Origin of the sequence: Cedecea selenatireducens (assembly GCF_042138895.1) — a bacterium.
In the GTDB taxonomy this organism is placed as follows: Bacteria; Pseudomonadota; Gammaproteobacteria; order Enterobacterales; family Enterobacteriaceae; genus Cedecea; species Cedecea selenatireducens.
Map to the genome: position 1 here is coordinate 1 of NZ_JBHIKW010000010.1, position 115,343 is coordinate 115,343.

Annotated in this window: 104 protein-coding genes, 1 tRNA gene and 2 pseudogenes (1 of these 107 running past the window's edge); 50 read left to right on the forward strand and 57 right to left on the reverse strand. The window is 55.0% G+C overall.

Annotated features, from left to right (window positions below; translation table 11 throughout):
- Positions 1 to 219: 219 nt before the first annotated feature.
- The 4 genes from ACE38U_RS16230 to ACE38U_RS16245 form a co-directional block, all read right to left on the reverse strand.
- Complete coding sequence (locus ACE38U_RS16230; protein ID WP_038477550.1) at positions 220 to 1,545, reverse strand: MFS transporter; 1,326 nt, start codon at positions 1,543 to 1,545, stop codon at positions 220 to 222.
- Between the two features lie 196 nt (positions 1,546 to 1,741).
- Positions 1,742 to 2,398 (reverse strand): DapH/DapD/GlmU-related protein, encoded by a 657-nt coding sequence (locus ACE38U_RS16235; RefSeq protein WP_038477553.1) that lies wholly within the window; start codon positions 2,396 to 2,398, stop codon positions 1,742 to 1,744.
- Positions 2,399 to 2,488: 90 nt separating this feature from the next.
- Positions 2,489 to 3,547 (reverse strand): inner membrane protein YhjD, encoded by a 1,059-nt coding sequence (gene yhjD, locus ACE38U_RS16240; RefSeq protein WP_038477556.1) that lies wholly within the window; start codon positions 3,545 to 3,547, stop codon positions 2,489 to 2,491.
- A 55-nt stretch (positions 3,548 to 3,602) separates the two neighbouring features.
- On the reverse strand, positions 3,603 to 4,502 hold the full coding sequence (locus ACE38U_RS16245) for a LysR family transcriptional regulator (protein WP_038477559.1): 900 nt from the start codon (positions 4,500 to 4,502) through the stop codon (positions 3,603 to 3,605).
- 119 nt (positions 4,503 to 4,621) lie between these two features.
- Between ACE38U_RS16245 and ACE38U_RS16250 the strand changes: the two genes are divergently transcribed.
- Complete coding sequence (locus tag ACE38U_RS16250) at positions 4,622 to 5,380, forward strand: SDR family NAD(P)-dependent oxidoreductase (RefSeq protein WP_038477562.1); 759 nt, start codon at positions 4,622 to 4,624, stop codon at positions 5,378 to 5,380.
- A gap of 72 nt (positions 5,381 to 5,452) precedes the next feature.
- On the opposite strand, the gene yieH is transcribed toward ACE38U_RS16250, so the two are convergent.
- Positions 5,453 to 6,118, reverse strand: coding sequence for a 6-phosphogluconate phosphatase (gene yieH / locus ACE38U_RS16255; protein WP_375530136.1), 666 nt, complete (start codon positions 6,116 to 6,118; stop codon positions 5,453 to 5,455).
- A gap of 168 nt (positions 6,119 to 6,286) precedes the next feature.
- Between yieH and ACE38U_RS16260 the strand changes: the two genes are divergently transcribed.
- Positions 6,287 to 7,618, forward strand: a complete 1,332-nt coding sequence (locus ACE38U_RS16260) for an NCS2 family permease (RefSeq protein ID WP_038477568.1) — start codon at positions 6,287 to 6,289, stop codon at positions 7,616 to 7,618.
- 57 nt (positions 7,619 to 7,675) lie between these two features.
- On the opposite strand, the gene ACE38U_RS16265 is transcribed toward ACE38U_RS16260, so the two are convergent.
- The 7 genes from ACE38U_RS16265 to rpmH form a co-directional block, all read right to left on the reverse strand.
- A complete protein-coding gene (locus tag ACE38U_RS16265; RefSeq protein ID WP_176981277.1) occupies positions 7,676 to 8,242 on the reverse strand; it encodes an NADPH-dependent FMN reductase in 567 nt (188 codons plus the stop codon).
- Between the two features lie 17 nt (positions 8,243 to 8,259).
- A complete protein-coding gene (locus tag ACE38U_RS16270; RefSeq protein ID WP_375530137.1) occupies positions 8,260 to 9,018 on the reverse strand; it encodes a 4'-phosphopantetheinyl transferase family protein in 759 nt (252 codons plus the stop codon).
- A 320-nt stretch (positions 9,019 to 9,338) separates the two neighbouring features.
- Positions 9,339 to 10,703, reverse strand: coding sequence for a tRNA uridine-5-carboxymethylaminomethyl(34) synthesis GTPase MnmE (mnmE, locus tag ACE38U_RS16275; protein WP_375530138.1), 1,365 nt, complete (start codon positions 10,701 to 10,703; stop codon positions 9,339 to 9,341).
- 77 nt (positions 10,704 to 10,780) lie between these two features.
- A complete protein-coding gene (yidC, locus tag ACE38U_RS16280; RefSeq protein ID WP_038477577.1) occupies positions 10,781 to 12,424 on the reverse strand; it encodes a membrane protein insertase YidC in 1,644 nt (547 codons plus the stop codon).
- Between the two features lie 2 nt (positions 12,425 to 12,426).
- Positions 12,427 to 12,684 carry a membrane protein insertion efficiency factor YidD gene (gene yidD, locus ACE38U_RS16285; RefSeq protein WP_071530513.1) on the reverse strand — a complete coding sequence of 86 codons (258 nt, stop codon included), beginning with the start codon at positions 12,682 to 12,684 and terminating at the stop codon, positions 12,427 to 12,429.
- Positions 12,648 to 13,007 carry a ribonuclease P protein component gene (gene rnpA, locus ACE38U_RS16290; RefSeq protein ID WP_071842958.1) on the reverse strand — a complete coding sequence of 120 codons (360 nt, stop codon included), beginning with the start codon at positions 13,005 to 13,007 and terminating at the stop codon, positions 12,648 to 12,650. The genes yidD and rnpA overlap by 37 nt, the downstream gene beginning before the upstream one ends.
- A 17-nt stretch (positions 13,008 to 13,024) precedes the next feature.
- Complete coding sequence (gene rpmH / locus ACE38U_RS16295) at positions 13,025 to 13,165, reverse strand: 50S ribosomal protein L34 (RefSeq protein WP_003849659.1); 141 nt, start codon at positions 13,163 to 13,165, stop codon at positions 13,025 to 13,027.
- A 593-nt stretch (positions 13,166 to 13,758) separates the two neighbouring features.
- Between rpmH and dnaA the strand changes: the two genes are divergently transcribed.
- From dnaA to ACE38U_RS16350, 11 genes and pseudogenes are all read left to right on the forward strand, one after another.
- Positions 13,759 to 15,141: a chromosomal replication initiator protein DnaA gene (gene dnaA, locus ACE38U_RS16300; RefSeq protein ID WP_038483077.1), complete on the forward strand. Its 1,383-nt coding sequence runs from the start codon at positions 13,759 to 13,761 to the stop codon at positions 15,139 to 15,141.
- Positions 15,142 to 15,145: 4 nt separating this feature from the next.
- Positions 15,146 to 16,246: a DNA polymerase III subunit beta gene (gene dnaN, locus ACE38U_RS16305; RefSeq protein ID WP_038477583.1), complete on the forward strand. Its 1,101-nt coding sequence runs from the start codon at positions 15,146 to 15,148 to the stop codon at positions 16,244 to 16,246.
- A complete protein-coding gene (gene recF / locus ACE38U_RS16310; protein WP_375530139.1) occupies positions 16,247 to 17,320 on the forward strand; it encodes a DNA replication/repair protein RecF in 1,074 nt (357 codons plus the stop codon).
- Positions 17,321 to 17,348: 28 nt separating this feature from the next.
- A complete protein-coding gene (gene gyrB / locus ACE38U_RS16315) occupies positions 17,349 to 19,763 on the forward strand; it encodes a DNA topoisomerase (ATP-hydrolyzing) subunit B (protein WP_176981274.1) in 2,415 nt (804 codons plus the stop codon).
- Between the two features lie 102 nt (positions 19,764 to 19,865).
- Positions 19,866 to 20,264, forward strand: a complete 399-nt coding sequence (locus ACE38U_RS16320; RefSeq protein WP_176981273.1) for a YidB family protein — start codon at positions 19,866 to 19,868, stop codon at positions 20,262 to 20,264.
- 148 nt (positions 20,265 to 20,412) lie between these two features.
- Positions 20,413 to 21,225, forward strand: coding sequence for a sugar-phosphatase (gene yidA, locus ACE38U_RS16325; RefSeq protein ID WP_038477595.1), 813 nt, complete (start codon positions 20,413 to 20,415; stop codon positions 21,223 to 21,225).
- Positions 21,226 to 21,451: 226 nt separating this feature from the next.
- Positions 21,452 to 22,141: a D-galactonate utilization transcriptional regulator DgoR gene (gene dgoR / locus ACE38U_RS16330; protein ID WP_038477597.1), complete on the forward strand. Its 690-nt coding sequence runs from the start codon at positions 21,452 to 21,454 to the stop codon at positions 22,139 to 22,141.
- Entirely contained in the window at positions 22,138 to 23,022 is an 885-nt protein-coding gene (locus tag ACE38U_RS16335) for a 2-dehydro-3-deoxygalactonokinase (RefSeq protein ID WP_038477600.1), read from the forward strand. The genes dgoR and ACE38U_RS16335 overlap by 4 nt, the downstream gene beginning before the upstream one ends.
- Entirely contained in the window at positions 23,006 to 23,623 is a 618-nt protein-coding gene (locus ACE38U_RS16340) for a 2-dehydro-3-deoxy-6-phosphogalactonate aldolase (RefSeq protein ID WP_375530140.1), read from the forward strand. The genes ACE38U_RS16335 and ACE38U_RS16340 overlap by 17 nt, the downstream gene beginning before the upstream one ends.
- Positions 23,620 to 24,768 carry a galactonate dehydratase gene (gene dgoD, locus ACE38U_RS16345; RefSeq protein WP_038477606.1) on the forward strand — a complete coding sequence of 383 codons (1,149 nt, stop codon included), beginning with the start codon at positions 23,620 to 23,622 and terminating at the stop codon, positions 24,766 to 24,768. The genes ACE38U_RS16340 and dgoD overlap by 4 nt, the downstream gene beginning before the upstream one ends.
- A 65-nt stretch (positions 24,769 to 24,833) precedes the next feature.
- Positions 24,834 to 26,170 (forward strand): annotated as a pseudogene (locus tag ACE38U_RS16350) (MFS transporter).
- Between the two features lie 36 nt (positions 26,171 to 26,206).
- Here the strand turns inward: ACE38U_RS16350 and ACE38U_RS16355 are convergent.
- Complete coding sequence (locus tag ACE38U_RS16355; protein ID WP_375530141.1) at positions 26,207 to 27,328, reverse strand: agmatine deiminase family protein; 1,122 nt, start codon at positions 27,326 to 27,328, stop codon at positions 26,207 to 26,209.
- Positions 27,329 to 27,458: 130 nt separating this feature from the next.
- On the opposite strand from ACE38U_RS16355, the gene ACE38U_RS16360 reads away from it, so the two are divergent.
- Together ACE38U_RS16360 and ACE38U_RS16365 are read left to right on the forward strand one after the other, a co-directional pair.
- Positions 27,459 to 28,322: a LysR substrate-binding domain-containing protein gene (locus ACE38U_RS16360; protein ID WP_176981268.1), complete on the forward strand. Its 864-nt coding sequence runs from the start codon at positions 27,459 to 27,461 to the stop codon at positions 28,320 to 28,322.
- A gap of 45 nt (positions 28,323 to 28,367) precedes the next feature.
- Complete coding sequence (locus tag ACE38U_RS16365) at positions 28,368 to 29,633, forward strand: YidR family protein (RefSeq protein ID WP_375530179.1); 1,266 nt, start codon at positions 28,368 to 28,370, stop codon at positions 29,631 to 29,633.
- 5 nt (positions 29,634 to 29,638) lie between these two features.
- Here the strand turns inward: ACE38U_RS16365 and ACE38U_RS16370 are convergent, their stop codons facing one another.
- Positions 29,639 to 29,971, reverse strand: coding sequence for a YceK/YidQ family lipoprotein (locus tag ACE38U_RS16370; RefSeq protein WP_081948186.1), 333 nt, complete (start codon positions 29,969 to 29,971; stop codon positions 29,639 to 29,641).
- Positions 29,972 to 30,285: 314 nt separating this feature from the next.
- On the opposite strand from ACE38U_RS16370, the gene ibpA reads away from it, so the two are divergent.
- From ibpA to ACE38U_RS16385, 3 genes are all read left to right on the forward strand, one after another.
- Complete coding sequence (gene ibpA, locus ACE38U_RS16375; RefSeq protein WP_038477620.1) at positions 30,286 to 30,699, forward strand: small heat shock chaperone IbpA; 414 nt, start codon at positions 30,286 to 30,288, stop codon at positions 30,697 to 30,699.
- A gap of 115 nt (positions 30,700 to 30,814) precedes the next feature.
- Positions 30,815 to 31,243: a small heat shock chaperone IbpB gene (gene ibpB, locus ACE38U_RS16380; protein ID WP_038477623.1), complete on the forward strand. Its 429-nt coding sequence runs from the start codon at positions 30,815 to 30,817 to the stop codon at positions 31,241 to 31,243.
- Positions 31,244 to 31,523: 280 nt separating this feature from the next.
- Complete coding sequence (locus tag ACE38U_RS16385; protein ID WP_375530142.1) at positions 31,524 to 33,182, forward strand: putative transporter; 1,659 nt, start codon at positions 31,524 to 31,526, stop codon at positions 33,180 to 33,182.
- Here ACE38U_RS16385 and ACE38U_RS16390 read toward each other — a convergent pair.
- Positions 33,177 to 33,920, reverse strand: a complete 744-nt coding sequence (locus tag ACE38U_RS16390; RefSeq protein WP_038477629.1) for a GntR family transcriptional regulator — start codon at positions 33,918 to 33,920, stop codon at positions 33,177 to 33,179. The genes ACE38U_RS16385 and ACE38U_RS16390 overlap by 6 nt on opposite strands.
- Positions 33,921 to 34,145: 225 nt before the next feature.
- Between ACE38U_RS16390 and ACE38U_RS16395 the strand changes: the two genes are divergently transcribed.
- The 8 genes from ACE38U_RS16395 (at position 34,146) to ACE38U_RS16430 (ending at position 42,236) form a co-directional block, all read left to right on the forward strand.
- Positions 34,146 to 35,768 (forward strand): alpha-glucoside-specific PTS transporter subunit IIBC, encoded by a 1,623-nt coding sequence (locus ACE38U_RS16395; RefSeq protein WP_038477632.1) that lies wholly within the window; start codon positions 34,146 to 34,148, stop codon positions 35,766 to 35,768.
- On the forward strand, positions 35,765 to 37,087 hold the full coding sequence (locus ACE38U_RS16400; protein ID WP_038477635.1) for a 6-phospho-alpha-glucosidase: 1,323 nt from the start codon (positions 35,765 to 35,767) through the stop codon (positions 37,085 to 37,087). Before ACE38U_RS16395 ends, ACE38U_RS16400 begins: the two co-directional genes overlap by 4 nt.
- Before the next feature lie 161 nt (positions 37,088 to 37,248).
- Positions 37,249 to 38,055 (forward strand): hypothetical protein, encoded by an 807-nt coding sequence (locus ACE38U_RS16405; RefSeq protein ID WP_218167003.1) that lies wholly within the window; start codon positions 37,249 to 37,251, stop codon positions 38,053 to 38,055.
- Entirely contained in the window at positions 38,042 to 38,755 is a 714-nt protein-coding gene (locus tag ACE38U_RS16410; protein WP_375530143.1) for an RES family NAD+ phosphorylase, read from the forward strand. Before ACE38U_RS16405 ends, ACE38U_RS16410 begins: the two co-directional genes overlap by 14 nt.
- Positions 38,756 to 38,876: 121 nt before the next feature.
- Positions 38,877 to 39,845 carry a cellulase family glycosylhydrolase gene (locus ACE38U_RS16415; protein ID WP_375530144.1) on the forward strand — a complete coding sequence of 323 codons (969 nt, stop codon included), beginning with the start codon at positions 38,877 to 38,879 and terminating at the stop codon, positions 39,843 to 39,845.
- 113 nt (positions 39,846 to 39,958) lie between these two features.
- Complete coding sequence (locus tag ACE38U_RS16420) at positions 39,959 to 40,723, forward strand: basic amino acid ABC transporter substrate-binding protein (RefSeq protein WP_144244101.1); 765 nt, start codon at positions 39,959 to 39,961, stop codon at positions 40,721 to 40,723.
- Between the two features lie 39 nt (positions 40,724 to 40,762).
- The gene (locus tag ACE38U_RS16425) at positions 40,763 to 41,527 is read left to right on the forward strand and encodes an amino acid ABC transporter permease (RefSeq protein WP_038477640.1); all 765 of its coding nucleotides are present in this window, start codon (positions 40,763 to 40,765) and stop codon (positions 41,525 to 41,527) included.
- Positions 41,514 to 42,236, forward strand: a complete 723-nt coding sequence (locus ACE38U_RS16430; RefSeq protein WP_038483089.1) for an amino acid ABC transporter ATP-binding protein — start codon at positions 41,514 to 41,516, stop codon at positions 42,234 to 42,236. The genes ACE38U_RS16425 and ACE38U_RS16430 overlap by 14 nt, the downstream gene beginning before the upstream one ends.
- A gap of 28 nt (positions 42,237 to 42,264) precedes the next feature.
- Here ACE38U_RS16430 and ACE38U_RS16435 read toward each other — a convergent pair whose 3' ends face one another.
- The 5 genes from ACE38U_RS16435 to dsdX all read right to left on the reverse strand — a co-directional run bounded on the left by ACE38U_RS16435 (position 42,265) and on the right by dsdX (position 48,780).
- Positions 42,265 to 43,248, reverse strand: a complete 984-nt coding sequence (locus ACE38U_RS16435; protein ID WP_038477643.1) for a nucleoside hydrolase — start codon at positions 43,246 to 43,248, stop codon at positions 42,265 to 42,267.
- A complete protein-coding gene (locus ACE38U_RS16440) occupies positions 43,245 to 44,282 on the reverse strand; it encodes a LacI family DNA-binding transcriptional regulator (RefSeq protein ID WP_375530145.1) in 1,038 nt (345 codons plus the stop codon). Before ACE38U_RS16440 ends, ACE38U_RS16435 begins: the two co-directional genes overlap by 4 nt.
- Positions 44,283 to 44,369: 87 nt before the next feature.
- Complete coding sequence (locus ACE38U_RS16445; RefSeq protein ID WP_375530146.1) at positions 44,370 to 45,764, reverse strand: MFS transporter; 1,395 nt, start codon at positions 45,762 to 45,764, stop codon at positions 44,370 to 44,372.
- Between the two features lie 332 nt (positions 45,765 to 46,096).
- Entirely contained in the window at positions 46,097 to 47,425 is a 1,329-nt protein-coding gene (gene dsdA / locus ACE38U_RS16450; RefSeq protein WP_375530147.1) for a D-serine ammonia-lyase, read from the reverse strand.
- Positions 47,426 to 47,442: 17 nt separating this feature from the next.
- Positions 47,443 to 48,780 (reverse strand): D-serine transporter DsdX, encoded by a 1,338-nt coding sequence (gene dsdX, locus ACE38U_RS16455; protein ID WP_038477655.1) that lies wholly within the window; start codon positions 48,778 to 48,780, stop codon positions 47,443 to 47,445.
- 223 nt (positions 48,781 to 49,003) lie between these two features.
- Here dsdX and dsdC point away from each other — a divergent pair, with 223 nt between their 5' ends.
- The gene (gene dsdC / locus ACE38U_RS16460; RefSeq protein ID WP_038477658.1) at positions 49,004 to 49,939 is read left to right on the forward strand and encodes a DNA-binding transcriptional regulator DsdC; all 936 of its coding nucleotides are present in this window, start codon (positions 49,004 to 49,006) and stop codon (positions 49,937 to 49,939) included.
- 1 nt (position 49,940) lies between these two features.
- Here dsdC and emrD read toward each other — a convergent pair whose 3' ends face one another.
- Positions 49,941 to 51,125 carry a multidrug efflux MFS transporter EmrD gene (emrD, locus tag ACE38U_RS16465; protein WP_038477662.1) on the reverse strand — a complete coding sequence of 395 codons (1,185 nt, stop codon included), beginning with the start codon at positions 51,123 to 51,125 and terminating at the stop codon, positions 49,941 to 49,943.
- Between the two features lie 367 nt (positions 51,126 to 51,492).
- On the opposite strand from emrD, the gene fhuE reads away from it, so the two are divergent.
- Complete coding sequence (fhuE, locus tag ACE38U_RS16470) at positions 51,493 to 53,658, forward strand: ferric-rhodotorulic acid/ferric-coprogen receptor FhuE (RefSeq protein WP_038477667.1); 2,166 nt, start codon at positions 51,493 to 51,495, stop codon at positions 53,656 to 53,658.
- 14 nt (positions 53,659 to 53,672) lie between these two features.
- Here the strand turns inward: fhuE and ACE38U_RS16475 are convergent, their stop codons facing one another.
- Entirely contained in the window at positions 53,673 to 54,575 is a 903-nt protein-coding gene (locus ACE38U_RS16475) for a LysR family transcriptional regulator (RefSeq protein ID WP_375530148.1), read from the reverse strand.
- A gap of 109 nt (positions 54,576 to 54,684) precedes the next feature.
- Between ACE38U_RS16475 and ACE38U_RS16480 the strand changes: the two genes are divergently transcribed.
- Positions 54,685 to 55,464, forward strand: a complete 780-nt coding sequence (locus ACE38U_RS16480; RefSeq protein WP_375530149.1) for an SDR family oxidoreductase — start codon at positions 54,685 to 54,687, stop codon at positions 55,462 to 55,464.
- On the opposite strand, the gene ACE38U_RS16485 is transcribed toward ACE38U_RS16480, so the two are convergent.
- Positions 55,461 to 55,739, reverse strand: a complete 279-nt coding sequence (locus ACE38U_RS16485) for a hypothetical protein (RefSeq protein WP_038477676.1) — start codon at positions 55,737 to 55,739, stop codon at positions 55,461 to 55,463. The genes ACE38U_RS16480 and ACE38U_RS16485 overlap by 4 nt on opposite strands.
- A 298-nt stretch (positions 55,740 to 56,037) precedes the next feature.
- Here ACE38U_RS16485 and ACE38U_RS16490 point away from each other — a divergent pair, with 298 nt between their 5' ends.
- Complete coding sequence (locus ACE38U_RS16490; protein WP_176981256.1) at positions 56,038 to 56,649, forward strand: hypothetical protein; 612 nt, start codon at positions 56,038 to 56,040, stop codon at positions 56,647 to 56,649.
- 84 nt (positions 56,650 to 56,733) lie between these two features.
- Here ACE38U_RS16490 and ACE38U_RS16495 read toward each other — a convergent pair whose 3' ends face one another.
- The 4 genes from ACE38U_RS16495 to ACE38U_RS16510 form a co-directional block, all read right to left on the reverse strand.
- On the reverse strand, positions 56,734 to 56,913 hold the full coding sequence (locus ACE38U_RS16495) for a hypothetical protein (RefSeq protein ID WP_375530150.1): 180 nt from the start codon (positions 56,911 to 56,913) through the stop codon (positions 56,734 to 56,736).
- Positions 56,910 to 57,839, reverse strand: a complete 930-nt coding sequence (locus ACE38U_RS16500; protein ID WP_375530151.1) for a DUF6216 family protein — start codon at positions 57,837 to 57,839, stop codon at positions 56,910 to 56,912. Before ACE38U_RS16500 ends, ACE38U_RS16495 begins: the two co-directional genes overlap by 4 nt.
- A tRNA-Sec gene (locus tag ACE38U_RS16505) sits at positions 57,826 to 57,920 on the reverse strand. The genes ACE38U_RS16500 and ACE38U_RS16505 overlap by 14 nt, the downstream gene beginning before the upstream one ends.
- Positions 57,921 to 58,139: 219 nt before the next feature.
- On the reverse strand, positions 58,140 to 58,475 hold the full coding sequence (locus tag ACE38U_RS16510) for a nuclear transport factor 2 family protein (protein ID WP_375530152.1): 336 nt from the start codon (positions 58,473 to 58,475) through the stop codon (positions 58,140 to 58,142).
- Positions 58,476 to 58,762: 287 nt separating this feature from the next.
- On the opposite strand from ACE38U_RS16510, the gene ACE38U_RS16515 reads away from it, so the two are divergent.
- From ACE38U_RS16515 to ACE38U_RS16525, 3 genes are all read left to right on the forward strand, one after another.
- Positions 58,763 to 59,002, forward strand: a complete 240-nt coding sequence (locus ACE38U_RS16515; RefSeq protein ID WP_154187428.1) for a ribbon-helix-helix domain-containing protein — start codon at positions 58,763 to 58,765, stop codon at positions 59,000 to 59,002.
- Entirely contained in the window at positions 59,002 to 59,379 is a 378-nt protein-coding gene (locus tag ACE38U_RS16520; protein ID WP_176981254.1) for a type II toxin-antitoxin system VapC family toxin, read from the forward strand. The genes ACE38U_RS16515 and ACE38U_RS16520 overlap by 1 nt, the downstream gene beginning before the upstream one ends.
- Before the next feature lie 105 nt (positions 59,380 to 59,484).
- A complete protein-coding gene (locus tag ACE38U_RS16525; protein WP_375530153.1) occupies positions 59,485 to 59,706 on the forward strand; it encodes a YgdI/YgdR family lipoprotein in 222 nt (73 codons plus the stop codon).
- A gap of 50 nt (positions 59,707 to 59,756) precedes the next feature.
- Here the strand turns inward: ACE38U_RS16525 and fdhE are convergent, their stop codons facing one another.
- Genes fdhE through fdnG form a run of 4 tightly spaced genes read right to left on the reverse strand, consistent with a single transcriptional unit; the run spans position 59,757 to position 65,280 of the window.
- Entirely contained in the window at positions 59,757 to 60,686 is a 930-nt protein-coding gene (gene fdhE, locus ACE38U_RS16530; RefSeq protein WP_038477694.1) for a formate dehydrogenase accessory protein FdhE, read from the reverse strand.
- Complete coding sequence (gene fdoI, locus ACE38U_RS16535) at positions 60,683 to 61,318, reverse strand: formate dehydrogenase cytochrome b556 subunit (protein ID WP_038477697.1); 636 nt, start codon at positions 61,316 to 61,318, stop codon at positions 60,683 to 60,685. The genes fdhE and fdoI overlap by 4 nt, the downstream gene beginning before the upstream one ends.
- On the reverse strand, positions 61,315 to 62,217 hold the full coding sequence (gene fdxH / locus ACE38U_RS16540) for a formate dehydrogenase subunit beta (RefSeq protein ID WP_038477700.1): 903 nt from the start codon (positions 62,215 to 62,217) through the stop codon (positions 61,315 to 61,317). The genes fdoI and fdxH overlap by 4 nt, the downstream gene beginning before the upstream one ends.
- A gap of 12 nt (positions 62,218 to 62,229) precedes the next feature.
- The gene (gene fdnG / locus ACE38U_RS16545) at positions 62,230 to 65,280 is read right to left on the reverse strand and encodes a formate dehydrogenase-N subunit alpha (RefSeq protein WP_144244044.1); all 3,051 of its coding nucleotides are present in this window, start codon (positions 65,278 to 65,280) and stop codon (positions 62,230 to 62,232) included.
- Positions 65,281 to 65,491: 211 nt separating this feature from the next.
- On the opposite strand from fdnG, the gene fdhD reads away from it, so the two are divergent.
- Entirely contained in the window at positions 65,492 to 66,283 is a 792-nt protein-coding gene (gene fdhD, locus ACE38U_RS16550; RefSeq protein ID WP_218167005.1) for a formate dehydrogenase accessory sulfurtransferase FdhD, read from the forward strand.
- Positions 66,284 to 66,535: 252 nt separating this feature from the next.
- Here fdhD and exaC read toward each other — a convergent pair whose 3' ends face one another.
- From exaC to ACE38U_RS16575, 5 genes are all read right to left on the reverse strand, one after another.
- Positions 66,536 to 68,074 carry an acetaldehyde dehydrogenase ExaC gene (gene exaC, locus ACE38U_RS16555; RefSeq protein WP_061278600.1) on the reverse strand — a complete coding sequence of 513 codons (1,539 nt, stop codon included), beginning with the start codon at positions 68,072 to 68,074 and terminating at the stop codon, positions 66,536 to 66,538.
- Between the two features lie 137 nt (positions 68,075 to 68,211).
- Positions 68,212 to 70,050: a selenocysteine-specific translation elongation factor gene (selB, locus tag ACE38U_RS16560; RefSeq protein ID WP_375530154.1), complete on the reverse strand. Its 1,839-nt coding sequence runs from the start codon at positions 70,048 to 70,050 to the stop codon at positions 68,212 to 68,214.
- Complete coding sequence (gene selA / locus ACE38U_RS16565) at positions 70,047 to 71,435, reverse strand: L-seryl-tRNA(Sec) selenium transferase (RefSeq protein WP_375530155.1); 1,389 nt, start codon at positions 71,433 to 71,435, stop codon at positions 70,047 to 70,049. The genes selB and selA overlap by 4 nt, the downstream gene beginning before the upstream one ends.
- A 69-nt stretch (positions 71,436 to 71,504) precedes the next feature.
- Positions 71,505 to 72,113, reverse strand: coding sequence for a glutathione S-transferase (locus tag ACE38U_RS16570; protein ID WP_038477718.1), 609 nt, complete (start codon positions 72,111 to 72,113; stop codon positions 71,505 to 71,507).
- Between the two features lie 65 nt (positions 72,114 to 72,178).
- Positions 72,179 to 73,063 carry a LysR family transcriptional regulator gene (locus tag ACE38U_RS16575; RefSeq protein ID WP_375530156.1) on the reverse strand — a complete coding sequence of 295 codons (885 nt, stop codon included), beginning with the start codon at positions 73,061 to 73,063 and terminating at the stop codon, positions 72,179 to 72,181.
- A gap of 101 nt (positions 73,064 to 73,164) precedes the next feature.
- On the opposite strand from ACE38U_RS16575, the gene ACE38U_RS16580 reads away from it, so the two are divergent.
- The 7 genes from ACE38U_RS16580 to ACE38U_RS16610 all read left to right on the forward strand — a co-directional run bounded on the left by ACE38U_RS16580 (position 73,165) and on the right by ACE38U_RS16610 (position 82,200).
- The gene (locus ACE38U_RS16580; RefSeq protein WP_375530157.1) at positions 73,165 to 73,764 is read left to right on the forward strand and encodes an NAD(P)H oxidoreductase; all 600 of its coding nucleotides are present in this window, start codon (positions 73,165 to 73,167) and stop codon (positions 73,762 to 73,764) included.
- Between the two features lie 472 nt (positions 73,765 to 74,236).
- Entirely contained in the window at positions 74,237 to 76,156 is a 1,920-nt protein-coding gene (locus tag ACE38U_RS16585) for a PTS mannitol transporter subunit IICBA (RefSeq protein WP_038477727.1), read from the forward strand.
- Between the two features lie 268 nt (positions 76,157 to 76,424).
- Positions 76,425 to 77,573 carry a mannitol-1-phosphate 5-dehydrogenase gene (gene mtlD / locus ACE38U_RS16590; RefSeq protein WP_375530158.1) on the forward strand — a complete coding sequence of 383 codons (1,149 nt, stop codon included), beginning with the start codon at positions 76,425 to 76,427 and terminating at the stop codon, positions 77,571 to 77,573.
- A gap of 45 nt (positions 77,574 to 77,618) precedes the next feature.
- Positions 77,619 to 78,158, forward strand: coding sequence for a mannitol operon repressor MtlR (gene mtlR / locus ACE38U_RS16595; RefSeq protein ID WP_008458691.1), 540 nt, complete (start codon positions 77,619 to 77,621; stop codon positions 78,156 to 78,158).
- A gap of 71 nt (positions 78,159 to 78,229) precedes the next feature.
- Positions 78,230 to 78,592 carry a YibL family ribosome-associated protein gene (locus ACE38U_RS16600; protein ID WP_038477738.1) on the forward strand — a complete coding sequence of 121 codons (363 nt, stop codon included), beginning with the start codon at positions 78,230 to 78,232 and terminating at the stop codon, positions 78,590 to 78,592.
- 196 nt (positions 78,593 to 78,788) lie between these two features.
- Positions 78,789 to 81,779 (forward strand): autotransporter family protein, encoded by a 2,991-nt coding sequence (locus ACE38U_RS16605; RefSeq protein WP_375530159.1) that lies wholly within the window; start codon positions 78,789 to 78,791, stop codon positions 81,777 to 81,779.
- Positions 81,780 to 81,954: 175 nt separating this feature from the next.
- Complete coding sequence (locus tag ACE38U_RS16610) at positions 81,955 to 82,200, forward strand: YdgH/BhsA/McbA family protein (protein WP_038477741.1); 246 nt, start codon at positions 81,955 to 81,957, stop codon at positions 82,198 to 82,200.
- 43 nt (positions 82,201 to 82,243) lie between these two features.
- Here the strand turns inward: ACE38U_RS16610 and ACE38U_RS16615 are convergent, their stop codons facing one another.
- Together ACE38U_RS16615 and ACE38U_RS16620 are read right to left on the reverse strand one after the other, a co-directional pair.
- Complete coding sequence (locus ACE38U_RS16615; RefSeq protein WP_375530160.1) at positions 82,244 to 82,768, reverse strand: GNAT family N-acetyltransferase; 525 nt, start codon at positions 82,766 to 82,768, stop codon at positions 82,244 to 82,246.
- Between the two features lie 83 nt (positions 82,769 to 82,851).
- Positions 82,852 to 83,025, reverse strand: coding sequence for a DUF1127 domain-containing protein (locus ACE38U_RS16620; protein ID WP_071842962.1), 174 nt, complete (start codon positions 83,023 to 83,025; stop codon positions 82,852 to 82,854).
- Between the two features lie 176 nt (positions 83,026 to 83,201).
- On the opposite strand from ACE38U_RS16620, the gene ACE38U_RS16625 reads away from it, so the two are divergent.
- Together ACE38U_RS16625 and ACE38U_RS16630 are read left to right on the forward strand one after the other, a co-directional pair.
- On the forward strand, positions 83,202 to 84,611 hold the full coding sequence (locus ACE38U_RS16625) for an aminotransferase-like domain-containing protein (RefSeq protein ID WP_176982493.1): 1,410 nt from the start codon (positions 83,202 to 83,204) through the stop codon (positions 84,609 to 84,611).
- Positions 84,612 to 84,793: 182 nt separating this feature from the next.
- Positions 84,794 to 86,431, forward strand: coding sequence for an STY4199 family HEPN domain-containing protein (locus ACE38U_RS16630; protein ID WP_375530161.1), 1,638 nt, complete (start codon positions 84,794 to 84,796; stop codon positions 86,429 to 86,431).
- A gap of 33 nt (positions 86,432 to 86,464) precedes the next feature.
- Here ACE38U_RS16630 and nudI read toward each other — a convergent pair whose 3' ends face one another.
- The gene (gene nudI / locus ACE38U_RS16635; protein ID WP_375530162.1) at positions 86,465 to 86,890 is read right to left on the reverse strand and encodes a nucleoside triphosphatase NudI; all 426 of its coding nucleotides are present in this window, start codon (positions 86,888 to 86,890) and stop codon (positions 86,465 to 86,467) included.
- 100 nt (positions 86,891 to 86,990) lie between these two features.
- Positions 86,991 to 87,923 (reverse strand): omptin family outer membrane protease, encoded by a 933-nt coding sequence (locus ACE38U_RS16640; RefSeq protein WP_038477756.1) that lies wholly within the window; start codon positions 87,921 to 87,923, stop codon positions 86,991 to 86,993.
- Between the two features lie 420 nt (positions 87,924 to 88,343).
- On the opposite strand from ACE38U_RS16640, the pseudogene ACE38U_RS16645 reads away from it, so the two are divergent.
- Positions 88,344 to 88,577, forward strand: a pseudogene (locus ACE38U_RS16645) (GNAT family N-acetyltransferase); the annotation flags it as partial.
- 312 nt (positions 88,578 to 88,889) lie between these two features.
- Positions 88,890 to 89,783, forward strand: coding sequence for a Kdo hydroxylase KdoO (gene kdoO, locus ACE38U_RS16650; protein ID WP_375530163.1), 894 nt, complete (start codon positions 88,890 to 88,892; stop codon positions 89,781 to 89,783).
- A 304-nt stretch (positions 89,784 to 90,087) separates the two neighbouring features.
- On the opposite strand, the gene ACE38U_RS16655 is transcribed toward kdoO, so the two are convergent.
- The 16 genes from ACE38U_RS16655 to ACE38U_RS16730 all read right to left on the reverse strand — a co-directional run bounded on the left by ACE38U_RS16655 (position 90,088) and on the right by ACE38U_RS16730 (position 109,117).
- Positions 90,088 to 90,339 carry a FaeA/PapI family transcriptional regulator gene (locus tag ACE38U_RS16655; protein WP_038477760.1) on the reverse strand — a complete coding sequence of 84 codons (252 nt, stop codon included), beginning with the start codon at positions 90,337 to 90,339 and terminating at the stop codon, positions 90,088 to 90,090.
- A 419-nt stretch (positions 90,340 to 90,758) separates the two neighbouring features.
- The gene (locus ACE38U_RS16660) at positions 90,759 to 91,049 is read right to left on the reverse strand and encodes an Ig-like domain-containing protein (RefSeq protein ID WP_038477762.1); all 291 of its coding nucleotides are present in this window, start codon (positions 91,047 to 91,049) and stop codon (positions 90,759 to 90,761) included.
- A gap of 34 nt (positions 91,050 to 91,083) precedes the next feature.
- Positions 91,084 to 92,004, reverse strand: a complete 921-nt coding sequence (locus tag ACE38U_RS16665; protein ID WP_038477765.1) for an Ig-like domain-containing protein — start codon at positions 92,002 to 92,004, stop codon at positions 91,084 to 91,086.
- Between the two features lie 93 nt (positions 92,005 to 92,097).
- Positions 92,098 to 93,702 carry an Ig-like domain-containing protein gene (locus tag ACE38U_RS16670; protein ID WP_038477769.1) on the reverse strand — a complete coding sequence of 535 codons (1,605 nt, stop codon included), beginning with the start codon at positions 93,700 to 93,702 and terminating at the stop codon, positions 92,098 to 92,100.
- A gap of 64 nt (positions 93,703 to 93,766) precedes the next feature.
- Entirely contained in the window at positions 93,767 to 95,362 is a 1,596-nt protein-coding gene (locus ACE38U_RS16675; protein WP_038477772.1) for an Ig-like domain-containing protein, read from the reverse strand.
- Between the two features lie 84 nt (positions 95,363 to 95,446).
- A complete protein-coding gene (locus tag ACE38U_RS16680) occupies positions 95,447 to 97,447 on the reverse strand; it encodes a hypothetical protein (RefSeq protein WP_375530164.1) in 2,001 nt (666 codons plus the stop codon).
- A 108-nt stretch (positions 97,448 to 97,555) separates the two neighbouring features.
- Positions 97,556 to 98,644, reverse strand: coding sequence for a hypothetical protein (locus ACE38U_RS16685; RefSeq protein WP_375530165.1), 1,089 nt, complete (start codon positions 98,642 to 98,644; stop codon positions 97,556 to 97,558).
- Positions 98,645 to 98,659: 15 nt separating this feature from the next.
- Positions 98,660 to 99,517: an MrpH family fimbial adhesin gene (locus tag ACE38U_RS16690; RefSeq protein ID WP_375530166.1), complete on the reverse strand. Its 858-nt coding sequence runs from the start codon at positions 99,515 to 99,517 to the stop codon at positions 98,660 to 98,662.
- Between the two features lie 304 nt (positions 99,518 to 99,821).
- Positions 99,822 to 101,210 carry an EAL domain-containing protein gene (locus tag ACE38U_RS16695; RefSeq protein ID WP_176982488.1) on the reverse strand — a complete coding sequence of 463 codons (1,389 nt, stop codon included), beginning with the start codon at positions 101,208 to 101,210 and terminating at the stop codon, positions 99,822 to 99,824.
- A 38-nt stretch (positions 101,211 to 101,248) separates the two neighbouring features.
- On the reverse strand, positions 101,249 to 101,773 hold the full coding sequence (locus ACE38U_RS16700) for a fimbrial protein (protein WP_038477786.1): 525 nt from the start codon (positions 101,771 to 101,773) through the stop codon (positions 101,249 to 101,251).
- A 20-nt stretch (positions 101,774 to 101,793) separates the two neighbouring features.
- Positions 101,794 to 102,525, reverse strand: a complete 732-nt coding sequence (locus ACE38U_RS16705; RefSeq protein ID WP_038477789.1) for a fimbrial biogenesis chaperone — start codon at positions 102,523 to 102,525, stop codon at positions 101,794 to 101,796.
- Between the two features lie 11 nt (positions 102,526 to 102,536).
- Positions 102,537 to 103,262, reverse strand: a complete 726-nt coding sequence (locus ACE38U_RS16710) for a fimbrial biogenesis chaperone (RefSeq protein WP_038477792.1) — start codon at positions 103,260 to 103,262, stop codon at positions 102,537 to 102,539.
- Between the two features lie 26 nt (positions 103,263 to 103,288).
- Positions 103,289 to 105,751, reverse strand: a complete 2,463-nt coding sequence (locus tag ACE38U_RS16715) for a fimbria/pilus outer membrane usher protein (RefSeq protein WP_375530167.1) — start codon at positions 105,749 to 105,751, stop codon at positions 103,289 to 103,291.
- 42 nt (positions 105,752 to 105,793) lie between these two features.
- Positions 105,794 to 106,333, reverse strand: coding sequence for a fimbrial protein (locus tag ACE38U_RS16720; RefSeq protein ID WP_038477795.1), 540 nt, complete (start codon positions 106,331 to 106,333; stop codon positions 105,794 to 105,796).
- A 502-nt stretch (positions 106,334 to 106,835) separates the two neighbouring features.
- Positions 106,836 to 108,188: a glutathione-disulfide reductase gene (gene gorA / locus ACE38U_RS16725; protein ID WP_375530168.1), complete on the reverse strand. Its 1,353-nt coding sequence runs from the start codon at positions 108,186 to 108,188 to the stop codon at positions 106,836 to 106,838.
- 86 nt (positions 108,189 to 108,274) lie between these two features.
- Positions 108,275 to 109,117: a 23S rRNA (adenine(2030)-N(6))-methyltransferase RlmJ gene (locus ACE38U_RS16730; protein WP_176982486.1), complete on the reverse strand. Its 843-nt coding sequence runs from the start codon at positions 109,115 to 109,117 to the stop codon at positions 108,275 to 108,277.
- 195 nt (positions 109,118 to 109,312) lie between these two features.
- On the opposite strand from ACE38U_RS16730, the gene ACE38U_RS16735 reads away from it, so the two are divergent.
- From ACE38U_RS16735 to ACE38U_RS16750, 4 genes are all read left to right on the forward strand, one after another.
- Positions 109,313 to 110,584, forward strand: a complete 1,272-nt coding sequence (locus ACE38U_RS16735; protein ID WP_176982485.1) for an acid phosphatase — start codon at positions 109,313 to 109,315, stop codon at positions 110,582 to 110,584.
- 152 nt (positions 110,585 to 110,736) lie between these two features.
- On the forward strand, positions 110,737 to 112,779 hold the full coding sequence (gene prlC, locus ACE38U_RS16740; protein ID WP_375530169.1) for an oligopeptidase A: 2,043 nt from the start codon (positions 110,737 to 110,739) through the stop codon (positions 112,777 to 112,779).
- Between the two features lie 8 nt (positions 112,780 to 112,787).
- Complete coding sequence (gene rsmJ / locus ACE38U_RS16745; RefSeq protein WP_038477811.1) at positions 112,788 to 113,540, forward strand: 16S rRNA (guanine(1516)-N(2))-methyltransferase RsmJ; 753 nt, start codon at positions 112,788 to 112,790, stop codon at positions 113,538 to 113,540.
- Between the two features lie 80 nt (positions 113,541 to 113,620).
- Positions 113,621 to 113,959 (forward strand): endonuclease domain-containing protein, encoded by a 339-nt coding sequence (locus tag ACE38U_RS16750; protein WP_375530180.1) that lies wholly within the window; start codon positions 113,621 to 113,623, stop codon positions 113,957 to 113,959.
- Positions 113,960 to 114,394: 435 nt separating this feature from the next.
- Here the strand turns inward: ACE38U_RS16750 and uspA are convergent, their stop codons facing one another.
- Entirely contained in the window at positions 114,395 to 114,832 is a 438-nt protein-coding gene (uspA, locus tag ACE38U_RS16755; protein WP_008458645.1) for a universal stress protein UspA, read from the reverse strand.
- A gap of 366 nt (positions 114,833 to 115,198) precedes the next feature.
- On the opposite strand from uspA, the gene uspB reads away from it, so the two are divergent.
- A protein-coding gene (uspB, locus tag ACE38U_RS16760) for a universal stress protein UspB (RefSeq protein WP_038477817.1) crosses the window boundary here: on the forward strand, positions 115,199 to 115,343 show its beginning. It continues 191 nt past the right edge of the window; 145 of the gene's 336 nt are visible here — the first part of the coding sequence; its start codon is at positions 115,199 to 115,201; its stop codon lies beyond the right edge, outside the window.

Below are 115,343 nucleotides of genomic sequence, written 5' to 3' on the forward strand. Positions count from 1 at the left end.
TTATCGCCAGACCATCCTTATATGTGGGTGCTCAGAGGCACAGGATACCGTTCGGTCTTGAGGCGACAGGGAATAAGGTTGCCGGGGCATAATCTCTCCCACGGGCTTGGAAGCACCAGGGCCAGGGGATGCTCACCGGCAACCTCCCGATGATCAGTCGGGGATCTTCCCCGCACTGGCGGGGAAGTTCAAGACATAAGGGTCAGGGTGAGGGTAGATTTACAGCGACTGGTGGCGGGTTTCTTTACTCAGCAGCAGCGCGATCAGCGTCAGCGCAGACATCGCCGCCAGATACACGCCGACGTAGAACAGGCCGTAGTTAGCCTGCAGCCAGGTCGCGATATACGGTGCGACGGAAGCGCCGAGAATGGACGCGACGTTGTAGGAGAAAGAGGCGCCGGTGTAACGCACTTCCGTCGGGAACATCTCCGGCAGCAGCGCGCCCATCGGGCCAAAGGTCAGCCCCATCAGGCTCAGGCCGATCAGCAGGTAGGCCATCACCAGCGCCTGGCTGCCTGAACCCAGCAGCGGCGGGAAGACGAACAGCGCAAACAGAATCATCAGGCTGGTTATTACAATCATGCTCTTGCGGCGGCCAAAGGCATCCGCCAGGTAGCCCGCAATCGGCACCATCACGCCAAAGCCAATCACCGCCATCATCAGCATCCACAGCACGTCATTGCGTGAGAAGCCGAGGCCTGCCGGGACCGGCGCGGTACTGAAGGTCATGGAGTAGACCGTCATGATGTAGAACAGCGTATAGGTTGCCAGCATGATGAAGGTGCCGAGGATGGTCGCCTTCAGGTGTTTGGTCAGCAGCGTACCCATCGGCACTTTAACCTGCTTCCCGGCTTTAGCAATCTTCGCGAATACTGGCGTTTCATGCAGCGAAACACGGACATAAAGCCCAATAATGACCAGAACCGCCGAAAGAATAAACGGCACACGCCAGCCCCAGGACATGAACTGCTCGTCGGTCAACAGCCAGGAGAGCAGCAGGAAGGTGCCGTTGGCGAAGAAGAAGCCGATAGGCGCACCCAGCTGCGGGAACGAGCCATACAGCGCGCGCTTGCGCGGCGGGGCGTTTTCCGTAGCCAATAGCGCCGCGCCGCCCCATTCACCGCCCAGGCCAAGACCCTGCCCAAAACGGGCCAGCGCCAGCAGCATCGGGGCAAAAATACCGATGGAGGCATAACCCGGCAGCAGGCCGATGACGACGGTTGAAATCCCCATCGTTAGCAGAGAAGCAACCAGCGTCACTTTGCGGCCAACGCGGTCGCCGAAGTGGCCGAACAGCGCCGAGCCAATCGGGCGGGCGACAAAAGCGATAGCGAAAGTGGCGAGAGACTGTAGCGTGGCGGCCGTCGGGTCACCCTGCGGGAAGAAGATGTGTGGGAATACGATCACCGCCGCGGTGGCATAGATATAGAAGTCGAAGAACTCGATGGCCGTGCCGACCAGCGAAGCGACAACGACTTTTCCGCGTGAGTTTACGGGCGTGGCGTCAGCCCCGGTATCGAGAGTTGTGGCAACGGATGCTTGCATAGTTTTTTCTTATTTATGGCGAACGAAAGTCCATTTACGCATAGCAAAAGAAGCATTTCAACGCGCCACGGCGGGCGGCTAAGCTCAAAAAACAGGCATTAAGTGAATAATTTTTAAGCCTGCGCGTAAGCTTCTATGAAATGCTTCACAAAATTTCCAAAATAGAGAATAAAACTGGTTTCAGGTTAAATAAAAGTTACCAGTTAGATTTATCTGCTAAGTTGGCCGGGTTGTCCCAGCGAGCGCAAAAACTTGCTGTCTCTCCGGACTGAAATTCCGGCAGGTGCGCCATTAATTTCTCCAGCGGCCAGTCCCACCAGGCGATGCGCTGCAGGCTTTCGGTGATTCCCTGCGGGAAGCGGCTGCGAATGGGTTTGGCTGGAACGCCACCGACGATGGTGTACGGCGGCACGTCTTTGCTGACCACCGCCCCGGCGGCAAGCACTGCGCCGTCGCCAACCGTTACGCCGGGCAGCACAATCACCCCGTGGCCAATCCACACGTCGTTACCAATCACCACCCGATCCTCACGGCGATGGGCAAAGAATGAAGTATCGCGGCCAACGCCGGGCGCGTAATACTCCGGGCAGTAGGTAAAGCGGTGCTGTGACGGGCGATCCATCGGGTGATTGGGCGCGCCAAGGCGGACGTGGTTGGCGATAGCGGTGAATTTACCGATAACGCTATCCGCCACGCAGCAGTGTTCGCCGAGGTAGGAGAAGTCACCGAGGATGCTGTATTCCAGCACGCTGTTGGCGAGTATTTCGCACTGTTCGCCGAGGGTGGTTTCACGCAGGCGAACGCTGGGGTCAACAAAGGTTTTCTGGAGTTTGGGTGCGGCGGCGGTTGTCATGGCATGTTCTCTGGTCGGAGGTTTAGACAAGTGGGCCTGCTAACCCGAAGGTCGGCAGGCCACCTATCCTGACCGGAAAACATGACAGGATTATTTATGCGTTTTGCCGGGCATTCTCGGGTCGTCTTTGTATTCTGCGGTGGCAATCCAGGCCGCGCAGAACAGCGTGAGGCGAGCGAAGAAGTAGAAGAAAGCCATCAGCCCCAGCACCGAACCAAAAGCGGCGCCGGAAGGCGAGCTGACCAGTTTTGGCAGGCTGTAGGTCATGATGATTTTGATCACCTCAAAACCGATAGCCGCAATCATTGTGCCGCGAATAAGCGCCTTGCGACGCGGGCGGTGACGCGGCAGTCGCCAGAAGATCCAGAAGAACAGCAGGTAGTTAGCAAAAATCGAAATCGCCAGGCCGACAAAGTGCCAGGCCGGTTTTAGCCACTCGATGTCGCCCAGGTGGAGGAGGCCTATCAGCAGCGTCTGGGCCGAACCGGAAATCGAGGTAATCGACAGGGTGACGATCAGCGCAATCAGCAGGCCAATCAATGAAATAAAGTCACGCAGATATTTAATCCAGAATTTTTCCTGATCCTGCGGGCTGCGTTCCCATTTATCCCGCGACTGGGCGCGCACCGCTTCACGCAGGTTGCCCATCCAGTTAATGCCGGAGTAGAGGGCAATGAGCAGCCCGACCAGGCCAACGGTGGTGCGCTGCTGAACCGCAGTGTTGATGGTGTTTTTAAGCGTGGCGGCAAGCGTTGGGTCGCTGACGTTCTCAAGGATTTTGGCAAAAATGTCTTCGAGCAGCGTGGGGTGCGAGGCAAGCACGTAGCCGCCCGCCGCGAAGGCCACCATCATGATGGGGATCAGCGACAGAAACGAGAAGTAGGTAATGGCGGCACCAAACTGGTTTCCCAGACGGTCATTAAAGCGTTCGGCCGCACGCAGCAGGTGAGCAATCATCGGCTGTCTGACCGTTTTGTTGACCGCGGATATGGTGCTGTTCACCGCGGCGTTGCTGGTTTTAAGCTTCACCAGCGGTTCGTTCTCTGCGGGGTCGCTTTGAGCTTCATCCTGCTGAGTCTCGATAGGTATAACAGGCTCGTATTCGAGCTCGTTGGTTGGGCGTTTTTCACGGTTATCCGGCGTCGTCATCGGGTCAATTTTCCTTTTGCAGTGGCAGGATCTTAAGGAAATTATAGCCATAACGCTAATCTACATAGGCTTTGAGTACGCCGGTTAGCCATTCCATAAACAAATGTACCCGCCGGGAGAGGTTGCGGCGATGCGGATAAAGCAGCGAAATCGGCATCGGCTCGGCGCGGTACTGCGGTAGAATCTCCACGAGGCTACCTTCTTTTAGCTGGGCTTTCACGCCCACGCGTGGGACCTGGATAATACCCAGCCCGGCAGCGCAGGCCGCCTGGTAAGTTTCCGTGCTGTTGACGGTAATCAGGCCGCCGGTTTTCACCCACTGCGTTGTTTTATCCAGCCAGACTTCAAAGCCCTGCGGGCGAGTGCCGAGGTTTTGGGCGTAATGCACCAGCGCGTGCGAAGCCAGATCGTCCAGGTTTTCAGGGTAGCCAAAGCGGCTGAGGTAGTCCGGGCTGGCGCAGTTGATCATGGTAAATTTTCCCAGCGGTCTGGCCACCAGACCCGAGTCTTTGAGGTGGCCCACGCGTACCACGCAGTCAAACCCTTCCCGGACAACATCTACCATTCTGTCGCTGCTGCTAAGCTCCAGCTCTATGCCCGGATACTGCTGCAGAAATCCCGGCAGTTTAGGAATAATCAGGCCGCGCGCCAGCGTGACGGGCATATCGACCCTGATTCGCCCGCTGACGCTGGCAGGATCGTGCTGGAACAGGCCATCCAGCTCGTCGAGATTGGTTAGCAGGTCCCGGCAGCGTTCGTAATAAACCATGCCGTCCTGGGTGAGCTGAACCCGGCGCGTGGTGCGGTGCAGCAGGCGTGTTCCGAGCGAGGTTTCCAGCGCCTGAACCTGGCGCGAAACGCTGCCCTTCGGCAGCCCAAGGGTGTCTGCGGCGCGGGTAAAACTCTCCAGCTCGGCGACTCTCACGAAAAGCTGCATTGCATGTATTTTATCCATCTTATCACCGCATTGTTGTTTGAATTGAAACAGTGAGGCGCATCTGGCCGTATTTATTGATTTTGTATCAGCTAATAAGCTGTACCTCAATGACCTGACAGCCAAATAAGAGGTTTATCATGAATCAACGTATCGCTTTAGTGACCGGCGGCAGCCGTGGATTAGGTAAAAACGCAGCGCTGAAGCTGGCTGCAAGAGGAATCGGTATTCTTCTGACTTACAACAGTAAGCAGCAGGAAGCCGAAGATGTTGTGCGTGAAATTGAGCAAAAAGGCGTAAAAGCCGCAGCAATACAGCTGAATGTCGGCGATTCCTCTACCTTTGCGGAGTTCGTTGAGCAGGTGATAGAGACGCTGAATAACGTCTGGCAGCGAGATACGTTTGATTATTTATTGAACAATGCGGGGATCGGTCTTGAAGCGTCGTTTGCCGAGACCAGCGAAGCGCAGTTCGATGAAATAATGAACATCCATTTGAAAGGGCCTTTTTTCCTGACCCAGCGCCTTCTGCCGCTGATTAAAGACGGCGGGCGCATTCTGAATGTGTCCACCGGCCTGACCCGTTTCTCGCTGCCGGGTAAAGCCGCCTACGCTACGATGAAAGGGGCGATGGAAGTGCTGACTAAGTATCAGGCCAAAGAGCTGGGCTCACGCGGGATTGCGGTGAATATCATCGCGCCGGGCGCTATTGCCACCGATTTTAGCGGCGGTATCGTGCGGGATAACGAGCATGTGTCGAAAGCTATCGCCGCACAAACCGCGCTGGGGCGAGTAGGGCAGCCGGATGATATCGGCGATGCGATTGCGGCGATCCTCAGCGATGAGACCGGCTGGATGAATGCGCAGCGGATTGAAGTGTCCGGCGGGATGTTCCTTTAGTTTTTTGACCGTTCCCGGCAGGTGACCCTCACCCTAACCCTCTCCCTAAAAGGGAGAGGGGATTAAAAAAACCTACGCCGTAATCACCCAACCGCGTGCTTTCCACAAGCCCGGTAACTCGGCCAAATCGGTAAACGTCGTCACCTTTGGATGATCGATCGGTTTGTTATGCGGATCGGCACAGAAATAAAACACCTCCATTCCCGCCGCAATGCCCGATTGCGCACCAGCCATAGAATCATCCACCAGAATGCAGTGCTCCACCCCAACCTTCATCTGTTCTGCCGCGTGGAACATCAGAGCCGGGTCTGGCTTCCAGCGCTGAATGTCGTAGCCGCTGTACAGCGTCTCCGGGAAGTAGGCGAGCATCCCGGTTTTGCCGAGAGAATGCTGCATCTTGCTGACCGGGCCGTTGGACACCACGCACATCGGCTTTTTGATTTGCGCCAGCAGGGTGTTCGCCCCGGCGATTTCCTGAAGCTCGCTGTCGAACAGACGGGCGACTTCGGCTCGGTAAATCGCCTCAAGTTCTGGCTTCGGCAGGCTGGTGCCGTACTCGGCGTTGATTGTGTCGATAATTTCGTAGAGTTTGACGCCTTTAAAGGTCTTGAAGACATCTTCGAGCGCAAGCTGAATGCCGTATTGCGCAAACATATGCACGTAGGCTTTGGAGCAGATGACCTCGCTGTCGACCAGCGTTCCATCGCAGTCAAAAAACACCGCTTCTATCCGGGACATGCCATTTCCTTTCTCTCTGGTTTAACGTTTACTCTATGCTTTTTGCGCAACGCAATCGATCCCGTGGCGGTAATTTCAGCGAAAAAAGTGGATGATTTCCGTTATCCCCTGCCATTTTTGGTATAGGATAGCGGCGTATTTTTTCCTCTTTTAGTTCGGAAACCGATAATGAGCCAACCACAGTCCACTCCGGAAACAACCCCGGGGCTGCTCGAACGCGCGTTCAAATTACGCGAACACGGTACTAACGCCCGCACCGAGGTGATCGCCGGGTTCACTACCTTCCTGACGATGGTGTATATCGTTTTTGTTAACCCACAGATCCTCGGCGCGGCCGGCATGGATACTCAGGCGGTATTCGTCACCACCTGCCTGATTGCGGCCTTTGGCAGCATCCTGATGGGCATTTTCGCCAACCTGCCCGTTGCGCTGGCACCGGCAATGGGCCTGAACGCTTTCTTCGCGTTCGTGGTGGTCGGTGCGATGGGAATTTCCTGGCAAGTCGGGATGGGCGCGATTTTCTGGGGCGCCGTTGGCCTGCTGTTGCTGACCATCTTCCGCGTTCGCTACTGGATGATTGCGAATATTCCGCTTGGCCTGCGCGTAGGCATCACCAGCGGTATCGGCCTGTTTATCGGCATGATGGGGCTGAAAAACGCCGGGATCATCGTGGCCAATAAAGAGACGCTGGTCAGCATCGGGAACCTGACTTCCCACAGCGTGCTGCTTGGCGCGCTGGGCTTCTTTATCATCGCGATTCTTGCTTCCCGTAACATCCACGCGGCCGTGCTGGTCTCCATCGTGGTGACCACGCTGCTGGGCTGGCTGCTGGGCGACGTGCAGTATCACGGCATCGTTTCTGCGCCACCCAGCGTGAGCAGCGTTGTGGGGCAGGTTGATCTGGCAGGCTCCCTGAATCTGGGCCTGGCGGGCGTTATCTTCTCCTTCATGCTGGTCAACCTGTTTGACTCCTCCGGCACCCTGATTGGCGTGACGGATAAAGCTGGGCTAACCGATGCGAAGGGCAAATTCCCGCGCATGAAGCAGGCGCTGTTCGTGGACAGTATCTCATCCGTGACCGGCTCTTTCTTTGGCACCTCTTCGGTTACCGCCTACATCGAAAGCTCTTCCGGCGTTTCCGTCGGTGGCCGCACCGGGCTGACCGCTATCGTGGTTGGCCTGCTGTTCCTGCTGGTTATCTTCCTGTCACCGCTGGCGGGCATGGTGCCGGCATACGCGGCCGCTGGTGCGCTGATTTATGTTGGCGTCCTGATGACCTCAAGCCTGGCCCGTGTGAAGTGGGATGACCTGACCGAAGCCGTTCCGGCGTTTGTTACCGCCGTGATGATGCCGTTCAGCTTCTCGATTACCGAAGGTATCGCTCTCGGCTTTATTTCCTACTGCGTCATGAAGCTGGGTACCGGCCGCTGGCGCGAGCTGAGTCCGTGCGTCGTCATCGTCGCGCTGCTGTTTGTGCTGAAAATCGTGTTTGTTGATTAAAGCGACAGCAGAAATAAAAACGCCAGTCATGCGACTGGCGTTTTTTTTGGCCCGGAATCAGGCTTTCACGCGCTTGATATAATCGCCAAAGGCGGTGAGCTGCCCGGTCAGATGGTCAAGCGTGCTTTGATCGACCACTTCGCCGCTCTGTGGGTCAACTTTGTTCTGGATAACGCCGCCCATAAACTCCGGCTTGTTCATCACCATCGCGTCGAGGAAGACGAGGATTTGGCGCAGGTGATACTGGCAGCGTGCGCCGCCGATGGCGCCCATGGAGCTGGTTTGAATCAGCACAGGCTTGCCGGCCAGCGGCTGCTCAGGCAGGCGGGAGAGCCAGTCAATGGCGTTTTTCAGGCCGCCCGGCACCGAATAGTTGTATTCCGGCGTGACAATCACCACGCCGTCCGCCTGGCGAATCTGCCCGGCAATGGCTTCTACGCTCTGAGGGAAACCTTCTTCCTGCTGAATGTCGGCATCGTACAGCGGAATGTCACCGATGGACGGCAGGGCATCTATCTGCATACCTGCCGGGGCAATGTTCGGCAGCGTGCGGGCGACCATTGCGTTAAATGAACCCTTACGCAGGCTCCCCAGTAAAGTCACTATCTTCAACGAATCAGACATTGGTACTCCTTTATGCGTCAGGACGTTCGGGAAAATGTGTTATGCGGCGTAGCTGCCTCTGATGATATACCCGTCAGGCGAATGATGCGCGCCTGAGCGCTGCGGCTGCGTGCTTCTGCGTCCGGCAGGGCGTTCCAGCCCTGCTGCCCGTCAAACTCCCACAGCTTCAGACGTTCAACGCCCGGTGCTACGGCACAGCCCCAGATAAGGATATCTTCAGCGTCGCTGATAGCCTCAATATGCGGCTCGTTTGTGACGCGCAGACGACCAGAGCCCGGCAATAATTGTAGCGTGTTCAGGCTGGTCTGGGGGTTGTCGGTAAGCTTCAGGACGCTACGGCGCAGGGTATGCAGCTGGGTGCGGGCTTCGTTGGGATCGTTTTGATTGTTGATCCAGGTGATTTCGCTACTGCTTGACTGAGACGGCGGCACCACAGGGGACGGAGCCTGAAAGCTGCGGCGAAGCTCCATGTCCAGACCGCAGCGTCCTTCGGTGGCCAGCAGCACACCCACCATGTTACCGGCATAGGCGAGGCTGAAATCCGGCAGCTCGGCGTCGGCAAAGCGCGGGCGTCCGGCGGTGGAGGTGATAATTTGCGGCAGGCGTTGGGTGCCGTACAGCATAAACATCATCTCGGCGACCAGCGTCCGTGACGCGAGATAGCGCGTGCGGCGGTGTTCCGGCATCAGGCTGGCTGCGTTAAGGGTATCGTCGTTCAGTCGGGGTGAAGTGAGGTTGGGAGGGTTCAGAGCCCATCTTGCAAAATGCGTCGCCATTTGTCGCTCCTTGATAATGGTCAGTCGATGTCATGCCGTTTCGGGTGGCTGAAACAGCGCTCCGCTTCCGATCCTGAACGTCGTCAGGCATCGAATAGTAATCTCAGGTTTAGGGCGTTGTCATTGACGCTCTTCAATAGAGTGACCTATTTTTTGAGCAATATATTATATATTCAATCCTGGGAGAATTCTTAGTGGTTTGCGTCAGTGAAACACTTAAAAATATTGCTCAAAAGACAGGCTATTGAAATGATGAAGTATTTTGAAATTGAGGAAAACGCCCCGCATTCTGAAGTGTGACGCGGGGCGGCCGAGAAGTGTTATTTCCCGATACAGAAGCTCGAGAAGATGCGCCCTAACAGATCGTCAGAGCTGAATTCACCGGTAATTTCACTTAAGTTCTGCTGGGCCAGGCGCAGCTCTTCAGCCAGCAGTTCACCGGCCCAGGCACCCAGCAGCTGGGCTTTACCCTGCTGCAGGTGTTCAGCGGCTTGCTCCAGCGCCTGCAGATGACGGCGACGGGCGAGGAAGCCACCTTCCATGTTGGTTTCAAAGCCCATGCTCTCTTTCAGATGCGCGCGCAGCACGTCCACACCTTCCCCGGTACGGGCGGAAAGCCGAACAAGTGAGTGACCATTTACTTCGCTCAGGCCAAGCGTCTCGCCGGTCACGTCAGCTTTATTGCGCACCACGGTAATCGGCAAACGCTCCGGCAGACGAGCGATAAAATCTGGCCAGATGGCGGCCGGGTCAACGGCGTCGGTGGTGGTGCCGTCGACCATAAACAGCACGCGATCCGCCTGCTCAATCTCTTGCCAGGCACGTTCAATCCCGATGCGTTCGACTTCGTCGCTGGCTTCGCGCAGGCCTGCGGTATCGATGATATGCAGCGGCATGCCGTCGATATGGATATGCTCGCGCAGCACGTCACGCGTGGTGCCGGCTATGTCGGTAACGATAGCGGCCTCGCGCCCGGCCAGCGCGTTCAGCAGGCTGGATTTGCCAGCGTTAGGACGCCCGGCGATAACCACCTTCATGCCTTCGCGCAGCAGGCTGCCCTGACGAGCTTCGGCGCGCACCGCATCGAGGTCGCCAATGACCCGATGCAGCTGGGCTTCGATTTTACCGTCAGAGAGGAAGTCGATCTCTTCGTCCGGGAAGTCGATAGCCGCTTCCACGTAGATGCGCAGGTGAGTCAGCGCTTCCACCAGATGGTTAATCCGTGCGGAGAAAGCGCCCTGAAGCGAGTTGAGCGCCGAGCGGGCGGCCTGCTCAGAGCTGGCGTCGATCAGGTCGGCAATCGCTTCTGCCTGTGCCAGGTCGAGCTTATCGTTCAGAAACGCGCGTTCAGAAAACTCACCGGGCCTGGCGATACGCAGGCCAGGCAGCGTCAGGATGCGTTTTAACAGCAGGTCGAGGATAACCGGGCCGCCGTGCCCCTGCAGCTCAAGCACGTCCTCGCCGGTGAAGGAGTTCGGGCCAGGGAACCACAGCGCAATACCCTGATCCAGCGCGCTGCCGTCGGCGTCGCGGAAAGGAAGGTAGTCCGCGTAGCGCGGTTTCGGCAGTTTGCCGAGGACAGCTTCTGCGACCTCACGCGCCTGGCGGCCGGAAATACGCAGAATCCCTACGCCACCGCGCCCCGGCGGAGTAGCCTGGGCAATAATCGTGTCATGATTGCTCATCGTTTATCTCAGACCTTGAATCAAAAAGAAAAAGGCGGTCAATAGACCGCCTTTCGTAAGCTGTAAGCTAAATCTTATCAGGTCTTTTTCTTGTCGCGGCTATGCAGGCCACGCTTTTCCAGACCGCGATAAATCAGCTGCTGCTGAAGGATGGTCACCAGGTTGCTGACGATATAGTACAGCACCAGACCTGACGGGAACCACAGGAAGAACACGGTGAAGATGACCGGCATAAAGGTCATTATCTTCTGCTGCATCGGGTCGGTTACGGTGGTCGGCGACATCTTCTGGATGAAGAACATCGTGGCGCCCATCAGAATCGGCAGGATGTAGTACGGGTCCTGTGCAGACAGGTCATGGATCCACAGTGCGAACGGCGCATGGCGCAGCTCAACGGAGCCCATCAGCATGTAGTACAGCGCCAGGAAGATTGGCATCTGGATGATCAGCGGGAAGCAGCCGCCCAGCGGGTTAACCTTCTCAGCTTTGTACAGCGCCATCATTTCCTGGCTCATACGCTGCTTGTCGTCACCGATACGCTCACGCATGGCCGCCAGTTTTGGCTGCAGCATACGCATTTTGGCCATCGAGGTGTACTGCGCTTTGGTCAGCGGGTACATGATGCCACGAACGATAAAGGTGATAACGATAATGGAGAAGCCCCAGTTACCGATGAAGCTGTGGATAAATTTCAGCAGCTTAAACAGCGGCTGAGAGATGAACCACAGCCAGCCGTAATCCACGGTCAGGTCAAGGTGTGGCGCAACGGCCGCCATTTTGTCCTGAATCTCCGGACCTACCCACAGGGTGCTGCCCATCTGAGCCGTCTGGCCAGGCTGAACGATCTGCGAGGCAGACTTATAGCCAATTGCCGCCACGTCGTTGTTCAGCTTGGTGGTATAGAAGTTGTTCGCGCCCTGAGTGTGTGGCACCCATGCGGTAGCAAAGTACTGCTGCAGCATTGCCACCCAGCCGCTGTTGGCGCTGAGGTTCAGGTTCTCGCCGTCGGCAATCTTGTCGAACTTGTATTTTTCGTACTTCGCATCCGGCGTGGAGTAGGCCGCACCACGGAAGGTGTGCAGCGCAAAGTTGCTGCTGCCGGTATCACGATGAGTAGGCAGGTTGATGGACTGCTTCAGCTGACCAAAGGTCGCCAGCTCCAGCGGCTTCTCGCCCACGTTCTTCACGTTGTAGTCGACACCCACGGAGAACTCACCGCGTTTCAGGGTGAAGGTCTTGGTGAAGGTGTTGCCTGCCGCGTCGGTAAACGTCAGCGGAACAACCAGCTCGTTCTGGCCTTCAGCCAGCGCGAAGGTATCGGCGGTGACGTTATACAGAGGACGTTCACCGTTCGCCGGGTTATCCGGGCCATCACGACCGGTCAGGCCGCTCTGCGCCTGGTAGATAAATTCAGGCGTGGTTTCCAGCAGCTGGAAAGGCTCTGCGGATTTCAACTCTTTCGGGTAGGTTGGCAACAGCGCTTGTTCTACATCACCACCGCGGGTGTTGATGGTCAGTTCAAGAACGTCAGTTTTAACCGTAATGAGTTTTCCCTGGCCACTGGCCGGCACACCCTGGTTAGCGGCGTTACCCTGGCTGTTCGTGGTCTGCGTGGTCTGCTGCACCTGAGGTTGAGGAGCGTGGTCCTGCTCCCAGGCTTGCCAGATCATGAAAGACACGAACAACAAAGCGATGAGAAAAAGATTGCGTTGCGAATCCATCGTTAGTGTTCTCTGGTATCAAAAGGTCCGGGCGGAACGGGATCGTCTCCACCGGGGTTCAAAGGGTGGCATTTTAGTACGCGTTTCATCGTTAACCAACTGCCTTTTAACACTCCAAACCTGCGTAAGGCCTCAATTCCGTAGTGAGAACAGGTTGGGGTGAAACGACAATGCGGCCCGAGAAGCGGACTAATCAGGCGTTGATAGACCCTGATGAGGGCTATCAGGACCCGTGAGCCTGGCGACAATGGCGGCGCCATAACTTTTCCAATGCTTCCGATAAAGCCCGGTTATCCAGGTCGGCAACCCCTTTTTTCGCTACTACCACGAAATCCATTGGTGGCAGTTCGTGTTGACGCAGACGGAAGCTTTCACGCGTCAGACGTTTAATCCGATTGCGTTCATGGGCGCGTTTAACGTTTTTCTTAGCGACGGTGAGACCGATGCGGGGATGCCCCAGCGTATTCAGGCGGCCGAGGATGGTGATTTGCGGCGTGCCAGCCCGTTGAGGCTGCTGGAAGACGAATGTGAAATGATGGGGAGTTAACAAACGTAACTCCCTGGGAAAAGCTAGCTTAACCACGCAGGGGTTAGCTTTTATTACTTAGAAACGGTCAGACGGGAGCGGCCTTTAGCACGACGACGTGCCAGAACCTGACGACCATTTTTAGTAGCCATACGAGCACGGAAGCCGTGAGAACGGTTGCGCTTCAGTACGGACGGTTGAAAAGTGCGTTTCATGGCGATTTCTACCTAAACTATTAAATTTCACTGGATTTGCGTAATGCCCTACAGGGTCTGCGAACGACTTACGCTTCAGTGTGGCTGATTAAAGAGGCCGGATTGTAATAATTGTACACTCCGGAGTCAATTCAATTCCCTTACTGCTGCGCCCTTTTTGACCCCGAAAAGAGGCCCGGATCTCCGCTGAAGTACAGCGGCATTACGCGACGGGTGGAGAATTATACGGGCTTGCGGCGAAAGCGCAAGGATCCGCACGGATCTTCATCAGATCCCTTTAGCGATATTTGTGCGCTAGTCATTAAATTTTCCAATATGAGACGGTTATACACTGCACGTGTGCCAGGATCGATTACACTTAACCCGCTCAAAACTTCCCTGTGGATAATTCGTGAAGAATCTGTGAGAAACAGAAGATCTCTGCCGCGCTTTAGGCTATGATCCGCGGTCCCGATCGTGATCCAGCCTTCACCGGGGAAACCGCAAATAGCGGTTCGCGCGCCTCCCACAGCCTGAGAGCGCGTGTCAACAATCATGAATGTATAACTTTCAGTCTTCGTCTTTTTATCGACTTTGTTCGAGTGGAGTCCGCCGTGTCACTTTCGCTTTGGCAGCAGTGTCTTGCCCGATTGCAGGATGAGTTACCAGCCACAGAATTCAGTATGTGGATACGCCCCCTACAGGCGGAACTGAGCGATAACACGCTGGCTTTGTACGCGCCTAATCGTTTTGTGCTCGACTGGGTGCGTGATAAGTACCTTAATAATATCAATGGACTGCTCAATGATTTCTGCGGCACCGACGCGCCTTTGCTGCGCTTCGAAGTCGGCAGTAAGCCCGTGACTCAGCCCGTTGCCGAACTGGCAACTACTGCGGCACCTGCTCAGGTTGCGCGCGCTGCGGCGCCGATGCGCCCAAGCTGGGATAACATGCCTGCGCCCGCTGAGCCGTCCTACCGTTCTAACGTTAACCTGAAACACACTTTTGATAACTTCGTTGAAGGTAAATCGAACCAGCTGGCCCGCGCAGCGGCACGGCAGGTGGCCGATAACCCAGGCGGCGCGTATAACCCACTCTTCCTTTATGGCGGCACCGGTTTAGGTAAAACGCACCTTTTACATGCGGTGGGTAACGGCATCATGGCGCGCAAGCCGAATGCCAAAGTGGTGTACATGCACTCTGAGCGTTTTGTTCAGGACATGGTTAAAGCGTTGCAGAACAACGCCATCGAAGAGTTCAAACGCTACTACCGCTCGGTGGATGCGCTGCTTATCGATGACATTCAGTTTTTTGCCAATAAAGAACGTTCTCAGGAAGAGTTTTTCCACACCTTTAATGCCCTGCTGGAAGGCAATCAACAGATCATTCTGACGTCGGATCGCTATCCAAAAGAGATCAACGGCGTTGAGGATCGTTTGAAATCCCGTTTCGGCTGGGGGCTGACGGTGGCGATCGAACCACCAGAACTTGAAACGCGTGTGGCGATCCTGATGAAAAAGGCCGACGAGAACGATATCCGTCTGCCGGGCGAAGTGGCCTTCTTTATTGCCAAGCGACTGCGCTCTAACGTCCGCGAGCTGGAAGGGGCGCTGAACCGCGTAATCGCCAACGCCAACTTTACCGGCCGGGCAATTACCATCGACTTCGTTCGTGAAGCGCTGCGCGATCTGCTGGCGCTTCAGGAGAAGCTGGTCACCATCGATAATATTCAGAAAACGGTGGCCGAGTATTATAAAATTAAGGTCGCTGATCTGCTGTCCAAGCGTCGCTCTCGTTCCGTTGCCCGTCCGCGCCAGATGGCGATGGCGCTGGCAAAAGAGCTGACCAACCATAGCCTGCCGGAAATTGGCGATGCTTTTGGTGGACGCGACCACACCACGGTTTTGCATGCCTGCCGTAAGATTGAGCAGTTGCGTGAAGAAAGCCACGATATCAAAGAAGATTTCTCCAATTTAATCAGAACATTATCTTCGTGACGCTATGAAATTTACCGTTGAACGTGAACATTTATTAAAACCGCTACAGCAGGTAAGTGGCCCCCTCGGAGGCCGCCCGACCCTGCCTATCCTGGGCAACCTGCTGCTGCAGGTGGCTGAAGGTGCACTCTCTTTAACCGGTACCGATCTGGAAATGGAGATGGTGGCGCGCGTGGCGCTGGTACAGCCTCATGAACCTGGGGCAACGACCGTACCGGCACGTAAATTCTTCGATATCTGCCGTGGCCTGCCGGAAGGGGCTGAAATTGCGGTACAGCTGGAGGGCGACCGCATGCTGGTGCGCTCCGGGCGTAGCCGCTTTTCGCTTTCCACGCTGCCGGCGGCGGACTTCCCTAACCTGGACGACTGGCAGAGCGAGGTAGAATTTACCCTGCCGCAGGCGACCATGAAGCGCCTGATAGAAGCCACGCAGTTCTCGATGGCGCATCAGGACGTTCGCTATTACCTGAACGGCATGCTGTTCGAAACCGAAGGTGAAGACCTGCGTACCGTCGCAACGGACGGCCACCGCCTGGCGGTCTGTTCGATGCCGGTTGGGCAGCCTTTGCCAAATCATTCGGTCATCGTGCCGCGTAAAGGCGTGATTGAGCTGATGCGTATGCTCGACGGCGGAGAAACCCCGCTGCGCGTGCAGATTGGCAGCAATAACATTCGCGCTCACGTCGGTGACTTCATCTTCACCTCTAAACTGGTGGACGGCCGCTTCCCGGACTATCGTCGCGTGCTGCCGAAGAACCCGGATAAACACCTCGATGCAGGCTGTGACCTGCTGAAACAGGCGTTTGCCCGGGCGGCTATTTTGTCGAACGAGAAATTCCGTGGCGTGCGCCTGTTCGTCAGCGCAAACCAGCTGAAAATCACGGCAAACAACCCGGAGCAGGAAGAAGCAGAAGAAATTCTGGACGTTTCCTACGACGGTACCGAGATGGAAATCGGCTTCAATGTCAGCTATGTGCTGGACGTGCTGAACGCCCTGAAGTGTGAGAACGTCCGCATCCTGCTGACCGACTCCGTTTCCAGCGTGCAGATTGAAGACGCGGCCAGCCAGGCGGCGGCCTATGTTGTTATGCCAATGAGACTGTAGATGTCACTTACGCGTTTGCTGATTAAAGACTTTCGCAACATCGAAAACGCGGATCTCGCTCTTTCTCCTGGCTTTAATTTTCTGGTCGGTGCTAACGGCAGCGGCAAAACCAGCGTGCTTGAGGCGATTTACACCCTCGGGCACGGCCGCGCTTTTCGCAGCCTGAAAATTGAACGCGTGATCCGCCATGAGCAGAACGCTTTTGTTTTGCACGGGCGGCTGCAGGACGGTGAAAGGGAAACCTCAATCGGCCTGTCCAAAGACCGCACCGGCGACAGCAAAGTGCGCATTGACGGCAGCGACGGCCACAAAATCGCCGACCTGGCGATGATGATGCCGATGCAGCTGATTACCCCGGAGGGGTTTACTTTGCTCGGCGGCGGCCCCAAATACCGTAGAGCTTTCCTTGATTGGGGCTGTTTTCACAATGAACCAGGCTTTTTTATTGCCTGGAGTAACCTCAAACGCCTGCTGAAGCAACGCAACGCCGCGCTGCGCCAGGTGACACGCTACGCACAGCTGCGCCCGTGGGATCAGGAACTGATTCCGCTGGCCGAGCAGATCAGCCGCTGGCGCGCCGATTATAGCGCCGCCATTGCGGAAGATATGGCCGATACCTGTGCGCAATTTCTGCCGGAATTCGCTCTGAGCTTTTCCTTCCAGCGCGGCTGGGAGAAAGAGAGCGACTACAGCGAAGTGCTGGAGCGTAATTTCGAACGCGACCGGATGCTGACCTATACCGCACACGGCCCTCATAAAGCGGATTTTCGTATTCGCGCCGACGGTGCGCCGGTAGAAGACACGCTCTCGCGCGGGCAGCTTAAATTACTGATGTGCGCCTTACGACTGGCGCAGGGTGAGTTTCTCACCCGGCAGAACGGGCGGCGTTGCCTGTATCTGATAGATGATTTTGCCTCTGAACTGGATGATGCCAGGCGCGGCCTGTTGGCCAGCCGGTTAAAGGCCACGGAATCACAGGTTTTTGTTAGCGCGATCAGCGCCGAACATGTGATGGATATGGCGGACAAAAATTCAAAGATGTTCGCCGTGGATCAGGGTAAAATAGCGGATTAACCCAAGATTAAATGAGCGAGAAACGTTGATGTCGAATTCTTATGACTCCTCCAGTATCAAAGTCCTTAAGGGGCTGGATGCGGTACGTAAACGCCCGGGCATGTATATCGGCGATACGGATGACGGCACCGGTCTGCACCACATGGTATTTGAGGTCGTGGATAACGCTATCGACGAAGCGCTCGCGGGCCACTGTAAAGACATCGTGGTCACTATCCACGCGGATAACTCCGTTTCGGTAACCGATGACGGCCGTGGTATTCCAACCGGCATTCACCCGGAAGAGGGCGTCTCGGCTGCGGAAGTTATCATGACCGTACTGCACGCCGGCGGTAAATTCGACGATAACTCCTATAAAGTTTCTGGCGGCCTGCACGGCGTAGGCGTTTCCGTTGTTAACGCCCTGTCACAGAAGCTGGAACTGTTGATTCGCCGCGAAGGCAAAACTCATCAGCAAACCTACGTGCACGGCGTGCCGCAGGCTCCGCTGGCGGTCACCGGCGAAACCGAACTGACCGGCACCCAGGTGCGTTTCTGGCCGAGCCATGAAACCTTCACCAACGTGGTGGAATTTGAGTACGACATCCTGGCTAAGCGCCTGCGTGAGCTTTCGTTCCTGAACTCCGGCGTGTCTATTCGCCTGAACGACAAGCGCGACGGCAAGCAGGATCACTTCCACTACGAAGGCGGCATCAAGGCGTTTGTTGAGTACCTCAACAAGAACAAAACGCCTATTCACCCGAACGTGTTCTATTTCAGCACTGAAAAAGACGGTATCGGCGTAGAAGTGGCGCTGCAGTGGAACGACGGTTTCCAGGAAAACATCTACTGCTTCACCAACAACATTCCTCAGCGCGACGGCGGGACTCACCTTGCGGGCTTCCGTGCGGCGATGACCCGTACCCTGAACGCCTACATGGACAAAGAAGGCTACAGCAAAAAAGCCAAAGTCAGCGCCACCGGTGACGATGCGCGTGAAGGCCTGATTGCCGTGGTTTCCGTGAAGGTGCCGGATCCGAAGTTCTCTTCCCAGACCAAAGACAAACTGGTTTCTTCGGAAGTGAAATCCGCGGTTGAGCAGCAGATGAACGAACTGCTGGCCGAATACCTGCTTGAACATCCTGGCGATGCGAAAATCGTTGTCGGCAAAATTATCGACGCTGCTCGTGCTCGTGAAGCTGCTCGTCGCGCACGTGAAATGACCCGCCGTAAAGGCGCGCTTGATCTTGCTGGCCTGCCGGGCAAGCTGGCGGACTGCCAGGAACGCGACCCGGCGCTGTCTGAACTGTACCTTGTGGAAGGGGACTCTGCGGGCGGCTCTGCAAAACAGGGGCGTAACCGTAAGAACCAGGCGATCCTGCCGCTGAAAGGGAAAATCCTGAACGTTGAGAAGGCGCGCTTCGACAAGATGCTCTCCTCTCAGGAAGTGGCGACGCTTATCACCGCTCTGGGCTGCGGCATCGGCCGTGACGAATACAACCCGGACAAGCTGCGCTATCACCACATCATCATCATGACCGATGCCGACGTGGATGGTTCGCACATCCGCACCCTGCTGCTGACCTTCTTCTACCGTCAGATGCCGGAAATCGTTGAGCGCGGCCACATCTACATTGCGCAGCCGCCGCTGTACAAAGTGAAGAAAGGCAAGCAGGAGCAGTACATCAAAGACGATGAGGCGATGGATCAGTATCAGATCTCCATCGCGCTTGACGGCGCAACCCTGCATACCAACGCAAGTGCACCTGCTCTGGCCGGTGAGCCGCTTGAGAAGCTGGTGGCCGAGTACAACACCGCGCAGAAAATGATTGGCCGCATGGAGCGTCGTTATCCGCGCAACCTGCTGAACAACCTGGTTTATCACCCAACGCTGCAGGCGGCTGACCTGATCGATGAAGCGAAAGTGACGCAGTGGATTTCTGCGCTGACTACCACGCTGAACGAGAAAGAGGAGCACGGCAGCACCTGGAAATACGCTATCCACCGCAACAGCGAGCTGAACGTGTTTGAGCCGATTGTGCGCGTGCGTACTCACGGCGTGGACACCGACTACGTGCTGGAAAAAGAGTTTGTTGAAGGGGGCGAATACGGCCGTCTTTGCTCACTCGGTGAGAAGCTGCGTGGCCTGATCGAAGAAGATGCGTTTATCGAACGTGGCGAACGTCGTCAGCCGGTAACCAGCTTCGAGCAGGCGCTGGAATGGCTGCAGAAAGAGTCCCGTCGTGGCCTGGCTATCCAGCGTTATAAAGGTCTGGGCGAGATGAACCCGGAGCAGCTGTGGGAAACCACCATGGATCCGGACAGCCGCCGCATGCTGCGCGTTACCGTTAAAGACGCGATTGCTGCAGACCAGCTGTTCACCACCCTGATGGGCGATGCGGTAGAACCACGCCGTGCGTTTATCGAAGAGAACGCCCTGAAGGCTGCGAACATCGATATCTAATATTGAACGTCAGCGATTAAGAAGGCCGTGCTTTTAGCACGGCTTTTTTTATGGGCGCTATACTTTGCGTTGTCGAATTTCTACATCACAGAGGGAAACACCATGGGGCTTTTTGATCAGGTTGCGGGCTCGCTGTTAAACGGCGACGCCGGTAAATATCAGGCCATTCTAAGCTGGGTAGAACAGCAGGGCGGTATTCAGGCGCTGTTGGACAAGCTGCGCCAGGGGGGCTTAAGCGAAATCGTCTCCTCGTGGCTGAGCAGCAACGGGACAAATCAGTCGCTGAGCGGCGACCAGATAACCCAGGCGCTGGGTTCACCGTCCGTTGCGGCGCTGGGGGAAAAACTGGGCGTGGATGCCGGCTCGGCTTCCGCTTTACTGGCGGAATACCTGCCGAAGGTGATCGACGCGCTGTCGCCAAACGGCGAAGTCACGCCGGAAGCCCATAATGACCTGCTCAGTGCGGGTGTTAACTTACTGAAAGGTAAGCTTTTTAGCTGACCTTTTTGTTGGCCCCGGCTTTATGTCCGGGGCTTTTAAAAGAGGAGTTTGCCCGCCGCCTCTGATCCCCCTTTTCCCCGGAGTTTGCTGCTGTTTTTTGAGCGGAATCGCGTTAGCATGAGGTAAATCCATTACCTCTGAAGATCCCATGGCCATAAAACTGATTGCAATTGATATGGATGGCACGCTGCTGCTGCCAGACCACACCATCTCCCCGGCGGTAAAACAGGCCGTTGCGGCGGCACGTGAACGCGGCGTGAACGTCGTTATCTGTACCGGTCGTCCGTTTGCTGGCGTTGAAAGCTATCTGCGCGAGCTGCATATGGATAAGCCCGGCGACTACTGCATCACCTACAACGGCGCGCTGGTGCAGAAAGCCAGCGACGGCAGCACGGTTGCCCAGACGGCGCTGAGCTATGACGACTATCGTTACCTGGAAAATCTGTCCCGCGAAGTCGGCTCGCACTTCCACGCGCTTGATCGCCACACGCTGTATACCGCAAACCGCGATATCAGCTATTACACGGTGCATGAATCCTTTATCGCCAGCATTCCTCTGATGTTCTGCGAAGCGGAAAACATGGATAAAAACGGCGAGTTCCTGAAGGTCATGATGATTGATGAGCCGGCCATCCTCGACAAGGCCATCGCCAAAATTCCTGCTGAAGTTTTTGAACGCTACACGCTGCTGAAAAGCTCGCCTTACTTCCTGGAAATTCTCGATAAGCGCGTCAACAAAGGCACCGGCGTGAAGTCACTGGCCGAGAAGCTGGGCATTAAGCCTGAAGAAGTGATGACCATCGGCGATCAGGAAAACGACATCGCGATGCTGGAATATGCTGGCATGGGCGTGGCGATGGACAACGCTATCGACAAAGTAAAAGCCGTCAGCAACTTTGTCACCAAATCCAACCTGGAGGACGGCGTTGCCTACGCTATCGAGAAGTTTGTGCTGAATTAAGCCCTTCTTCTCTCTCCTGCTGCCCTGGCTCTGCCGGGGTTTTTTTTATCCTTTCATTCAGTAATTGCCTATTATGTGATCCACATTGTAGTACAACGACAATATATTGTACTACATTGAGCGCATTGAAACGGTACCTGGTCTCACATTTGTACTTCAAAAATGCGGTGAAATTCAGCGGGAGCGGTAAAGTAGCGGGTAAGACTTTGTTCACAAGGAACCCGTTATGACCCTCAATAAAACCGACCGCATCATCGTCACGCTGGGGCAGCAAATCGTTAGCGGAAAATACGCGCCGGGTGCAGCGTTGCCGGCAGAAGCCGATTTGTGCGAAGAGTTTGAAACTTCGCGCAACATCATTCGGGAAGTGTTTCGCTCGCTGATGGCGAAACGGCTGATTGAAATGAAGCGCTACCGCGGCGCGTTCGTTCAGCCCCGAAACCAGTGGAACTACCTCGATACCGAGGTGCTGCAATGGGTGCTGGCGAATGATTACGACCCACGCCTGATAGCCGCGATGAGCGAAGTGCGAAATCTGGTTGAACCCGCCATTGCCCGCTGGGCGGCGGAGCGCGCTACCTCGAATGACCTTGCCCGGATAGAAAGCGCCCTGAACGACATGGTGGCGAATAACCAGCACCGCGACGCGTTTAATGAGGCGGATATTCGCTATCACGAAGCGGTGCTGGAGTCTGTGCATAACCCGGTGCTGCAGCAGCTGAGCATTGCTATCAGCTCCCTGCAGCGGGCCGTTTTTGAACGCACCTGGATGGGCGATGAGGCCAATATGCCGAAAACCCTCCAGGAGCATAAAGCGCTGTATGACGCTATCCGTCATCAGGACAGCGCGGCAGCGGAGCAGGCGGCGCTCACCATGATCGCCAGCTCCACCAAACGACTGAAGGACATTACATGACATCTCGCTACATCGCCATTGACTGGGGATCGACCAACCTTCGCGCCTGGCTCTATCAGGACGGAGCGTGCATCGACAGCCGCAAAAGTACTTCAGGCGTGACGCGCCTGGGCGGCAGGTCCCCGGAGGCGGTGTTTAGCGAGGTGGTTGCAGGCTGGCGAGAGACGCCCACGCCGGTGTTGATGGCAGGGATGGTGGGCAGCAACGCGGGCTGGAAAATTGCCCCATATCTGCCGTGCCCTGCTCGTTTTGCCACTTTCAGTGAACAGATGACGGCGGTAGCCGAACAGGCGTGGATCATTCCTGGCCTGTGCGTGCAACGCGATGACAATCAAAATGTGATGCGCGGCGAAGAGACCCAGCTGCTGGGTGCCCGCTCACTGCATCCTGCTCCGCTTTATATTATGCCCGGCACCCACTGCAAATGGGTGCAGACCGATGAACAGGCGGTGCTCGATTTCCGCACCGTATTGACCGGCGAGCTGCACCACCTGCTGCTTCAGCACTCCCTGATTGGCACCGGCCTGCCAGAACAACAGGCCAGCCCCGAGGCGTTCAACGCCGGGCTTGAGCACGGGGTTCACGGCGGCGACCTGCTGCCGCAGCTGTTTGAAGTACGCGCCGCTCACGTGCTGGGCAAGCTACCGCGAGAGCAGGTTAGCGATTTCCTTTCCGGGCTGCTGATTGGCAGCGAAGCCGCAACGATGACGCGCCGCTTCGCCTGTTCAACCGGGCAGCCCGTCACTATTGTCGCCAATCCTGCGCTCAGCGCCCGCTACCAGGCGGCCTTATCCCTGCTCGGCTTTAGCAGCCAGGTAGTGGATGGCGACAGTGCTTTCCAGGCAGGAATAAGGAGTATTGCAAATGCAGTGGCAAACTAAGCTTCCGCTGATCGCGATTTTACGCGGCATCACCCCGCTGGAGGTTCAGGCGCACGTGAGCGCATTGCTGGACGCCGGTTTTGACGCGGTGGAAATTCCCCTCAACTCCCCCCAGTGGCAGCAAAGCATCGCTTCTATGGTCACGGAGTTCGGCGATAAAGCGCTAATCGGGGCGGGTACGGTGCTCAAGACGGAGCAGGTGGATGAGCTGGCGGCGATGGGCAGCAAGCTCATGGTCACGCCGAACACCCAGCCCGAGGTGATACGCCGCGCCGTAGCAAACGGTATGACGGTTTGTGCAGGCTGTGCGACGGCCTCCGAGGCTTTCTCCGCGCTGGATGCGGGCGCTCAGACGCTGAAAATTTTCCCTTCTTCTGCCTTCGGGCCGGACTACATCAAGGCGCTGAAAGCCGTGCTTCCGCCGGAGGTGCCGGTATTTGCCGTCGGCGGCGTCACGCCGGAAAACCTGCATGTCTGGCTGCAGGCTGGCTGTGCCGGCGCCGGGTTGGGCAGTGATTTATACCGCGCCGGGCAGCCGGTAAGCCGCACCAGCGAAAGGGCAAAAGCATTTGTTAAAGCGTATCAAGAGGCCGTGCAATGAAAATTACCAAACTGACGACGTACCGTTTACCGCCGCGCTGGATGTTCCTGAAAATTGAGACTGACGAGGGCGTAGTGGGCTGGGGTGAGCCGGTTATCGAAGGCCGGGCGCGCAGCGTTGAGGCGGCGGTTCATGAGCTAAGTGAATACCTGATTGGCCAGGACCCGGCCCGTATTAACGACCTGTGGCAGGTGATGTATCGCGGTGGATTCTACCGTGGCGGCCCGATTCTGATGAGCGCTATTGCCGGGATCGATCAGGCGTTGTGGGACATTAAAGGTAAGGTGCTCAACGCGCCGGTGTGGCAGCTGATGGGCGGCCTGGTGCGCGATAAAATTAAAGCCTACAGCTGGGTAGGCGGCGACCGCCCGGCGGAAGTGATCGACGGGATTAAATCCTTACGCAAAATTGGTTTTGATACTTTTAAATTAAACGGCTGCGAGGAAATGGGCATTATTGATAATTCCCGCGCCGTTGATGCCGCCGTGAATACCGTGGCACAAATTCGTGAAACCTTCGGCAATGAAATTGAGTTTGGCCTTGATTTCCACGGCCGGGTTAGCGCCCCGATGGCAAAAGTATTAATTAAAGAGCTTGAGCCGTATCGCCCTCTGTTTATTGAAGAGCCGGTTCTGGCTGAACAGGCAGAATATTATCCTCGGCTGGCCGCACAAACCCATATTCCTATTGCGGCCGGGGAACGCATGTTCTCTCGCTTTGAATTTAAACGCGTATTGGAAGCGGGCGGGATTGCCATTCTGCAGCCCGATCTCTCTCACGCAGGCGGTATCACCGAATGCTACAAAATTGCCGGAATGGCAGAAGCTTATGATGTTTCTCTGGCACCGCATTGCCCGCTGGGGCCAATTGCGCTCGCGGCCTGCCTGCACATCGACTTTGTTTCCCGCAATGCGGTATTCCAGGAGCAAAGCATGGGCATTCACTATAACAAAGGCGCCGAGCTGCTCGACTTCGTGAAAAATAAAGATGACTTCAAAATGGACGGCGGTTACTTCCTGCCGTTGATGAAGCCGGGTCTTGGCGTTGAAATTGACGAAGAGCAGGTGATTGCCCGCAGTAAAAATGTCACCGACTGGCGAAATCCTTTATGGCGTCATGCCGACGGTTCAGTGGCCGAATGGTAAATAAATAACGCCTGAAGTCTGCAGTAAAAAATAAAACATTATAAACACCCTCTGTATAACAGGGCATGGTGAGTAGCATCGCCATGCCATATTCTGGAGACGAAATATCATGGATATTTCTGCAACTGCGGTGAAACCTACGCGCCGCCGTTATTTAACGCTGGTGATGATCTTTATTACGGTAGTGATTTGCTACGTTGACCGCGCCAACCTCGCGGTCGCGTCGGCCCATATTCAGGCCGAGTTCGGTATCACCAAAACGGAAATGGGCTATATCTTCTCGGCCTTTGCCTGGCTTTATACCCTGTGCCAGATCCCGGGCGGCTGGTTCCTCGACCGCGTGGGCTCTCGCCTGACCTACTTTATTGCTATTTTCGGCTGGTCCGTCGCCACGCTGTTTCAGGGATTCGCCACCGGGCTTATGTCTCTGATTGGCTTGCGCGCCATCACCGGTATCTTTGAGGCACCGGCGTTCCCGACCAATAACCGCATGGTGACGAGCTGGTTCCCGGAGCAAGAGCGTGCTTCTGCGGTAGGGTTTTACACCTCCGGGCAGTTTGTTGGCCTGGCGTTTTTAACGCCGCTGCTGATCTGGATTCAGGAGCTTTTAAGCTGGCATTGGGTATTTATCGTGACCGGCGGGATCGGCATCATCTGGTCGTTTATCTGGTTCAGGGTTTATCAGCCGCCGCGTAAAAGCAAAGGTATCAACACCGCCGAGCTGGACTACATCCGCGAAGGTGGTGGCCTGGTGGACGGCGATGCACCGGCCGAAAAGAAAGCGCGTAAGCCGCTCAGCGCCGCCGACTGGAAACTGGTGTTCCACCGCAAGCTGGTGGGCGTTTACCTCGGGCAATTTGCCGTCACGTCTACCCTGTGGTTCTTCCTGACATGGTTCCCGAACTACCTGACGCAGGAAAAAGGCATAACAGCGCTGAAGGCCGGATTTATGACCACGGTGCCGTTCCTGGCGGCGTTCTTCGGCGTGTTGCTCTCGGGCTGGGTAGCCGATCGCCTGGTTCGCAAAGGTTACTCGCTGGGCATCGCACGTAAAGCGCCCATCATCTGCGGGCTGCTGATTTCTACCTGCATTATGGGCGCCAACTACACCAACGATCCGGTGTGGATCATGACGCTGATGGCGATAGCCTTCTTCGGCAACGGCTTTGCGTCCATCACCTGGTCGCTGGTGTCTTCCCTGGCGCCGATGCGCCTGATTGGCCTGACGGGTGGCGTGTTTAACTTTGTCGGCGGCCTTGGCGGGATCACCGTGCCGCTGGTGATTGGCTATCTCGCGCAAAGCTACGGCTTCGCTCCGGCGCTGGTGTATATCTCCGTGGTTGCGCTGCTGGGTGCGCTTTCTTACATCCTGCTGGTAGGGAAAGTGGAAAGGGTCGGTTGATTAGAGAAAAGGGAGCGCCGGATGCGCTCCCTTCCGTTATTTCACTGCCGGTAACTGATTAGTGACGCAGTGAATGCCCCCGCCTCCGGCGGCAATCGCGTCGATGTTCAGCTGCACGACCTCCCGGCCAGGGTAAAGCGTCGACAGCAGGCGAAACGCCGCCTCATCCGTTTCTTCATCGCCAAACTCCGGGGCGATAATTGCGCCGTTGATCACGAAGTAGTTGATGTACCCGGCGGCAAAATCCGGGTTCTCTTCGCTGAAGCGGCTTTCACGCGGCTCCTGCGGCGGCGTGACGCTGTGAACCTGTAGCCTGCGGCCACCGGCGTCGGTTGCCTGCCTGAGGATCTCCAGATGTGCCTGGGTCACCTTGTGGTCCCAGGAATCCGGGTCGGGATCCAGGTTGGCGATCACCACGCCTGGCTCAACAAAACGGGCGTAAAAATCGACGTGGGCGTCGGTGATATCTTTCCCTTTAATCCCCGGCAGCCAGATGATTTTTCTCAGGCCGAGCTGCGTTTTCAGCTCCTGTTCGACCCGATCGCGGCTCCAGCCCGGATTGCGGTTGCCGTTGACCCAGCTGCTTTCGGTCATGATGCCGGTCCCGTGTCCGTCCACCTCAATCCCGCCGCCTTCGCCCACCAGGGCGCTGGGGATAAACGGCGTCGCGCCGTATTTTTCTGCCATGAACGCCGCCAGCAAAGTGTCCTTGCTGTGCCGCTGTTTATTGCCCCAGCCGTTGAAGTTGAAGCCCACCGCGCCTAGCTTTCCTTCTGGCGAAGTGACAAAGCACGCGCCGGTATCCCGCATCCAGATGTCGTCCAGCCCGGTCACCACGTAGGTCACGTTGTGGCTGCCGCATTTTTCCTCCGCCAGCTCGCGTTCGTGTTCGCGGCAAAAAACTGTCAGCGGCTGGTAACCGGCGATAGCGTGCGCGATGCGGCCCAGGGCATCCTGCACGCCGGGGGTAAAATCTTTCCAGATGGCTCGCTGAGCGCCAAACGCGATAAACGCCCGCTGCTGCTGTTCCCCTTCGTCCGGCATGCGCCAGCAAGCGTTCGCGGCCGCGAGGGCGGATAACGGCAGCCCCAGAGAGCCCGCCATGCCCATCCCGGCCAGCACGGAGGCACATTTAATAAATTCACGACGTGTTGACATACCGGACTCCCGTATAGCTGTTTTAACGTAAGAAATTCTGCTCAGTGTGGCAGGTAGATATTTCACCACTGGCTGATTTCGGCTTCCAACGATATATTTAGCGGACATCTGATTAGTCTGGCTTATCGAAATGTTAAAACACTGGCCACCGTTAAATGCCCTGCGCGGGTTTGAAGCCGCCGCTCGCCTGGGAAGCTTTCACCAGGCTGCGTCTGAATTGCATCTCACCCAGTCGGCCATCAGCCAGCAGGTCCGCAGCCTGGAGGCTTATCTGGAACAGCCGCTGTTCTTTCGCAGCGGGCGCAGCGTCAGCCTGACGGACGCCGGGCAGGATCTCTACAGCACCGCGCAGGTTATGCTGCAGCAGCTGGCCGTGGGCATCCGCCGCCTCGATCAGTACCGCAAGCCGAACCAGCTTATCGTGAACGCTACGCCAGCCTTCGCCAGGCACTGGCTGCTGCCCAATCTGGCGGACTTTAACCGCCAGCACCCGGAAACGGATTTGTGGCTGTTTACCAGCTTTGACCCGCCGGATATGGCCGGCGAAACTATCGACGTGGCTATCCGGGACGACGTCAGCCAGCAGGCGGAATGTATTTTCGAGGTGTTGTACAAGGATAGACTTTATCCGGCCTGTCACCCCAATGTGCTGAAGGTGCCGGAAGAGCTGCGGACAACGCTTCACGGCGAGCGTGAGATGAGCTGGGAGCACTGGAGCGTGGCCGGAGGTGCGGACGTCGGCCAGCAAAGTCAGGGGCTGAACTTCTCTGACCCAGGATTGTTGCTGGATGCGGCCGCAGACGGGCTGGGTATCGCGCTTGTTAGCCAGCTGCTGGCGGAAAGAAAAAGGGCAAACGAGCAGCTCATCCCGCTGGTGGAGCAAACCGTGCGCGGCGCAGACTGGGCGTGGCTTATCCATCGTGACAGCGAAAATGACCCGCTAACCCGCCAGTTTTGCACGTGGCTGCGGGGCAAAGTGGAAAGGCCGGACTAATTCTTTTACCCTGAAGCGTACTCAGCGCTTCAGGGCAAAACCGTGATAAAACAACTCACCTTCGCACCGCGTCATCATCAGCTTACCAACGTTAACACCTGGACGCCGGACAGCCAGTGGCTGGCCTTCGACGTGCGGCCATCGGGCGCTTCTTTCACCGGCGCAACCATCGAGCGAGTCAATATCCTGAACGGCGATGTCGAAGTGGTCTATCGCGCGCCTGAAGGGGCCCACGTTGGCGTGGTGACCGTGAATCCGCAGCAGCCGGATCGTTACGTCTTTATCCACGGCCCGGAAAACCCGGATGCCGACTGGCATTATGACTTCCATCACCGCCGTGGCGTGGTTGTGAACAAGGGCGAGGCCAGCAATCTTGATGCGATGGACATTACCTCGCCTTATACCCCTGGCGCGTTGCGCGGCGGCAGCCACGTTCACGTCTGGAGCCCGGACGGCAGCCGCCTGAGCTTTACCTACAACGACCACGTGATGCACGAGCTTGATGAGCGTTTAGATCTGCGCAACATCGGCATTGCATTGCCTTTTGGGCCCGTCACGCCACCCAGGCAGCACCCGCGTGAATATGACGGCAGCCATTATTGCGTGCTGGTGAGTCGCACAACGCCGCAGCCGCAGCCCGGCAGCGATGAGATTAACCGCGCCTACGAAGAAGGCTGGGTCGGTGAGCATGGTTATCGCAAGCCAGACGGCAGCCTCCAGCGCTGGGCGCTGGCGTTTATCGGCGATACGCTTTCAACAAGCGGCGAGAAGGTGCCTGAGCTGTTTATCGTGGATTTGCCTGACGAAGCGCAGGCTTATCAGCTCGCCGGAAGCGAACCGCTGTGCGGCACTGAAACCACGCTGCCAGCCCCGCCAAAAGGCGTGATGCAGCGCAGGCTGACCTTTACCCACGAGCGCCGCTATCCGGGCCTGGTGAATCAGCCTCGTCATTGGGTGCGCAGCAGCCCGGACGGCAGCCAGCTTGCCTTCCTGATGCGGGATGACAGCGGCGTGGTACAGCTCTGGACGCTTTCCCCGAACGGCGGCGAGCCACGGCAGGTCAGCCACGGAGAACACGGCGTGCAGTCGGCCTTTAACTGGCATCCTTCAGGGAAGGTTCTGGGGTTTGTGCAGCAGGGACGCGTGGTACTGTGTGACGCGCAAAGCGGAGCGATTACGACATTAGGTGCAGCGGAAGGGGAAGCGCCTTCCGGCGATGCTATCGTCTTTTCTCCGGACGGCAAACAGGTCGCCTGGATGCAGGAGATCGACGGTTTCCGCCAGCTATGGAGCGCGGAAACCGGGCTTTAAGCCGCTTAATGAGGAAGTTCTGCCGGTGGGATAACGGAATTAGTGGCCAGATTCTGTTTCTCGCTGGCTTCAACACGCGATCTCACCGAGTTATCCTTCCGGAACATATCCCACGGCAACAGCACCGTATCCAGCACGGCGGTAAACGGCAGATCCAGCGCAACCAGGGGCTTGATGGCCCAGCTTGTTTCGTCGTCGCCAAGCGTTGCCGCGCTTGCACGGGTGCCCGGATAGACACCTTCTTTGCCCCCGCTGTGCGACATCATACTGGAGCAGCCTGTGAGTAAGAACAGCCCGCTGCTAAGCACCAGAGTTGAAAACCAGTTTCTCATTATCATTTTGCTGTCATCTTCAATGGCTGGCGGAGTACCAGCACCTGCGGAGTTATAACACCCGCCAGTGGTTTAAAAATGCCCGTCGTTCCGCTCTGCGGCGGCTATCGCATATTTTTAACCTTTTATGCTGTTTGCCAGTCTATGTAAGGAAATCGCCAGACGCAAAAAATTTGCCGTAAGACGCCTTGAAAAATTTTAAGCGGGCCACATTTTAGTAGGGTAACCAAAACGAGTACGCCGATTGGGTGCTCAGGTTCATGGCCTGTCCAAAGGGAAGGCTTTTACATCTTACTCGCTGATTTCAGGAGCTATTTGATATGCGTAACTTCGATCTTTCTCCGCTCTACCGTTCCGCCATCGGTTTTGACCGCCTGTTTAACCTGCTGGAAAGCAACCAGAGCCAAAGCAACGGCGGCTACCCTCCGTACAACGTTGAATTAGTGGATGAAAACCACTATCGCATTGCTATTGCCGTCGCCGGTTTCGCCGAAAGCGAACTGGATATCACCGCCCAGGACAATCTGCTGATTGTTAAAGGCGCGCACGCAGACGAGCAGCAAGAGCGTACCTATCTCTATCAGGGTATTGCTGAGCGTAACTTCGAACGCAAATTCCAGCTTGCAGAAAACATCCACGTACGTGGTGCAAGCCTGGTTAACGGCCTGCTGTACATCGAGCTGGAGCGTGAAATTCCAGAATCGATGAAGCCTCGCCGCATCGAAATTAACTAATTTTATCGGGTCGCACATCGCGGCCCGTCATCAGCTGGCTTGCCGTCAGGGAGCCAATCATGCCCGTTCGCATGCGGGCAGGGTAATTTCTTGCTTCAAAGAAGGAGAAAACACTATGCGTAACTACGATTTATCCCCACTGCTGCGTCAATGGATCGGTTTTGACAAGTTAGCGAACGCGCTCCAGTCTAGCAGCGAAAGCCAGAGCTTCCCGCCGTATAACATCGAAAAGAGCGACGATAACCATTATCGCATCACATTGGCGCTGGCCGGTTTCCGCCAGGAAGATCTCGATATCGAGCTGGAAGGCACCCGCCTGAGCGTGAAGGGCACCCCGGTTAAACCGGAAAAAGAGGTCAACTGGCTGCATCAGGGCCTGGTGACTCAGCCGTTTAGCCTGAGCTTCACCCTGGCCGAGCATATGCAGGTTTCAGGGGCAACGTTCACCAACGGCCTGCTGCATATTGACCTGGTACGCGAAATCCCAGAAGAAATTGCTCCGCAGCGGATCGCCATTAGCGAACGCCCCGCGCTTAATAGCTAATTAAGATTCTTTTATTAAGTATTAAGGCCCCTGAAAATGGGGCCTTAATATTGATGACAAGCAGCCGAAAAACGTGGTTTTCGGCTGTTTGGGGCAAACCAGAGAAAAGTATTCATTGTTTTTATTCGATCGGTGTTCAGCCTTTCAACGTACAGTGAATTTTGCCAGCAAACCTGAGGCCCCTGAAATGGGGCCTTTTTTGTGCTCCCCACCCCATTAACCTGCCCGAAGCTCTGCCAGAATCCCTGGTAACAATAATGTTATTCACAGGGATTATAGTATGAGTGGAATAGCGTTAACCGTCAGCATGCTGGCGTTGGTCGCCGTAGTGGGCCTGTGGATCGGCAATATCAAGATCCGTGGCGTAGGGTTCGGTATCGGAGGCGTGCTGTTTGGCGGGATTATTGTCGGCCACTTTGTTAATCAGGCCGGGATTGGCCTGAACGGTGACATGCTGCACTTTATTCAGGAATTTGGGCTGATCCTGTTTGTCTATACCATCGGTATTCAGGTTGGGCCCGGCTTCTTCTCTTCGCTCCGCGTCTCCGGCCTGCGGCTTAACCTGTTCGCTATTCTGATCGTCGTGCTGGGTGCGCTGGTCACCGCCGTGGTCTATAAGCTGTTTGATGTTCCGCTGCCGGTGGTGCTGGGGATCTTCTCCGGTGCGGTCACCAATACCCCCGCGCTGGGGGCGGGGCAGCAGATCCTCACCGATCTCGGTACGCCAGCACAATTGGTTGACCACATGGGGATGAGCTACGCGATGGCGTACCCGTTTGGGATTTGCGGCATCCTGATGACCATGTGGCTGCTGCGCATAGCATTTCGCGTTAGCGTCGACAAAGAAGCGCAGCAGTTTGAAGCCAGCAGCGGGCAAAATCACGCTCAGTTGCAGACCATCAATATCTGCGTTGCCAACCCCAACCTGAACGGCCTGGCAATTCAGGACATCCCTATTCTTAACAGTGACGAGATAATCTGTTCCCGTCTCAAGCGTGGTGAATTGCTGATGGTGCCTTCGCCAGGCGCCCTGGTTCAGACCGGCGACCTGCTGCACCTGGTCGGGGCGGAAAAGGATCTGCACAAAGCGCTGCTGGTGATCGGCACCGAGGTGGAGACTTCGCTTTCAACGCGAGGCACGGATCTGCGGGTTGAACGCGTGGTGGTGACGAACGAGAAGGTTTTAGGCAAGAAGATCCGCGATCTGCATCTAAAACAAAAATACGACGTCGTCATTTCACGACTTAACCGCGCGGGCGTGGAGCTGGTGGCCAGCAGCAATGCCAGCCTGCAGTTTGGCGACATCCTCAACCTCGTGGGCCGCCCTCAATCGATAGATGCGGTGGCCGCAGAAGTCGGTAACGCGCAGCACAAGCTGCAGCAGGTACAAATGCTGCCGGTCTTTATCGGCATCGGGCTTGGCGTACTGCTGGGCTCCATTCCGCTGTTTATCCCCGGTTTCCCGGCCGCGTTGCGCCTTGGGCTGGCTGGCGGACCGCTGATTATGGCGCTGATCCTTGGGCGCATTGGTAGCATCGGCAAGCTGTACTGGTTTATGCCGCCGAGCGCAAACCTGGCGCTGCGTGAGCTGGGCATCGTGCTGTTTCTGGCGGTGGTCGGGCTTAAGTCCGGCGGGGATTTTATCGACACGCTGCTGGCGGGCGACGGCGTAAGCTGGATTGGCTACGGCATTCTGATCACGGCTATTCCGCTGATTACCGTCGGCCTGCTTGCTCGCCTGCTGGCGAAGATGAACTACCTGACGCTGTGCGGCATGCTGGCGGGCTCGATGACCGACCCGCCTGCGCTGGCCTTTGCCAACGGTCTGCATGCATCCAGCGGTGCGGCCGCGCTTTCTTATGCCACGGTTTACCCGCTGGTGATGTTCCTGCGCATTATTACTCCCCAACTGCTGGTGCTGCTGTTTTGGGGTCTATAGCTCACCGCCGCCCGGCTGCTCGGGCGGCACCCTCGTATGATCCCTGCGTAGGTGATAATCCACCTGGTATTCGCTGGCATTTCTGAACATCACCGAATAGTTAAGAAACTCGCCTTTATCGCTGTAGGAGAGCGACGTGATGCGCAGAATAGGCGTCGCCTCCGCGATGTTCAGCAGCCTGGCCGTTTTGGCGTCGGCGAGAACCGGCGTCAGCGTTTCATAGTTGCCGCTAATGATTATCTGGCATTCGTCTTCGATATAGCTGAATTTTGACCCTTCAAGGTGGGCCAGCGACAGGTTACGGAAGAGCTTTACCGGCATGTAGCTGTCTTCCACCATCAGCGGCTTACCGCCGACGGCGCGCACGCGGCGGGAGTAGTAAATTTTCTCGTCTATTTTAATGCGCAGCAGGCTGGCAATCGCCGGTGGCGCAGGCATCACGTTAAACTCCAGCACCTCGCTCAGCACCTCTTTTCCCTGGCTGTGCATCACTTCCACAAACCCCGTCAGATTGGTGGTTTCGTGGTGAACATCTTTTTTAGTGACCCATGTGCCGCTGCCCTGGCGACGTGTAACCAGCCCCCAGCCGATAAGCAGCGCCACCGCTTTGCGGATGGTCATTCTCGAAACGCCAAACTCCTCGGCGAGTTTTTTCTCACCGGGCAGCGGGCTGCCGATGGTGTAGTCGGCGGAGTTAAGCCGCAGCCGCAGTCGGTCGGCAATGGATTTGTAGATCATCTCTGGACATCTCCAGGCTTTATCTCGCCGTTGCATTTCGATCAATTGTCTAGTTTCAAGACTAAAAGTAGACAACTTTGACCAAATAAAAACCATGAATACGATCACGAATCGCTGCGCCTGACGCGGCGGGCGTGCGCCGAGGCTCATATCCTCAGTTTCAGGCCAGATTAAAAAAATAAGGCCGCCTCTTACTTTATGAAGTTGTTACATGAGGATTTAAAAATGCTCAGTCAAATACAACGCTTTGGTGGTGCAATGTTTACCCCGGTTTTGCTTTTCCCCTTTGCCGGGATCGTGGTCGGGCTCGCCATCATGCTGCGCAACCCGCTGTTTGTTGGGGAGGCGCTCACCGCACCTGACACCCTTTTTGCTCAAATTGTTCATATCATCGAAGAAGGCGGCTGGACGGTGTTCCGTAATATGCCGCTGATTTTCGCCGTCGGTTTGCCTATTGGCCTGGCGAAACAGGCCCAGGCGCGAGCTTGCCTGGCGGTGCTGGTCAGTTTCCTGACCTGGAACTATTTCATCAACGCGATGGGGATGACGTGGGGGCATTACTTCGGCGTCGACTTTAGCCTCGAACCTACCGCAGGCAGCGGCCTGACGATGATGGCCGGCATTAAAACGCTGGATACCAGTATCATCGGGGCAATTGTTATCTCAGGCATCGTCACCGCCATTCACAACCGCTATTTTGACAAGCCGCTGCCGGTGTTCCTGGGGATATTCCAGGGCAGCTCGTTCGTGGTTATTGTGGCTTTCCTTGTGATGATCCCCTGCGCCTGGCTGACGCTGCTCGGCTGGCCAAAAGTGCAGCTCGGCATCGAATCGCTGCAGGCATTTTTACGCGGTGCCGGGGCGCTTGGCGTCTGGGTATACACCTTCCTTGAGCGCATCCTGATCCCCACCGGGTTGCACCACTTTGTCTACGGTCCGTTCATCTTCGGCCCGGCGGCGGTTGAAGGCGGCATTCAGGTGTACTGGGCACAGCATCTGCAGGAGTTCAGCCAGAGCACCGCTTCGCTGAAATCCCTGTTCCCGGAAGGCGGCTTTGCCCTGCACGGCAACTCGAAGGTGTTTGGCTCGGTGGGCATCGCGCTGGCGCTTTACTACACCGCTTCACCGCAGAACCGCGTGAAGGTTGCCGGGCTGCTAATCCCCGCGACGCTAACCGCCATGCTGGTCGGCATTACCGAACCGCTGGAATTCACCTTCCTGTTTATCTCCCCGCTGCTGTTCGCTGTGCATGCCTTCCTGGCGGCCTCGATGGCAACGGTGATGTACATGGCGGGCGTGGTAGGCAACATGGGCGGCGGCCTGCTTGACCAGTTCCTGCCGCAAAACTGGATCCCCATGTTCCATAACCACGCGTCGATGGTCTTTACCCAGATAGGCATCGGCATCGCCTTTACCGGCGTCTACTTCGTGGTTTTCCGCGCCTTAATCCTGCGCTTCAACCTGAAAACGCCGGGCCGGGAAGACAGCGAAATCAAACTCTACAGCAAGGCTGATTACCAGGCCGCTCGCCAGCAAACCAGTGCGGCGGTGAGCCAGGACGCAAAACACGGCCAGGCCTATGGCATCCTGCAGGCGCTTGGCGGCGCGGCGAACATCGGCAGCCTCAATAACTGCGCTACTCGCCTGCGTATCACGCTCGCCGATATGGCGCTGACCGAAGCCGACGAAGTGTTTAAAGCCCTTGGCGCCCACGGCGTGGTGCGCAGCGGCAACGGCATTCAGGTGATTGTCGGGCTGCATGTCCCGCAAATTCGCGACCAGATTGAAACCCTTATTAAGCAGCAAGTCTCAGACGAAAATCCATCCATGACGGAGGCAGTATCATGAAAAAATTCTCGGTAGTTGTAGCAGGCGGCGGCAGTACTTTTACCCCAGGCATCGTGCTGATGCTGTTGGCTAACCAGAACCGCTTCCCGCTGCGTGCGCTGAAGTTTTACGATAACGACGGGTCGCGTCAGGAGACCATCGCCGAGGCTTGCAAAATCATCCTGAAAGAGCAGGCGCCGGATATCGATTTCAGCTATACCACCGACCCGCAGGAAGCGTTCAGCGACGTGGATTTTGTGATGGCGCATATTCGCGTGGGCAAATATCCAATGCGCGAAAAAGACGAGAAAATTCCGCTGCGCCACGGCGTGCTCGGGCAGGAAACCTGTGGCCCGGGCGGGATAGCCTACGGCATGCGCTCAATCGGCGGCGTGCTGGAGCTGGTGGATTACATGGAAAAATATTCGCCAAACGCCTGGATGCTCAACTACTCCAACCCGGCGGCTATCGTGGCGGAAGCGACCCGTCGCCTGCGCCCGAATTCAAAAATCCTCAATATCTGCGATATGCCGATCGGCATTGAAAGCCGCATGGCGCAGATTGTGGGCCTGAAGGACCGCAAAGAGATGAAGGTGCGTTACTACGGGCTGAATCACTTTGGCTGGTGGACCCACGTTGAAGATAAAGACGGCAACGATTTGATGCCGAAAATTCGCGAACATGTCGCTAAACATGGTTACGTGCCGCCAACGGACGAGCACGGTACAGAAGCCAGCTGGAACGACACCTTTGCCAAAGCGAAGGATGTCTGGGCGCTCGACCCTGATACGCTGCCGAACACCTACCTGAAATACTATCTCTATCCTGACTACGTGGTGCAGCACTCCAACCCGCAGCGTACCAGGGCGAATGAGGTGATGGATCACCGTGAGAAACACGTATTTGGCTCCTGCAACGCCATTATCAGCGCGGGGAAATCCTCCGCAGGCGAGCTGGAAATTGATGAACACGCCTCCTACATCGTTGACCTTGCGACGGCGATTGCTTTTAACACCCAGGAGCGAATGCTGCTGATTGTGCCGAACAACGGGGCCATCAATAACTTCGACCCGGAAGCGATGGTTGAAATTCCTTGCCTGGTCGGCAAAGACGGGCCGGAACCGCTGGTGGTGGGAAACATCCCTCAGTTCCAGAAAGGATTGATGAGCCAGCAGGTTGCGGTGGAAAAACTGGTGGTGGATGCCTGGGAGCACCGCTCTTACCAGAAACTGTGGCAGGCGATCACCCTGTCGAAAACCGTGCCGAGCGCGTCCGTCGCCAAAGCTATCCTGGACGACCTGGTTGAGGCGAACAAAGAGTACTGGCCTGAACTGAAATAAGTTTTCTAGAGTGATTACGAAGCGCGGCGGAGACGTCGCGCTTTTTTTATGGCGATGCTTTCCAGATAACGCTCTCCAGTCTGGACATTTTTTATGCAAACTTATAAAGTGGTAAGGGTTATTAAGGTTAGGTTGGTTAGAAAGGTTATTTTGGAGGGGCTATGATATCCAGACAAATCGGGCGCATTGAGAAGAAAAAAGACCGGGTGCTGTTTGACAGCGAGAGCGTAAAACTCACGCTAGCAAAAGGTGTTCGCGAGCAAAACAGCAAGCGCGAAGCAGGGCTGACCCTGCAGCTTGCGCTGCGCGGCGGCGTTTCCGGGCTGGAAGGACTGCATACCCAACTCACTCACCTGCTGCAGGCGACCGAAGAGCTACAAGCGCAGCAGCAGGGGCTGGAACTTAATGACGGCTATGAAAAGCTGGTGGAACTCTACGGCGAGAAGCTTTTCGGTGAGGGAGCCCTTGTCGCCCATGAACCATCAGCAAGCTACAGTGCGAACCCGGCAAGACATTACCCTAAGCAAAGCGGTTCGCCCTCACTGGCTCAACAGCGCGGGGTTATCAACCAGGCGCGACTGGTGCAGGCCAGGGAGCGATTAACGGACGAAGGCTGGCTGACCACGCATGAAATCGCCATGCTGGGCGGTTACTCGACAAAGAATGTCTCGGCTCAGCCAACGCGCTGGAAGGCGGCCGGAAAAATTTTCTCAGTGATTAAACACGGCATTGGGAACGTCTATCCGCGCTATGGCCTTGATGAAAACTACCGTCCTCTGCCGGTGATGAAAGCGATTCTGGACACCTTCGCTGAGCACAAAACGGCCTGGGGGCTGGCCGAATGGTTTGCTACCTCTAACGGCCTGCTTGCAGGAAAAACGCCTGCCGAAATGGTGTCCACTTATCCGGCGAACGTGCTCCAGGCTGCTGAATATGAGGTCAGGAGGCTGCAGGATGGCGCCGAGTGATGAGGCCAAAACGAGAGCCCCTTTTGGTGAGCCTGTGCTGCTTGCCCCTGAACTCCCTGAGCCGGGGGACGCGATCCCGATTTTTAAAGAAACTTTACCGGCGGGAAAGATCCTTTATCGCTGTCATGCTATGACCTGGCCTGGAAACAGTTTTAATCCTGGGCGCGAGCTAACCGGCAACGATTACGGTGCGAGATTCAGCCCCTTTAAAGATTCGCAGGGGCGGCTGGTTCCGAGCCTGTATGCGGCAGACAGCATGGCAGGGGCGCTGGCAGAAACGCTTTTTCACGACCTGATTGGCGGCGAGCGGCGGGGGTTTTTATCCATCAGGCCGTGGCGGCACTGGGGAATGAGTCAACTGGTGCTTAAGCGAGACCTGACGCTGGTGACGCTTAAAACGGCAGACCTCTACCGGATGCGGTTATCAAAGCAGTTATTTCTTTTAAGCGATCGTCTGGTGTACCCGCAAACGCAGCGCTGGGCGTGCGCGATTCATTATCAAAATCCCACGATTGACGGCATGGTCTGGAAGTCCCGACAGCATGATGACAGCAGTGCTTTCCTTTTTTACGGTGACAGAGCTGGTCCTGAGGATTTGGCGTTTCAGCGTGAAGCCTGCGGGATATTTTCAGCGCCAGAAGTGGTTGAAGAGATTGTGAAGATGGCGGACAGGCTTGGCATTGTGCTCAGCGACGAGTAGTCCGCTTTGGCAATCCTTCACACTCGGCATCACCATTCATTTTTTATTGCAATCCTCACTCCCCGCAAACGGTAAAAGCATGCTAAATATTAGTTTTCCTTCGCTAAGTAACGTGCCGCCGATGTTAAAGCCGACTCTTATTCTGGTTGCCCTCTCTTTCTGTGCCAGCGCGTTTGCTGCGCAACAGGAAGCCCTGCCGCCCACCTGGACCAGTCAGCTTGGGGTGGGGATGAACGTTGACTGGGCGGTAACGGAGCGAGGCATTCGTGAGTTCGATCCTCTGGCGGTGCGTGATTTCCAGCAGCGCGGGTTTGGCCACGTCCGCATTCGTGTTGCGGGGTCGATAACGCATCAAAAGCTGGTGCATCTGCGGCGCATTGTGGACGCCTGCGAGCAGTACCATATCGTGCCGGTGATAAGCTACCGGGCGGCGGAACTGAAAGCCAAGCCGACCTCGGACAACGCAGAGGATATCGTCGAGTGGTGGACGACCGTGGCGCGGTTCTTTGCTAAAAACGATAATTCGCTGGTGTTCGATATTATCGGGCAGCCGGAGGAAAAACTCAGCGCCAATCCTCAGCTGCTGAACCAAATTTACGACAAAACCGTGAAGGCGATTCATAAAATCAGTCCGCAGCGGCACATCTTTGTCGCACCCCGCAACCACGCCTCTCCGGAAGCGCTGAGTACGCTTAAAATACCTGAATCCCGCCACGGATTGGTCATGGCTGACTGGCATCTGATGCCGGGCGGCCCGAAAAACTGGAATGGCAAAACCTGGAACGGAAAAAACCAGTGGACCACCGGCACGGATGCTGAAAAAGCCGCGATTCATGCCCGCATTGAAACGGCCGTGCGCTGGCAGCAGAAAACCGGCCATCTTTCCTGGGTGGGTAACTGGTCGCCAGGCAGCAAATTACCGCTCGATCAGCAGGTAGCGATGGCGACGTTTGTCGCCTGTGAGCTGCAAAAAGCGCAGATCCCGTATGCGATCAACGGCGATGAAAAATTCTATGATGGGGAAGAGGGTGCCTGGCGCACGGATATGGTGCCGGTGCTGGACGCCATTCTTAAGCCTCAGTGCCAGTAATTGTCGCTCATGGTGAATTATCTGTTGCTGCCTTTCGGCTAATTATGTATTTTTATGCATATTAACTGCATAAAAACATCATATATCCAGGGGCTTCTATGTTCACTAAAGCGATGAAATCAGTAGTGGTTGGCGGGTGTTTACTCGCGGCGTTGTTCAGCTCTGCACAGGCGCTGGCGCAAACCTACGTTGTGGGTTCCGGCGGCACCTACCGTCCGTTTGAATACGAAAATAGCCAGAAGCAGCTGGAAGGTTTTGATATCGATATCATCAAAGCCGTCGCGAAGGCGGAAGGCTTTGATATCAAGCTGGTTAACACCCCGTGGGAAGGCATTTTCGCCACGCTGAACTCCGGCGACCGCGACATCATCATTTCCGGCATCACCATCACCGACAAGCGTAAAGCGATGGTCGATTTCTCCACCCCGTACTTCCCGGCCGAGCAGTCCATCGTGGTACCGACCGACTCTAAAGTAGACTCCGTTACCGCCCTGAAAGGCAAAAAAGTGGGCGTGGTTAACTCCAGCACCGGCGACATCGTTGTTTCCGACGTCCTGGGTAAAAACAGCACTGATATCAAACGTTTCGATAACACCCCGCTGATGCTGCAGGAGCTGACCGAAGACGGCATCGACGCCGCAGTTGGCGACGTCGGCGTGGTGAAGTACTACATCAAATCCCACCCGGAGAAACCGCTGAAGCTGGTTCCGGACAGCAAGTTTGAACGCCAATACTTCGGCATTGCGGTGGCTAAAGGCAACGCCGAGCTGAAGGGTAAAATCGACGCTGGCCTGAAGAAAATCATCGCCGACGGCACCTACGCTAAAATTTACGCCACCTGGTTTGACAACAACGTTCCAACCCTCCCGGCAGAGTAATTTTCAATCGGGGCCGCTCCGGCCCCAACAAGGACAGGTATGACCGGATTTCGCTGGGAGATAATCTCAGAATACGCGCCGTTATTTATGCAGGGCGCGCTGATGACCATCAAGTGCACCATTATCTGCGTGATTTTAGGCACAACGTGGGGGCTGCTGCTGGGGCTGGGCCGTATGGCTCACGCCGACGACGGCCCGTGGAAACACGTGCTGCGTTATGCAGTGCAGTGGCCGGTACGCGTTTACGTCAGCGCGTTTCGCGGCACGCCTTTGTTCGTGCAGATCATGGTGGTTCACTTTGCGCTGGTGCCGCTGTTTATTAACCCGCGCGACGGGGTAATGATCACCAGCGGGATGATGTCCGTGGACTTTGCCCGCGAGCTACGTTCCGAGTACGGCGCATTTCTCTCCTGCGTGGTGGCGATCACCCTGAACGCCGGGGCCTATGTGTCCGAGATTTTCCGCGCCGGTATTCAGTCCATCGATAAAGGGCAGATGGAAGCTTCACGCGCCCTCGGCATGGGCTGGGGCAAAACGATGCGCAAGGTTATTCTGCCGCAGGCTTTCCGCCGCATCCTGCCGCCGCTGGGCAACAACGCGATTGCTATTGTGAAAGACTCGTCGCTGGCTTCCGCCATCGGCCTTGCCGACCTGGCCTACGCGGCGCGTACCGTTTCCGGCGCTTACGCGACCTACTGGGAACCGTACCTGACCATCTCCGTGGTGTACTGGGTTCTGACGTTCCTGCTATCGCTGCTGGTGCAACATATGGAAAAGAGGCTTGGCAAAAGTGATTCACGTTAAGGACTTACAGAAACAATTTGGCAAAACTCACGTGCTGCGCGGCATCTCCTGCGATATCGCGCCGCAGGAAGTAGTTTGCGTGATTGGCCCTTCGGGCTCCGGCAAAAGTACGTTTCTGCGCTGCCTGAACGCGCTGGAAAAACCGGACGGCGGCGAAGTGGTGGTGAATGGTTTCGCGGTACATGACCCAAAAACTAACCTCAACACGCTGCGTGAAGGCGTGGGCATGGTGTTCCAGCGCTTTAACCTGTTCCCGCACATGACGGTGCTGGAAAACCTGATTATGGCGCCGATGTCGCTGAAAGGGCTGTCAAAAGCGGAAGCGGTGAATCGCGCCGAGAAGCTGCTGCAAAAGGTGGGGCTGTTGGACAAAATCGACGCCTGGCCTTCAAGCCTGTCCGGCGGCCAGCAGCAGCGTGTGGCGATTGCCCGAGCGCTGGCGATGGAACCGTCGATTATCCTGTTCGATGAGCCAACCTCTGCGCTGGATCCTGAGCTGGTCGGCGAAGTGCTGGCGGTCATGAAACAGCTGGCGCAGGAAGGGATGACGATGATCATCGTGACCCATGAAATGGGCTTTGCCCGCGAAGTGGCGGACCGGGTTATCTTTATCGACCAGGGCGTCATTCAGGAGCAGGGCGTACCAGCGCAGCTCTTTAGCGCGCCGCAAAACCCGCGAACTCAGGCCTTCCTCAGCAAGGTGCTGTAAAAAAGGGCGCTTAAGCGCCCTCTCTCTTCTATGCAAACTGGCGGATGTGCCTGTCGATAAGCGCCAGCAGCTTCTGGTTATCCACGGTTTGCAGCAGCGTGACCGGCTTGCCCTGCGGGGCGTCAACGTTCACCGCCAGCCGCAAATGTTCCGGGCCATAACGCAGCGTTCTGCCCCGGCTCAGCCCGTTCAGGGACACGTCCACATAATCCTCCGTCCAGCTCACAAGTTCTGGCTCAAGCAGCCAGGCGACGGTCAGCACATCGTGGATCCAGCAGCCCGGTAGCTGGCGAGTCTGCATGGAAAAATCCATCCACGGACGAATGGTTTCGACGAGAAAACGGCTCAGGCGGTTATCGCAGGTGGCCAGCGCATCCAAATCCTCGTGCGTCATCATGGTTTGGGTAGTGACATCCATCGGCACCAGAACGATGTTTGCGCCGCTGGTTAGCACGGCGTGCGCGGCCTCCGGGTCAACGCCAAAATTGGTGTCCTTCAGGTAGCCGTCAACGTTAAACACGCCGCCCATAATCACTATCTCTTTCACCGCGTTCGCCATCTGCGGATACAGCTGCAAAGCCAGCGCCACGTTGGTTAACGGCCCAATGGCAATCAGCGAAATCTCACCCGGATTCGCGCAGATAAGCTCGCCCATCTTATGCACCGCCAGCGGGGCCACTTCGGCCAGCATTTGCGGGGCAATCACGTCCTTCCAGAGATGGCGCAGGCCCACTTTATCGACCTTATGATCCAGGTGTTCACGCCACGGCGCCGACGGCTCAATCAGCGCGCGCGAGGCGCCCCTGGCAACCTCAACGGACACGCCCAGCCGGGCGACTAAATCAGACGCCACGGCGTAGCCCACTTCGCTTGGCGTATTGCCGGACACGGTGGTGATAAGCTCCAGAGAAATCTCCGGCGCCGCCAGGGCAAGGGCCAGAGCCAGACCATCGTCTACGTTAGCCCCGGCAACGCCGTTACCCGGATCGCAATCGATAATTAAACGCTTCATGTTACCTGTGACTTCCTGCTTGTGGTGAGGGAGCGGCAGCCGCAGGACTCGCCGATCTCCAGCTCAAAATCGAATTCATATTTATGCGGCTGCCCGTCCCATTTTTTCAGCATCTCGACGGCCTTCTTCGCCATCTGCGTGACCGGCTGGCGCACGGTGGTCAAAGACGGGACGTTAAAGGCTGACTCCAGCGTGCCGTTAAAGCACACCAGCGCCAGATCTTTCGGCGCGGAAAGTCCATGTTCAGACAGCGCTCTCAGGCAGCCAAAGGCCTGTTGTTCATTGGTGGCAAACAGCGCGCGAGGCAGTTCGCCGGCCAGCATTTGCTTTGTTGCGTCGTAGCCGCCCTGGCGGGTGTAATCCGTTGAAAAAATCCATTCCGGGCGAACGGCAAGGCCCGCCTCTTCCAGCGCCAGCCGCCAGCCGCTGATACGATCCTGAGTGTTCAGCATCTCCTGCGGCCCGCAAATAATGGCGATATCGCGATAGCCATGCTCAATCAAATGGCGGGTTGCTCGCCGGGCGGCGTGCTGCTCGTTAACCTGAATTGAGCAGACGTTCAGCTCCGGTTCGACCCTGTCCAGCATGACGCAAGGCGTGCCGCTGGCCTGGATAAGATCGATGTAAGGATGCCTGTCGACGCTGGTATAAATCAGCCCGTCGACCTGGCGATGCAGCAGGTTGTTGATAAGCTCCAGCTCGCGGGCGCGGTCATCACCGGAATCGCCCAGCAGCAGCACCCGGCCATCGGCAAATGCCTCCTGCTGGAGAGCGTGCGCCATGGACGAGATAAACGGGTTGGCGATATTGGGCACGACTAAGCCGTAGGTGCGCGTGGTGCCACTGGCTAAAGCCCTGGCGATGCCGTTCGGGCGATAGCCGGTTTTCTTTATAGCGGCGAGCACGCGCTCACGGGTGGCCTGCGCAACCGGGCGAGGGCCGTTGTTAATCACGTAGCTGACGACCGCAACGGAAGTGCCTGCTTCTTTGGCGACTTCAGCGCGGGTAACGCGGTGCACATGAGGCTTAGTCACTGAATACCTGCTTTATTTGGCGGGCGATAAACGGAGCCACAGCATAAAGCTTTGCTCCGTAAAAATCGCCGTCAACACTGTGACAAATCAAATAGCGTCTTCCGGTAGATTAAGGTCGCGACCTCGGGTTTCCGGGGCAAAGAAGGTTGTTACCAACCCAATCCCCGCCATCACCGCGAAGTAGAGCGCGATAGGCCACCAGTGCCCGGTCCAGGACAACAGCGCGGCGGCAACCAGCGGCGCGGTTCCGCCGGAAAGTATCGACCCAAGCTCTTTGGCAAACGCCATTTTGGTGTAGCGGTTGGTGACGCCAAACAGCTCTACGCCCCAGGCCGCCTGCACGCCGAAAATCCCCAGCGAAGCCAGCCCCATACCGACGACGATGGTCGGTATAACAATCATCGGCTCGCGTGAGTCCAGCAGCATAAAGGCCGGGAAGGCATAGATAATTAACAGCAGGCAGAACCAGCGGTAAACGATACGGCGGCCAAAGCGGTCGGAAAGCCAGCCGGCAAAAGGAATAATCGCGAAGCCCAGCATCGAGGCAATCAGCACCGCCAGCGTGGGGACGGATTTATCTACCGCCAGCACTTTAGCGACGTAGCCGATGATAAATCCCTGTGCGAGATAAGACGGACCGTTCTCGCCAATGCGTAGCCCGACCATCGTCCAGAAAGCGCGAGTGCGTTGCCAGAAGCTGCGCGGGTCTTTCTGCTGCTGGGCCAGCCCTTTTTCCAGGCTCTGTTTGCGCTCGGCTTCCAGCAGCGCTTTCTGCCGTTCAAAGACTGGCGTTTCACGCAGATGCTGACGGATGACCAGGGCGACAACGGCGATCAACATGCTGCACAGGAACGGAATGCGCCAGCCCCAGGAGAGCAGCGTTTCTTTATCCATCTGCAGCACCAGCAGCCAGGTCAGCGAGGCCAGCAGCGTGCCGCTGTTGGAGCCCAGCCCGATAATGGAAGAGACCAGGCCGCGACGTTTGACCGGGGCATATTCACCCAGCATCACGGTGCCGCCGGACAGCTCCGCGCCTGCGCCCAGCCCTTGAGCAAAACGCAGAATAACCAGGCAGGTTGGCGCCCAGATGCCAATTTGCGCGTAGCTCGGGATCAGGCCAATAAGCGTGGTGGAGCAGCCCATCAGCGCAATAGTAATGATCATCACCATCTTTCTGCCGTAGCGGTCGCCCAGCCTGCCAAACAGCAGGGCGCCTATCGGCCGGGCAACGAACCCGACGGAGTAAGCGGCAAAGCTTGAAAGCAGCGCCATGACCGGCGTGGCATCCGGGAAGAAGACGTCACCAAAGATTATCCCTGCCGCCAGGCCGTAAAGCGCAAAGTCGGCGTATTCCATGGTGGTGCCAAGCCAGCAGGAGAAGGTTGCGCGAACAAAATCGCGTTTGCCTTCGGGCGTCGCCAGGCGTTCCTCAGCAGCGTGCTGTGCGTCAGCCGGAGGAGGAGAGAAAGTGCTTGTCGTCATTAGGGGGTCTCACAGAGATCGAACGTTATCCGTCGGCGATGATGCCATTTTTTAATCATTTCTCGCAGTGTATCTACGCGCGTAGATAGATCAAATGATTAAACCAAAAGTGAGAGTAAGGTAACTAAATGACAGAAATATGACGGGGAAGATGACCCTCACCCCGACCCTCTCCCAGAGGGAGAGGGGACAGAACGGCGGCCAGGGCAAGGCGTGGGTTTTCTCCCTCGTCTCCTGGAGATAGAGTCGAGGGAGAGGAGTGAATCAGTAGCGATATAGGCTGGTTTTTCTCCCTCGCCCCTTTGGGGAGAGGGCTGGGGTGAGGGGGAATATCAGCGAGCCTTCGCTAAATACTGTGCCATCTCAGCTTCAGGAACCATACCGCCCCCGGTGGCCCAGACCAGGTGCGTCGCGTTATTAAGCTGTCGGGCGCTGAAACCCTGCAGCTCGTGGTAAGAAGTCGTGGCACAAACTCGCTGCGGCCCGGCCATTCCGGCCAGGGCCGAAGGCTCCAGACGAATATTTTCTTCTTCTGCCAGCCAGCCGAGCATGTTGTACAGCGTTTGATCGTCCACGGTATAGAAGCCGTCCAGCAGCCTTTGCATCGCTCTGCCGACAAAGCCGGAAGCCCGTCCCACGGCCAGGCCGTCGGCGGCGGTCAGGTTATCGATGCCGATATCCTGCACGGAAAGCGCATCATGCAGGCCGGTGTAAACGCCTAACAGCATGCAGGGGGAGTGAGTGGGCTCGGCAAAAATACAGTGAACGTGATCGCCGAAGGCCAGCTTCAGCCCAAATGCTACGCCACCGGGGCCGCCGCCGACGCCGCAGGGCAGGTAGACGAACAAAGGATGCTGCTCATCAACGGTAATAGCCTGCCGTGAGAATTGGTCTTTCAGCCGTTGCCCGGCGACGGCGTAACCCAGGAACAGCGTGCGGGAGTTTTCATCATCGATAAAGAAACAGTTGGCGTCCGCCTCGGCGGCTTTTCGCCCCTGCTCAACGGCGACGCCGTAATCTTCCGCATATTCAACCACCTCAACGCCGTGGCTGCGCAGTTTGGCTTTTTTCCATTCGCGGGCGTCGGCGGACATATGCACCGTGACGCGGAAGCCGATTCGGGCGCTGATGATACCAATCGACAGCCCCAGGTTGCCGGTAGAGCCAACGGCAATACTGTAGCGGCTGAAAAACTCACGTAATTCAGGGGACAGCAGCTGGCTGTAGTCATCTTCAAGGCTAAGCAACCCGGCCTCGATAGCCAGTTTCTCCGCGTGAGTCAGGACTTCATAAATGCCCCCGCGAGCCTTAATCGAGCCGGAAATAGGAAGGTGACTGTCTTTTTTCAGCCACAGCTTGCCGCAGACTGTCTGCCCATTTTCTTTTTCCAGCCGCTTTTGCATCGCCGGAATTGCGGCCAGCTCTGACTCGATAATACCGCCGGTTGCTGCGGTTTCCGGGAAGGCTTTCGCCAGATATGGCGCAAAGCGAGCCAGCCGGGCATGCGCTTCTTTCACGTCCTGCTCTGTCAGGCCAACATGCGGCAAGCCTTCGGCAAGGGAGGTTGCTCCTGGGTTAAACCAGGTCGTTTCGTTCAGGGCGGTAAGCTCGCTGAGCAGCGGGAATTTTTCGGTTAATGCGTTTAATTCTGTCGATTTCATAACGAGCCTCCTGGCGCTCAGATGATAAAGGAAAGCAGGAATGTGCCAGCCAGTGCAACTAAAGAAGCGATGAATGTCGCCGTGGTGTAGTACTTAAAGGTTTCATGGAGCGTGGCGCCGCAGTATTGCTTCACCAGCCAGAACAGCGAGTCGGTCACAATGGTGCAGCCGATAGCGCCGGAGCCAATCGCGAGCGTAACAATCTCGGGGCTAACGTTGGGATAGAGCGGCAGCAGCGGGGCAACGATAGCCGTGGCACCCATCATCGCCACGGTCGCGGAGCCGACGGCGGCGTGAAGAATAAGGGCAACCAGCCAGGCCAGCAGGATCGGGTGCATATGCAGGCTGGAAAGGCTCAGCGCGAGGCTGTCTGCCATGCCGCTGGCCTTGAGGATGGCGTTAAACGCGCCGCCGGCCCCGATGATCATCAGGATATTAGCAATGGAGCCAAAGCCGGTCTCGGTGTGGTTCAGCAGCGTAGCAATACCCATGTTCTGGCGCAGGCCCAGCAGATAATAGGCCACGAAAACGGCGATAAACATCGCGGTAATTGGGTTGCCGATGAACTCCAGCGCGGTATACGTCGTGCTGCCCGGCGTCATGTTCAGTTCCGCGAGCGTCTTCGCCAGCATCAGGAAAATAGGCAGCAGCACGGTAAACAGCGTGGCGCTCAAAGACGGCAGAGAAGCCGCGTCTCGCGTTTGCAGATCCGAAAATTCGGCGGGAACGGATTTAAAAGGCAGGCGATTGCCCAGGCACTTCAGGAAAAGTGGGCCACCCACCAGAGACGCCAGTAGGCCAACCGCCAGGCCATACACAATCACGGTGCCTACGTCGGCGCCGAGCTTATTGGTCACGAACAGCGCCGCCGGGTGGGGTGGCACCACGCAGTGAACCGCCATCAGCGCGGTACACAGCGGGATTGCCAGCTTCAGCAGCGAAGTGTGGGTCTTTTTGGCGATGGAAAACGCCAATGGGATCAGCAGCACCACGCCAACCTCAACGAACAGCGTAATGCCACAAATCAGCCCGACCAGCACCATAATCACGTCGGCGGAGAGCCAGCGGCAGCGCTGCAGCGCCAGGCCAATACGCTCGGCGGCACCGGAAACTTCCATCATTTTTCCCAAAATGGTGCCTAGTCCGATGACCGCGGCTAAAAAGCCCAGCGTGCCGCCGATGCCGCTTTCCACCGCGTTAACCATCTCCAGCGGGCCCATGCCCATCATCACGCCGACGAAAAAGCTCGCCAGCAGCAGCGCGAGGAAAGGATGAAGCTTCAGTTTTACGATGGTCAGCACGATTAAAATTATGCTGGCAAGCAGCGTACCCACCACCCAGATTTGCGATCCCATTGGTTATCCTCCTGTGCATCATTGCGGGCTATTGGATAAAAATGCGCCTGGGCTGACAAACGATAAAACTGATCTTTCACATGAGCCAGATTGAATCAGGAGAGTGATTTGCGTCGAAATAAGGCGATGAATTGTGTTTCAGGTTCGGTTTTATTCAACTAAATGCTGCTGGTTAGCCGTGGATTTTTTAAACTGGGCAGCTGGAATTGAGAAGGAGGTCACGATGGAAACGTCACGCGAAGGGCGCAATCGGTTATTAAACGGCTGGCAGCTGTCGAAGCTGTACACCTTTGAGGTGGCGGCGCGCCATCAATCTTTTGCGCTGGCGGCGGATGAACTGTCGCTGAGCCCCAGCGCCGTTAGCCACCGGATAAACCAGCTGGAAGAGGAGCTGGGGATCCAGCTTTTTGTTCGCTCGCACCGTAAAGTGGAGCTGACGCATGAAGGCAAGCGGGTGTTCTGGGCGCTGAAATCGTCTCTGGATACGCTGAATCAGGAGATTCTGGATATCAAAAATCAGGAACTCTCCGGCACGCTGACCGTGTACTCAAGGCCGTCGATTGCCCAGTGCTGGCTGGTGCCCGCGCTGGGAGATTTTACCCAGCGCTACCCTTCTATTTCGTTAACCATTCTGACCGGGAACGACAACCTGAATTTACAGCGTGCAGGCATCGATCTGGCGCTCTATTTTGACGATGCGCCGTCCTCGCAGCTGAGCCACCATTTCCTGATGGACGAGGCGATTCTGCCGGTTTGCAGCCCGGAATATGCCCGCCGCTTTGAGCTTCATTCGCGGCCTTCTCAGCTGCGCCACTGCACTTTGCTGCACGACCGGCAGGCGTGGAGCAATGATTCCGGCACCGACGAGTGGTACAGCTGGGCGCAGCAGTTTGGCATTGAGCTGCCCGCTTCGACCGGTATTGGTTTCGATCGCTCTGACCTGGCGGTGATTGCCGCGATGAACCACGTTGGCGTGGCGATGGGGCGAAAAAGGCTGGTGCAGAAGCGGCTGGAGCGGGGCGAACTCATCGCCCCTTTTGGGGATAAAACGTTGAAATGCCATCAGCATTACTACATTTCGACCCTTGCTGGCCGACAATGGCCGAAGATTGACGCTTTTATCAGCTGGCTTAAAGCCCTGGCCGAAGAGGCAAAATAACTTACACCGTCTCGCTGTGATGCTGGAATCGCTGCGCCAGCGGCAGCCAGCAGCACAGGATCAGCACGCCCATCGCCGTCATCAGCATTCCGATGCTGTATTGCCCGGTTTGCGGCATCAGCGCGGAGAACCAGGCCATCACGCCGGAGCCGATATTTTGCAGGCCACCAACCAGCGCGCCTGCGGTACCGGCGAGGAACGGGAACGGCTCCATCGCGCCGCTGGTCGCCAGCGGGAACAGCATGCCTGCGCCGAAGAAGAACAGCGCTGCAGGCACCAGCAACGTCCAGATATTCATGATGCCGAACCAGCCAGGGATCCACATCAAAATACCGGCGAGCAGGCAACTCAATACCGCCTGCCACATCAGGCTGGGGAAGCGCACGTTCTGGCGGCCCGCATACCAGGAGCCAAAAAATGCCGCCGGTATAGGCAGAATAAACAGGATGCTGACCACCACGCCGCTCAGGCCAAGCACGCCACCCATCAGCACGCCGGAGCAGGCTTCAAACACCGCCACGCCCGCCAGCCCGCCGACTAACATCAGCAAATAGCAGTTAAAGGAGATATTGCCGAGCAGCATTTTGTAGCTGCGCATCAGGCGCGGCGGCGCGGCGTCCGCCGGGCGGGTTTCCGGCAGCCAGCGCCACATAGAAAACGCCACAATGGCGCACAGCAGCAGCAGGAAACCGTAGCAGGCGCGCCAGCCCCAGACGCTGTCCAGCATCCCGCCGATAACCGGTGCCAGCAGCGGGCTCACCAGAATACCCATGTTCAGCAGGCTATTGGCCTGACGTAAATCGCCGCCTTCGTAAAGGTCGCGCGGCATGGTTCTCGCCATCACCCCGGCCACGCCGGTGCCCATCCCCTGCAGGGCGCTCGCCAGCACCAGAATATGCAAATTAGTGGTAAACATCGCGCCGAGCGTGGCCAGCATGAAAATCACCATGCCGGCGAGGATCACCGGGCGGCGGCCAATGCGGTCGGAAAGCGGGCCATAAAACAGCTGCGACACGCCGTAGGTAAACAAATAGGCCGCCATCACGCGCTGAATTGCGCCGCTGCGTACGCCCATTTCATGAGCCATATCGGGAATCGAAGGAATATAAATCGTCTGTGTCATCTGCCCGACAGCAACCAGCAGAATCAACATCATCAGCAGGTGGATATTGGCTAACTTTCTCATGGCGTTCGATCGTTTATCTGAAAAGAGAGAGATGCTTCGCAGCGTATTTTGCTGTGTATGTTTTGAAAACGAGAAGAATCTATCACAACCTTGGCAATAAGCCAGATGATGAGGCTGTTTTAACAACAGATTTACGTGTTGCCTTGTAAAGCGAAAGCGGCAATTTTTATTGCCACCGAACGCCCTTTTTTGCCCCGCAACGGTGCAATCTTCGTTAACCCTCAGGGAATTACATTTGTTTACAGGTTAAATACAAATGCGTATATTTCTCATCCGCATTTAATCGTGCGCGTCTTTATAAAAATCAAAAAAGTGCCGGCACCGGAAAACGCCGCCGCACCATAAAAATTCAAAATGAGGGTTTAACATGGCATTTGTTAACTTCTCCAGGGAACGGTTCACGTTACGGGCAGGCGGCCCATCACTGCTGGCGGCGGCCGTTGCGCTGGCGCTGCTTCCCCCTGCGCAGGCGGAAGACACCATCACGGTGAACACTCAGGCGGATAATCCGCTGGCAGGGCAGGCGCAGGATTACAGCGTCAAAACCACCACCACCGGCACCAAACTGCTGCTGGTCCCGCGCGATATTCCTCAGTCCGTCAGCGTCATCAGCCAGCAGCGCATGCAGGATCAAAACCTGCAAACCATCGGCGACGTGCTGGATAACACCACCGGCATCAGCACTAAGCTGGTGGACAGCAGCCGCGCGACTTACTTCGCGCGTGGCTTCTTCATCAGCAACTATGCCTACGACGACATGCCCACTCAGGTTAGCGACGTCTGGGACTTCGGCGACACCGGCTCGGATGCCGCCGTATACGAAAATATCGAAGTGGTACGCGGCGCGGCCGGGCTGATGAGCGGCAGCGGCAATCCATCGGCGTACATCAATATGGTGCGCAAGCACGCCGACAGCCGTGAGTTTAAAGGCAACGTTTCCGCCAGTTACGGGAGCTGGGGCAAGCAGCGCTATGTGGCGGATCTCTCCGCGCCGCTGAGCGAGTCCGGCAACGTGCGGGGCCGCGTGATCACCGGCTACCAGGACAATGACACCTGGCTGGACAAAAGCCATTTCCGCAAGAAATTCATCTATGGCGTGGTGGATGCCGATTTGACCGACTCCACCACGCTTTCCGTCGGCTACGACTACCAGGAAAGTAACGACGACAGCCCGACCTGGGGCGGCCTGCCAACCTGGTATGCCGACGGCAGCCGCACGCACTTCAGCCGCAGCGCCACCACCGCGCCGGACTGGGCTTACTCCAACAAAGACGCCACCAAAGTGTTCGCCAATCTGGTCCAGCGCTTTGATAACGGCTGGGAGGCGCGCATCAACACGCTGCACGCCGAAACCAACTTCGACTCTAAGCTGATGTACGTGACCGGCTTCCCGGATAAAGTGACCGGCGCTGGCACCAGCGCTTACGGCGGCTGGAACCGGGGCGAACGTAAGCAGGATTCGGTGGATGCGTTTGTGCGCGGGGGCTTCGACCTGCTTGGCCGCCAGCATGAGCTGATGTTTGGCGGTAGCTACAGCCGCCAGCGCAATCACTATGATAACGCCATGCCGAACACCGGATTGCCTTACGGCGGCATCGCGATGGACAGCTTCTACAGCAACGTAGCGGACCCGAGCTGGTCTGCCTTCTCGCTGTACAGCAAAGACGTGGTGCGCCAGCAGGCTGCCTACACCGCAGCGCGTTTCTCGCTGGCCGACCCGCTGCACCTGATCGTGGGCGCCCGCTACACCGAATGGGATGCGGACTACAATCCGTCCACCGCCCCGCAAACCAGCCTGAGCAGCAAAAAACATGACGTGACGCCGTACGCGGGCCTGGTTTACGACATCAACGACACCTGGTCGGCCTACACCAGCTACACTTCCATCTTCCAGCCAACCGACAAGCGCGACGTTAACGGCGATTATCTCGACCCTACCACCGGGAAGAGCTACGAAGCGGGCGTGAAGGCGGACTGGTTTAACACGCGCCTGACCACCTCGCTGGCGGTGTTCCGCATCGAGCAGGATAAAGTTGCTCAGTCGCTCGGCACGCCGGTTAACGGCAACCCTGGCGAAACGGCGTATAAATCCGTGGACGGCACCGTGAGCCGTGGCGTGGAGTTCGAGCTGAACGGCGCGCTGACCGATAACTGGCAGCTCACCTTTGGCGCTTCCCGCTATGTGGCGGACGACAGTAACGGTGAGGCGGTGAACCCTGACCAGCCGCGCACCACCTTGAAGCTGTTTACCCGTTATCAGCTGCCGATGCTGCCGGAAGTGACCGTGGGCGGCGGCGTGAACTGGCAGGGTAAAACCTGGCAGGATGCCTACGGCCCGAACGGAAATACGCGTATTAAACAGGGCAGCTACGCGCTGGTGGATCTCTTCACCCGCTACCAGGTGACGAAAAACTTCGCCGTACAGGGCAACATCAACAACCTGTTCGACAAAGAATATGAATCCTGGCTGTCCGATTATGTGGTTTACGGCGCGCCGCGCAGCTTCTCACTGACGGCAATCTACAGCTTCTAAGCGTTACAGGGAGGTCAGTGACCTCCCTGACTTCTTTCCCGCGCCAGGGCCAGGAAGGCGGCAAGCCCGGCGGAAGGATGCCGCCTGCCGGAATAGTAAAGGCAAAGCCCCGGAAAGGGCGGCGTCCACGCTTCCAGCAGGTGAACCAGCTTGCCGGCGCGGATTTCGTCGGCGACGTTTTGCTCCATGAAAAAGCCAATCCCCATTCCTTCCAGCACCGCCTCCCGCGCCAGCGAGGCTTCGTCCAGCGTCAGCGGGCCGCGCACATCAATTGCCGCGACTTCGCCCTGTTTTTCCAGATGCCAGCGATAGAGGGAACCGTCCGGCAGCCTGACGCGAATACAGGCGTGAGCCAGCAGATCGCCCGGCGTTAGCGGCGTGCCGTGCTCCGCCAGATAAGCCGGGGATGCAACGACGGCGAAGCGCTGCGGCTGCCCAAGCGAAAGTGCAATCATATCGGCAGGCACCAGCCCGGCCACGCGCACGCCAAGGTCGAAACCTTCCGCAACGATATCAACCAGTTTTCCTTCGGTGACGATATCCACCTGCATATCCGGATAGCGGCGTAAAAATTCAAAAACCAGCGACGAAAGCACCTGGCGAGCGGCAAAAGGCGGCGCGTTGATGCGCAGCACGCCGGACGGCGTATCGCGGTGCGCCCGCACGCTCTCCAGGGCGTCGTTCAGCCCCTGAAGGGACGGGCTGACTCTCTCGATAAACAGCCTCCCGGCCTCCGTCAGCGACACGCTGCGGGTGGTGCGGTTGAACAGGCGCACGCCAAGCTCGGCCTCAAATTTTGCCAGCGTATGGCTGAGCGCCGTGGTTGAAACGCCCAGATCGATAGCTGCCGCACGGAAAGATCCCCGGCGGGCGATCGCCTGCACGGCTTCGATATCGCCGAGGGCTATGCGCGACATTGTCCCGATTCCTTCATCATTTCATCCCGGTTTGTCCCAATTGTTTAAATTATACCGCGTTCTTAGAGTAGAGATACGGCAGGTAAATCGACTTTCTGGAGAACGTAAAATGACTGACTTTTTGACGCTGAAGGGCAAGAGAGCGCTGGTGACGTCCGGCACGAAGGGCGCTGGCGCGGCGACCGTAGCGCTGTTCCGCGAGCTGGGCGCGCAGGTGATGACCGTGGCCCGCCATGCGCCTGAAAACGTTGGTGATGAAGAGTTTGTGGCGGCGGATCTCGCCACGCGTGAGGGCTGCGAGCAGCTGGTAAAAGCCGTGCAGGCGCGGCTCGGCGGCGTGGATATCATCGTGCATATGCTCGGCGGCTCATCCTCCCCGGCCGGAGGTTACGCGGCGCTGGACGAAGAACAGTGGCAGCGCGAGCTGGCGCTTAACCTTTTCCCGGCGGTGCGGCTGGACAGGGCGCTGCTACCGGGCATGACGGCGCAGGGGGCAGGCGTGATTATCCACGTCTCTTCCATTCAGCGGATTTTACCGCTGCCGGAGGCCACCACGGCCTATGCGGCGGCTAAAGCGGCGCTTTCCGCCTACAGCAAAAGCCTGTCGAAAGAGGTGTCCCCGCAGGGCGTGCGGGTGCTGCGTGTGGCGCCGGGCTGGATTGAAACCGAGGCTTCTGTTCGCCTGGCGGAGCGGCTGGCGCTGCAGGCGGGCACGGATTATGAAGGTGGCAAGCAGATCATTATGGATTCTCTGGGTGGAATTCCGCTTGGCCGCCCGGCAAAACCAGAAGAAGTGGCGAACCTGATCGCCTTCCTGGCCTCAGACCGTGCCGCCGCGATCACCGGCACGGAGTACATCATTGACGGCGGGACGGTGCCAACCGTTTAGAAATGTACCGGCTGGCCAAAGCCGTCGCCGCTGTCGGTGCTGTTATCCCGGCGCCCTCTGGCTTCCAGCTGGTCGGCGCGGATCCTGTCGCGGATGTCCTGGCGCTGTTCCGGGGTGAGGTAGCGGCTGTTGTAGTAAGGGTCGGGCCACGGCGAGCGCATAAAGCTGTCGTCCAGCCGCTGCCTGTCCTGGCGATCCATCCCTGAATTGTCCGATGATGAGCAGGCCGCAAGCAGCAGCGGAGCCAGCAGTACAAGCGCATATTTATAGGCCATTTTTCTTCCTGAAGTGGCAAGTAATAAAAGTGAGGCAGTATCGCGCATCAACATATTGATGCGCTTTATCTGTCGCCAATATTGCGCAGCTTATCACGAAATAGTGAGCCGCTCAGAATGCTGATAACGCCTGCGAACAGGTCATGCCGTGCTGATTAAGCGCCTTATTCGCTTCGCAAAAGAGCACGTTTCGGGTAGTTCAGGAAACGTTTGAACACACTCTTTCACCCCCGGGATTCATTTGGCGGTTAATCTTGATCCAGAGCAGTTCTTAACCTGACCTGATTCTGGAGAAAGCATGATCAAGCCTCGTTTGTTTATCCCGGCCTTAAGCCTCCTGCTGCTGAGCGTTGGCGCAGTGGCGGCGGACAATGTTATTACCCCGGTGCGCGGCACCATTGACTCGGTCAATGATTCCTCACTGCAAATCACCACCCGGCAGGGCGAAAAGCTCTCCGTTGGCCTGACGGATAAGACCCGAATCAACGGCGTGAGCGAAGCGAAGATGAGCGACATCAAACCCGACAGCTTTATCGGCACCGCCGCCGTACCGCAGGCGGACGGCACGCTGAAGGCGCTGGAGGTGCACGTTTTTGCGCCGAGCCTGCGCGGCTCCGGGGAAGGGTTTAATCCATTTGAGTCCGCCAACGGCCAGGTTAACACCATGACCAACGGCACCGTCGGCACCCTCGTAAATAGCCACGGGCGCACCATGACGGTGAAATTCCACGGCCAGCAGAAAACCGTACAGGTGCCGGACGACGTGCCGGTGGTGCTGATCAGCCCTGCCGACAAATCCGTGCTGAAGCCTGGCGCGAAAGTGGTGCTGTTTGCCACCAAAGACGACAAAGGCCAGGCCGTCGCGCGCGGGATTTCCGCCGGGGTTAACGGGCTGACGCCACCGATGTAATTTGTGGCGATTCTCAGAACAACGGCGATGCTTGTTTGCAGCTATACAGGCCGAATCGCTGAACCGTATTTTCCCCTCTCCCTTTTAGGGAGAGGGCAGGGTGAGGGTCTGGTGAAGATTATTTCCGGCCTGGCTATCGATCATTGCCAGACCTGAATCTGTTCGAACAAAGCGGGGCGCTTTTAAATCCTCTACTAGCGCATTAGTCATCTCGAATAACAGGCCGGTAATATCAAAGAAAAATGAATTATTAATGTTCATCATCTTTTATTCATTTTGTCGGAAATGGTTTTTCGTTTAATCTCATAAGATAACTCAATAGCCAGTACTCTTCTGAGGCATAAAATGAAGAAATAAATTCCATATATAAAAGGGATGACTGATATAAAATAGAACGCGTTCTGCTTTTTAATTACTGCTAATATATTTTTTTGATCCTCTATGCTAGAATAACTACTACATAACATATCAATAGTTTCTATTTTTAACCTGCTCTTAGTCGAGAAACTATTACGATCAAATTTTTTATTATTACAGTCTTTTGTTGATAGTGACCAGTTTTCCCACTGAAGTTGCCTTAGGCTGATATTTGGGAAATAGTTTGTAGTTTGATTTTTACCTACCCATATCCATGGTTCATTATTATCTATTCTGACTAGTGCAGCTGGTTTTATAGCAATAGTGAGTGCTGCCAATGATAGATATATAAAGAAAAATGAACATATAAATATGAAAAAAGTGGTTTTTCTTCGGGGAGTCAATAATTCTAAGGTTGATATATTATACCATCCTTTTGCTCTGGATACTTTAGTGATATCGATTTTATTAATAGTTGCCCATGTTATAAATCTTTTTATTTCTATTTTATTTTTAGCATTGACATTGAAGAGCATGTTAAAGTGCTCAATATCACTTCTGTCAGTCCAAAAAGAGTTTAATTTTTTATCGGTAAATGAAGAGGTTCCAAGGAAGAAATGCCAAAATCTGTTTACAATGCTATATCCAGAGCCTGCACGGAAGCTAATATAAGAAAAAATAAATAACAATATTAATAACCAGAATACACTATTAATTATAGTGTCATACTTCACGATTAGAGCCGCAACACTTTCCATGAGATAAGCAATCCAATCAACAACAGATATATAACTATATATTATTATTGAAGTAGAAACTTGGCGGAAAGTCACAGGAGTCGAACCTGCCCGGCGCCGCTGGCGGCACCAACTGGAGTTGAAGTCCAGCCGCCTCACCGGAGACGACGACCTTCCGCGCCTTCATTGCTACATGGAGGCGGGGCGCAGTATACCGGGTTTCCTGCTGCTACCCAATGGGTCAGTAAGAATATATCCTGCGCCTAAAGTGAAATTATTCACCAAATCAATCTAACGGCCCATAAGCTGCTCGTTCCGGCAGGGTTTGCCGGGCTTCATTCTGCACAACCTGCGTCAAAAATACGCCTGGCAAACATGGGCGCGGGCAACGGCTATTCAGCCAAAAAAGAACCACGCCGTTTTTATCAGCCCGTTTTCTACTTCGAAAACCGCCATGCTTTCAATGGGTTCATCGCTCAGGCCGTGGATCTTCTCGTGGTCGAACACCTTGTTGCCCAGCGCGGTGCGGGAAATGATTTCTGCTCTCAAGGCTGGGTTATTGAAGCGGTGCTCTTTATAGAAGGCATAAAGTGCTTCGCGTCCTTCCAAAGAAGGCGTAGTGGCTGGCGGGCGGTAAGCGATGAAGTCTTCGCTAAAGCAGGCGGCAAAGGCCTCGAGATCGTGGGCGTTGTACGCCTCATACTGGCGGATGACGGGTTCAGTGACTGACATAAAGAATATCCTGATCAGAGAAAGTGGTGGGCTGCCAAAGTGTGGTTGTTGTGTGCGAGGACAGAGTCTCTTGCCGGATGGAAAATGTCTAATGAAAGGATGGGGCAGATTGTGCGGTGGCTCGGTCAGTGGCTGAGACACCATTCGCTGTTGCAAAGTTGCTTCGCGGGGTCTCGTAAATTTCTCTTCTTATTCAATGTATTAATTCATTTTTCATTATTAAGATGTATTCTTTGTGAGCACTAATTGATCTTATTATGCTCAATCATGATATACATGGATGATATATGGCTACCGTTTTTGGAGAAGGTATGGGGCGAATTCTTCTGGATCTATCGGATGAAGCGATCAGGCAACTTGATGGACTAAAGCAAAAGCGCAATTTGCCCAGGGCCGAGCTTCTAAGAGAGGCCGTTGATCAGTACCTGGCTCGGCAGCAGTCCGATATCAAAGATGCATTTGGGCTTTGGGGAGAGAGTACCCCCGATGGGCTGGAGTATGAGAGAAAGCTGCGTGAGGAGTGGTAATGGAAAAGCAATCTTCTGTCTTTGATACCAATGTATTAATCGATTTCCTGAGTGGCCGGCATGAGGCTCAAGAAATGATGGAGAAGTACAACGTCGGACGTTCAATAAGCGTTGTTACGTGGATGGAGGTGATGGTTGGAGTGAGGGATAGTCGGCAGGAAGCCCAGACTCGACAGTTTCTCTCTCATTTTGATGTATTGCCTGTTACTCAATCTGTCTCGGAAAGGGCGGTTGAACTCAGAAGGCAATATAAGATGAAACTTCCTGACGCGATCATTCTGGCCTCTACTCATGTTGCTCAAAAAACACTGCTTACTCGTAATACTAAGGACTTTAAAGATATTCCAGGCGTGATTGTGCCTTACTCACTCTCATAGCGTACTTCTGCCAGCTCCCAGTCTCCCTTCGCAATACACATTAACACCCGGTTGCATTTCATCCAGCTACAATCCGGCGTCTAAAACAATAAAGGGTTGGCAAAAGTGAAAAAACTGTTCGGGATGATGTTGGTGGGTGTGGTTGCTCTGTCGGCGGTGGCCTGCTCCAGCAGCTACGTGATGTCGACTAAAACGGGCGAAATGATCGTGACCAAAGGCAAGCCGGAGCTCGATAAGCAGACGGGGCTGACGCGTTATTACGACGCACAGGGCGTGGAGCATCAGATCCAAAACGATCAGGTTGTGCAGATGATTAAGCGCGGGTGATCGTAGGGAAAGAAATGACCGGCCAGTAAATTCTGGCCGGTAGAGCCGACTTATTCCCCTTCGCCAGGGAATAAGAACGGATTGATGCTGCTGCGGGCGAAGCCTTCCTGCTCCATGCGGGCGTCAAGCACCAGCGAGGCCAGGTCGTCGGCGACGGCTTCCACTTTCGGGTCCTTTTCCTGATAGAGAATTTTCAGGTAGGTGCCGCAGTCGCCGCAGCTTTCGGCTTTAATCGCCGCCTGTTCGCTGTCCAGCGACCAGTAGTTTAAGTCGCGGGTCTGCTCGCAGTTGCTGCACTTCACGCGCACCACATGCCACTCGGTTTCGCACAGGTTGCAGTGCAGATAACGCAGGCCGTTGGTGGTGCCGATGTGCACCATGCTGGCGACCGGGATCGAGCCGCAAACCGGGCAGAACTGGCGCTGTTCGCCGTACTCTGCTTTGGCTTTGCCTGGGATAAGCGTCGCCATTTGCGCCCAGTAGAGCGACAGCGCGGCCCAGATAAACGGCGCTTTGTCACTGCTGACGAGCGAAAAATCAGCGTTGAACAGCGCGGTGGCCATCTCTTCCAGCTCCTGTGAAGAAGCTTTTTCAAGATTTTCAATCACCGCTAACGCCGGGCCGTCCATTTCTGGCTTCAGCTCGGCAATCAGCGACTGCAGCAGGCGCTGCCAGTGCGGGTCGCGCGGCAGGACGTGAATGTCCAACGGCGGTTTGCCGGTTTTGGCGGCTTCGGCAATCAGGGCGGTTAAATCCATCTCCAGCGGGTGGTCGTATAGCACCACTTCCTGGGCGTGGGCGATCAGCGCGGCAAAGCGCAGATAGTCGCCCAGCGGGTTGCTGGCAGCCAGCTCGCGCAGGCGTTCAGCGCGGCGGTTGTAGAGATTTTTGAGCCTGGGGAATAATAACGGCGGAATCACTTCCGCCGTGCGTTTCTCGCTCTTCTCCAGCTGATCTTGCGGGATTATGCGAATACTCATTCAGATGACTTTTCCTGTTTCTGGCGGACTTCGCGGTACCATTTCGGGTGATGTTTCTTCGCCCACGTCGTGGTAACCCAGCCCTCCACCATCGCGGTGATGGTGCCTTTTACCCAAAGGGCGGCGTAAATATGCACCATAATAACCACAATTAACGCTACCGCGGCAAATGAATGCAGCATTAACGCAAATCGAATAACCGGAATAGGGAAGACTGGCGCAAAGTAAGGACGCCAGATAATCACGCCGCTCGCCAGCAACAGCACCAGGAAAATAATCGCCGCCCAGAACACGCATTTCTGGCCGAAGTTATAGCGCCCGGTGTCTCCCACTTCCTCGTTGACGACGATCTTACGAATATTCTTCGCCCAAAAGATATCATCCCGATTGATTAGGTTGTGGTGCCAGTAACGGAAAAACATGATTATGAAGGAGGCGAACATCACCACCCCAACGAACGGGTGGAGAATGCGCGCCAGCTGCGGCGTGCCGAGAATGCCCATCAGCCAGTTGAAGGACGGGAAGAAAAAGCCCAGTCCGCTCACCGCCGCCAGCACGAAGCAGAAGGCGGTGATCCAGTGGTTGATGCGCTCAGGCGCGCTGTAGCGCTGAATGGTCGGTTGCTTTTTCATTTACGCACCTCGTCGTCGTCATGGTGCAGATTATCGTCCTCTTCATCGGCACGGTTCGGGCCGACCCCAACGTAGTGGAAGACGCTGGCGGCGAAGGTGGCCGCAAAGCCGATCGCGGCCAGCGGTTTCCAGACGCCTTTCCAGAACTTCACGGTTGGGCTGATGGACGGGTTCTCCGGCAGGCCGTGATACAGCGTCGGCTTGTCCGCATGATGCAGCACGTACATGACGTGCGTCCCGCCAACGCCGGCCGGATCGTACAACCCTGCGTTGTCGTAACCACGGGTTTTCAGCTCCGTCACGCGCTCACCGGCGAGGGTTTTCATGTCCTCTTTCGAGCCGAAATGAATCGCCCCGGTCGGGCAGGTCTTCACGCATGCCGGCTCCTGGCCCACGGTGACGCGGTCTACGCACAGGGTGCATTTGTAGACGCGGTTGTCTTCCGGGTTCAGGCGCGGCACGTCGAACGGGCAGCCGGCGATGCAGTAGCCGCAGCCGATGCACTGCTCAGACTGGAAGTCGACGATGCCGTTGGCATACTGAATAATAGCCCCTTCCGACGGGCACGCCTTCAGGCAGCCCGGGTCCGCACAGTGCATACAGCCATCTTTGCGGATCAGCCATTCCAGTTTGTCGTTCTGCTCCACTTCCGAGAAGCGCATCACCGTCCATGATTTGGCGGTCAGGTCCGCCGGGTTGTCGTACACCCCGACGTTGTGCCCCACTTCATCGCGGATGTCGTTCCACTCTGAGCACGCCACCTGGCAGGCCTTACAGCCGATGCAGGTGGTGACGTCGATAAGCTTGGCGACCTCTTGCTGGTGATCCCGCGCCTGAGGCGCGGGCGTGAAGCCGTTAGTAGCGGAACGACGGATAATGTCCTGAGATTGATAAGCCATAATTCGTCTCCGTTACACCTTTTCCACGTTGACCAGGAACGCCTTGAACTCCGGCGTTTGCGTGTTGGCATCCCCGACAAACGGCGTCAGGGTGTTGGCAATAAAGCCTTTTTTCGCCACGCCTTCGTAACCCCAGTGAATCGGGATCCCGATGGTGTCCACCTTCTGACCGTGAACGTCCAGCGTGCGGATACGCTTGGTCACCACCGCTTTGGCCTTGATGTAGCCGCGGTTGGAGGAGACCTTCACCGTGTCGCCGTGAGCGATGCCGAGTTTGTTGGCCAGCTTCTCGCCAATCTCGACAAACTGCTCCGGCTGCGCGATGGCGTTCAGCAGCGCGTGCTTGGTCCAGTAGTGGAAATGCTCCGTCAGACGATAGGTGGTGCCGACATACGGGAACTTGTCATGCTTGCCCATCGCTTCCAGGTCGTCTTTAAACACGCGTGCTGCCGGGTTGGAGACCACGTTCGGGTGCAGCGGGTTGGTGCCCAGCGGCGTTTCAAACGGCTCGTAGTGTTCCGGGAACGGCCCCTCTGCCATCTTGTCGAGGGCAAACAGGCGACCCAGGCCTTCCGGCTGCATGATAAACGGCCCGACCCCGCTGTCCGGCGCGGCGGTGCTGTAGTCCGGCACGTCGATGCCGCCCCATTTCGCACCATCCCAGGAGATCAGGCGGCGTTTTTCATCCCACGGTTTACCCGATGGATCGGCGGAGGCACGGTTATACAGAATGCGGCGGTTAAGCGGCCACGCCCATGCCCAGCCGAGCGTGTTGCCCAGGCCGGACGGGTCGGCGTTGTCGCGGCGAGCCATCTGGTTGCCGTCCGGCGTCCAGCTCCCGGCGAATATCCAGCAGCCGCTGGACGTTGTACCGTCGTCGCGCAGCTGAGCAAAGGAGCTAAGCTGCTGCCCTTTTTTCACCAGCACCGCGCCGGTGGCCGGGTCGATCAGGTCTTCGAGCGCCTTGCCGTTGCTTTCCATGGCCACTTCTTCCGGCGCCGGGTTGTCCGGCGTCAGGTACTTCCAGGTCATGTTCAGCACCTGCTCAGGCACCTTACCGCCGTCGCGCTCGTACATGTGGCGCAGGCGGGTGAAGATGCCGGAGAGGATTTCGCCGTCGTTCAGCGCTTCCCCTGGCGCATCCGCCCCTTTCCAGTGCCACTGCAGCCAGCGTCCGGAGTTCACGATGGAGCCATTCTCTTCCGCGAAGCAGGTGGACGGCAGGCGGAACACCTCGGTCTGGATTTTCGACGGATCAACGTCGTTCATCTCGCCGTGGTTCTGCCAGAAGTTGGACGTTTCGGTGTTCAGCGGGTCGATAGTGACCAGGAACTTCAGCTTCGAGAGCGAGGCCACGACCTTGTTCTTGTTAGGGAACGAGGCCACCGGGTTAAAGCCCTGGCACAGATAGCCGTTGACCTTGCCCTGGCTCATCATCTCGAAGTACTGCAGCACGTCGTAGCCTTTGTCCCACTTCGGCAGCCAGTCATAGCCCCAGCCGTTTTCCTTCGTCGCTTTGTCGCCAAAGAAGGCTTTCATCATCGAGACGAAGAATTTCGGGTAGTTGCCCCAGTAGTTCACCTGGCCTTTCAGCAGCGGTTTAGGCGTGTTGGCCGCCAGATAACTGTCGATATCCACCTGTTTTTCGCTTGGCAGGTTCATGTAACCCGGCAGGCTGGTGGAAAGCAGGCCAAGGTCGGTCAGACCCTGAATGTTGGAGTGGCCGCGCAGGGCGTTGACGCCGCCGCCTGCCATCCCCATGTTGCCGAGCAGCAGCTGGATCATCGCCATGGTGCGAATGTTCTGCGCGCCGACGGAGTGCTGTGTCCAGCCCAGGGCGTACAGGAACGAGGCGGTTTTGTCCGCCACGCTGGTTTCGGCGATGTATTCGCAGACCTTCAGGAAATCTTCTTTCGGTGTGCCGCAGATGCTGGTCACCACGTCCGGCGTGTAGCGGGAGATGTGCTCTTTCAGCAGGTTCCACACGCAGCGCGGGTGCTGAAGCGTCAGGTCGCGTTTGGCGAAGCCTTCTTCATCCAGCTCATAGTTCCAGGTGGTTTTGTCGTACTTGCGGCTCGCCGCGTCGTAGCCGGTGAACAGGCCGTCGTCGAAGCCGAAGTCCTCACGCACAATCAGGTTGGCGTTGGTGTAAGACTCGACGTACTCGCGGTTGAATTTGTTGTTGTTTATCAGGTACAGCAGAACGCCCGACAGGAAAGCAATGTCGGTCCCGGAACGGATAGGCGTGTAGAAATCCGCCACCGAAGCGGTTCGAGTAAAGCGAGGATCGATCACAATCAGCTTCGCGCCGTTGTGAATTTTGGCTTCCATCGCCCAGCGGAATCCCACCGGATGCGCTTCTGCCGCGTTCCCACCCATCACCACGATGAGGTTGGCGTTTTTGATATCAACCCAGTGGTTGGTCATCGCACCGCGACCAAATGTTGGAGCAAGACTTGCTACCGTTGGTCCGTGTCAGACACGCGCTTGGTTATCCACGGCAAGCATGCCGAGGGCGCGGGTAAATTTCTGGGTTAAATAACCGGTTTCGTTGCTCGACGCGGAGGCGCACAGCATCCCCGTGGAGAGCCAGCGGTTGACCGTGGTGCCCTGTTCGTTCTTTTCGATGAAGTTGGCGTCGCGGTCTTCTTTCATCAGCTTCGCGATGCGATCAAAGGCATCGTCCCAACTGATTTGCTGCCATTTATCGGAGCCTGGTGCGCGATAAGAAGGCGTTTTCAGGCGGCTTTCGGAATGGATAAAGTCCACCAGACCGGCCCCTTTCGGGCACAGCGCGCCGCGGTTTACCGGGTGGTCCGGGTCACCTTCGATATGGAAAATTGAGGCTTTTGCGTTTTTTGCGCCATCGCCGAGGCTATACATCAATAGCCCACAGCCGACGGAGCAGTATGTGCAGGTGTTACGGGTTTCACGGGTGCGTAGCAGCTTGTACTGCCGGGTTTCCGCGAGCGCAGCGCCGGGGGCAAAACCCAGTGCCGCTGCCGTGGTGCCTGCCATACCGCCAGCACAGATCTTAAAGAACTGCCTTCTGCTGACCTGCATGGATCGCTCCTTACATTTCGACATTTCACATTGCTTAGGATTTATTTTGCGGGGTGACCCGCAAAGGTTCACAATTAGAACCACTATAGATTTTGATGGCTTACTTCCCTTCATCCGGAAGGGGTATTTCTAGAATACCACAATGGTACTGAGGGTGTTCTCGATTGGTTAAAACAAAGTGAACAAATTTCACCGCTCTGAAAAAAATATGATGGAACAGGTTACCGGCGCGCGCACGATCGAGCTCTGGCACCGGGGCAATCTCACCGTAGCCGAAACCGACTGGCTGGCGGAGGAAGTGCCCGTCGCGCTGGTCTACAACGGCATTTCCCACGTCGTGATGATGGCTTCGCCCAAAGATCTCGAAGCGTTTGCGCTCGGGTTTTCCCTGTCCGAAGGCATTATTGAAAGTCCGGCGGATATTTACGGGATGGATGTGTTGCCAACTTGTAACGGCATTGAAGTGCAGGTCGAGCTGTCCAGCCGCCGCTTTGCGGGCCTGAAAGAGCGTCGCCGGGCGCTGGCCGGACGAACCGGCTGCGGCGTCTGCGGCGTTGAGCAGTTGAATGACATTGGCCGCCCCGTGCCGCCGCTGCCGTTTACCCAGACGTTTGCCCTGGAAAACCTGGACGAGCCGCTGAAAAAAATGCGTGACTACCAGCCCGTCGGCGAGCTAACGGGCTGCACTCATGCGGCGTTATGGCTTGATGTTAATGGCCAGATTCTGGATGGGCGCGAAGATATTGGCCGCCATGTGGCGCTGGATAAAATGCTCGGCGTTCGCAGCCGTAACCCGTGGCATAACGGCGCCGCGCTGGTGTCGAGCCGTGCGAGCTATGAGATGGTGCAGAAGGCCGCGATGTGCGGCATTGAAATCCTGTTTGCGGTATCTGCTGCAACTTCGTTGGCAGTGGAAGTTGCACAGCGTACGAATCTGACGCTGGTGGGCTTTAACCGGCCAGGCCGTGCCACGGTTTATACGCACCCGGAGCGGCTGCGCTAGATTTTCCCCTCACCCCGCCCCTCTCCCAGAGGGAGAGGGGGAAAACAGCCAACGTGGAACATTGTTTATTCCCTCTCCCTTTCAGGGAGAGGGTTAGGGTGAGGGTAAAAATAAGAAGCGAGGCACGGTTCCGGCTTAAATCGCCTCCGTTTTCTCTCCGACCCAGGGCTGGAAGTGAACGGAACCTTAGCCGATCTTTCATAGAACGTATTTGTGACTAAGGTTTAGCCCTACCTGAGTGAGGGTCAATCCTCAGAACAGGCCCAGCGGCTTATCGGAATAGCTCACCAGCAGGCACTTGGTCTGCTGATAATGCTCCAGCATCATTTTGTGGGTCTCGCGTCCGATCCCGGACTGTTTGTAGCCCCCAAACGCCGCGTGTGCCGGGTAGGCGTGGTAACAGTTGGTCCACACGCGCCCGGCCTGAATACCGCGCCCCATTTTGTAGGCCAGGCTGCCGTTGCGGCTCCAGACGCCCGCGCCCAGACCGTATTCGGTATCGTTCGCCAGCTCCAGCGCTTCCTCCACGGTTTTAAACGTGGTGACGGCGAGCACCGGCCCGAAAATTTCCTCCTGGAACACACGCATGTTGTTTTTACCAAACAGAATGGTCGGCTCGAGGTAGTAACCCGCCTGCAGGTCGCCCGTCAGCGCTTTTCTACGCCCGCCGGTCAGCACGTCCGCGCCTTCTTTCTTGCCGATGTCGATGTAGTTGAGGATGGTTTCCATCTGCCCCTGCGACACCTGCGCGCCCATTTGGGTGCGGCTGTCCAGCGGGTTGCCGGAGCGAATGGCTTCTACGCGGCGGATCGCGCGCTCAATGAAACGTTCGTAGATGGACTCCTGCACCAGCGCGCGGCTCGGGCAGGTACAGACCTCGCCCTGGTTGAAGGCGAACAGCGCAAAGCCCTCCAGCGCCTTGTCGAAGAAGGCGTCTTCCTCTTCCATCACGTCGGCAAAGAAAATGTTCGGAGATTTGCCGCCCAGCTCCAGGGTGACCGGGATAATGTTCTGGGTGGCGTACTGCATGATCTGTTGCCCGACCTCGGTGGAGCCGGTAAACGCCACTTTGGCGATGCGTTTCGAGGTTGCCAGGTATTCGCCAATCTCGCCGCCCGCGCCGTTCACCACGTTAACCACGCCCGGCGGCAGCAGGTCGCCAACCAGTTCCATCAGCAGCAGCACGGAGAGCGGGGTCAGTCGCGCAGGCTTCAGTACGATGCAGTTGCCCGCCGCGAGCGCCGGGGCCATTTTCCAGCTCGCCATCAGCAGCGGGAAGTTCCACGGAATGATCTGTGCGACCACGCCGAGCGGCTCGTGGAAATGGTAGGCCACGGTGTCTTTATCCACCTCGCTGATGCCGCCCTCCTGGGCACGAATACAGGAGGCGAAGTAGCGGAAGTGGTCGATGGCCAGCGGCACGTCGGCGGCGCTGGTTTCGCGAATCGGTTTGCCGTTGTCCCAGGTTTCTGCCGTCGCCAGCAGCTCGATGTTTTGCTCCATGCGGTCGGCAATTTTCAGCAGGATGGTGGCGCGCTCCTGCACGGACATCTGCCCCCAGCCTTTTTTGGCTTCGTGGGCGGCATCCAGCGCCAGGTCGATGTCGGCCTTGCCGGAGCTGGCGATTTCGCACAGCGGCTGGCCGGTCACCGGGGTGAGGTTTTCATAGTACTGACCGCCAACCGGGGCAACCCATTGGCCGCCGATAAAGTTGTCGTAACGGGGTTTAAGTTTTAGCGGGAAACCATATTCGCCGGGGATAATACGGGTATCGGGAGGATTATTTGTCATAGCCGTCTCCTTGTGATGGTTCATCCACAAGGGTAGTTCGGGCTGGCTGTTTCTTCGCCGATTCCCGCCCGCTTTACGACGTGCTTCACGGATTAACGCCGGAGAAGAGGGAAATAACTCTTCTCCGGCAGGAGGGATCAGCGCGAAGGCGTAAACAGCGCCTTGTCGCGCAGCAGGTGGTCGTTGCCGCGCCGACGGGTAAAGCCGGTTTTGTCGAAATATTCCAGGATCTGAATCGCCAGCTTGCGGCCTACGCCTAATCTGTCGCGGAAGTCGGCGGCGTTGGTGGCACCGTGAGTTTGATCCAACTCGCGGATCAGATCGGCAAACGCCTGCAGGCGATCGTTTCGGTAATAACGATCTTTCAGAATCGCGGTGACCAGCCCCTGCTGGGCGGCGGATCGTAGCAGCTGACGCATCGCCTGTTCTTCCTCGCCGGTTTCTTTAGCCAGGTCGCGAACCCACCAGGGCTCATCGCCAAGCAACGCGTCTACTTTGTCCCACACCGCCTGCTGCGTGGGAGAAAAACCTGGCTCGTGTCCCGGCAGGTGCAGCCAGCCCTGGCGGCTTATCAGCAGGCCTTCAGCGCGCATTCTTTCGATAAGCGACAGAACCAGGCCTTCGTCTTCCGCGGGCAGCGCCATGCGGCGCAGGCGTTCACGGCCCGGCCCCGGCTGATCGTCATGCTGCTGGTGGTAGCGTGCCAGCACGTCGAGCAGTTTTTGCTGCCATAGAGCGGCCACATCCGGGCTTAGCAGCGCATTGCCCGCCTGCAGATAACCCGGCTGATCGAGCAGAGCCTGAAGACCTTCCGCCGTTAGCTGGCGTGCCCAGGAAAATTCGCTGAGCAGCACGGCTCCGCGAGCCAGATGTGCTTCCAGCGCCTGCGGGTCATCGGCTCCTTTTGCCAGGTCTGCCAGCCAGCTCAGGAAAGCGGGTTGGCGCTTGCCGCGGCGTGGGGCATTGAGCAGCACGGCACGGGCACCGGCGAGCGTGGTGCGGGCGCTGATGTCGCGCAGCACCAGGCGGTCGTTGTCCGCCAGCCACAGCGGCACATCCAGCACCAGTTCGGCAAGGTTGCCTTCCAGCAGCGAAACGCGCCCGGTTACGTGACGTGCGGAATGGTGAATATGCAGCGGTTGCCACTGCTGGAGCGGCTGCAGCGTTTGCAGTTCGACGATAACGCGCTCAATCGGCTGCAGAGGTTTTTCGCTCAGCAGCCAGTCGCCCCGGCTGATGTCGTTTTTTTCCGCGTCACCGCTGATGTTCAGGGCAATGCGCTGCCCGGCCATCGCGCTGGAAACCGGCTGGTTTTGGGCGTGAAGGCCGCGCACGCGCATCGGTTTATCCGCGCCGGTCAGCCAGAGCGAATCGCCAACGTTAACTTCGCCGCTCAGCGCCGTGCCGGTCACCACAAGGCCTGCGCCCTTAACCGTAAAAGCACGGTCGATGGCGAGGCGGAAGCGGTGCGAGGTGGCATGAGGACGTTCGCTTAGCCCGATAAGATGCTGCTGTAGCGCTTCTACGCCTTCACCGTTGGTGGCGGCGGTCACAAAGATTGCGGCCAAAGTATCGCCCAGCAGAGCGGCGACTTCATCGCGAACTTCTGCAATGCGGCTGTCGCTCACCCGGTCGGCTTTGGTTAGCGCGACGGTTACCTGCGGGTTGCCCGTCAGCTGTAAAATCGCCAGATGCTCGCGGGTTTGCGCCATCACGCCGTCGTCGCAGGCGATGACCAGCAGCGCATGATCTATGCCGCCGACGCCCACCAGCATGTTAGCCAGAAATTTTTCGTGCCCTGGCACGTCAATAAAGCCAATCACACGGCCATCCGGCTGCGGCCAGTAGGCGTAGCCGAGGTCGATGGTCATACCGCGCTTTTTCTCTTCGGGCAGGCGGTCAGCATTCACGCCGGTCAGCGCCTGGAGAAGGGTCGTTTTGCCGTGGTCAACGTGCCCGGCGGTGGCAATAATCACAGGGTAATGCCCTCCAGCAGCAGCGCTTCGTTTTCGAGGCAGCGTAAATCCAGCCACAGTCGGCCATCGGCAATGCGGCCAATAACCGGCCTTTCAAGCTCGCGCAGGGCTTGCGTCAGTGAGGCAAGCGTTGATCCACGTCCGTCTTTCGGCGTGAAGGTCAGGGCCGCGCCAGGCAGGCGGTCAACGGGCAAAGAGCCGCTGCCGATTTGCGACAGGCATGCTTCAACGCGCACATCGAACTGCTCGCCAAAACGCTGTTCAAATGCGGGCTGCAGGCGGCTGGCCTGCAGATGGATGTCTTCGGCACTGCGGGTTAGCAGGCGCAGGGTTGGCAGGCGTTCCACCAGCGTTTCCGGGTGTTGATACAGCCGCAGTGTGGCTTCCAGCGCCGCCAGCGTCATTTTGTCGGCGCGCAGCGCGCGCTTCAGCGGGTGGCTCTGAATGCGTTCAATAAGCGCCTTTTTGCCGACGATGATCCCGGCCTGCGGGCCGCCGAGTAGTTTGTCGCCGGAGAAACTCACCAGGCTCACGCCGTCGGCAATCAGCTGCTGCGGCATCGGCTCCGGCGGCAGGCCCCACAGGCTTAAATCTACCAGCGAGCCGCTGCCCAGGTCGGTGACGACCGGCAGGTTGAGTTCGTTGCCCAGCGTAACCAGCTCGGCCTCGCTAACTGCTTTGGTGAAGCCTTCGATGTGGTAATTGCTGGTGTGCACCTTCATCAGCAGCGAGGTGTTTTCGCTCGCGGCTGCGCGGTAGTCTTTCAGGTGCGTGCGGTTGGTGGTGCCGACTTCAACCAGCGTGCAGCCTGCCTGGCGCATGACGTCGGGAATGCGAAACGCGCCGCCAATTTCCACCAGTTCGCCGCGCGAAACCACTACTTCGCCGCCGACTGCGCAGGCCGCCAGCATTAGCAGCACCGCTGCCGCATTGTTGTTGACGATGCAGGCATCTTCCGCGCCGGTCAGCTCGCAAAGCAGATCGGCGATGGCGCGATCGCGGTGGCCGCGTCCTGCGTCGTCCAGTGAATATTCCAGCGTTACGGCGGAGCGCATGGCTTCGCTTACTGCATCAATGGCCGCCTCGGCCTGTAGCGCACGCCCGAGATTGGTGTGCAACACGGTGCCGGTCAGGTTGAAAACCGGCAGCAGAGCGCTGCGCTGGCTGGCCTCGAGCACGTCACGCGTTTTCTTTGCCCAGTCCTCGCTCCAGTCCGGCAGTTTGCTCGCCGTGCGAATGTGTTCGCGCGCTTCGCTTTGCAGCATTCTCAGCGTCGCCACCACGCGGGTGTGGCCGAACTCGGCAAGGAGGGCGGTAAAGGCGGCATCGCGCAGCAGGCGGTCGGTCGCCGGAAGATGGCTAAAAAGTGTTTGAGCTGTCGTCATGGCAGGGACTGGATTAGGAAATTTGTGAGTAATATTACAGGGGACAACGTCCCCTGTCCTGGCAGCAGATCATGCCGCGGGTGGTTCGGTACGCGCAAAGCTCTCGCGCAGGAACAGCTGTTCGACCAGCTTGACCAGGTGCGGGCGATTGACGCACCAGCCCGGCGCGACGCGGCGGAAATTGAGGTAACCCACCGCGCAGGCGGCAGAAATATTGGCCAGATTAAGCGGCTCGGCGGTCAGCGTGCCGTCGGCGGCGTATTCTTCCAATAGATCGAGGGCGCGGCCAATCTTCTCGCGCTGGCGGATCAGCACCTCTTCAGACTGCTGTTCCGCCGGGCGCAGTTTTTCACGCACGGAAGTTAACGCCGCGTCCATGATCCCGTCGGATAATGCTTCAAGCTGGCGTACATGCAGCGCCGCTTTCTGGTCGTGCGGGATAAGCTCTGGCGCGATGTTCAGCAGCTCGAGGTATTGGGCGATGATCGACGAATCAAACCAGCGCTCGCCTTCATCGGTGATAAGCGCCGGCACTTTGCCGAGCGGGTTGTACTGCGGGGCCGGGCTGTCGCCTGTCCACGGGTTGACGTTAACAAACTCAAAGCTAAGGCCTTTTTCCAGCAGGATGACCGAGATCTTTCGAACAAAGGGGCTGGTATAGTTGCCGATCAGTTTCATGACATTATCCGTTTTTGCCAACTTGAGGTAAGTATGAAACAGATACCCAACATTGCTGAAAAAGTCTACGCCCCTTTTATGTAGTCGACAAAGGCGCGTAGCGCGCTGGGCATGTACTGGCGGCCTGGGTAATAGAACTGGAACGGCGGAAGGTCGGGCAGCCACTCCTCCAGCATCGAAACCAGCCTGCCGCTTGCGAGATGCTCTTCTACCTGCTGCTGATACAGGTAGCCAATGCCCGCCCCGCACAGCACCGCTTCCAGCTCGGAGTCGAGATCGTCGACGACGATATTGCCGCACGGCGTCACCTCCAGCTTGCCTTCAGGCCCGTAAAACTCCCAGTAGTAGGGGCGGCCGCTTGGATAGCGGAAAATAACGCTGCAGTGATTGACCAGCTCGCGGGGATGAGCCGGAGCCGGATAGCTCGCAAGATATTCCGGCGTGGCGACGACGCAAATCTTTGCCTTCGGGCCAATCGGCACGGCAATCATGTCTTTTTCCACCGTGGTTATCAGGCGGATACCGGCGTCATATTCCTGCTTCACAATATCCACCAGCCTGTCGTCGGTGGTGACTTCCACTTTGATGTCGGAATAGCGGCGGATAAATCCGGCCACCAGCGGCATTAAAACCGTGCGTGCAGCCAGCCGTGAGCTGTTGATTTTGAGGGTGCCCATCGGCGTGTCGCGAAACGAGTTCACCTCGTCGAGGATGGTATGAATTTCGTCACAGGCCGGGCGCAGGCGCTCGTAAAGGTTAGCGCCAGCCTCGGTGAGAGACACGCTGCGGGTGGTGCGGTTGAACAGCCGGATTTTCAGGCGCTGCTCGAGCTGTTTGATGCCGTGGCTGATCGCCGACGGAGAAAGCCCCAGCTCGTCGCCGGCGGCGCGAAAGCTTTTGTGTCGCGCCACGGCGATAAAGGTCGCGAAGTCGGAAAAATTCAGCGCCATTAGTGAAAATCCTTCATTAACTCATCTCAAATACTACGTTTTACAGAATTATCCAGCGGCCGTAAAGTGGTAGCTACTTCCCAACAGGCTGAGATAACTCCATGAAATCAGAGAATATGTATATCGTTTGGGCCCATCCGCGTAGCGACTCATTAACCGCGCAGGTGGTACAGGAAATTCAGGGCGAGGCGGCGGAACGCGGCATTAACGTCTCTTCGCTCGATCTTTACCGCAGCGGCTTTAATCCCTCGCTTGGCGTGGACGACGAGCCGGACTGGAACAACCCGCAGAAGCAGTATTCCCCGGAGGTTCACCGCCTGTTTGGCGAGTTAGCAGATAAAGACACCGTGGTCGTGGTGTTCCCGGTGTGGTGGTACAGCTTCCCGGCCATGCTGAAAGGCTACCTGGACCGCGTGTGGAACTACGGCCTGGGCTACGGGCCGGGCGGCACGCTGGGGAATAAGAAAATCCGCTGGGTGGCGCTGGTCGGCGGCTCGCAGGCAGGTTTTGTGAAGTACGGCTGGGAAAAGAACATGACCGATTTTATCGACGGGTCGATGGGCTACCTGGGCGTTGAGGATGCAAAAATCGATTTCCTCTATAACACCATCGGCGTGGAAGAGGGGATTGGCGATAGCGATGCCCATTACCAGCAGCTGTTTGCTCAGGCGCGCGGCATTGTCGCGGACTTAGCTCAATAACCTTTTATTCTTCACACAAGCGCGGCATTCAACGTCGCGCTTTTTACCCGCCGCCTCGCTGTAATTTACTTTCATCCCGTGATTGCCCTTCTTATGTTGTCAACGCCCAGATTTTAACTGGATCACATTAGGATTAGTCCCCCTCAAAATACTTTGTGATGTAAGTCACAAATAAATAACAAAGACGTCATAACTAAATGTGATGTTAGTCACATTAAAAGGTCAATCAGGGTTAAAAATTCCTCGGTGTACTTTTTTTACACAACCATTATGTGATCACCATCACTCAATGTGGCTGGGTGATCCCCGATTATTAGTGATCTGAGTCACATAATAGGGCGCTGGCTGGACAGCTTAACGATTCAGTGCCAGATTCGCGTCACTTACTGCATAAGGCCGGCGACCCTGCCGCTACGTTAACAATAAACCTCGGGCTGCTTTTCAGCGCGGAACACCAACAAGGGGTATGTGTATGTCATCCGATATCAAGATCAAAGTGCAAAGCTTTGGTCGTTTCCTCAGCAATATGGTTATGCCAAATATCGGGGCGTTTATCGCCTGGGGTATTATCACGGCCTTATTTATTCCTACCGGATGGTTGCCAAACGAAACGCTGGCGAAGCTGGTAGGCCCGATGATCACTTACCTGCTGCCGCTGCTGATCGGCTTTACCGGTGGTCGCCTGATTGGCGGTGACCGCGGCGGCGTAGTGGGTGCTATCACCACTATGGGCGTTATCGTCGGGGCTGACATGCCGATGTTCCTCGGCGCAATGATTGCGGGGCCTCTGGGCGGCTGGGCAATCAAGCACTTCGACAAATGGGTCGACGGTAAAATCAAATCCGGCTTTGAAATGCTGGTGAACAACTTCTCTGCCGGTATCATCGGGATGATCCTGGCGATTCTGGCGTTCATGGGTATTGGCCCTGCGGTTGAAGTCCTGTCCAAAATTCTGGCGGCGGGCGTTAACTTCATGGTTGTACACGACATGCTGCCGCTGGCGTCCATCTTCGTAGAACCGGCGAAAATCCTGTTCCTGAACAACGCCATCAACCACGGTATCTTCTCGCCGCTGGGGATTCAGCAGTCCCACGAGCTGGGCAAATCCATCTTCTTCCTGATTGAAGCGAACCCGGGTCCGGGTATGGGCGTCCTGCTGGCATACATGTTCTTCGGTCGCGGTAACGCTAAGCAGTCTGCGGGCGGCGCGGCTATCATCCACTTCCTGGGCGGTATCCACGAAATTTACTTCCCGTATGTGCTGATGAACCCACGTCTGATCCTGGCCGTTATCCTCGGCGGTATGACCGGCGTATTCACCCTGACCGTACTGAACGGCGGCCTGGTGTCTCCGGCTTCCCCGGGTTCTATCCTGGCAGTTCTGGCGATGACCCCGAAAGGCGCGTACTTCGCTAACATCGCGGCTATCTGTGCGGCAATGGTTGTTTCCTTCGTGGTCTCCGCCATCCTGCTGAAAACCAGCAAAGTGAAAGAAGAAGACGACATCGAAGCTGCGGCTCGCCGTATGCAGGAAATGAAGGCTGAATCCAAAGGTGGCGCAGCGCCGCTGGCGGTAGGTGCTGGTCTGTCTAACGACCTGAGCCACGTGCGTAAAATCATCGTAGCCTGCGACGCAGGTATGGGCTCCAGCGCCATGGGTGCAGGCGTGCTGCGTAAGAAAGTGAGCGATGCTGGCCTGAAAAATATCTCCGTGACCAACTGCGCTATCAACAGCCTGCCGGACGACGTTGACCTGGTGATTACCCACCGCGACCTGACCGAGCGTGCAATGCGCCAGGTGCCACAGGCGCAGCATATCTCCCTGACCAACTTCCTCGACAGCAGCCTGTACGCCAACCTGGTTGAGCGTCTGCTGGCCTCTCAGAACCTGAGCGACAAAGAAGTGAAGGTGATGCACAGCCTGGAAGACAGCTTTGTTTCCAGCGAAGAAGGCGTCTTCAAGCTGGGCGCGGGTAACGTGTTCCTCGGCCTGAAAGCCAGCACCAAAGAAGAAGCGATTCGCTTTGCCGGTGAGCAGTTGGTGAACGGCGGCTACGTGCAGCCGGAATACGTGGACGCAATGTTTGAGCGCGAAAAACTGACTCCAACTTACCTGGGCGAAGGTATCGCGGTTCCTCACGGTACCGTGGAAGCGAAAGACCGCGTGCTGAAAACCGGCGTGGTGTTCTGCCAGTACCCTGAAGGCGTGCACTTCGGCGAAGAGCCGGAAGACATTGCCCGCCTGGTTATCGGTATTGCGGCCCGCAATAACGAGCACATCCAGGTGATCACCAGCCTGACCAACGCGCTGGATGATGAGTCGGTCATTGAGCGCCTGGCGCACACCACCAGCGTCCAGGAAGTGCTGGATCTGCTGGCCGGTAAGAAATAAAGGTTTGCCCCTCACCCCAACCCTCTCCCCGGAGGGGCGAGGGGGAACAACAGGTGCAAAGCATTATCCCCTCTCCCCCTTGGGGAGAGGGCTAGGGGAACAACAGGTGCAAAGCATTATCCCCTCTCCCCAAAGGGGCGAGGGGGAACAACACAGGTGCAAAGCATTATCCCCTCTCCCCCTTGGGGAGAGGGCTAGGGTGAGGGGATTCGCATACAGTATCCTTACCCCAGCCCTCACGGGTGAAATAATCAGGAAGGTTAACGCAATGAAAGCATTACATTTTGGTGCAGGTAATATCGGTCGTGGCTTTATCGGTAAACTGCTGGCAGACGCCGGTCTGCAGCTGACTTTTGCCGACGTAAACCAGGTGGTTCTGGATGCGCTGAACGCGCGTCACAGCTACCAGGTTCACGTAGTGGGCGAGCAGCAGCAGATTGATACCGTCTCCAACGTGAATGCCGTCAGCAGCATCGGCGACGACGTGGTCGCGCTTATCGCGCAGGTAGACCTGATTACCACCGCTGTGGGCCCTGTCGTGCTGGAGCGCATTGCTCCAACGCTTGCTAAAGGCCTGGAGCTGCGTCGCGCCAACGCCAACGACGCGCCGCTGAACATTATCGCCTGTGAAAACATGGTGCGCGGCACCAGCCAGCTGAAAGAGCACGTGAAAAAAGCGCTGTCCGCTGAGGCGTGGGCGTGGGTTGAGCAGCACGTTGGCTTTGTCGATTCTGCGGTTGACCGCATCGTTCCACCGTCCGAGTCCGCCACCAACGACCCGCTGGAAGTGACCGTGGAAACCTTTAGCGAGTGGATTGTTGATAAAACCCAGTTCAAAGGTGAGCTACCGAACATTCCTGGCATGGAACTTACTGATAATCTTATGGCGTTTGTCGAGCGCAAGCTCTTCACGCTGAATACCGGGCATGCTATAACCGCGTACCTCGGTCAGCTGGCCGGGCACCAGACTATCCGCGATGCGATTCTTGATGAGAAAGTGCGCGCCGTAGTGAAAGGGGCGATGGAAGAGAGCGGCGCGGTGCTGATTAAGCGCTACGGCTTTGAAGCCGACAAGCACGCCGCGTACATCAAGAAAATCCTTGGTCGTTTCGAAAACCCTTACCTGAAGGACGACGTGGAGCGCGTTGGCCGTCAGCCGCTGCGCAAACTCAGCGCCGGCGATCGCCTCGTCAAGCCGCTGCTCGGCACCATTGAGTACCGCTTACCGCACGTGAACCTGATCAAAGGGATTGCGGCGGCAATGCACTACCACAGCGAGCAGGACCCGCAGGCTCAGGAGCTGAAGCAGCTGCTGGCTGATAAGGGCCCGCAGGCCGCGCTGGCGGAAGTGTCCGGTCTGGATGCAAATAGCGAAGCCGTGACCGAGGCGGTGAAGGCGTATAACGCCATAGCGTAACCCTATGCAGGCGCGGTGGATGCCGCGCCTGAAACATGTTTAGTGATGCAGGCAAAAATGGAAGAAACCCAGGCCTTTGAAAACCGCGTGCTTGAGCGACTGAATGCCGGCAAAACCGTACGAAGCCTGCTGATTGCTGCCGTCGAGTTGTTAACCGAAGCGGTAAATATCCTGGTGCTACAGGTGTTCCGCAAGGACGACTACGCGGTGAAATATGCGGTAGAGCCGCTGCTGGACGGCGACGGGCCGCTGGGCGACCTCTCGGTACGGCTGAAGCTTATCTACGGGCTGGGCGTGCTGAACCGCGCTGAGTACGAAGACTGCGAGCTGCTGATGGCGCTGCGCGAAGAGCTAAACCATGACGGCAACGAGTACAGCTTCACCGATGACGAAATGCTTGGCCCGTTCGGCGAGCTGCACTGCGTCACGGCGCTGCCGCCGACGCCGACCTTCGTTGACGGCAGCGATCCGGAGCTGCTGGCGATGCAGCGTCAGCGCTACATGCAGATAGTCCGGTCCACGATGGTACTTTCCCTGACAGAGCTGATCTCCCGGATCAGCTTAAAAAAAGCCTTCCAAAAATAGCCGCCTTTCGCCCTGTCCCTCAGGATCGTGTATCCTTGCCAGCAAGCCATCTTTATTCACGGTAAGTCAAAATGAAAGAAATCGAAAAATCAGAAATTAAACGCCTTAGCGATCGTCTGGACGCTATCCGCCACGAAATGCCAGATTTGCACCTGATCAACGAAGCGGAAAAATATGCCGAGCTGGAAAAAGAGCGGCAGAAGCTGGAAATTGAAATCGCTCGCCTGCAGGCGGTACGTAACCAGAAGCTGAGCAAAGAAGCGCAGAAGCTGATGGCGCTGCCGTACAAGCGTGCGATTACCAAAAAAGAGCAGGCCGATATGGGCAAGCTCAAGAAAACCGTTCGTGGCCTGGTGATTGTCCACCCGATGACCGCCCTGGGCCGTGAAATGGAGTTGACCGAGATGACCGGCTTCTCCCGCACTGAATTCTGACCGCGCTCTCTTTTCGGTGAAATAAACCGATAAAACCTGCCTCATCAGCCTCTTAAATCTCCATCCGGCTCTATAGTTAAGTGCCGGGTGAGGATTTCTCCTGCCCCAAATCTTCCAATGGACAATTGGCCCGAATCGCTACAAGGCCGCAGGGAACGCCAAACCTTGGTTTAACTTTCTTGCAGTGAGAGTAAGTATGAAAAATAAGGTTTTGACTCTGGTTCCCGTCTGTCTGGCCGGTTTCACCGGCGTGCTTCCCTTTTCAGCCTCCGCCGCCTGTTCGTCGCAAACGCCGAACACCGGGGACACCGTGACCTGCAGCGGCTCGGGCATGGCGCCCGTTGTAGCCACCGCGGGCAGCAGCAACGTCACGATTAACCTCGACTCAACCGCCACCGGCAGCTACTCGCTGCCCACCCAGGCGACGCCATTCTCCGTGGACAGCAACAGCGTGATTAACAACGACGGGGCGCTTACCCTCACCGGCAACGGTACGGGCGTAGCGAACCGTGGGGCGTTGCTGCTTGGCTTGAACAACGACAATACGCTGACTAACGGCGCGGCGGGCACGCTGACTACTACCGGGGCCTACAACGACGGCATGGCGGCCAACGGCAATAACAATACGCTGATCAACAACGGCACCATCACCACCAGCGGCAACAACTCTTACGGCATGACCGCCGCCTGGGGGCAGAGCAATCCTGGCGCGGCGGGAAATACCATCACGAATACCGGGACGATCTCCACGTCGGGGAATAACGCCAGGGCGATTTCGCTGCTGGGGGGCAGCGGCACGGTGAACAACAGCGGGACGTTGACCACTTCCGGACGGGACGCGCCCACGGTGTTTTTACAGGGCAACAACGCCACGCTAAATAACAGCGGGCTGATACAGGCCAAAGGCACGGCGTCCTCCAGCGGCAGCGTGGATGGCGTGGTGGCGAACACGCTCGGCAGCAGCTTTAACACCACGATCAATAACCTGGCCGGTGGGCAGATTATCAGCAATAACGGGATCGGTATTCGCTCCACCAACGGCAATATCACCATTACCAATGCCGGGCTGATTCAGGGCGGAAGCGGCACGGCAATTCTCAGCGGCAACGGCAGCATTTCGCTGATCCTGCAGACAGGGTCGCAGATTGTTGGTCTTTCTGACGGCGGACGGGGTAACAACAGCGTGACGCTTGAAGGCACGGGAACGGCCTCTAGCGCCTTTACCAACTTCCAGACGCTGACGATGACGGGCAGCGACTGGACCTGGGCTGGCACCGGTGCGTTCACCACCGCCCTCGTGCAAAGCGGAACGCTGGATCTTACCGGCACGCTCGGTACCAGTACGGCTTCCGTAACGGCTTCGGTAAGCAACGGCGCGACGCTGCAGGCAAACTCAACCAATCTGCCGCTTTCGGTGAGCAACACCGGGCTTGTGCGCTTCCTGCAAAACAATCAGGGCGAGTATCTGGGCACGATAAGCGGGAGCGGTGCGGTAGAAAAAGCAGGGACCGGGACGTTACTTTTTAACAGCGTGAACAGCTACACCGGGGGGACGGTCGTCAATGGCGGGACGCTTATCGTCGGCGATAGCTCACACGCTTCGGCTTCCCTTGCCAGCGGCGCTACCGTTGCGGCCGGAGCCACGCTTGGCGGCTACGGCACGGTAAACGGCGACGTGACTAACAGCGGAACGCTGGGAGCGGCCAATGCTCTGTCGTCGCTTTCTGCTGGTCCACAGGGCAATTTCCAGATTAACGGTAACCTGACCAACGCGGGATTTGTGCAGCTGGGCGGCAGCGGCGTGGGGAACAGCCTGACCGTAGCCGGAAACTATAGCGGCCAAAACGGCGTGATTGCGCTGAACACGGTGCTGGCGGGCGACGGAGCCGCGTCCGACAAGCTGATCGTGAGCGGGGGCAGCGCTTCCGGCAGCAGTACGCTGAAGGTCACTAATATTGGCGGGGCCGGGGCGCAAACTGCCATAGACGGTATTCAGGTGGTGCAGACCACCAACGGCGCGACCAGCTCGGCAAACGCCTTCAAGCTTTCGGGCGGCACAGTTAGCGCCGGAGCGTATTCCTACTATCTCGCCAGGGGCGGCGTCTCTGACGGCAGCGGCGGGAGCTGGTATCTGCGTAATTCCGTGGTGCCAGATTCGACAACGTCGGTCACCCCGGCGGAAGAAACGCCTCAGTCCATCGTGGATGCTTCGCACGGCAATGAGACGGTGAACGTCTATCGACCAGAAGTCGCGCTGTACGCCGAAGCGCCCTCGGTTGCCCGCCAGCTCAACCTGCAGCAGATAGACACCTTCCACGACCGCCAGGGCGAACAGAGCCTGCTAAACGGCGATAACAAAGCCCCGGCTTTCTGGGCCAGAAGCTGGGGAAGCCATGCGGATATTCATCAAAGCGGGGACGTTAATCCTTCGTTCAACGGTACGCTGTGGGGGCTGCAGCTGGGCCAGGATTTGTATACCGCAACCGAAGATAATGGCGCAACTCATCATGCCGGTGTGCTGTTCGGCTTCTCCAGAGCGACCGGCGACGTCGATGGTTTTGCGCTGGCGAAACAGGGCTCGCGCGTCGGGAAATTGCAGTTGAACAACTATAACTATGGGGCGTACTGGACCCGGGTTGCCGCTTCCGGCTGGTATACGGACGCGGTGTTAATGGGCAGCGCGCTGCGGCTGAATACGGATTCGGTGAACGGCGTGAACGCCTCTTCCAGCGGCAATGCGGTTACCGGCTCCGTTGAAACGGGGCTGCCTGTTACCCTCGGTGAAGGGCTGACGCTTGAACCTCAGGCGCAGCTGGTCTGGCAGAGAACCTCGCTGGATTCGCTGCATGACGGCGTCTCTGAGGTGAGCTGGAATAACGGCAATACCTGGCAGGGGCGGGTTGGGGCCCGTTTGCAGTGGGCGTTTGAGGCGAGCGGCGTGAACTGGAAGCCCTATCTGCGGGCCAACGTGCTGCGTACGTTCGGGCAGGATGATGAAACGGCTTTCGATGACAGCACGACGATCGCCAACAACGTTGGGCAAACGGCCGGGCAAATCGGCGCGGGGCTGGTGGCGCAGGTTAGCCAGAACGGCAGCCTGTACGCCACGACCGGCTACCTGACCAATCTAGGCGGCGAGCGCCAGCGGGTAGTTACCGGCAATGTCGGCGTGCGCTGGAGCTGGTGATCGCCCTGCGGCTCCGGGCTTTGCCGGAGTCGCTTTTATTATGGTTACTTTGTATTCAGTTTTTTTGAAAGAGATAAGCGAATTGTTCCGCTAACAAACAAAGTCGTGCGGCGCTATTCTTATTTCATCGAAGGCAGTCAGCCTTCCAACTAAACAAAATGCAAAGGTAATTATCATGAAAAGCATCAAATATTTTGCCGTAGTTATGACTCTCGCCGCTTCCTTCTCCGGTTTTGCAGCGGAAACTCAGTCAGTTGCCAGCCAGACAATGGGCACCGTATCGGTCAGCGGCGCGTCTAACCTGGACAGCCTGCAGCACCAGTTGCAGCAAAAAGCCGAGCAGGCCGGGGCGAAATCCATCCGCATCATCTCTGCCGGTGGTGATAACAAAATGTACGGCGTGGCTGAAATCTACAACTAAGCGCTGAATCACGCAGTATGGGCCGCCTCGAGCGGCCCGTATTTTATCTGAACTCTCGCGCCAACAGGCCAAAAATCCAGTCATCCTGCCAGCGTTCATTCAGCCAGTAGTTTTCCCGCAGCGTGCCTTCCTGCTGAAACCCCACTTTCTCCAGCACTTTCTTTGACGGAATATTTCCGGCAGTGACCGTGGCAACAAGCTTGCGGATACCGGCCTCTGCAAAAGCAAAGTCGCAAACCTCCAGCAGTGATTCATAGCCGTAGCCCTGCCCGTGAAACGACGGATCGAGTAAAAAGCCCACTTCTGCTATATCGTCCTCGCGCAGGATAAAACCGGTGACGCCAATCGGCACGCCGGTTTTCAGATGCCGCATCACCATGCAGAGCCAGTGCCTGCTGCCCGGCTGCCATTCGGGGAGGCGAGCGTCGAAGGTGCGGCGGATCTCTTCCTCCGGGCGGTTTTCGTCGACGTAGCGCATTACCTCCGGCTGCTGCTGCAGGTAACGAAAAAGCGGCCAGTCGGCTTCGGTAAGCTGGCTGAGTGACAGGCGAGGGGTGTGAAGTTGCATAGTGTGTTGACTCGTCTTTACCGGGAATGCTCTTTGATAGCAGTAAATAAAAAGCGGCGCCAGTTTGTGGCCCCGCTTATGTGTTAATCCCAGCGCGATAAGTCATCTCTTGTTAGCCCCATATCCCTGAGCTGTTCAGGACTGAGTTCGCGCAGGGCGCGTAAAGTCCGACGGCGCTGGTGGCTACGACGAAAATACTGGTAAAGCATGACCAGGCCAAAAAACGGCCTACGGTGGTGGTTCTCTTCAAAGCCCATGGCATCACTCCTCGCGGTTTTTCTGGGGTTATCATGCGGCGAGCGGGCAAAAGCAGACAGATTCAAAAATCACTTTTCTTTAACATACAGAAAGGCTAAAACATGAGCTGAATGGCATTTATTGCGCCATTCTGTATTGGTTTTTCCTTCTGTATGGTTTCCGGTGAGGATACAGCATGACGCGTTACCAACATCTCGCCACGCTTCTGGCCGGGCGTATTGAGCAAGGGCTTTATCAAAGCGGGGAGCGTTTGCCTTCGGTTCGTAGCCTGAGCAGTGAGCACGGCGTCAGTATCAGTACCGTGCAGCAGGCTTATCACGTCCTGGAAGATCAGCAGCTGATTTCCCCCCAGCCGCGTTCCGGCTACTTTGTTGCGCCGCGCAAAGCGGTTCCTCCCGTGCCGCGTTTAACGCGTCCGGTACAGCGGCCGGTCGAAGTGACGCAGTGGGATGCGGTGCTGGAATTAGTGAACTCCCGGCAGAACTGTGAAGTGATCGCTTTTGGCAGCGGCTCGCCGGACCTTACCCAGTCGACAATCAAGCCGCTTTGGCGAGAGATGGGGCGGCTCGCGCAGTATCAGGAGCCTGAACTGCTGGGCTACGACGGCATGTTCGGCGTGAAAGCGCTGCGCGAGCAAATTGCCCGCCTGATGCTGGACAGCAACTGCGTGGTGAATGCCGACGACATCGTGGTGACGAACGGCTGCCATGAAGCCCTGTCGATTGCGATTCGCGCGGTGTGTGAGCCGGGGGACATTGTGGCGGTCGAGTCCCCGTCGTTTCACGGCACCATGCAAATGCTGCGCGGATACGGCGTTAAAGTTGTTGAAATCCCTACCGATTCTGTCACAGGCATGAGCCTCGAGGCGCTGGAGTTGGCGTTAGAGCAATGGCCGATAAAAGCCGTCATTTTGGTGGCCAACTGCAATAATCCTCTGGGATTCATCATGCCGGATGCGCGCAAGAAAGCGGTGATGAACCTTGCGCAGCGCTTTGATATCGCCATTATCGAAGATGATGTTTACGGCGAGCTGGCCTATGAGTATCCGCGCCCGATGACCATCAAATCCCTGGATGTTGATGGCCGCGTTCTGCTGTGCAGCTCGTTTTCAAAAACGCTGGCACCGGGGCTGCGCGTGGGCTGGATAGTGCCTGGGCGCTACCTCGACCGGACGCTGCACTCCAAATACATCGGCACAGGCAGCAGCGCCACCTTCACCCAGCAGGCGGTAGCGGCGTTTATTCGCAACGGGCACTATCACCGCCATCTCAGACGCATGCGCCAGCACTATCAGCGCAACCTGGACGTCTTTACCTGTCGCGTGCGGCAATATTTCCCCTGCGGTATTTGCGTCAGCCGGCCTCAGGGGGGCTTCCTGATGTGGATAGAACTCCCGGAAGAGGTCGATGCCGTGCGGCTTAGCAGCGCATTGAAGGAGGCTAAAATCCATATTGCGATCGGCTCGCTGTTTTCGGCCTCCGGTAAATACCGTAACTGCCTGCGGCTGAACTATTCTTTGCCGTGCAACGCCGTCACCGAGGCTGCCCTCAAAAGGTTGGGTGAAATCGTCGACTGTGAGATTTGAAAATGCCTGATTAAATCGCTCCTTTTATCGCCATTGATTATTATTTAGCTGTTTTACACTCGGCTGTAATGGCGAAGTTTGGCCTTGGCATTAATAACCATAAAAAAATAGCCGCCTGGGGCGGAAAAAGCAGTTTTTTCTGCGTTCGGCAGCATAAGGCCGGACATCGACAAAGGACTATCATGAGCAGCGCAACATTGCAGATGCGGGAGCACTTTGAGACGTGTCTGGGGATTATTCGGCAGGCTTCGCTCCAGATCCTGCCCTTACTGAACATTCGTGCCGCCGAAGGCAAAGATCCGCAGTGGTTTTTCCAGCAGTTGGAGCAGGCTCGTATGGCGCTTGGCAGCTGGGGCGCGGTGGCGAAACGGCTGAATCTTAACGACTCCGAGATTTCACAATTTACGCTGCTGCTGCGCCATTTGCAGCAGCTGGTGCCGCAGTATGAGAGCGGGCAGGAGGTCAGCCAAAACCAGCTGCTCGCCGCCCTGCGCTTCACCAGCTATCTTGAGCATGTGCGGTTCAAGCAGCCGCTGCTGGGCTATTCCACCGAGTTATCCTCAGATGTTGACGGCCTGCAGAAAGGCGCCCAGCAGCAAATGCGCGCCATTGAACTGATGCTAAAAGGGCTGGTGAACCAGGCGTGGGAAAGCCAGGCTGACCTGGTGAATCAGCTCAAAAACCAGTTTGGTGCCGATAAGGTTCGCCGCTGGTTGAAGCGAGGCGAGCGGGGCGACGTGCTGAGCGGGATGAAGTTTAGCGAGCTGGCGCTGATGCTGGTGGACAAGAAAGAGTTCGCCCATCACTACGCGAAAATCTACCAAAACTCGCCGCAGCTGGGCTTTCTTATCGACCAGCGTAAAACCCTGCAAATCTTCCTCGATGGCACCAGGCAAATCCGCAATGACCTGATGCACAAGCAGCCGCTGTCCACCGTGCAGGTGGCTTTGCTGGATAGCTATTTCGGTGAAATCAGCGGCCCGGTACAGAAAGCTTTTAGCGAAGGCCGCACCAAAGTTAATCCTTCCGCTTTGTTAGACACTGATGACGCCACGCTACAGAACTATCTTGAGCAGGCGCGTAAAAACCACTCGGCACAGGGCGGTGACCCGGAAGAGATCAGAGAGTCCATCGAGCGTTTCGACCCACGCGCGGCCAAAAAGCAGCATGATACAACCAGCGTTATCTCTACCGCGCTTTGGGCATCGGTAGGGATTGCCGTTGTGGCGGTAGCGGTGGTTGGTCTCTACTTGTTAAGCGATATGTCTTCAAAGCCAGAAGTGACGGTGACGGCTCCGATTGTGAGCACGCCGGTGCAGCAGAAAGAGCGCCCGGAAAACAACAGCCCGCGCGATATGCTGGCCAATATGGGCATCAGCTGGGATGAAAATAACCTGCGTGCGGCGATTAACCGCAACGACGCCCGTATTGTGCGGCTTTTCATGCAGGGCGGGATGAACTGGAAAGTTTATTTTGCCGAGCAGGCGCTGGCGGAGGACTACCGGGATGTGTTGACTATTTTGCTGCAATACCGGCCGCAAATGGATGAGGCCCGGCCCTGCCGCAGGCTGATTGGCTCCACCGAGCTAGGTATGAAGAAAGGGCAAAAGCTGACTTCGCTGAGGAAGCAATTCCTCGCCAGCTTCTGCAGTTCAGCCCCGGCAGTACAGCGCCAGAAGGAAGAAGTTGAGCGCGCCCGGATGCGCCTGGCGGCGCAAAAGCAGCGCTATGAAGATGCGACCGCTCAGGGGCTGGAGACAGAGCCGGTGGATGAGCAGACCGCCAAAATTCAGCAGGCGATATACAACGCGATGCGCTAGCCGTACCGGGCAGCCTTCGGGCCGCCCAATGCATTACAGCAGGCCTTTATCGCGGAACGTCGCGGCGGTGGCTTCGTTCAGGTCATAGTTAGCCAGATCCTGCGGGCTGACCCACGCATACTGCTCAAACTCTTCGTTAATGGTTATCTCGCGGTTTTCGCTGACGCAGTCAAACATCAGGTAAATCATATACACCTGCTCTTTGCTGCCGTCGGCGTAGGTTTTCACCCGGACGTCATCGCGGAAGGTCCACGGTGCGATGTGCGAGATAATCAGCGCTTCGCCCAACTCCTCTCGGATCTCACGCCGCAGCCCTTCTACCATGGTTTCGCCCGGCTCAATGCCGCCGCCGGAAAGCGCCCACTGGCCGGGAAAAACACCGCGATCTTGCGGCATTTTGCACAGCAAATATTGGCCCTGATTCTGGATAATCGGGCAGGCAATCACTCTTTGTCGCATCGTCTTCTCCCTGAAAAATAAGCCGCCGTGTTATAGCACAGATAAGAAAAAGGGTCTGCACGTAGGCAGACCCTCAATGAACAACAACAATAAAAGGCTTTTAGAAGCGATACTGAATGCCGACGCCGTAGGTATAGCTGTCGTTACTCAGGCCAGCGGCATCGCCACCCTGAGACCAGGTTTCCCCGGTTTTATTATCACGGGTTTTTGTCGAGGCCTTCGCTTCGGCAAAACGCGTCCACGTTAATTCCGTATAGAGTCGGGTATTCGGCGTAACGTAATACCCGGCAGAAACGGTAGCGGCATAATAATTGGAATTATTGCCTTTTTCGCTAAAGCTCAGCTGACGCATATAATGCTCGTCATTATCTTGCGCATTCACCCACGGGCTGAATTTAAATTGCCCTGCTAAATCAAAGTCCTGATAGCGATAACTTCCGGTCAGCCCAACGTATGGCACGCTGAATTTCTGGCTATAACCAATCCCTGGTTTCCCGGCAGGGAATTCACCGACAAGCGCGCCGTTGAAATAATTGTATGAGCCGCCTCTGGCGGTCCAGCTGTATCGGGTTTCCTGGTAGCCGGTGACGATGCCGAGGTTATAAGCCGGTTCCTTTAACAGCCAGCCGGTCAGGTTAAGATCGAACTGATTGGCGTAATTCAGGCTGGTATCAGGGTGGGTGGATTTGTCGCTCCAGCGGCTTTGGCCAGGCGTTTGCCAGTCATAGTCGGACATGTGTGAGCCGCGTGAGGCGAAGGTTGTCCAGCCGTTTGCGTTGAGAGTGATATAGCGCTGAGCGTCCCAGCTAATACCGCCTTTAATAATAGGTGTATTTTTAATTTTCCATTTCAGTTCACTTAATTTACTGCCATCGTGTTGATTATAAACGAGCTCTTTAGATTCTCCGTTTAGAACACCGGTGGAAATATTGGTGGTTACTGCGTCGGGTGAAAAATTAAAGCTGGTTGAAGCGAGCAGCGCCGGGCTAAACAGCAATGCGGCGGCCGCAGGCAGGTATTTTTGCTTGTGCATGATGTATCGTTCTGTTTTCTATAACATTGGTTTGGTGTTGCAAAAAATAAACCTGTACGGACAGGTTAAAGGCCGTAAAGGGTTATTGTTGCGCGATAAATTATGTTGTTGAAAATTATTATTAGGTTGTCTTGCCAGGCAAAACGAAACGTATTTTATGGACTGTTACTTGGCAGGGGAAAGATTATTTTCTACTGGTGAATATTTGAGCGGTGAATCGTTTGATTTTAAAGAGAATTAAAATTGTAGCTTTTTGTTACAAGGATATATCATAACTAGTCATATGTATTTATTGAGAAAATTTAACTTAAGTCAGGTTGGGTCGGTTTAAATATGTAAGCGGGCTAATGATTATTTGGCGATGGAAGCCCGGCCGTTCGTAGCATACTCATTTCACTCTCTTTTTGACAATATGAGCACCATCAGCGGCAGGGCTTCGCTTTTGAATCTTTGCCTGCAGTGATTGAACCGTTGTTCACCCCCCTCAACAACCATCGCCTGCTGGCGACGGTTGATGCCAGGAACGAGACCGCAGCTGGCCTGCTGGAGAAGCTGGGTTTTCGTCGTGAAGCACACTTTCGCAAGAATATTTTCTTTAAAGACGAATGGGGGGATGAATATGCCTATGCGCTGTTACGCAGCGAATGGAAATAACGGGCTGCTTGCTTAGCGGGCCATTATTATTTTGTGACTTAACGTCGTGGTATAGCTGCAAAATTCAGTCAGAGGCGCGAAATATTCACTGGCCGTTACTTTATGATTTTGTGCGTTTTAATTTGGCGCCCAATGCGGCGTTTAGGTTTTGTTTAACCTTTAATTTACAGTATTACTATACTGGCTTCACTTCCCTTCAGGTATGAATTCACCGTCTTCCGGCGGCGTTATTCTACTCGTTTATCTAAAATAAAATGTTCCGGAAATTCATCTGTTAAATATATTGTCCGGATAATTGGCAAGGACATTGATATGTCAGATTTAAACATCTCTCTTGATACCGCGACCCTGACGCATCCGCTTTCTCAGTGGGGAAACACAGCCGCAGAATCCGTTGTTAGCGACCTGGAGCAGGGCAAAGTTATCTTTCTGCCGCAGCTGGCGTTCACGCTCACCGAACAGGAAAAGGTGCTGCTGAACCCGGCGGTGGTTGATCCGAAACGTAAGAACATCAGCTATCAGCCGCTGAAAGATAAGCTGACTGGCGTTGCGCTAGCAGAGCAGGAGCCACAAGTTCATGCGCTCCTGAAGCGCCATTACGAATCCTGTCGGCAGCTTATTGCCAGCCTTCTGCCGGAGTATCAGCAGGTGCTGCACACGCCGACCAATAGCCTGCGCCTGCACCCGGTTAAGCAGTGGACGCAGAACACCTCCTGGCGAAAGGACGACAGCCGCCTGCACGTGGACGCCTTCCCGTCCCGCCCTAACTACGGCGAGCGCATTCTGCGTATCTTCACCAACATTAATCCGGGCGAAGAAAGCCGTAGCTGGCGCGTGGGCGAAGCCTTCCCGACGCTGGCCGAGCGTTTCCTGCCGCGTTTAAAAAGCTATTCCCCGGTGAGCAGCTGGCTGCAAAACGCCGTTGGCATTACTAAAAGTCGCCGCAGCCATTACGACCACCTGATGCTGCAGATGCACGACGCCATGAAGGCCGATGCGGATTATCAGAAGCAGGGGCCGCAGGTCGCCATCGACTTCCCGCCGGGCAGCAGCTGGATCTGTTTCTCCGACCAGACGCCTCACGCCGCAATGGGCGGGCAGTTTATGCTGGAACAGACGTTCTTGCTGCCGGTGGATGCGATGCAAAACCCGCAGCTGTCACCGCTGAAGGTATTGGAAGGGTTGCTGCGTAAACCGCTGGTTTAGTCATAATGACCGCGTGTAAAAAGCCGCTTGGGCGGCTTTTTTATTGGCATCATCCGTACGCCGGACAAGCACTGTCTGCGTTGACAAAAAGAATGGGTCAAAATAGCAATAGATATACCGTCACAGGCAATAGATTCGCTTCGAAAAAAGATGGCATTAGCGTTCGCGGTAAAATTTAAATAGGAATTACCTGTAAGTGACATGGCTCATTACTACCATTGATATTTATCAATACTCTACCGCAAATGATCGGTGAGACATCATCTGTGAAATAGCTTTTATGCTTTTTTAAATGAATTATTTGTTAAGTCCGGCGATTGTTTTGCATCCAGACAAATTTTTTCATTTTTGATTTTGAGCACTGAATCATGCCTTTTTCTTCTAACTTCAGTAACCAGTTTCTGGCTATGTATATTGAAACATTGCAATTATTGGAGATCTCTCTTGTCGTGACCTCGCCATTATTAACAATTGTGTCATAAATTTCTTTCATCAGTTTTACAGAGCAAGGGCGACTGATATGCTCGTCCGTTTCGGTACTACGGAATCTTTCCATCTGAGTGAACCTGTCTTAAAGTACAGGGTGATTTTATCACAAGATACTATATGTGAAATTATAATTATAAGTACTGCGTAATATTTTCTGTTTTTATATCAGACCTAAATTTATGGTGATAAAATATTCGGTTGTGCCCACGGTTTTATTAACTCTTTTATAGGATTGTTGGTACATATCTGAAACGCAGTTAACATTCATGAAAAATAGAGTCAGATTATTCCGTAAGGTGGCGTTTGCAAGAGGGTGTAGGTCAGTAACGGCAACGTATCAACATTGAAAGTAAATACTTTACTGCCTGGAGCGGCATCTGGCTGGCGTAAGCTTTCGAGAGACGATGTATAATCCGTAAAAGAATAACTCTGAAATCTATTATTCCAGAGTAATATAATTGATAAGCTACAATGTGGCATACGAGGTTAAAAAAAATTAACGATTGCATACTGAAAGTTGAGTTCGCCCCGGTCGTAGTAAAACGCTTTAATGCTTACATCCTCCTGGGTCTCACTTGCAAGATAAACTCTTGCGATACCCTGTTCATCGGTAACCCGTGTTGTATGCGATAGTCTGGCGTGTCCATTGCACAGGAACGACAGCGTTAACCCACCCACCGGCGTATCGCCCTCTTTTACGCAAAAATCGATGCAGTTTATTTCATGAGTGCCGACACTGGCTCTTTCCTGAATGGGTGTGTAGCCGATGGATTGCATGTTTCATTACCTCATTTCTAGGGGCTTAGAAAAATTAAGCCGCTGTTACAAAATGCACTTTTGTTCTGGAAACAATATTGTCGTCGTCGGTGTATGCGCTGACGATAACAGGCTCTGCGACAGTGTTGTAAACATATAACGTAGCGGTACCTGAATCATCGGTAGTCAGGGTCCGTCTGGAGGGGTAGGCAGTGACGCTTTGCAAAACAATCGAGATCTCTTTTTTTTCATTTACATTATGAGCACTCTTTTTCGTCAGGATATAGAGTATCTCGCAGTAAGCTTTACCATCAGCATCCACCTTATCTCCGATGATATGGCTGGTTAAGGCATTAAGCTCATCTGCTTTAGAAAATGAAATTCCGTTGACGATGAGCATGTCTTTCTCACCATAGATCTCGACGGAGATAAAGAAATCACCCTCAGATCGGGCTGTACAGCTGACCACTGCCTTACCTTCGGCATCCGTTAACAGAAATCTGTCTGCCAGCGTCAAATTCGTGCTCGGCAAAAACTGCAGCAATTTCTCCCGAACCGGATTTCCGAGTGAATCCAAAACTTTAATGGATACCTTGTTTTGGCTGATGCCATCCGCGGCGGCGTTGTTTTCGATCAGAGTACTTTCTAAGTGATAAGAAGCTTCGACGTTGCTGAATACCAGGGTGTCAACAGCGCCCTGAAAAAGGCCATCAATGGCCGGAGAGGCGGAGATCATTACTTTCTCTGCCTCGGTATTGGTCACATTCAGGACAAAATTACCGCCTGCATCCGTCTGGCCAAACGCTGAAGATAATGCCGCGTGACCCGCTGAACTGACCGCTGAGAATTTAAGATACTCATCGGCGTAAGGCACACCGTTTCTCGTCAAATGATAAATAATAGTGTTTTCTTTTTTGCCATCCGCGACCGCATTGTTGTCCTGAACGGTCGACTTAAGAATGATGATATCGTCCATCTTAAAGTCCTGTATTTTCGCTATTGGGAACCGATAATGAGTTTTAAAAAGGCCACGGCGGGTTTTAAGCCGCGGCCTCGCTCTCGAGAAAAATTAATTAACGCCTAAATCAATAATGATCAGGGTGTAGGTCAGTGAAGAATAATCCCCAATCTGATAGTAAACATTTGTCGCGGTATCAACCCCGCCGTGGGTACATTTTGCAATAGCACCGTCGTAGTTAAAGTCATTAAACTTCGCATAGTGCGGGTCAGAAATAATCTGGCACGACTGCGATGTTTTGATGATGTTATAACCGTCCTGGCACATCTGTTTTTTAACATCGCCCGCTTCTTTGGTGCTGAGCATAAATTGATAAGAGTGGCCGGTAATAAAGTCATACTGACTGCTGGTAAACATATCAAGGCTGCAGAAAGTGTCACTGGTGATCGTGCCAGAGGTGACCGAAACAGGTTTTCTGAAGTTAACGACGGTTTCCTCGCTGATATCCTCAATATCTGTTGTGGCTGTTACTGTTACGCTTTCAGCGACGGAGTTGTAGATTTTTAACGAGGCAAGCCCATTTGAATCTGTGATCAGTTTGTTTTCCGAGACAGTGACATTGCCGCTGTTCACTTTAATATAAATATTATGCCCTTCAGCGGCATCCAGAGAGTTGGCTTTGGTCAGGCTGTACTGAATCTGGCAATAATCACCTTTCCCCTCAGTGGCCTCGGCATTATCTCTGACGACAATACCGATTAAATCCTTAATATATTCCGGTTTTGCAAAAGAGATTCCTTCAACAATACAGTTGGTATCACTGTTTGGGTAGAGCAGTGCTTCGATACTGTAATCGCCCGCCGGCACGAGGGCGGTACAGGAGACGGTGACTTCACCGTTTAAATCTGTCTCATGGTACTGGCCGTCAGGCAGAGAAAGATTATGGCTTGCAATGCAGTTTAGTACCTTATGCATTGCCGGTGCGCCCGTTTTGGTGTCCGTGACCTTAAACAGCACGGCATTGGTGCTGGTACCATCGGCGGAGGCGTTATTCGACACAATAGAGCCGACGATAGTATAAGGAGAAACAACGGCTTCGAAGATGAGTTCAACCGGTTTGGCTTTTACGCCAATTAATACCGCCTCTGCTTCAACGGTCACCGTCTCTGCAAATGCGTTGGTAATATTGATAGATGCAGTGCCGAAGTCATCGGTCATGATGGTGGTTGGATCCGCCGTTGCACTGCCCGAGACGTTAACAAAAATGTACTGTCCGGCAACCGGGGCGGTGCCGTTTTTCAGAGAATAGACAACGACGATTTTATCCAGCCCATCAGCAGCGGCCGTGTTATCACCCAGCACGGTTGCCGTTAATGTTTCCTGCCCTTCCACAGCCTCTTCAAACACGCTTTCGATTTGGGTGGAAATAAAATCACCGTGGTAGCAAACGGCTTTAACCAGAATATGGCCCGCGACTTCACTTTTTAACTCGACGTTACAAATTCCGGCCTCATTCGTGATGGCTGAAATATCTTGTCTGCCGTTTGAAAATGTCGCGCCTTCAGCGGTAACAATAAAGTTTACAGAAATACCAGGGACTGGCGTTGCGTCATCGCGCAGCGTGGCGGTAATTGTATTGGTGTCGACATTATTAGCCGTTGCGACATCATTTGAATGAATATAAAAATTAGTAGCACGAACGTTAATTTCGCTCATTACCCGATCTCCAAATAATAAAATCAAAATACATGCCGGACTAGCCGGCATGTGGATAGCGTGGTTAAATTTCCCACTCGTTGATGGTTAGGCTGTAGTTATGACCGCCGGAATAATTATTATAATTTCGGAAGTAAGCCGTAGTACCTCCACGAACACAATAGAAAGTATTGTCACCGCTGAAATAGTGTGGTGAAGAGAACCCAGCCCCCATTGTAGGTTGGGTATTTGAATAATAAATACAGCTACTGCCATTGAATATATATTGATTGCTACAGCTGTTCTGAGACGCGGTTGTTACAAGGATAAACTGATACATCCGTCCAGGAGTGAAGTAGTAGCTGTCGGCAGGTATCAGTTCATGAATACCGTAACTACTGCTGCCGTGGTAACCGCTGAAGGTGACGCTATTTGGTTGACCTGGCTCGTCAGGGCCAAAGGTCACCGAAGTTCGGGTATTAATATTCTGATCTTTGGTATAAGCGCTGACCACGACTTCTTCTGCTTTGGTATTAAAAATCTTCACGGTGGCAATACCGGCGTAATCCGTGGTTAAGGTGCGGGCAGAGGCGTAAGCGGTCACGCTATTGAGCTCGATATCAATTTCCTGATTGGCGACAACATCCTGTGTTTTTTTGGTCAGGCGATACTGAATCTCGCAGGCGTCTTCCCCATCGGCGGTGGCATTATTTTTCAGTATTACGCTGGTTAACGCATCCAGTTGATCGGCCTTAACAAAGGTGATGTTGGCCACACGGTGCTCAACGTGTTCATCGTAAACTACAGCGGTTAAGCTGTAGACGCCTTCGATCAGGCTGGTGCAGCTGAGCGTCACGCTGCCGTTAGCATCGGTTTCAATGATGGAATCACGCAGGGATAAGTTGGTGCTTGGGATAAACTGCAGCAGCTTCTGTGGTACCGGGCTTCCAAGCGAATCTTTGAGCATGAATAAAATTTTATTCTCGCTCACACCGTCGGCCTGGGAACCATTGACCATGATCATCGAATCAAGCACGTATGTCGTGTCAACTTCAACGAAAGTGACTTGTGAAGCGACGGAAGGAAAACTGTCGGTTGCAGATTTCGCGGTCACCAGCGCCGATTCCGGAGTGGTATCCGTCACATCCAGAATAAAGCCGCCGTTGCTGTCTGTTTCACCAAAGGCAGTGGATAATTTTGCATTACCGGAAGTACTGATGACCGAGAAAGTAAGGAATTGATTGGGAACAGGTGCTGAGCCCTGCACTAGATGATAAACAATGCGGTTTGCTGTTTTACCGTCAGCCAGAGCGTTATTAGACTGAACCGTTGCGGTGAGTACCATGGTATCCACCTGGGTACCAAATTCACTTTCTACTTCTGCCATTTGAATTTCCTCTTCTACGGAACAAGTTCCCGAAACTTTAATTTTGCCTGCAACCTGGCTGTGCAGTTGCACCGTGCATTTTCCCAGGGCATCCGTTGTGGCCGTTATGGCCTTAGCATTGTTGCTAAATAATGCTCCCGGCTCTGTTACGCTAAATAAAATACTAATACCATATTGATGGTCTCCATCAGCAATTAGCGTTGCCGTAATATCATTGGTGTCAATGTCATTGGCAGCCGCACCTGTTGTGGAGGTTAAGGTGAAATTCACCACGGCAAATTTATCATTGGCCATGCGTTGGCTCCTGATTAATATCAATAGGTGATCGTATTCAGTACACGCTTATCTCTGAATAAACGTATTCATGAATAATTTAAATTAAAAATTACTAAATGAAAGACTGACCGTCTGGTTAACCTCCGTGCTTTGTGGCGAGGTAATAATGACCCCCGCGGCTGAAACTGCCGTATTGCTAAGAATATCTATTTGGGCAGAGCCGTCGGCGTGTAGGGAGATATCAACTGTTTCACCAATATTATGTCCGCTTACCTTTAGTGGGGCTGGAACAGCTATCCTTAACGTAGAAATAGCTCGTGCTGCTTTATCTTCAATAAAAATATAAATGCTGCAGGGTGATATACCGTCTGGCAATGCGCCAGTGGTATTAGCAATAGCATTCACAATGCCATTACCGAGTTGATAGTTTTCGTAATTTAAATGGCCGTTAATGACGTCATCGGGCGCATTCTCGTTGCTGATGGAGACGGCGACGTCGCCAAGCACAACAGATCTGACCCTGAAGCTATGTATGCCGGCAGCATCCATAGTAAATGTATAATTAGCGTTGCCGGTTTCTACAATGGTGGCTCCGGTCTGGCAGCTAACGTTAATTACATCTCCCGCGGGGGCCTGAATAAAGCCGTAGTTGCAAGGTGCCACGTTGATGGCGTTGTAATCATAAACCGGTGAGCCATGGGTACCCTTAAATTTGAAATCCGTGGTAATGCCTTCGGCCAGCAGCGCGCTTCCGGCAGTGGATAAATACTGGGATCCTGCCGTGGTTGTTACCATGTAGGTGGCATACAGCGTGCCTTCAGCCCCTACGGCATCGGCATAGGCGGCAGAAACGGTGATATTTTGGGCTCCGGTATTATCAACAATAAGCTCATAAGGCGAGTTGCTATCCGGGACTTCCGCACCTTGTTTATCTTCACCCCGCATAACGACGATAACGCGGTCACCAATGGCTATCGAGGGATAAGCGATCTCGATGACGATACCGCTATCGGAATGAATGTCACCCAGCTTAATTGTGCCATTACTGGCCTGAGGGAACGTAGGGGCCGGCAGCGTGCGCTCCGCGGACATATTAATGAACGCTATTTTGGCATATGAAACCCGATAAGGGGTGTTCGTGCTTTTTACCCGGTAATAGATCTCGATTTTGCCTGAGCTAATGGCCTCAGCAACATAGGATGAAAGCGTAAGATGGATGATGCCATGGGTAATGTCGGCAGAGGATACCCGATATTCAACGCGGCCATCCACATCGGGGACTGCTTCATTTTCGGTATTAAATCCGCGCCATATTAACGTAATGAGATCGCCAGCGGCCATATTGCTATAGGCATTAATGTAAATACGAATGCCGTCCGCGACATCATATTGGGTCAGCCAGCCGTTAAGGGCATCAGTGAAATGTGGATTTTCCAGGAATTCTACAACGTCGTTCAGCGTGACTTCTGCATCGAAAGAGAGGGCGTTTGTGCCGTCGGAGTTTCTGGTGATTCTGTAGAAGGCGATGGCTTTGGTGCTGCCTGGCAAAAAAATCTTTGATTCAGGAATTAGCGTTTTGAAGCCGGTAGTCAGCTCAGCAGAGACAACAGTATGAGTTTCGCTGACGCTAGCCTCCGGAATAATTTCATCTCCGGTATCGTAAACCAGGTAATTCAGCTCTACCCGATCTCCCGCCTCAATGCCCTGATAAGGCGGTACCTGAATCCGTGTGCCCTGGTTTAGCTTTACGCTGTCCAGAGAAACAGTGTCGTTAACCGCGTCAATAAATACCGGTTTTTCCAGCGTTCTGGCGCCGTCCCGGCTCACAATGGCCAGCGTTTTGGCCGAAGAGGTTGGATTATTTGATAAGTCGATTGCCGTATAACTTACGGTATAAATACCATCAGGAACGCTGGCTTCCGGGATATGAAATTCTATGTTCTGGCCTACATTTACATCACTGACCACTTCAGTGAGAGAAACCAGTTTCCCAAAGTCCAGAATAATAAGATCGCCAATGGCCATGTTGTTGTAGGGCGGGATAAACACATAAATATTGCCGCTGCCCAGGTCGTTATTGTCGATAATACCGTTGTCGTTCATTTGCGGCACCAGGGGTGCACGCAAGTCTCTGCTGATCCGCATTTTTTCCTCCCGGATAATCCGATGACCGGCAGCAGTGGTTGCCTGCCGGTCCCAGAGCGCTAAAACTTATTTGCGGCCTGGAGCAACAACGTCAACGTAGTAGGTTTGCTCGGCGGAGGCGTGAAGTTTGCCACCATCGGCGATCAGCATTTCATAAGAGATCTTAACTGTACCTTCACCCAGCACATACAGGAGTTTGCGCAGCGCGTCGGTGCCACCTTCATAGCTATCATCCAGCACAATGATGTCCTTCTCATCTGCCTCCGCATTAACTGGGAAGGAAAATACGCTGCTGGCTTCCGGGATCTCTTTTTTCCCGACGTAGGACTTCCAGTAAATATTGCAGATGGAGTTAGTCACACCTGCTTTATGGACAGCCAGATTCTTGTAGGTCCCACTGAGGCAGACTTCGACGCCAAAAGTCGCTACCGCGATGTTAATCATGCCTTCATTGGCGTCCGCTCGGGGAACCGTGACCGGCGGTAGGTCAACGATCGTCGAAGAAGCGCTGTCGCGTTTAACATTGACGGTTATAACCGGGGAGAAAGTCGAATTATTCGATGATTCAGTAATATAGTAACCTGTGTCATGTGCGCCGGTAGTCATAAAATCATCGGGAACCGATACAGCCAGGTTTTTGTCACCTTCGTTGTGCTCTGAATGCTTGATAACAGGATTATCGCTGAAATGGAATGAAACCACGTCTCCGGCAACGGGAGTATCCAGCGGGAGTACTGCGTAAACGCCTGCGGCGACATCTGCTTCTGTGATGGTATTATTAGCACCGCTGGCAATCGGGAAGCTATGGCTATGTAAAGTTGAAGCGACCATCAGGATCTCACGGACAGCAGGTTTTACGTCAGCAGGATCGGTGTCAATTTTTGTAGCAGTAATGGTGACGCCCTGCGGAGGGGTCTTGCCAAACTTCAGTTCGGCAAAGATTTCGCCGTCATAATTTGTCTCAAGCTCAATGATGTTCGAGGTACCACCCACCCAGGTGCTGGTACTATCCGTGGACTCAAGACGGACTATCACTTCGCGGGCTGGGGCTAAAGTGTCTTGATCGACAACCCGAGCAGAAACGTTGAAAGGAATATTTGACCAGGTATTACACCAAGACTTACTTTCTGTTGTGAGACCAACTAAATATGGCATTTCTTTTTTCCTTACCTAGGGATAAGTAACAAAAAGGACTCCCGAGCCATAAAAACTACCGGTTCTATTGGGCGTTCCCTTTAGTTCACTGGTTAATTCAATAATATTGACACCCTGCTGTCCCGATAATGTTTCACCCAGAGGTTCTCCATTATTCGTCGTCAATTCGGCGTGCATTCCATTATCAAGCGGTATTTTGTCATTACCCCTTAGCCTTAAAACATAGGGGATGTCATCGGTACACTCGACGTTAATATTTTTTGTTAACTCTTTCCCTGCGGCCATTTTTACCGTCAGCGGGCCGTAAGCAAATTCAATTTTATCTTGTGTCAGTGCGCAAAAATTATTTACCGGAGGTGTGCCAATACACTGAGTGGCGCCGGTTGATGGATAAACCCTCTGGTCCCATACTGAACCAAAAGTCTGGTTCACGGTGGCTATCGCGACACATTCATTACCGTTTGGGCCGCTGTCATGGTGGACTTTATAAGTCCCTGACTCACCGTTTTTCTCAATCCATTTTTGGCCAATACAGCTGAGCGTAACTATTGAGTTTGGGCAATCAGCGTTATTAACTTTAAGTTCGGTCTGATAGTCCATCGTGCCAGCTTCAATAGCACCGGTATCCGATTTATGCCGATGTATTATTCCTGTATATTTTAGTCTGGTGTCAGTATCCAGGCTGTCGTCAACCTCAATAACTGTCCAGTTTCCCGTATAAACGGCTTCTTCTGGCCCGATAAGTTCAACTTTGACATCCAGTACTACTGGCCATTTGAACGCGTAACTGACGTCTGGTACCAGGGAAAAAATAACTGACATACCCATGCCAATAAAAAATCTGCAAAAGTTTCGGCTGAATAAATTATACATAGACTATTTTTCTCTCCATGAAGGCTATATTTAAATGGCAGTCATGTAAGTCATCCGATGTGGATAACGTTACTGCTGAAATATTTTCTCTGCAAGTTTTACAAAGTGAAATCTGGGCGAAAATAATTGTACGCACAGTTATTTCGCGAATTAATAAAATGAATATTTTTGCGACATTAAAAGTCGTAATAAAATAATAAAACAGAGAAAATGACTGCCATTTTCGATTTTTTTTAGGTTTAACAATGTTTTTTTGATATCAATTCAGTTGATTCACGAAGTTTCATGAGGGGTCCGGCAGAGATCACATCGCTCGCCAGTTGAAATAGGAAAGCAAATCGACATTATTCTGTAACCCCAGCTTGCACATCGCTGAACGCTTATAGCTGCTCACCATTTTGGGGCCGATTTGCAAAATTTTGGCGATATCTGAGTACTTCATCCCTTCGCTGACTTTGGTGATGACATAAAGCTCCTTATCATTAAGCTTCTGATTTTTACATATTATTGAACATCCCGTTGAGCCGTCCATGATGTTTCTGTTAGCGCGCCCATTCTTGCCGCCAATGACCAGCCGGCGCAGGCTGGCATAAAGCTCCTGTACCGTATCTTCTAGCGTGATATAGGCCGAAATAGCAGGGCAGTGCAGGCGATTATCCAGCTGGTTTTTATTGGGATACACCAAAATCATTCTGCGCTGCGTCGCCTTCTGTCGGTACACGGGGTCATGCCGATAGCGGTCGCAGTTTATCGGCGGCAACCCGCACCATGACTCCCTGAATATGAGATCTGAATTCGCTTCATTGGTCAGCACAATGTCTTGAAGCATGCCTTCGCTATGAAGAATTTCAGTCAACAGCAGCAGGATGCCCTGTACCCAAACCTCATTTCTATCAGGTATGCTAATTCTGATGCCGTTAACTTTTCGTCGATTTCTTGCTTCCTCCAGACGTTCTGCATAGCGTTGGATCCCCGTTGTACTGAGGGCCATGCTTTTCTCTGGCCATAAAAAGCCCTGGCCTAAATCTGCGCCTGAAAGCACAGCAAGTTCGCGCATATCCTCGGTTTCAATGCCTTCGGCAACGATAACTGAGCCATGTGATCGCAAAGAAGACACCCAACCTATAAACGCCTTTAGCTCGGCTTTGGTGTCAGGCATAGCAGTGCGACATGTTTTAATACCCTTAAATTTCAAACCAATAGAATCTATGTCTGCGGTTAAATCCGGCGTAACATCGTCAAGGTAAACTGGCCATCCCGTTTTTTTCAGGCGACGTAATCCTTTGATAAAATTAAATCGGGATAAAACATCCAGATTTTTAATATTTTCAGGATCCTGGACCTCGATAACAAAGCCCCCGTCATGGGCTAAGGTGTTGAGTTGCTCAATAGAAAACTCGTCAGCAATCACCGCCACCGGTAAATTTAACCAGTATTGAGCAGGCCCGGTTTTTAGCGATCTGGATTTGGCCGCATGAAACTGACTAAAGAAAATCGCGAGACTTTGAGCGGGTGTTATTTCATTGAAAAATTTTTCTATATCAATAAGTTCAGGTGATAATCGGCTCAGGATTTCCCATGCGACAATTTCGTTTGTTTGCAATGAAACCAGCGGTTGAATTCTGAATTCAATTATCTTTTTGTAGATGCTGTCGTTATTTTTAGTCGTCAAAACATCCATCATGATTGACATGATCTGCCCTCCTATTGGCAGGGTAAGTATGGAAGTCCTTATTGAATATCTATCTGGATTACAGCCGTTGCATAGAAATTACCTGCGCTGACTGTTTCATCTTTCTTTTTTACAAGTAACGCATCCAGATTAATAACGCCAGAAGTAGCATCGAAATTTTCTGCATGATCTAAAGCTAGTTCATTTCCATCCTTAAATAATTTCACACCCAAATTATCAACATTGTTAACCTTTATGATTGTTTTATTTCCCGTATCAAAATCTGCTACGGTTCCTCCCAGGGTAAACGTGAAGGTGCGTCCGGTGGAAATGACATCCGGTTCGCAAATAACGTCAAGATTAACGTTTTTCAGGTATTCTCCAGCCTCGATTTTTGAGGGGTTTACTTTGCCAAATGACACGGTTTTCTCATCACCACCGTTTATTTCACAAGGCGGATCTTCCTGGATTTCACCCGTCACAATAACTTCTGTTGTCGTTCCTTCAACGGCATCAATGGACAAGGCATAGCTAACATGCAGGCAAGGAAGCAGCACCATAAGTGCCAAATATTTATTACGCATATAAATTCCGTTTATACAGATTATCGTTTTGGTATAATGATATCTTCTATCTGGCATATATCTTTTCGGCAGGAAAAAGATAGTGTTCTTGGGCTGCCATAATCATTTATTGCGGTTAGTAATATTTTTTCCACAGGCTCACTACCCTGGTGTTTTAACGTGTAGCTTCCTTTAGGTGGCACCATGAACGGTGATATTTTTACCTTCTCTTTCAGCGCCATCCCGGTAATTGACAGGTAATAAGGCGTGGGGTTATTGATTTCATAACCTCGGGCGGACTTGACCAGGGTGACCGCCTTCATGCCGGGCACGGTATCATCCGCTTTTGTGACTTTCAGCGATTTTGGGCGCCAAAAAACCTTAATCCTTGTCTGGATAGCCAGGGTCAGCACATTTTCTTTGTGACTTCTTTGCGGGATTTCCCGCAGGTTGAAATAAAAAACACTTTCCCGGTCATTGGGAAGCCTCACCACATTTGCCAACTGTTGGAGCCTGAAGATGCTGTATTGACCGGCATCGATTCTTTGTACCGGCGGCACCACCATAAACTGGTCAATCAGCTGGCCATCAGCGTCCTCGACCCAGCCCTGAGCAAGATAAGGGTCTGATTCACTTCTATTAGTCACGCGAAGCGAAACCGCATTTTGTTCTTCATTAATAATAAGCCTTGTGCGATCAAGGGATAATGCCGCATCGGCATCAGACACAACGCTATTTAAAATAATTAAAATAAATATGCATACAAATTTCATTTGTATCTCTCTTATTCTTTCAGCTCAGGTTGGCATTCATTGCTGTTGCATAGTAAATTGAATGGCATCTTCGAACCGAAATCATTAACGATGGTGATTTTTCCCGGATTGTTTATTTTGAGATCAACCAGCTCTTCGCTAAATGGGGGAAGTGCTATCGCTTTAATTATTTTTTGTCCGTTCTTATCATTAAAACTGATAATATTGAGATAAAAGGCAGAGGCATTCGTCAACTGGTAGCGGTTGACGCCGACTTTATGTATTTTCAGTTTATCCATATGAAAATTTATTTCATCATCCTCCAGCGCTGTAGGACGATAAAATAACTTTACTTTCGTCTGCAATGCCAGCTGCATAACATTTTCTGACGAGCTGACAGTTGGGATTTCAAGTACGCTGAAGTAGTACAAACTTTCTCTGTCTTTCGGCAGCGTTTTTTCTAACGCAGTTGGGCTGATACGAATAAAAGAGTGCGTTTCAGGTTCAACACGCTGTAGCATCGGTGTGGCAATAAGCGGCACCGAAGTGTTGTTATCTTGTTTATCCGCTACCCATGCTTTAGCCAGGTAGGGGCGCGTATGGTTATCGTTTCTGATGCGGATAGATATATTATTATCACCTTCATGATAAATAACCCTGTTTCGATCAACGGCAATTGCTGCATAGACCTGTGGGCAGTTCATAACGGTAATAATAAAGAGCAACAGAAATGTGTTCAGGTTAATTTTTTTCATCATAAAATTTATCTATTCATTAGCCTTATTTATTCTTCGCAGGGAAGCAGTAACATATTTTGCGGATTGATATAGGCTGGTAATACAATGGTGCAGTGCGTAGCGCCATTCCATTTGGCCGTCAATGCCTGGTTGGCAGTGATGCCTGATAACCAGGTCAGTCCGTTGTCACCCACAATGCCCAATTCGACACCGTTTTTGTTTAGCACGCTGGTGCCAAAGGGCACGGGGCTGCCATCTCTCAGGCGCAGCGTTGCGGCGAGCTTGAGCCCCTTAATCACGTTTATGCTCTTGAAGCCAATGGCGCCATTTGTCAAAACTTGCTCTGCCACTGGAGAGCCAATGACTTCTATATCCTCAGGCAAGCGGGTGACATCAACCTCACTTCTTACCCGTGAATAGCTGCTCACACCGGCCTGCACGGCAATACCCATGCCGTTTGTAACCAGGTTTCTCCCCAGCGGGACATCGGCGATACCATCGGTGCCTATCATCACACGCGTTGCGCCGCGGTTACCCGAGGGATGCATTGCGACGCCTTTTGTCGTGGCGGTGATTCCCCCGTTTATATTCATGCCAGCGGAGGTATAGTTGTCTTCTTTCCAGCTAACGTTGGCTGACATATTCGCGAGTGAGCCATTGTGGTAATAAAATCCATTTACCAGGCCTTTGGCACCGTTATTCTTAGGCTTGTCGATACCGGTTTGTAAGCGATAACTATCGCCATTGTGAAGTTGCTGATACCACCCGGCGAGCTGGTTAATATTGTTTCTCGATATACTATTGCTATAGCTGACTGTGCCATTACCCAGAGGAATGCTCAGGTTGAGGTACACCATGTCATCCTGGCTGCGGTAATAATTGTTTCTTACGGCCGACAGGCTGAAAGTAATATTTTTCCATTCATGAAAATCAATATATTTGCTGAGGTTTAACGAGTAGCTATCATTGTTCCCTCCAGCCCAATAGGTCTTGTGTAAGAAATTGGCGCTCAGTGACATTTTTTGTTCGCTGAAGTTTTTCGTTAAGCTCACGCTGTACTGGCTGCGATCCCGGCGGCTGTCATCCCAGTCATTTTTATTGTTGATATAATCTGACATGCTGAAGAAATCGGAGTCCGAATACTGGATCCCTGAAACCGTGAACGTGCTATTTAACTGTTCAAAGTTTTTATAATACTTAAGTCGGTATGACTCACCCTTGTGACTGCTATTTTTAAAGGTTGTCTCTGCGTGCGTGATATCAGCGGATACAACACCTGCAATGCCTAAGCTTCGGGCTACGCCCAGCGCCGCACTTTTATAATCACCTGAGAGTATTGCTCCCGCGTAGGTGGACCATTCCCCCGACAGGCCACGAGACATTTCTGAGGTCACAAACAGCTCACCGCTGGTGTGGCGATGTCGGTCTTCCGGCCTGCCTAATGCCAGTTTGTATTGCGTCTGCCCGGGCCGGGTCAGATAAGGCAGAGACGACGCCATGACCTGGTAATGCTGCGTGGAACCGTCCTGTTCTTTAATATCCACATCCAGCAGGCCTGACGTGGAGGTACTAAGCTGCTGGATGGTGAAAGGGCCTTCCGCGACAACCGTTTCATAGATAACGCGCCCTTGCTGGCTAACGGTTACGGTTGCATTGGTGCGCGCGATGCCGTTGACCTCCGGCGCGTAGCCACGCAGAGCCGGCGGGAGTTGTTTCTGGTCGCTGGCCAGCGACACGCCCCTGTAGCGCCAGGAGTCAAAAATGTCTGAGGTGAGATTATCTTCACCCAGCATCAATGCTGACTGAATCTCAGGTAATGCCCGGTACGCATAAAAACGATCCCAGTCAAAAGTCTGCCGGGTGCTCCGTTTATGGCCTGTTAAATGGCTGTAGTTTCCCTGATAGTCTCCCCTGAAGCGCCAGGCACCGGCGTTGAAGCCGAGAGTACCGTTGGTACTGGCAGTTTGAGATTGCGACCTGCCCTGATTTTTCCCCGTATTCAGATTCATGTTGTAATCCAGAATCATGCCGGTCAGGCCATTGTCCCAGTAAGCAGGCGGCAGCCAGTTTGCATCGTGGTACTCAAGCATCTGAGGCGCGATGGAGAGGGAGAGTGATTCTTTAGAGAGATCGCCTTTAACAACGGCACCTTCCAGCGCGTCCAGGTTGTAACACCCGTCAAACTGATGGCTTAAGACCCGATCTTTATATTCTTTTCGCAGCCCCAGTTTTTCCACAAGTTCTCGGGTAAGGCAGGCTTCGGTATTATCTTTTAGAGCAACAAAATTAATAACTGCATTTTCGGTAAGAATGGTTTTATTTAAATAAATATCGAATGAATAAGTGCCAGGCATAATAAAGCCAGCATTGGAAAACATCGAAATATCAATGTTTTTCTTATCGTTGGCGTTCAGCAGATCGGTGTTGAACTCTACGGCATGCGCATCAATGCAGAAAAGTGCCAGAGAGAGGACCAGGATATGATTATTTTTCATCAGGAATTTATTCAAAAAGCATCCCCTGCAATATAGATCTGCAGAGGATGCTTATTATTACTCGTACGCTAAAGTGAAGTTGGTAATAGCGACAAAATCACCAGTCGTGATTGCAGCTGCTGAACCCGGCAGTTTTGCCAGGTATGCGTTATAGTTCAGCGTATTGCTACCTGGGGTAATGGAATGTGCGTTAGTCGGTGTAGCGCCCCATTTAACATCAGTGTTCTGCCAGTCAACCATGGTCACGCCAACGCCATCAACGCCGGAAACATTGAGGTAGGTTTCGTCGGTTACCTGCTGGCCGCTAAAGGTCACTTTGACAGAGTCATCATCGCCATTTCCTGAAAGCGTGCAGTCTTTCAGCTCAATCAGTACTTCTTCAGGACCCGATTTTGCATCTGTGCTATTTAAATAAGATGCAGAAACCTGGCCAAAGTTAACTTCCTGAGTCGTTTTATCCGGGTCAATAGAGCATGGGGACTCAATAATGCTACCAATGAAACGAATTTGTCCCTGTCCCTGATCGGCTGCCATTGCACCAGTCGATGCCATGAAAAGACCAACCATTGATGAAACCATTAATTTTTTATAAGCCATTACTATTCTCCTTGTGCCTATTTATTTTTATAGGACGCAATATCCAATTACGTCCCGGCACTGATAGTAATTATTTTTTGTAGTCTATTGAGGGGGAATGTCTGATGTTGCGGTTTTTTAGTTTCTAACTTCAAGTTTTGCGATTTTGCTTGCGCTTTATCGATATTTTATTTTTTGTTTTAATTGTTTTTTGGAATAAAATTCCATTGATTTGGGTGGTCGCGATTGATTGATTTGGTATTTTATACTTTGCTATATCAGTAAATAATCAATTAAGTTACATAACCGGATCGCGAAATACTGATAATTAGTTATTTCATTCACAATAGGGGAGAATTTTCAGGGCGAATATTCCGAATAGGAAATTTAACTTCCGGGTGGGCGCAATAGGCTGGCAGTATTTGGGATTTAATATCTTGATCTTGAATATAAAAAAGGCCAGAAAGAATCTGGCCTTATTGTTATTGCCCCGAATAAATGGGGCAGCGGAAGTTTTTCCGCATTAACGCATGGTGACAAACTCTTCCGCCGCGGTCGGGTGGATAGCCACGGTGTTGTCGAAGTCTTTCTTTGTCGCGCCCATTTTCAGCGCCACGGCGAAGCCCTGCAGGATTTCGTCCATGCCGAAGCCGATGCCGTGAATCCCGACAATTTTCTCGTCCGGGCCCGCGCAGACCAGCTTCATGCGGCACGGCTGGCGGTGAGAGGTTACGGCGGTGTACATAGCGGTGAAGGAGGATTTGTAGACCTTCACGTTGTCATCGCCGTACTGCTCGCGCGCCTGTGGTTCGGTCAGGCCCACGGTGCCGATTGGCGGGTGGCTGAACACCACGGTTGGCACGTTGCTGTAGTCCAGGTGCTCGTCCGGTTTGTTGTTAAACAGGCGCTCGGACAGGCGACGGCCGGCGGCGACCGCGACAGGCGTCAGCTCAACCGCGCCGGTGTTATCACCTACCGCATAGATGCCAGCCACGTTGGTGTTCTGGAACTTATCGACCTTGATATAACCTTTTTCGTCCAGCTCGACGCCGGTTACCTGCAGGTTGAAGTTGTCGTTAGCCGGTTCACGGCCAATTGCCCAAATCAGGGTATCGACGGTTTCAGAGCGGCCATCTTCCAGCTCCAGCGTCAGGCTACCGTCTGCGTTTTTCACTACCGCTTTCGGAATCGCGTTGGTGTGCAGGGTTGGGCCTTCTGCTTCAATCACTTCCAGCAGCGTTTCAACGATCAGCGGATCGAAGGTGCGCAGCGGCGCGTGTTTGCGCACGAACAGGTGCGTTTCAGAGCCCAGCGCGTTAATCACGCCCGCGATTTCCACCGCGATATAGCCCGCGCCGACAACCGCCACGCGTTTTGGCAGGCCCGGCAGCTCGAAGAAGCCGTCGGAGTCAATGCCGTATTCTGCGCCGGGGATGTTCGGGTGGCTTGGACGACCGCCGGTGGCGATCAGAATATGGTCCGCGGTGATGGTTTCGCCGTTAACTTCCACGGTGTGCGCATCCACAAACTTCGCAAAGCCGCGAATCACGTCAACGTTGTTCTTGCCCAATACGTTGTCGTACGAGGTGTGAATGCGGTCGATATAGGCGGTACGGCTGGCGATCAGCTTGTCCCAGTCGAAATGGTTCAGCGTGGTGTCAAAGCCGTAGTCCGGGCCGTAGTTGTGAATCGCTTCGGCGATTTGCGCCGCATGCCACATCACTTTTTTAGGCACGCAGCCAACGTTGACGCAGGTGCCGCCCAGATCTTTCGCCTCAATCAGTGCGCACTTCTGCCCATACATTGCCGCACGGTTGATCGAGGCGATACCGCCGCTGCCGCCGCCAATGGCGAGGTAGTCATAATGTCTGGTCATGATGTTTCCCTTTTGAGTCGAAAATAAGGCGCGATTGTAGCGCGCCGGGGTAAAGGTTCTACCGATTGTTGTAAAAGGAACCGCCGTTATTCAGGCACAATCCAGCTCAACGTGGTCGAGCCGGTGCCCGTTGGCACCAGCTTTTTATGCAGCCACGGCAGCACGTTGGTCATCTGCTGTTCCAGCTTCCACGGCGGGTTGATCACAATCATGCCGGACGCCGTCATGCCGCGCTGGTCGCTGTCCGGACGAACCGCCAGCTCGATCTGCAGGATGCGGCGGATGCCGGTCTCTTCCAGGTCACGGACCATGCGTTTGATTTGCTGGCGCAGCACCACCGGGTACCACAGCGCATAGGTGCCTGTCGCAAAACGTTTGTAGCCTTCAGCAATCCCTTTCACCACGTCCTGATAGTCGGTTTTGATCTCATACGGTGGGTCGATGAGGATCAGGCCGCGACGGGAAACCGGCGGCAGCTTCGCTTTCAGCTGCTGGTAGCCGTCGGCGCGTTCAACGCGGGCGCGATCGTCTTTCTGGAACTCAGAGCGCAGCAGCGGGAAATCAGACGGATGCAGTTCGGTGAGCTGCAGGCTGTCCTGCTCGCGCAGCAGGTGGCGGGCAATCAGCGGAGAGCCTGGGTAATAACGCAGTTTGCCGCTGCGGTTCAGGTGATTCACCGCGCCAATGTAGGCTTCCAGCTCGGCAGGTAAATCGTCCTGCTGCCAGATGCGGGCGATACCTTCCAGATACTCGCCTGTACGCTCCGCATGCTCGCTGCTTAGCTGGTAACGACCGGCGCCTGCGTGGGTGTCGAGATAGAGAAACGGTTTCTCCTTCTCTTTGAGCGATTCAATAATCAGGCTTTGAACGGTGTGTTTCAGTACGTCGGCATGGTTACCGGCGTGAAAGCTGTGGCGATAGCTGAGCATGGGGGATGGTGTTCCGCAAATAAGAAAACAAATTTCCCACAGTTTACCGCAGATTGCGGCGGATTACCGCCCGGGCGCGGGGCTGTTTCAATCAGGTCGAAAACGTTTCAAAACATAAATGTGTCATAAAAGCGTCAAATTCCCAGGATAGCGTCGCAGCCAGGCAAGGTAATCGTTTGAATAAAAGGAAAAATAATGAAACTCCGTATTTCTATGCTGGCAGCAGCGCTGGCCGTGGCTATGCCCGCGCTGGCGAAGGATGTGTCTCTCCCTCAGGCCGCGGCGATAGCCAATACCGTGACTCCGGCGAACAGCAGCCAGGCGTTTGATGATCTTGAAACGCAGTCCCTGGCGGCGCTCCGCACTGCCCTGAAAGGCGATGCGGATAAGCTGACCCGCGACCAGCTGGATAAAGCCAAACAGAGCAAAAAGCTGGCGGATACCGCGTGGCTGAAGGCCAGCGGCTATGACTTCCAGACCAAAGCCAACCAGAAAGCGGGCATCGAGCTGCTTTCCGCGTTCAGCCAACTGCCCGACTCCGTGATTAAGCCGAACCTTGAAACGGTCACCAGCATCAACCTGAACGCCGTGCAGGCCTCCCGCCATCAGGCGCTGGCGGATGCAGAGGGCATTAACTATCTCTATTTCCTGAGCGACGCGATGGGGCCACGCCTGGGCAAAGCCTTCCTGGCTGCCTACGATAAAGGCGAGCTGAGCAAGGCCGCAGCGCTGATTAAAGCCTCTGAAGTCAGCACCAGCGCGGCGAAGAAGCACTTCAACAACCCGCGTCCGTTCCTGATCCAGGGCAACACCATCCATCTCGTGCCGGACGATGTGGTGGTGAAAGATAACAAGCCGTACACCGCAGACGGCGGCTCCTTCCCGAGCGGCCACACCAACACGGGTTACACCGACGCGTTGCTGATGGCCGAAATGGTGCCGGAGCGTTTTGAGGCCCTGGTTGAACGCGGCGCGCGCTACGGTTACTCGCGCATTGTGCTGGGCGTGCATTACCCGCTGGACGTGATGGGTTCCCGCATGGTGGCGCAGCGTAACGTGGCTAACTACCTGAACGACCCGAAATACCGCGCGTTGTTTAACGAAGCTCGCGATCAGCTGCGTACCGCGCTGGAAAAAGAGTGCGGCACCACTTTGGCTGAATGTGCGAAATCTTCCGCGAAAGACGATCCGTATCGTGCGCCAGCGATGAAAGAACTTTACCGCTTCACCATGACCTACGACCTGCCGCAGCAGAAGGGCGAGAAGCAGGTTCTGAAGGTGCCACAAGGGGCGGAAGTCCTGCTGGAAGCTGCGCTGCCTAAGCTTTCCGCCGCACAGCGCCGCGATCTGATGGTGAAAACGGCGTTACCTGCGGGCTACCCGCTGTCCGGCACGACGGCGGACCAGCAGTTCTGGCAGCGCCTGAACCTGCCTGCGGCCTACGCCATGGCGCAGAAATCCCACTGATTCACCTTTCGGGGCGGCGTCTGCTGCCCCTTTCCTGGCGAGCTAAGCGCAACGTCCGGGATTGAAATTCGCTACACTTAACCCCATGCTAGATCCCATGCACAAAGCGCCGCTTGAGCGCTTCTCTCTCCCTTTTAATCAGGAACGCGCTTATGACCAATCCATTACTGACTCCTTTTGAGCTGCCGCCGTTTTCCGCCATCAAACCTGAGCATGTTGTGCCGGCCGTGACCAAAGCGCTGGACGACTGCCGTGCGGCGGTGGAAAGCGTGGTCGCCCAGGGCGCGCCTTATAGCTGGCAGAACCTGGTTCAGCCGCTGGCGGAAGTGGACGATCGTCTGGGCCGCCTGTTCTCCCCGGTCAGCCATCTGAACTCGGTGCAGAACAGCCCGGAACTGCGCGAAGCCTATGAGCAGACATTGCCGTTGCTGTCCGAATACAGCACCTGGGTTGGCCAGCACGAAGGGCTGTACAACGCTTACCGCGACCTGCGCGACGGTGCGAACTACGCCAGCCTGAGCGTCGCCGAGAAGAAAGCGGTGGACAACGCCCTGCGCGACTTCGAGCTGTCCGGTATCGGCCTGCCAAAAGACAAACAGCAGCGTTACGGGGAGATCTCCGCTCGCCTGTCCGAGCTGGGGTCTACCTACAGCAACAACGTGCTCGATGCCACCATGGGCTGGAGCAAGCTGATTACCGATGAAGCCGAGCTGGCAGGCATGCCGGAAAGCGCATTGGCTGCGGCCCGCGCTCAGGCAGAAGCCAAAGAGCAGGACGGCTGGCTGCTGACGCTGGATATTCCAAGCTATCTGCCGGTGCTGACCTACTGTGACAACCGCGCCCTGCGCGAAGAGATGTATCGCGCCTATTCAACGCGTGCTTCTGACCAGGGGCCGAACGCCGGGAAGTGGGACAACACCCCGGTGATGGAAGAGATTCTGGCGCTGCGCCACGAACTGGCTCAGCTGTTGGGCTTTGGCAACTACGCGGAGAAATCCCTCGCCACCAAAATGGCGGAAAATCCGCAGCAGGTGCTGGAGTTCCTGTCTGACCTGGCAAAACGCGCTCGTCCACAGGGTGAAGCCGAGCTGGCTCAGCTGCGCGCCTATGCGAAAGAGCATTATGGCGTGGAAGAGCTGGAGCCGTGGGACATCACCTGGTATAGCGAAAAACAGAAACAGCACCTTTACAGCATCAGCGACGAGCAGCTGCGCCCGTACTTCCCGGAAGAGCGCGCGGTGAACGGCCTGTTCGAGGTTGTGAAGCGCATCTACGGCATTACCGCCAAAGAGCGTAAAGATATCGACGTCTGGCACCCGGACGTGCGCTTCTTCGAGCTGTATGACGACCAGGGCGAACTGCGCGGCAGCTTCTATCTCGATCTTTATGCTCGCGAGCACAAACGCGGCGGGGCGTGGATGGATGACTGCGTGGGCAAAATGCGTCGCGCCGACGGTTCGCTGCAAAAGCCGGTGGCCTACCTGACCTGTAACTTCAACCGCCCGGTGAACGGCAAACCTGCGCTGTTTACTCACGATGAAGTGATCACCCTGTTCCATGAGTTCGGCCACGGCCTGCACCATATGCTGACCAAAATCGAAACTGCGGGCGTGTCCGGCATCAACGGCGTGCCGTGGGATGCGGTCGAGCTGCCGAGCCAGTTTATGGAAAACTGGTGCTGGGAGCCGGAAGCGCTGGCGTTTATCTCCGGCCACTATGAAACGGGAGAATCTCTGCCTGTGGAACTGCTGGAAAAAATGCTGGCGGCGAAGAACTACCAGGCTGCGCTGTTTATTCTGCGCCAGCTGGAGTTCGGCCTGTTCGACTTCCGCCTGCATGCGGAATTCAACCCGGAGCAGGGCGCGAAAGTGCTGCAGACGCTGGCCGAGATTAAGAAACAGGTTGCAGTGGTACCGGGGCCGAGCTGGGGCCGCTTCCCGCACGCCTTCAGCCACATCTTCGCGGGTGGCTACGCGGCGGGCTATTACAGCTACCTGTGGGCCGACGTGCTGGCGGCGGACGCTTACTCTCGCTTCGAAGAAGAAGGCATTTTCAACCGTGAAACCGGCCAGTCGTTCCTCGACCACATCCTGACCCGTGGCGGTTCGGAAGAGCCGATGGAGCTGTTCAAACGCTTCCGCGGGCGCGAGCCGCAGCTGGACGCGATGCTGGATCACTACGGTATTCAGGGCTAATCCACCACGTGAAAATCTGTTTACTGACTGAAGCAGGCGCCGACTCCGGCGCCTTATCTGTTTTGAGCGAGCGCTGGCAGCTTGAGCATGATGAAGATGCCCTGATGGCGCTGGTACTCACGCCTGAGCATCTTGAACTGCGCAAGCGCGATGAACCAAAGCTTGGCGGCATCTTCGTTGATTTTGCCTCCGGCGCGATGGCGCATCGCCGTAAGTTTGGCGGCGGCCGTGGCGAAGCGGTGGCAAAGGCCGTTGGCGTGAAGGGCAGCTATCTGCCGGACGTTGTAGATGCGACAGCCGGGCTGGGGCGCGATGCTTTTGTGTTGGCCTCTGTAGGCTGCCGTGTGCGGATGCTGGAACGCAACCCGGTTGTTGCCGCGCTGCTTGATGACGGCCTGCGTCGTGGCTATCAGGACCCGGAAATCGGCGGCTGGCTGCAAGAGCGATTACAGCTGATCCACGCCTCGAGCCTGACGGCGCTCAGCGATATCACGCCGCGTCCGGATGTGGTTTACCTCGACCCGATGTTCCCGCATAAGCAAAAGAGCGCGCTGGTGAAGAAAGAGATGCGTGTTTTCCAGTCCCTGGTGGGGCCGGATGAAGATGCGGACGGGCTGCTGGCTCCGGCCAGAGCGCTGGCGAAGAAAAGAGTCGTGGTGAAGCGCCCGGACTATGCTCCGCCGCTGGCCGAAGTCGCCACGCAAAATGCGGTGGTGACCAAAGGGCATCGGTTTGATATTTACGCCGGAACACCGGAGTAACGCTAAAACGCTGGAAAGCCCCTCGCAGAAGAGAATATTTCTACTCGTCTCTCTACGGCTGCATTGGCATGTTGAACGCTATGCAGCCGATCCGACGTTACGCCCGCCAGTTAAGGCGCCAGATGACCTCCGAAGAGAACCTGCTGTGGTATCAACTCCGCAGCAGGCGCTTTGCCGCGTATAAGTTTCGTCGCCAGCATCCGGTTGGCCCTTATATCGTTGATTTTGCCTGCTGCGCTACACGTCTGGTGATAGAGCTGGACGGTGGACAGCACGGGGCGCAAAAAGGCTACGATGAGCGAAGAACGCAGTACCTTAATGAGCAAGGGTGGCGGGTGAGGCGGTTCTGGAATAATGAGTTGTGGGAGAATCTGGAGGGCGTATTGGCGGTGATTCTGCAGGATTTGAGTGAGCTGTGACCCTCACCCCGGCCCTCTCCCTGGAAGGGAGAGGGGGGAAAATCAAAGATTTATGCTCGATCCAGTCCCTTATCCCCCGTGGGGAGAAGGTTAGGGAGAGGGGGAAAATCAAAGATTTATGCTCGATCCAGTCCCTTCTCCCCCGTGGGGAGAGGGTTAGGATGAGGGGAAAATCAAAGATTTATGCTCGATCCAGTCCCTTCTCCCCCGTGGGGAGAGGGTTAGGATGAGGGGAAAATCAAAGATTTATGCTCGATCCAGTCCCTTCTCCCCCGTGGGGAGAGGGTTAGGATGAGGGGAAAATCAAAGATTTATGCTCGATCCAGTCCCCTCTCCCCGTGGGGAGAAGGTTAGGGAGAGGGGGAAAATCAAAGACTTATGCTCGCTCCAGTCCCCTCTCCCCTGTGGGGAGAGGGTTAGGGTGAGGGGGAAATCTTACTCGTCTTCTTCATCACGCAGCGGAACAATCAGCATATCCACATGCACGGTATTGATCAGCTGGCGCGCCGAGGACATCAGCTTGCTCCAGAAGTCCTGGTGGTGACCGCAAACCACCAAATCCATATCGTATTTCTTAATGGCATCGACCAGCACCTGGCCCAGATCGCCGCTGCCGCTCAGGGTTTCGGTGATTGGGTAGCCCGCGCCGGTGGACAGTTCGGTGAGCGCGTGGTGAGTCTCTTCGGAAATGCGTTTCTGCATATCCCCCAGATTGACGTCAATCAGCCCGGTATACAGATCGGAGTAATTCACATCGACATGAATCAGGGAAACTTTCGCGTTATAAGGACGAGCCATGGAGACGGCTTTTTCTACCAGGACCTTGCTCTCAGGGGAGAGGTCGACTGCGATCAGAATGTGTTTATAAGCCATAATGTTACTCCTTCCATAAGTTATCGATGACTCTCGCCGTCATCTTTTAAACCGCAGCGGCATGAGCTACGGTCACCCGATCTAAAGACTTAAATTGTAGATGGTATTTCTATCTTATAACGAGCTATTCAGCCCGACAATGCGCTATCCCTCAAACTCATTCAAGCGAAAAATGAATCAGGCCACTTTGATAAAGATTAACGCGGTGGTAAAAAAATTAAGGGATCTCCTACACTATTAAATGAGCCGGACGGGAAGAATGCTGTGACCTGTATCGGTTATTCGCTGCAGGATTGTCTGACAGGGTTTTCGGGGAGAGCGGTTGTCCCGGAGCAAACGCTTCGAGGGCTTCGCCGGGAGGGGTACATGATCAGCACCGTCGCGCTGTTCTGGGCGCTTTGTGTAGTTTGTGTGGTGAATATGGCGCGCTATTACTCTTCACTGCGCGCGTTACTGGTGGTGCTGCGCGGGTGCGATCCGCTGCTGTATCAGTATGTCGACGGCGGAGGCT

Coding starts and splice junctions, on each gene's coding strand:
- recF (WP_375530139.1), top strand. CDS start 16,247: ATGTCACTTACGCGTTTGCTGATTAAAGACTTTCGCAACATCGAAAAC.
- ACE38U_RS16390 (WP_038477629.1), bottom strand. CDS start 33,920: ATGATCTACAAATCCATTGCCGACCGACTGCGGCTGCGGCTTAACTCC.
- kdoO (WP_375530163.1), top strand. CDS start 88,890: ATGTCAGATTTAAACATCTCTCTTGATACCGCGACCCTGACGCATCCG.
- ACE38U_RS16360 (WP_176981268.1), top strand. CDS start 27,459: ATGTTAAAACACTGGCCACCGTTAAATGCCCTGCGCGGGTTTGAAGCC.
- gorA (WP_375530168.1), bottom strand. CDS start 108,188: ATGACCAGACATTATGACTACCTCGCCATTGGCGGCGGCAGCGGCGGT.
- ACE38U_RS16665 (WP_038477765.1), bottom strand. CDS start 92,004: ATGGACGATATCATCATTCTTAAGTCGACCGTTCAGGACAACAATGCG.
- ACE38U_RS16495 (WP_375530150.1), bottom strand. CDS start 56,913: ATGATGAACATTAATAATTCATTTTTCTTTGATATTACCGGCCTGTTA.
- ACE38U_RS16260 (WP_038477568.1), top strand. CDS start 6,287: ATGAGCCAACCACAGTCCACTCCGGAAACAACCCCGGGGCTGCTCGAA.
- ACE38U_RS16735 (WP_176982485.1), top strand. CDS start 109,313: ATGAAACTCCGTATTTCTATGCTGGCAGCAGCGCTGGCCGTGGCTATG.
- ACE38U_RS16335 (WP_038477600.1), top strand. CDS start 22,138: ATGACATCTCGCTACATCGCCATTGACTGGGGATCGACCAACCTTCGC.
- ACE38U_RS16490 (WP_176981256.1), top strand. CDS start 56,038: ATGATCAAGCCTCGTTTGTTTATCCCGGCCTTAAGCCTCCTGCTGCTG.
- ACE38U_RS16485 (WP_038477676.1), bottom strand. CDS start 55,739: ATGGCCTATAAATATGCGCTTGTACTGCTGGCTCCGCTGCTGCTTGCG.
- ACE38U_RS16235 (WP_038477553.1), bottom strand. CDS start 2,398: ATGACAACCGCCGCCGCACCCAAACTCCAGAAAACCTTTGTTGACCCC.
- ACE38U_RS16425 (WP_038477640.1), top strand. CDS start 40,763: ATGACCGGATTTCGCTGGGAGATAATCTCAGAATACGCGCCGTTATTT.
- ACE38U_RS16250 (WP_038477562.1), top strand. CDS start 4,622: ATGAATCAACGTATCGCTTTAGTGACCGGCGGCAGCCGTGGATTAGGT.
- ACE38U_RS16570 (WP_038477718.1), bottom strand. CDS start 72,113: ATGAAACTGATCGGCAACTATACCAGCCCCTTTGTTCGAAAGATCTCG.
- mtlR (WP_008458691.1), top strand. CDS start 77,619: ATGCAGGCAAAAATGGAAGAAACCCAGGCCTTTGAAAACCGCGTGCTT.
- rpmH (WP_003849659.1), bottom strand. CDS start 13,165: ATGAAACGCACTTTTCAACCGTCCGTACTGAAGCGCAACCGTTCTCAC.
- ACE38U_RS16630 (WP_375530161.1), top strand. CDS start 84,794: ATGAGCAGCGCAACATTGCAGATGCGGGAGCACTTTGAGACGTGTCTG.
- gyrB (WP_176981274.1), top strand. CDS start 17,349: ATGTCGAATTCTTATGACTCCTCCAGTATCAAAGTCCTTAAGGGGCTG.
- ACE38U_RS16620 (WP_071842962.1), bottom strand. CDS start 83,025: ATGGGCTTTGAAGAGAACCACCACCGTAGGCCGTTTTTTGGCCTGGTC.
- ACE38U_RS16340 (WP_375530140.1), top strand. CDS start 23,006: ATGCAGTGGCAAACTAAGCTTCCGCTGATCGCGATTTTACGCGGCATC.
- ACE38U_RS16605 (WP_375530159.1), top strand. CDS start 78,789: ATGAAAAATAAGGTTTTGACTCTGGTTCCCGTCTGTCTGGCCGGTTTC.
- ACE38U_RS16405 (WP_218167003.1), top strand. CDS start 37,249: ATGATATCCAGACAAATCGGGCGCATTGAGAAGAAAAAAGACCGGGTG.
- fhuE (WP_038477667.1), top strand. CDS start 51,493: ATGGCATTTGTTAACTTCTCCAGGGAACGGTTCACGTTACGGGCAGGC.
- ACE38U_RS16600 (WP_038477738.1), top strand. CDS start 78,230: ATGAAAGAAATCGAAAAATCAGAAATTAAACGCCTTAGCGATCGTCTG.
- mtlD (WP_375530158.1), top strand. CDS start 76,425: ATGAAAGCATTACATTTTGGTGCAGGTAATATCGGTCGTGGCTTTATC.
- ACE38U_RS16675 (WP_038477772.1), bottom strand. CDS start 95,362: ATGGCCAATGATAAATTTGCCGTGGTGAATTTCACCTTAACCTCCACA.
- fdhE (WP_038477694.1), bottom strand. CDS start 60,686: ATGAGTATTCGCATAATCCCGCAAGATCAGCTGGAGAAGAGCGAGAAA.
- ACE38U_RS16625 (WP_176982493.1), top strand. CDS start 83,202: ATGACGCGTTACCAACATCTCGCCACGCTTCTGGCCGGGCGTATTGAG.
- ACE38U_RS16320 (WP_176981273.1), top strand. CDS start 19,866: ATGGGGCTTTTTGATCAGGTTGCGGGCTCGCTGTTAAACGGCGACGCC.
- ACE38U_RS16655 (WP_038477760.1), bottom strand. CDS start 90,339: ATGGAAAGATTCCGTAGTACCGAAACGGACGAGCATATCAGTCGCCCT.
- ACE38U_RS16720 (WP_038477795.1), bottom strand. CDS start 106,333: ATGGCTTATAAAAAATTAATGGTTTCATCAATGGTTGGTCTTTTCATG.
- exaC (WP_061278600.1), bottom strand. CDS start 68,074: ATGACAAATAATCCTCCCGATACCCGTATTATCCCCGGCGAATATGGT.
- ACE38U_RS16705 (WP_038477789.1), bottom strand. CDS start 102,525: ATGAAATTTGTATGCATATTTATTTTAATTATTTTAAATAGCGTTGTG.
- ACE38U_RS16610 (WP_038477741.1), top strand. CDS start 81,955: ATGAAAAGCATCAAATATTTTGCCGTAGTTATGACTCTCGCCGCTTCC.
- ACE38U_RS16265 (WP_176981277.1), bottom strand. CDS start 8,242: ATGTCTGATTCGTTGAAGATAGTGACTTTACTGGGGAGCCTGCGTAAG.
- ACE38U_RS16400 (WP_038477635.1), top strand. CDS start 35,765: ATGAAAAAATTCTCGGTAGTTGTAGCAGGCGGCGGCAGTACTTTTACC.
- ACE38U_RS16370 (WP_081948186.1), bottom strand. CDS start 29,971: ATGATAATGAGAAACTGGTTTTCAACTCTGGTGCTTAGCAGCGGGCTG.
- ACE38U_RS16710 (WP_038477792.1), bottom strand. CDS start 103,262: ATGATGAAAAAAATTAACCTGAACACATTTCTGTTGCTCTTTATTATT.
- dgoR (WP_038477597.1), top strand. CDS start 21,452: ATGACCCTCAATAAAACCGACCGCATCATCGTCACGCTGGGGCAGCAA.
- ACE38U_RS16615 (WP_375530160.1), bottom strand. CDS start 82,768: ATGCAACTTCACACCCCTCGCCTGTCACTCAGCCAGCTTACCGAAGCC.
- selA (WP_375530155.1), bottom strand. CDS start 71,435: ATGACGACAGCTCAAACACTTTTTAGCCATCTTCCGGCGACCGACCGC.
- ibpA (WP_038477620.1), top strand. CDS start 30,286: ATGCGTAACTTCGATCTTTCTCCGCTCTACCGTTCCGCCATCGGTTTT.
- yhjD (WP_038477556.1), bottom strand. CDS start 3,547: ATGACGACGCCGGATAACCGTGAAAAACGCCCAACCAACGAGCTCGAA.
- ACE38U_RS16515 (WP_154187428.1), top strand. CDS start 58,763: ATGGCTACCGTTTTTGGAGAAGGTATGGGGCGAATTCTTCTGGATCTA.
- fdxH (WP_038477700.1), bottom strand. CDS start 62,217: ATGGCTTATCAATCTCAGGACATTATCCGTCGTTCCGCTACTAACGGC.
- ACE38U_RS16385 (WP_375530142.1), top strand. CDS start 31,524: ATGAGTGGAATAGCGTTAACCGTCAGCATGCTGGCGTTGGTCGCCGTA.
- ACE38U_RS16395 (WP_038477632.1), top strand. CDS start 34,146: ATGCTCAGTCAAATACAACGCTTTGGTGGTGCAATGTTTACCCCGGTT.
- ACE38U_RS16575 (WP_375530156.1), bottom strand. CDS start 73,063: ATGGCGCTGAATTTTTCCGACTTCGCGACCTTTATCGCCGTGGCGCGA.
- uspA (WP_008458645.1), bottom strand. CDS start 114,832: ATGGCTTATAAACACATTCTGATCGCAGTCGACCTCTCCCCTGAGAGC.
- yidD (WP_071530513.1), bottom strand. CDS start 12,684: ATGGCGCCGCCATTGTCGCCAGGCTCACGGGTCCTGATAGCCCTCATC.
- ACE38U_RS16445 (WP_375530146.1), bottom strand. CDS start 45,764: ATGACGACAAGCACTTTCTCTCCTCCTCCGGCTGACGCACAGCACGCT.
- yidC (WP_038477577.1), bottom strand. CDS start 12,424: ATGGATTCGCAACGCAATCTTTTTCTCATCGCTTTGTTGTTCGTGTCT.
- ACE38U_RS16480 (WP_375530149.1), top strand. CDS start 54,685: ATGACTGACTTTTTGACGCTGAAGGGCAAGAGAGCGCTGGTGACGTCC.
- fdoI (WP_038477697.1), bottom strand. CDS start 61,318: ATGAAAAAGCAACCGACCATTCAGCGCTACAGCGCGCCTGAGCGCATC.
- ACE38U_RS16660 (WP_038477762.1), bottom strand. CDS start 91,049: ATGCAATCCATCGGCTACACACCCATTCAGGAAAGAGCCAGTGTCGGC.
- nudI (WP_375530162.1), bottom strand. CDS start 86,890: ATGCGACAAAGAGTGATTGCCTGCCCGATTATCCAGAATCAGGGCCAA.
- ACE38U_RS16475 (WP_375530148.1), bottom strand. CDS start 54,575: ATGTCGCGCATAGCCCTCGGCGATATCGAAGCCGTGCAGGCGATCGCC.
- ACE38U_RS16730 (WP_176982486.1), bottom strand. CDS start 109,117: ATGCTCAGCTATCGCCACAGCTTTCACGCCGGTAACCATGCCGACGTA.
- fdhD (WP_218167005.1), top strand. CDS start 65,492: ATGGAACAGGTTACCGGCGCGCGCACGATCGAGCTCTGGCACCGGGGC.
- ACE38U_RS16420 (WP_144244101.1), top strand. CDS start 39,959: ATGAAATCAGTAGTGGTTGGCGGGTGTTTACTCGCGGCGTTGTTCAGC.
- ACE38U_RS16415 (WP_375530144.1), top strand. CDS start 38,877: ATGTTAAAGCCGACTCTTATTCTGGTTGCCCTCTCTTTCTGTGCCAGC.
- mnmE (WP_375530138.1), bottom strand. CDS start 10,703: ATGAGCAATCATGACACGATTATTGCCCAGGCTACTCCGCCGGGGCGC.
- ACE38U_RS16230 (WP_038477550.1), bottom strand. CDS start 1,545: ATGCAAGCATCCGTTGCCACAACTCTCGATACCGGGGCTGACGCCACG.
- ACE38U_RS16695 (WP_176982488.1), bottom strand. CDS start 101,210: ATGTCAATCATGATGGATGTTTTGACGACTAAAAATAACGACAGCATC.
- dsdX (WP_038477655.1), bottom strand. CDS start 48,780: ATGGGATCGCAAATCTGGGTGGTGGGTACGCTGCTTGCCAGCATAATT.
- ACE38U_RS16510 (WP_375530152.1), bottom strand. CDS start 58,475: ATGTCAGTCACTGAACCCGTCATCCGCCAGTATGAGGCGTACAACGCC.
- yieH (WP_375530136.1), bottom strand. CDS start 6,118: ATGTCCCGGATAGAAGCGGTGTTTTTTGACTGCGATGGAACGCTGGTC.
- ACE38U_RS16670 (WP_038477769.1), bottom strand. CDS start 93,702: ATGAGCGAAATTAACGTTCGTGCTACTAATTTTTATATTCATTCAAAT.
- ACE38U_RS16410 (WP_375530143.1), top strand. CDS start 38,042: ATGGCGCCGAGTGATGAGGCCAAAACGAGAGCCCCTTTTGGTGAGCCT.
- ACE38U_RS16640 (WP_038477756.1), bottom strand. CDS start 87,923: ATGCACAAGCAAAAATACCTGCCTGCGGCCGCCGCATTGCTGTTTAGC.
- ACE38U_RS16245 (WP_038477559.1), bottom strand. CDS start 4,502: ATGGATAAAATACATGCAATGCAGCTTTTCGTGAGAGTCGCCGAGCTG.
- yidA (WP_038477595.1), top strand. CDS start 20,413: ATGGCCATAAAACTGATTGCAATTGATATGGATGGCACGCTGCTGCTG.
- ACE38U_RS16750 (WP_375530180.1), top strand. CDS start 113,621: ATGCAGCCGATCCGACGTTACGCCCGCCAGTTAAGGCGCCAGATGACC.
- dsdA (WP_375530147.1), bottom strand. CDS start 47,425: ATGAAATCGACAGAATTAAACGCATTAACCGAAAAATTCCCGCTGCTC.
- ACE38U_RS16690 (WP_375530166.1), bottom strand. CDS start 99,517: ATGTATAATTTATTCAGCCGAAACTTTTGCAGATTTTTTATTGGCATG.
- ACE38U_RS16685 (WP_375530165.1), bottom strand. CDS start 98,644: ATGCCATATTTAGTTGGTCTCACAACAGAAAGTAAGTCTTGGTGTAAT.
- prlC (WP_375530169.1), top strand. CDS start 110,737: ATGACCAATCCATTACTGACTCCTTTTGAGCTGCCGCCGTTTTCCGCC.
- dnaN (WP_038477583.1), top strand. CDS start 15,146: ATGAAATTTACCGTTGAACGTGAACATTTATTAAAACCGCTACAGCAG.
- ACE38U_RS16580 (WP_375530157.1), top strand. CDS start 73,165: ATGAAATCAGAGAATATGTATATCGTTTGGGCCCATCCGCGTAGCGAC.
- ACE38U_RS16435 (WP_038477643.1), bottom strand. CDS start 43,248: ATGAAGCGTTTAATTATCGATTGCGATCCGGGTAACGGCGTTGCCGGG.
- ACE38U_RS16680 (WP_375530164.1), bottom strand. CDS start 97,447: ATGAACGACAACGGTATTATCGACAATAACGACCTGGGCAGCGGCAAT.
- dsdC (WP_038477658.1), top strand. CDS start 49,004: ATGGAAACGTCACGCGAAGGGCGCAATCGGTTATTAAACGGCTGGCAG.
- ACE38U_RS16520 (WP_176981254.1), top strand. CDS start 59,002: ATGGAAAAGCAATCTTCTGTCTTTGATACCAATGTATTAATCGATTTC.
- emrD (WP_038477662.1), bottom strand. CDS start 51,125: ATGAGAAAGTTAGCCAATATCCACCTGCTGATGATGTTGATTCTGCTG.
- ACE38U_RS16700 (WP_038477786.1), bottom strand. CDS start 101,773: ATGCGTAATAAATATTTGGCACTTATGGTGCTGCTTCCTTGCCTGCAT.
- ibpB (WP_038477623.1), top strand. CDS start 30,815: ATGCGTAACTACGATTTATCCCCACTGCTGCGTCAATGGATCGGTTTT.
- ACE38U_RS16585 (WP_038477727.1), top strand. CDS start 74,237: ATGTCATCCGATATCAAGATCAAAGTGCAAAGCTTTGGTCGTTTCCTC.
- ACE38U_RS16355 (WP_375530141.1), bottom strand. CDS start 27,328: ATGTCAACACGTCGTGAATTTATTAAATGTGCCTCCGTGCTGGCCGGG.
- dgoD (WP_038477606.1), top strand. CDS start 23,620: ATGAAAATTACCAAACTGACGACGTACCGTTTACCGCCGCGCTGGATG.
- ACE38U_RS16270 (WP_375530137.1), bottom strand. CDS start 9,018: ATGGCGACGCATTTTGCAAGATGGGCTCTGAACCCTCCCAACCTCACT.